The sequence below is a fragment of the Methylomonas sp. HW2-6 genome, from assembly GCF_052474525.1.
In genome coordinates, this window is the sequence record NZ_CP184124.1 from 2,639,037 (window position 1) to 2,754,379 (window position 115,343).

Annotated in this window: 100 protein-coding genes (2 of these 100 cut by a window edge); 61 read left to right on the top strand and 39 right to left on the bottom strand. The window is 56.6% G+C overall.

Annotated elements, in window-relative coordinates; genetic code table 11:
- The 4 genes in view from ACH518_RS13080 to ppc are tightly spaced (at most 27 nt apart) and all read right to left on the bottom strand, a layout consistent with a single transcriptional unit that may run on beyond the window.
- Window positions 1-291, bottom strand: partial view of a TolC family protein gene (locus tag ACH518_RS13080; protein WP_278212188.1) — the start only. 1,122 nt of this gene lie to the left of the window's left edge; the window shows 291 of its 1,413 coding nt (coding positions 1-291); its start codon is at window positions 289-291; its stop codon lies off the left edge, out of view.
- Complete coding sequence (locus ACH518_RS13085; protein ID WP_140913782.1) at window positions 288-1,643, bottom strand: HlyD family secretion protein; 1,356 nt, start codon at window positions 1,641-1,643, stop codon at window positions 288-290. Before ACH518_RS13085 ends, ACH518_RS13080 begins: the two co-directional genes overlap by 4 nt.
- 1 nt (window position 1,644) lies before the next feature.
- Window positions 1,645-3,303 carry an ATP-binding cassette domain-containing protein gene (locus tag ACH518_RS13090; RefSeq protein WP_445370401.1) on the bottom strand — a complete coding sequence of 553 codons (1,659 nt, stop codon included), beginning with the start codon at window positions 3,301-3,303 and terminating at the stop codon, window positions 1,645-1,647.
- A gap of 27 nt (window positions 3,304-3,330) precedes the next feature.
- Window positions 3,331-6,129 carry a phosphoenolpyruvate carboxylase gene (gene ppc / locus ACH518_RS13095; RefSeq protein WP_445370402.1) on the bottom strand — a complete coding sequence of 933 codons (2,799 nt, stop codon included), beginning with the start codon at window positions 6,127-6,129 and terminating at the stop codon, window positions 3,331-3,333.
- A 109-nt stretch (window positions 6,130-6,238) separates the two neighbouring features.
- Here ppc and ACH518_RS13100 point away from each other — a divergent pair, with 109 nt between their 5' ends.
- The 12 genes from ACH518_RS13100 to ACH518_RS13155 all read left to right on the top strand — a co-directional run bounded on the left by ACH518_RS13100 (window position 6,239) and on the right by ACH518_RS13155 (window position 15,605).
- Window positions 6,239-7,186: a LysR family transcriptional regulator gene (locus ACH518_RS13100; protein ID WP_445370403.1), complete on the top strand. Its 948-nt coding sequence runs from the start codon at window positions 6,239-6,241 to the stop codon at window positions 7,184-7,186.
- Between the two features lie 94 nt (window positions 7,187-7,280).
- Window positions 7,281-8,069, top strand: coding sequence for a prolipoprotein diacylglyceryl transferase (gene lgt / locus ACH518_RS13105; RefSeq protein WP_445370404.1), 789 nt, complete (start codon window positions 7,281-7,283; stop codon window positions 8,067-8,069).
- Between the two features lie 69 nt (window positions 8,070-8,138).
- A complete protein-coding gene (gene prfB / locus ACH518_RS13110; protein WP_256609260.1) occupies window positions 8,139-9,236 on the top strand; it encodes a peptide chain release factor 2 in 1,098 nt (365 codons plus the stop codon).
- Window positions 9,237-9,265: 29 nt separating this feature from the next.
- Entirely contained in the window at window positions 9,266-9,496 is a 231-nt protein-coding gene (locus ACH518_RS13115; protein WP_278212183.1) for a DUF433 domain-containing protein, read from the top strand.
- Window positions 9,493-9,861, top strand: a complete 369-nt coding sequence (locus ACH518_RS13120; protein ID WP_445370405.1) for a DUF5615 family PIN-like protein — start codon at window positions 9,493-9,495, stop codon at window positions 9,859-9,861. Before ACH518_RS13115 ends, ACH518_RS13120 begins: the two co-directional genes overlap by 4 nt.
- A gap of 33 nt (window positions 9,862-9,894) precedes the next feature.
- Window positions 9,895-11,391, top strand: a complete 1,497-nt coding sequence (gene lysS, locus ACH518_RS13125) for a lysine--tRNA ligase (RefSeq protein ID WP_445370406.1) — start codon at window positions 9,895-9,897, stop codon at window positions 11,389-11,391.
- 95 nt (window positions 11,392-11,486) lie between these two features.
- Complete coding sequence (locus ACH518_RS13130; protein WP_445370407.1) at window positions 11,487-11,975, top strand: flavin reductase family protein; 489 nt, start codon at window positions 11,487-11,489, stop codon at window positions 11,973-11,975.
- A 202-nt stretch (window positions 11,976-12,177) separates the two neighbouring features.
- Window positions 12,178-12,396 (top strand): Nif11-like leader peptide family natural product precursor, encoded by a 219-nt coding sequence (locus ACH518_RS13135; RefSeq protein WP_140913794.1) that lies wholly within the window; start codon window positions 12,178-12,180, stop codon window positions 12,394-12,396.
- Window positions 12,397-12,519: 123 nt separating this feature from the next.
- The gene (gene folP, locus ACH518_RS13140; RefSeq protein WP_445370408.1) at window positions 12,520-13,338 is read left to right on the top strand and encodes a dihydropteroate synthase; all 819 of its coding nucleotides are present in this window, start codon (window positions 12,520-12,522) and stop codon (window positions 13,336-13,338) included.
- Complete coding sequence (locus ACH518_RS13145; RefSeq protein WP_445370409.1) at window positions 13,335-14,258, top strand: 1-aminocyclopropane-1-carboxylate deaminase/D-cysteine desulfhydrase; 924 nt, start codon at window positions 13,335-13,337, stop codon at window positions 14,256-14,258. Before folP ends, ACH518_RS13145 begins: the two co-directional genes overlap by 4 nt.
- 132 nt (window positions 14,259-14,390) lie before the next feature.
- Entirely contained in the window at window positions 14,391-15,392 is a 1,002-nt protein-coding gene (locus ACH518_RS13150) for a hypothetical protein (protein ID WP_445372995.1), read from the top strand.
- A 57-nt stretch (window positions 15,393-15,449) separates the two neighbouring features.
- Window positions 15,450-15,605, top strand: a complete 156-nt coding sequence (locus tag ACH518_RS13155) for an MGMT family protein (protein WP_445370410.1) — start codon at window positions 15,450-15,452, stop codon at window positions 15,603-15,605.
- A 7-nt stretch (window positions 15,606-15,612) separates the two neighbouring features.
- On the opposite strand, the gene ACH518_RS13160 is transcribed toward ACH518_RS13155, so the two are convergent.
- The 6 genes from ACH518_RS13160 to ACH518_RS13185 form a co-directional block, all read right to left on the bottom strand.
- Window positions 15,613-16,050, bottom strand: coding sequence for a nucleoside deaminase (locus ACH518_RS13160; protein ID WP_445370411.1), 438 nt, complete (start codon window positions 16,048-16,050; stop codon window positions 15,613-15,615).
- Window positions 16,051-16,060: 10 nt separating this feature from the next.
- Window positions 16,061-16,267: a dodecin gene (locus tag ACH518_RS13165; protein ID WP_054763253.1), complete on the bottom strand. Its 207-nt coding sequence runs from the start codon at window positions 16,265-16,267 to the stop codon at window positions 16,061-16,063.
- Window positions 16,268-16,284: 17 nt separating this feature from the next.
- Window positions 16,285-16,896, bottom strand: coding sequence for a thiamine phosphate synthase (thiE, locus tag ACH518_RS13170; RefSeq protein ID WP_445370412.1), 612 nt, complete (start codon window positions 16,894-16,896; stop codon window positions 16,285-16,287).
- Complete coding sequence (gene thiD / locus ACH518_RS13175; RefSeq protein ID WP_445370413.1) at window positions 16,893-17,672, bottom strand: bifunctional hydroxymethylpyrimidine kinase/phosphomethylpyrimidine kinase; 780 nt, start codon at window positions 17,670-17,672, stop codon at window positions 16,893-16,895. Before thiD ends, thiE begins: the two co-directional genes overlap by 4 nt.
- The gene (locus tag ACH518_RS13180) at window positions 17,669-19,624 is read right to left on the bottom strand and encodes a BRCT domain-containing protein (protein ID WP_445370414.1); all 1,956 of its coding nucleotides are present in this window, start codon (window positions 19,622-19,624) and stop codon (window positions 17,669-17,671) included. The genes thiD and ACH518_RS13180 overlap by 4 nt, the downstream gene beginning before the upstream one ends.
- 210 nt (window positions 19,625-19,834) lie before the next feature.
- The gene (locus ACH518_RS13185; RefSeq protein WP_140913802.1) at window positions 19,835-20,317 is read right to left on the bottom strand and encodes a transcriptional repressor; all 483 of its coding nucleotides are present in this window, start codon (window positions 20,315-20,317) and stop codon (window positions 19,835-19,837) included.
- 199 nt (window positions 20,318-20,516) lie between these two features.
- Between ACH518_RS13185 and ACH518_RS13190 the strand changes: the two genes are divergently transcribed.
- Entirely contained in the window at window positions 20,517-21,755 is a 1,239-nt protein-coding gene (locus ACH518_RS13190) for a diguanylate cyclase domain-containing protein (RefSeq protein ID WP_140913803.1), read from the top strand.
- Window positions 21,756-21,801: 46 nt separating this feature from the next.
- Here the strand turns inward: ACH518_RS13190 and ppdK are convergent, their stop codons facing one another.
- Window positions 21,802-24,543 (bottom strand): pyruvate, phosphate dikinase, encoded by a 2,742-nt coding sequence (ppdK, locus tag ACH518_RS13195; protein WP_445370415.1) that lies wholly within the window; start codon window positions 24,541-24,543, stop codon window positions 21,802-21,804.
- A 144-nt stretch (window positions 24,544-24,687) separates the two neighbouring features.
- Here ppdK and ACH518_RS13200 point away from each other — a divergent pair, with 144 nt between their 5' ends.
- From ACH518_RS13200 to queA, 9 genes are all read left to right on the top strand, one after another.
- A complete protein-coding gene (locus ACH518_RS13200; RefSeq protein WP_445370416.1) occupies window positions 24,688-25,869 on the top strand; it encodes an NAD(P)/FAD-dependent oxidoreductase in 1,182 nt (393 codons plus the stop codon).
- 181 nt (window positions 25,870-26,050) lie between these two features.
- Window positions 26,051-27,379, top strand: a complete 1,329-nt coding sequence (locus tag ACH518_RS13205) for a citrate synthase (protein WP_278212170.1) — start codon at window positions 26,051-26,053, stop codon at window positions 27,377-27,379.
- On the top strand, window positions 27,376-27,564 hold the full coding sequence (locus tag ACH518_RS13210; protein WP_445370417.1) for a DUF1674 domain-containing protein: 189 nt from the start codon (window positions 27,376-27,378) through the stop codon (window positions 27,562-27,564). Before ACH518_RS13205 ends, ACH518_RS13210 begins: the two co-directional genes overlap by 4 nt.
- Window positions 27,565-27,600: 36 nt before the next feature.
- Window positions 27,601-27,972, top strand: coding sequence for a succinate dehydrogenase, cytochrome b556 subunit (gene sdhC / locus ACH518_RS13215; protein ID WP_140913808.1), 372 nt, complete (start codon window positions 27,601-27,603; stop codon window positions 27,970-27,972).
- A gap of 15 nt (window positions 27,973-27,987) precedes the next feature.
- On the top strand, window positions 27,988-28,368 hold the full coding sequence (sdhD, locus tag ACH518_RS13220; RefSeq protein WP_140913809.1) for a succinate dehydrogenase, hydrophobic membrane anchor protein: 381 nt from the start codon (window positions 27,988-27,990) through the stop codon (window positions 28,366-28,368).
- 3 nt (window positions 28,369-28,371) lie between these two features.
- A complete protein-coding gene (gene sdhA, locus ACH518_RS13225; protein WP_445370418.1) occupies window positions 28,372-30,156 on the top strand; it encodes a succinate dehydrogenase flavoprotein subunit in 1,785 nt (594 codons plus the stop codon).
- Window positions 30,156-30,938, top strand: a complete 783-nt coding sequence (locus ACH518_RS13230) for a succinate dehydrogenase iron-sulfur subunit (protein ID WP_445370419.1) — start codon at window positions 30,156-30,158, stop codon at window positions 30,936-30,938. Before sdhA ends, ACH518_RS13230 begins: the two co-directional genes overlap by 1 nt.
- The gene (locus ACH518_RS13235) at window positions 30,935-31,222 is read left to right on the top strand and encodes an FAD assembly factor SdhE (RefSeq protein ID WP_445370420.1); all 288 of its coding nucleotides are present in this window, start codon (window positions 30,935-30,937) and stop codon (window positions 31,220-31,222) included. The genes ACH518_RS13230 and ACH518_RS13235 overlap by 4 nt, the downstream gene beginning before the upstream one ends.
- A 72-nt stretch (window positions 31,223-31,294) precedes the next feature.
- On the top strand, window positions 31,295-32,314 hold the full coding sequence (gene queA, locus ACH518_RS13240; protein ID WP_445372996.1) for a tRNA preQ1(34) S-adenosylmethionine ribosyltransferase-isomerase QueA: 1,020 nt from the start codon (window positions 31,295-31,297) through the stop codon (window positions 32,312-32,314).
- Window positions 32,315-32,372: 58 nt separating this feature from the next.
- Here the strand turns inward: queA and ACH518_RS13245 are convergent, their stop codons facing one another.
- The 6 genes from ACH518_RS13245 to ACH518_RS13270 form a co-directional block, all read right to left on the bottom strand.
- Entirely contained in the window at window positions 32,373-32,837 is a 465-nt protein-coding gene (locus ACH518_RS13245; protein ID WP_445370421.1) for a type IV pilin protein, read from the bottom strand.
- A 66-nt stretch (window positions 32,838-32,903) separates the two neighbouring features.
- The gene (locus ACH518_RS13250) at window positions 32,904-36,863 is read right to left on the bottom strand and encodes a pilus assembly protein (RefSeq protein ID WP_445370422.1); all 3,960 of its coding nucleotides are present in this window, start codon (window positions 36,861-36,863) and stop codon (window positions 32,904-32,906) included.
- A 29-nt stretch (window positions 36,864-36,892) separates the two neighbouring features.
- Window positions 36,893-37,384, bottom strand: a complete 492-nt coding sequence (locus ACH518_RS13255; RefSeq protein ID WP_445370423.1) for a pilus assembly PilX family protein — start codon at window positions 37,382-37,384, stop codon at window positions 36,893-36,895.
- Between the two features lie 7 nt (window positions 37,385-37,391).
- A complete protein-coding gene (locus tag ACH518_RS13260) occupies window positions 37,392-38,480 on the bottom strand; it encodes a PilW family protein (protein WP_445370424.1) in 1,089 nt (362 codons plus the stop codon).
- The gene (gene pilV, locus ACH518_RS13265) at window positions 38,477-38,944 is read right to left on the bottom strand and encodes a type IV pilus modification protein PilV (RefSeq protein ID WP_445370425.1); all 468 of its coding nucleotides are present in this window, start codon (window positions 38,942-38,944) and stop codon (window positions 38,477-38,479) included. Before pilV ends, ACH518_RS13260 begins: the two co-directional genes overlap by 4 nt.
- On the bottom strand, window positions 38,944-39,561 hold the full coding sequence (locus ACH518_RS13270; protein WP_445370426.1) for a GspH/FimT family pseudopilin: 618 nt from the start codon (window positions 39,559-39,561) through the stop codon (window positions 38,944-38,946). The genes pilV and ACH518_RS13270 overlap by 1 nt, the downstream gene beginning before the upstream one ends.
- A 262-nt stretch (window positions 39,562-39,823) precedes the next feature.
- On the opposite strand from ACH518_RS13270, the gene ACH518_RS13275 reads away from it, so the two are divergent.
- The 13 genes from ACH518_RS13275 (at window position 39,824) to ACH518_RS13335 (ending at window position 53,146) form a co-directional block, all read left to right on the top strand.
- Window positions 39,824-40,186, top strand: a complete 363-nt coding sequence (locus ACH518_RS13275; protein WP_140911594.1) for a response regulator — start codon at window positions 39,824-39,826, stop codon at window positions 40,184-40,186.
- Between the two features lie 39 nt (window positions 40,187-40,225).
- Window positions 40,226-42,304, top strand: a complete 2,079-nt coding sequence (locus tag ACH518_RS13280; protein WP_445370427.1) for a chemotaxis protein CheA — start codon at window positions 40,226-40,228, stop codon at window positions 42,302-42,304.
- 16 nt (window positions 42,305-42,320) lie between these two features.
- Window positions 42,321-42,845, top strand: a complete 525-nt coding sequence (locus ACH518_RS13285) for a chemotaxis protein CheW (protein WP_445370428.1) — start codon at window positions 42,321-42,323, stop codon at window positions 42,843-42,845.
- A 33-nt stretch (window positions 42,846-42,878) separates the two neighbouring features.
- Entirely contained in the window at window positions 42,879-46,076 is a 3,198-nt protein-coding gene (locus ACH518_RS13290; protein WP_445370429.1) for a methyl-accepting chemotaxis protein, read from the top strand.
- A 44-nt stretch (window positions 46,077-46,120) separates the two neighbouring features.
- Window positions 46,121-46,597 carry a chemotaxis protein CheW gene (locus ACH518_RS13295; protein ID WP_140911591.1) on the top strand — a complete coding sequence of 159 codons (477 nt, stop codon included), beginning with the start codon at window positions 46,121-46,123 and terminating at the stop codon, window positions 46,595-46,597.
- On the top strand, window positions 46,594-47,358 hold the full coding sequence (locus tag ACH518_RS13300) for a ParA family protein (protein WP_445370430.1): 765 nt from the start codon (window positions 46,594-46,596) through the stop codon (window positions 47,356-47,358). Before ACH518_RS13295 ends, ACH518_RS13300 begins: the two co-directional genes overlap by 4 nt.
- Window positions 47,358-47,864 (top strand): STAS domain-containing protein, encoded by a 507-nt coding sequence (locus ACH518_RS13305; RefSeq protein ID WP_445370431.1) that lies wholly within the window; start codon window positions 47,358-47,360, stop codon window positions 47,862-47,864. The genes ACH518_RS13300 and ACH518_RS13305 overlap by 1 nt, the downstream gene beginning before the upstream one ends.
- Window positions 47,865-47,900: 36 nt before the next feature.
- Window positions 47,901-48,737, top strand: a complete 837-nt coding sequence (locus ACH518_RS13310; protein WP_445370432.1) for a CheR family methyltransferase — start codon at window positions 47,901-47,903, stop codon at window positions 48,735-48,737.
- The gene (gene cheD, locus ACH518_RS13315; protein WP_140911587.1) at window positions 48,734-49,369 is read left to right on the top strand and encodes a chemoreceptor glutamine deamidase CheD; all 636 of its coding nucleotides are present in this window, start codon (window positions 48,734-48,736) and stop codon (window positions 49,367-49,369) included. Before ACH518_RS13310 ends, cheD begins: the two co-directional genes overlap by 4 nt.
- 8 nt (window positions 49,370-49,377) lie before the next feature.
- Window positions 49,378-50,436 carry a protein-glutamate methylesterase/protein-glutamine glutaminase gene (locus tag ACH518_RS13320; protein ID WP_445370433.1) on the top strand — a complete coding sequence of 353 codons (1,059 nt, stop codon included), beginning with the start codon at window positions 49,378-49,380 and terminating at the stop codon, window positions 50,434-50,436.
- A gap of 5 nt (window positions 50,437-50,441) precedes the next feature.
- Window positions 50,442-51,644, top strand: coding sequence for a methyl-accepting chemotaxis protein (locus ACH518_RS13325; RefSeq protein ID WP_445370434.1), 1,203 nt, complete (start codon window positions 50,442-50,444; stop codon window positions 51,642-51,644).
- A gap of 37 nt (window positions 51,645-51,681) precedes the next feature.
- Window positions 51,682-51,981 (top strand): STAS domain-containing protein, encoded by a 300-nt coding sequence (locus tag ACH518_RS13330; RefSeq protein WP_140911584.1) that lies wholly within the window; start codon window positions 51,682-51,684, stop codon window positions 51,979-51,981.
- A gap of 64 nt (window positions 51,982-52,045) precedes the next feature.
- Window positions 52,046-53,146 (top strand): AI-2E family transporter, encoded by a 1,101-nt coding sequence (locus ACH518_RS13335; RefSeq protein ID WP_278212154.1) that lies wholly within the window; start codon window positions 52,046-52,048, stop codon window positions 53,144-53,146.
- Window position 53,147: 1 nt separating this feature from the next.
- Here ACH518_RS13335 and ACH518_RS13340 read toward each other — a convergent pair whose 3' ends face one another.
- Window positions 53,148-54,560, bottom strand: a complete 1,413-nt coding sequence (locus ACH518_RS13340) for a PhoH family protein (protein WP_140911582.1) — start codon at window positions 54,558-54,560, stop codon at window positions 53,148-53,150.
- Window positions 54,561-54,843: 283 nt separating this feature from the next.
- On the opposite strand from ACH518_RS13340, the gene ACH518_RS13345 reads away from it, so the two are divergent.
- From ACH518_RS13345 to rluB, 9 genes are all read left to right on the top strand, one after another.
- Entirely contained in the window at window positions 54,844-55,383 is a 540-nt protein-coding gene (locus ACH518_RS13345; protein ID WP_140911581.1) for a hypothetical protein, read from the top strand.
- 29 nt (window positions 55,384-55,412) lie between these two features.
- Window positions 55,413-56,135 carry a tetratricopeptide repeat protein gene (locus ACH518_RS13350; RefSeq protein ID WP_445370435.1) on the top strand — a complete coding sequence of 241 codons (723 nt, stop codon included), beginning with the start codon at window positions 55,413-55,415 and terminating at the stop codon, window positions 56,133-56,135.
- Window positions 56,136-56,255: 120 nt separating this feature from the next.
- Window positions 56,256-58,076, top strand: coding sequence for an ATP-dependent DNA helicase (locus ACH518_RS13355; protein ID WP_409563845.1), 1,821 nt, complete (start codon window positions 56,256-56,258; stop codon window positions 58,074-58,076).
- A gap of 13 nt (window positions 58,077-58,089) precedes the next feature.
- On the top strand, window positions 58,090-58,779 hold the full coding sequence (gene tsaB / locus ACH518_RS13360) for a tRNA (adenosine(37)-N6)-threonylcarbamoyltransferase complex dimerization subunit type 1 TsaB (protein ID WP_140911578.1): 690 nt from the start codon (window positions 58,090-58,092) through the stop codon (window positions 58,777-58,779).
- Between the two features lie 117 nt (window positions 58,780-58,896).
- Window positions 58,897-59,517 (top strand): L-threonylcarbamoyladenylate synthase, encoded by a 621-nt coding sequence (locus ACH518_RS13365; protein ID WP_140911577.1) that lies wholly within the window; start codon window positions 58,897-58,899, stop codon window positions 59,515-59,517.
- Between the two features lie 5 nt (window positions 59,518-59,522).
- Window positions 59,523-60,176 (top strand): site-2 protease family protein, encoded by a 654-nt coding sequence (locus ACH518_RS13370; protein WP_445370436.1) that lies wholly within the window; start codon window positions 59,523-59,525, stop codon window positions 60,174-60,176.
- A gap of 2 nt (window positions 60,177-60,178) precedes the next feature.
- Window positions 60,179-61,000 (top strand): segregation and condensation protein A, encoded by an 822-nt coding sequence (locus tag ACH518_RS13375; protein ID WP_445370437.1) that lies wholly within the window; start codon window positions 60,179-60,181, stop codon window positions 60,998-61,000.
- Between the two features lie 220 nt (window positions 61,001-61,220).
- Window positions 61,221-62,114, top strand: a complete 894-nt coding sequence (scpB, locus tag ACH518_RS13380; protein WP_445370438.1) for an SMC-Scp complex subunit ScpB — start codon at window positions 61,221-61,223, stop codon at window positions 62,112-62,114.
- The gene (gene rluB / locus ACH518_RS13385) at window positions 62,062-62,862 is read left to right on the top strand and encodes a 23S rRNA pseudouridine(2605) synthase RluB (protein WP_445370439.1); all 801 of its coding nucleotides are present in this window, start codon (window positions 62,062-62,064) and stop codon (window positions 62,860-62,862) included. The genes scpB and rluB overlap by 53 nt, the downstream gene beginning before the upstream one ends.
- A 148-nt stretch (window positions 62,863-63,010) precedes the next feature.
- Here the strand turns inward: rluB and ACH518_RS13390 are convergent, their stop codons facing one another.
- The 4 genes from ACH518_RS13390 to ACH518_RS13405 all read right to left on the bottom strand — a co-directional run bounded on the left by ACH518_RS13390 (window position 63,011) and on the right by ACH518_RS13405 (window position 65,735).
- Entirely contained in the window at window positions 63,011-63,853 is an 843-nt protein-coding gene (locus ACH518_RS13390; RefSeq protein WP_445370440.1) for a class I SAM-dependent methyltransferase, read from the bottom strand.
- Between the two features lie 161 nt (window positions 63,854-64,014).
- A complete protein-coding gene (locus ACH518_RS13395; protein WP_445370441.1) occupies window positions 64,015-64,554 on the bottom strand; it encodes a hypothetical protein in 540 nt (179 codons plus the stop codon).
- Window positions 64,555-64,660: 106 nt separating this feature from the next.
- Window positions 64,661-65,500, bottom strand: a complete 840-nt coding sequence (locus ACH518_RS13400) for an endonuclease/exonuclease/phosphatase family protein (RefSeq protein ID WP_445370442.1) — start codon at window positions 65,498-65,500, stop codon at window positions 64,661-64,663.
- 22 nt (window positions 65,501-65,522) lie between these two features.
- Window positions 65,523-65,735 carry a DUF6447 family protein gene (locus tag ACH518_RS13405; protein WP_140911573.1) on the bottom strand — a complete coding sequence of 71 codons (213 nt, stop codon included), beginning with the start codon at window positions 65,733-65,735 and terminating at the stop codon, window positions 65,523-65,525.
- Window positions 65,736-65,925: 190 nt separating this feature from the next.
- Between ACH518_RS13405 and ACH518_RS13410 the strand changes: the two genes are divergently transcribed.
- Together ACH518_RS13410 and eutC are read left to right on the top strand one after the other, a co-directional pair.
- The gene (locus ACH518_RS13410) at window positions 65,926-67,305 is read left to right on the top strand and encodes an ethanolamine ammonia-lyase subunit EutB (protein WP_445370443.1); all 1,380 of its coding nucleotides are present in this window, start codon (window positions 65,926-65,928) and stop codon (window positions 67,303-67,305) included.
- Window positions 67,305-68,090, top strand: a complete 786-nt coding sequence (eutC, locus tag ACH518_RS13415; RefSeq protein ID WP_445370444.1) for an ethanolamine ammonia-lyase subunit EutC — start codon at window positions 67,305-67,307, stop codon at window positions 68,088-68,090. The genes ACH518_RS13410 and eutC overlap by 1 nt, the downstream gene beginning before the upstream one ends.
- Window positions 68,091-68,281: 191 nt before the next feature.
- On the opposite strand, the gene ACH518_RS13420 is transcribed toward eutC, so the two are convergent.
- A complete protein-coding gene (locus ACH518_RS13420; protein ID WP_445370445.1) occupies window positions 68,282-68,485 on the bottom strand; it encodes a hypothetical protein in 204 nt (67 codons plus the stop codon).
- 21 nt (window positions 68,486-68,506) lie between these two features.
- On the opposite strand from ACH518_RS13420, the gene ACH518_RS13425 reads away from it, so the two are divergent.
- From ACH518_RS13425 to ACH518_RS13440, 4 genes are all read left to right on the top strand, one after another.
- Window positions 68,507-69,160 (top strand): TetR/AcrR family transcriptional regulator, encoded by a 654-nt coding sequence (locus tag ACH518_RS13425; protein WP_445370446.1) that lies wholly within the window; start codon window positions 68,507-68,509, stop codon window positions 69,158-69,160.
- Window positions 69,157-70,623 carry an efflux transporter outer membrane subunit gene (locus ACH518_RS13430; protein ID WP_445370447.1) on the top strand — a complete coding sequence of 489 codons (1,467 nt, stop codon included), beginning with the start codon at window positions 69,157-69,159 and terminating at the stop codon, window positions 70,621-70,623. Before ACH518_RS13425 ends, ACH518_RS13430 begins: the two co-directional genes overlap by 4 nt.
- Entirely contained in the window at window positions 70,620-71,741 is a 1,122-nt protein-coding gene (locus ACH518_RS13435) for an efflux RND transporter periplasmic adaptor subunit (RefSeq protein WP_445370448.1), read from the top strand. The genes ACH518_RS13430 and ACH518_RS13435 overlap by 4 nt, the downstream gene beginning before the upstream one ends.
- Before the next feature lie 140 nt (window positions 71,742-71,881).
- On the top strand, window positions 71,882-74,986 hold the full coding sequence (locus ACH518_RS13440) for an efflux RND transporter permease subunit (protein WP_445370449.1): 3,105 nt from the start codon (window positions 71,882-71,884) through the stop codon (window positions 74,984-74,986).
- A gap of 176 nt (window positions 74,987-75,162) precedes the next feature.
- Here ACH518_RS13440 and ACH518_RS13445 read toward each other — a convergent pair whose 3' ends face one another.
- From ACH518_RS13445 to ACH518_RS13455, 3 genes are all read right to left on the bottom strand, one after another.
- Entirely contained in the window at window positions 75,163-75,594 is a 432-nt protein-coding gene (locus ACH518_RS13445) for a desulfoferrodoxin family protein (RefSeq protein WP_140911566.1), read from the bottom strand.
- 131 nt (window positions 75,595-75,725) lie between these two features.
- Window positions 75,726-75,893 carry a hypothetical protein gene (locus tag ACH518_RS13450; protein WP_186289507.1) on the bottom strand — a complete coding sequence of 56 codons (168 nt, stop codon included), beginning with the start codon at window positions 75,891-75,893 and terminating at the stop codon, window positions 75,726-75,728.
- Complete coding sequence (locus tag ACH518_RS13455) at window positions 75,890-77,593, bottom strand: glycoside hydrolase family 17 protein (RefSeq protein ID WP_445370450.1); 1,704 nt, start codon at window positions 77,591-77,593, stop codon at window positions 75,890-75,892. The genes ACH518_RS13450 and ACH518_RS13455 overlap by 4 nt, the downstream gene beginning before the upstream one ends.
- A 211-nt stretch (window positions 77,594-77,804) precedes the next feature.
- Here ACH518_RS13455 and ACH518_RS13460 point away from each other — a divergent pair, with 211 nt between their 5' ends.
- A complete protein-coding gene (locus tag ACH518_RS13460) occupies window positions 77,805-82,262 on the top strand; it encodes a PAS domain S-box protein (protein WP_445370451.1) in 4,458 nt (1,485 codons plus the stop codon).
- 44 nt (window positions 82,263-82,306) lie between these two features.
- Here ACH518_RS13460 and ACH518_RS13465 read toward each other — a convergent pair whose 3' ends face one another.
- The 6 genes from ACH518_RS13465 to ACH518_RS13490 all read right to left on the bottom strand — a co-directional run bounded on the left by ACH518_RS13465 (window position 82,307) and on the right by ACH518_RS13490 (window position 94,575).
- Window positions 82,307-83,374, bottom strand: coding sequence for an SGNH/GDSL hydrolase family protein (locus tag ACH518_RS13465; protein WP_445370452.1), 1,068 nt, complete (start codon window positions 83,372-83,374; stop codon window positions 82,307-82,309).
- 123 nt (window positions 83,375-83,497) lie between these two features.
- A complete protein-coding gene (gene glcF, locus ACH518_RS13470) occupies window positions 83,498-84,715 on the bottom strand; it encodes a glycolate oxidase subunit GlcF (protein WP_445370453.1) in 1,218 nt (405 codons plus the stop codon).
- A 4-nt stretch (window positions 84,716-84,719) separates the two neighbouring features.
- Window positions 84,720-85,769, bottom strand: a complete 1,050-nt coding sequence (glcE, locus tag ACH518_RS13475) for a glycolate oxidase subunit GlcE (RefSeq protein ID WP_445370454.1) — start codon at window positions 85,767-85,769, stop codon at window positions 84,720-84,722.
- Window positions 85,769-87,226 carry an FAD-linked oxidase C-terminal domain-containing protein gene (locus ACH518_RS13480; RefSeq protein WP_445370455.1) on the bottom strand — a complete coding sequence of 486 codons (1,458 nt, stop codon included), beginning with the start codon at window positions 87,224-87,226 and terminating at the stop codon, window positions 85,769-85,771. The genes glcE and ACH518_RS13480 overlap by 1 nt, the downstream gene beginning before the upstream one ends.
- A 269-nt stretch (window positions 87,227-87,495) precedes the next feature.
- A complete protein-coding gene (locus tag ACH518_RS13485) occupies window positions 87,496-88,494 on the bottom strand; it encodes an HD domain-containing phosphohydrolase (RefSeq protein WP_445370456.1) in 999 nt (332 codons plus the stop codon).
- 3 nt (window positions 88,495-88,497) lie between these two features.
- Window positions 88,498-94,575, bottom strand: a complete 6,078-nt coding sequence (locus ACH518_RS13490; RefSeq protein WP_445370457.1) for a PAS domain S-box protein — start codon at window positions 94,573-94,575, stop codon at window positions 88,498-88,500.
- A gap of 690 nt (window positions 94,576-95,265) precedes the next feature.
- Here ACH518_RS13490 and ACH518_RS13495 point away from each other — a divergent pair.
- From ACH518_RS13495 to ACH518_RS13505, 3 genes are all read left to right on the top strand, one after another.
- Window positions 95,266-95,721 (top strand): hypothetical protein, encoded by a 456-nt coding sequence (locus tag ACH518_RS13495; protein WP_140911557.1) that lies wholly within the window; start codon window positions 95,266-95,268, stop codon window positions 95,719-95,721.
- Window positions 95,722-96,208: 487 nt separating this feature from the next.
- Window positions 96,209-96,670, top strand: coding sequence for an amine oxidase (locus ACH518_RS13500; protein WP_445370458.1), 462 nt, complete (start codon window positions 96,209-96,211; stop codon window positions 96,668-96,670).
- Window positions 96,667-97,287 (top strand): glutathione S-transferase family protein, encoded by a 621-nt coding sequence (locus tag ACH518_RS13505; protein ID WP_445372997.1) that lies wholly within the window; start codon window positions 96,667-96,669, stop codon window positions 97,285-97,287. Before ACH518_RS13500 ends, ACH518_RS13505 begins: the two co-directional genes overlap by 4 nt.
- 310 nt (window positions 97,288-97,597) lie before the next feature.
- Here the strand turns inward: ACH518_RS13505 and ACH518_RS13510 are convergent, their stop codons facing one another.
- From ACH518_RS13510 to ACH518_RS13520, 3 genes are read right to left on the bottom strand one after another with little or no spacing between them, the layout of a single operon-like run.
- The gene (locus tag ACH518_RS13510; RefSeq protein WP_445370459.1) at window positions 97,598-98,563 is read right to left on the bottom strand and encodes a GNAT family N-acetyltransferase; all 966 of its coding nucleotides are present in this window, start codon (window positions 98,561-98,563) and stop codon (window positions 97,598-97,600) included.
- 39 nt (window positions 98,564-98,602) lie between these two features.
- Entirely contained in the window at window positions 98,603-99,601 is a 999-nt protein-coding gene (locus ACH518_RS13515; RefSeq protein WP_445370460.1) for an HD domain-containing phosphohydrolase, read from the bottom strand.
- A gap of 23 nt (window positions 99,602-99,624) precedes the next feature.
- The gene (locus tag ACH518_RS13520) at window positions 99,625-101,397 is read right to left on the bottom strand and encodes an ATP-binding protein (protein ID WP_445370461.1); all 1,773 of its coding nucleotides are present in this window, start codon (window positions 101,395-101,397) and stop codon (window positions 99,625-99,627) included.
- Between the two features lie 381 nt (window positions 101,398-101,778).
- Between ACH518_RS13520 and ACH518_RS13525 the strand changes: the two genes are divergently transcribed.
- The 3 genes from ACH518_RS13525 (at window position 101,779) to ACH518_RS13535 (ending at window position 106,163) form a co-directional block, all read left to right on the top strand.
- Window positions 101,779-103,677 (top strand): GspE/PulE family protein, encoded by a 1,899-nt coding sequence (locus ACH518_RS13525; protein WP_445370462.1) that lies wholly within the window; start codon window positions 101,779-101,781, stop codon window positions 103,675-103,677.
- Between the two features lie 18 nt (window positions 103,678-103,695).
- Window positions 103,696-104,532 carry an HDOD domain-containing protein gene (locus ACH518_RS13530; protein WP_445370463.1) on the top strand — a complete coding sequence of 279 codons (837 nt, stop codon included), beginning with the start codon at window positions 103,696-103,698 and terminating at the stop codon, window positions 104,530-104,532.
- Between the two features lie 101 nt (window positions 104,533-104,633).
- The gene (locus tag ACH518_RS13535; RefSeq protein WP_445370464.1) at window positions 104,634-106,163 is read left to right on the top strand and encodes a hypothetical protein; all 1,530 of its coding nucleotides are present in this window, start codon (window positions 104,634-104,636) and stop codon (window positions 106,161-106,163) included.
- Window positions 106,164-106,279: 116 nt separating this feature from the next.
- On the opposite strand, the gene gpmI is transcribed toward ACH518_RS13535, so the two are convergent.
- On the bottom strand, window positions 106,280-107,923 hold the full coding sequence (gene gpmI, locus ACH518_RS13540) for a 2,3-bisphosphoglycerate-independent phosphoglycerate mutase (protein WP_445370465.1): 1,644 nt from the start codon (window positions 107,921-107,923) through the stop codon (window positions 106,280-106,282).
- A gap of 432 nt (window positions 107,924-108,355) precedes the next feature.
- Between gpmI and ACH518_RS13545 the strand changes: the two genes are divergently transcribed.
- Window positions 108,356-108,685 carry an REP-associated tyrosine transposase gene (locus tag ACH518_RS13545; RefSeq protein WP_445370466.1) on the top strand — a complete coding sequence of 110 codons (330 nt, stop codon included), beginning with the start codon at window positions 108,356-108,358 and terminating at the stop codon, window positions 108,683-108,685.
- An 80-nt stretch (window positions 108,686-108,765) separates the two neighbouring features.
- The gene (locus ACH518_RS13550) at window positions 108,766-109,152 is read left to right on the top strand and encodes a DUF7830 domain-containing protein (RefSeq protein WP_445370467.1); all 387 of its coding nucleotides are present in this window, start codon (window positions 108,766-108,768) and stop codon (window positions 109,150-109,152) included.
- Here the strand turns inward: ACH518_RS13550 and ACH518_RS13555 are convergent.
- Window positions 109,142-110,176: an IS30 family transposase gene (locus ACH518_RS13555; RefSeq protein WP_445370157.1), complete on the bottom strand. Its 1,035-nt coding sequence runs from the start codon at window positions 110,174-110,176 to the stop codon at window positions 109,142-109,144. The two genes, ACH518_RS13550 and ACH518_RS13555, sit on opposite strands and share 11 nt — an antisense overlap.
- Here ACH518_RS13555 and ACH518_RS13560 point away from each other — a divergent pair, their 5' ends adjacent.
- Window positions 110,177-111,229, top strand: coding sequence for a DUF6035 family protein (locus tag ACH518_RS13560; RefSeq protein WP_445370468.1), 1,053 nt, complete (start codon window positions 110,177-110,179; stop codon window positions 111,227-111,229).
- Window positions 111,230-111,388: 159 nt separating this feature from the next.
- On the opposite strand, the gene ACH518_RS13565 is transcribed toward ACH518_RS13560, so the two are convergent.
- Together ACH518_RS13565 and ACH518_RS13570 are read right to left on the bottom strand one after the other, a co-directional pair.
- Window positions 111,389-111,970: an ANTAR domain-containing response regulator gene (locus ACH518_RS13565; RefSeq protein WP_140911546.1), complete on the bottom strand. Its 582-nt coding sequence runs from the start codon at window positions 111,968-111,970 to the stop codon at window positions 111,389-111,391.
- Between the two features lie 2 nt (window positions 111,971-111,972).
- Window positions 111,973-113,451 carry an MFS transporter gene (locus tag ACH518_RS13570; RefSeq protein WP_445370469.1) on the bottom strand — a complete coding sequence of 493 codons (1,479 nt, stop codon included), beginning with the start codon at window positions 113,449-113,451 and terminating at the stop codon, window positions 111,973-111,975.
- Window positions 113,452-113,880: 429 nt separating this feature from the next.
- Here ACH518_RS13570 and nirB point away from each other — a divergent pair, with 429 nt between their 5' ends.
- Window positions 113,881-115,343, top strand: the 5' portion of a protein-coding gene (gene nirB / locus ACH518_RS13575) for a nitrite reductase large subunit NirB (RefSeq protein ID WP_445370470.1). Its footprint extends 1,078 nt past the window's final position; 1,463 of the gene's 2,541 nt are visible here — the first part of the coding sequence; its start codon is at window positions 113,881-113,883; its stop codon lies off the right edge, out of view.

A 115,343-nucleotide genomic window follows, 5' to 3' on the forward strand; every position in this document is an offset into this window, starting at 1 on the left:
CCAAAGGGTCGTCGGTTGTTCGATCACCACATCGTAATTGCGACTCTCGTACATGCCGGCCACCGACCAGCGGTTTTGCGATTTCAATAAGGTATCGAAGCCGCCTTCTGCGGTTTGCAGCTCGCCGTCGGCGACTTGCTTACGCTGCTCCGCCGCCAGTAAGCCCGGAAACGCCCGCAAAGCCGCGTCCAACACTTCCGCCAAAGCCAGCGGCCGGGGTGCGGGCGCTGGCTCCGCCGAGGCCAGCAGCGGCAACCAGACTAAGATCAGAATCGCTGCTCTGGTTTTCATTCTTTTTTCTCGCCACTATCGGCTTTCTTGTCATCGCCTTTACCGGCGTCCTTGACTTCGGGCTCCGGCAATACCAGCGGCGGGAAGCCGTTGAAGATCCGCCACAATTCGTAGCCCAGCGTGACTTGGCCGAGCAACACCCAACCGTTAACCCTTACGCCTTGGCGGAGAAAGCGCACTTCCGGCCAAGGAATGTCGTCCGGATCCGGTTGCACCAGGATCCGAAAATGCCCCTTGCCGTCGTCGGTGGCGTCGATCAGCACTACCTGGCCGCCAAACGAACCGATCGAAAATTCGGGCCAGCCGCCGAACTGGATGGCGGGATAACCTTCGAATTGCAGCCGTACCTTGCTGCCGGAGACGATCAGTGGCAGGTCGTTGCCGTCGACCCACAATTCCACCGCGCGCTGGTCGGTGTCCGGCACCAGGATCGCCAGCGGCTGGCCGGCCTTGACCATTTCCGCATTCGGGTTGGCCAGCAAGCGCAATACCGTACCGTCGCGCGGTGCGGTGATGGTTTGGGTTTGCTGCCGGGCCAGACGGGTTTCCACTTTCAGCAAGTCGGCGCGCAAATAATTCTGGTCTTCGATAGCCTTATTCAGCTCGGCGCGGGCTTTTTCGACGCTGGCCGTGGTGTCGGCGGTCAATTTGCGCAGATCGGCGCCCACCGCGTCGACTTCGCTCTTGGATGCCGCCAGTGCCGCGTGGGCGCGGTCGAGATCGGCGCTACGTTGTGCCATTTCCAGTTGCGCCAGCTCCAGTGTCCGCCGCGAGGCCAGACCTTTGTCTTGCAATGTCTGTTGGCGGGTCAAATTCAACGACGATGTCAAGCGGGCTGCACTGGCGGCTTCGGCGCCTTGCGCGGCTTGGCGTTGGCGTTGGCGAGCCATTTCCAGTCGCGATTCGGCTGCGGCCAGGGCTTGGGGTCGAGCCTGTTCGGCCATGCGCAATTGTTCCCGAAAGGTTTCCACCCGGTTGTCGATCGCGGTTTGCCGGCCGAGCAAGGCCTGGCGTTCGCTCTCCAGCCGTTGCAGCAACAGCGGGTCGTTGTCGCGTAACTCGGCTAGCACTTCGCCGGCCTTGACCCGGCTGCCTTCCTTAACCAGCCAGCGCGAGATACGGCCTTCCACCGGAGCGCCTACGGTTTGTTGGCGGTCGCCGGGAATATAGGCGACGACGCGGCCGATACCGCGTACGTTTTGCTGCCACGGCGTCAGTAGCAGCAGGATCAGCAGCACGAGCAGCAGCAACAACAAGGAACGGGCGATTTTGCCGGCGATCGGCGCGGTGATCGCGTCGCGCAAATCGCCCAATCCGGTGTTGGCTAGCCAGTCATCGGTGTTGCTGTGCATATCATTCTCCCTTGGTATCGTTTTCGACCAAACGGCCATCGGCCAGCATGACTTGGCGCCGAAAGTGCGCCAACACCAGCGGCTCGTGGCTGATGACCAGTAAAGTCCATGGCGCATTGGGCGCCGTTAATGCTTCGAGCAGAACCGGCAGATAACGAGTGTCGATGCGGTCCAGAGCCTTGTCGATCAACAACAAGTTAGGGTTGCCGGCGATGGCCCGTGCCAGGGTCAGTCGTAATGCTTGTTCGTCGTTCAGCGGGCCGCCTTGCGGACAAAGTTCGGTCTGCATGCCCTCGGGCAGCGCCGAAACCGTCTCCAGCAGGCCGACTTGTTCCAGGGCTTGGCGAAGCTTTACCAACGGTAAATCACGTCCCAGGCTCAGGTTCTCGGCAATTGTCGCTTCTACCAGCTCGGTATGGCGAACCAGAGAGACGTGGTCGCGTAATTGGCCCAGGTTCAAATCCCGTAAGTCATGGCCGTTCAACAAAATCTGGCCGGCGCTCGGAGTGCGCAGGCCGCAGATGGTATCCAGCAAGCTACCGCGTTCGGCGCCGGTGCTTATCGCCAGTTTGTCGCCGGCAGCTAAAAGCAAATCCAGACCGTTGGCGCCGTCGCAGTAAGGGCTGTCCGGCAAACAGAGTTGGCGGATTTCCAGTCGGTAGGCAGACTCGGTAATTTCCGGTTGTCCGTCTTGCGCCGTTTCTTGTGGTAGATCCAGCAAATAGCCGATCTTGTCGACGCTGGCGACCAGTTCATAGAAGTTATCCAGGTTTTTGCCGAGTCGGGTCAGGCCGTAGACCATGGCGTTGACCACCAACTCGGCGGCAATCAACTGGCCCAGGCTGAGCTGGCGTTCGATCACCATCCAGCCGCCCATGCCCAATAAGGCGGTGTTGGCCAGGGTATGCAACACCAGAGCGCCTATGTTCTGCCTGGACAGAATTCGGAAGTGAGCAACGCAGGCTTCGAGGTAGTGGTGGGCGAACTTTTCGGTTTGCTGGTCGACGAACTCGGCGCCAGCCCGGCTTTTGCCGAGCAAGGGATTGGCGGCGATATTTTCCAGCCAGGCGGCGGCCGCGTATTTGGCTTTGGATTGTTCGATCGCGGTCGGAATCCCGCGTTTGCCCATCACGAACAGAATCAAGTACAGGGCTGCGACCAGGAATAAATCGAAGGCCAGCAGCAAAGGGTGGTAAAACGCCAGCAATATCATGCCGATCAGCGTTTGCAGCAGATAACCTAGGGTTTCCAGCAGCAAGGATGCGGCGGTCTTTTGCAGCGAGACCACGTCGAAGAAGCGATTGGCCAGCTCCGGCAAGTACTGGTGGTCGCGCACCGACATCACAGCGTTGCGTAAGCGTTGGGCCGATGTACCGAATAAGCGTACGAACAGCCGCCGCTGTAGCATCTCCACGACGTAAAACTGTAGCGCCACCAGAGTATTGCTGAATGACAGCAATACCAGCAGGATTAGCGTCAATACCACCAGGGGTTGCAACAGCGCGCCGAAGGCGATGGTGTTTACCAGTGCCTGTACCGCGATCGGCGTGGCCAGCGACATCAAACCGATACCGACGCCGTAGGCCAGCAACGAGCCAATGTCCTCGCGTTCGGCCAGCATGAGCTGTTTCAGGCGGTGTAGCGGATTTGATGTAGCCATAGTGTTCTCCGTAACGGACTAGCAAGATTAGCCGGTATTGCGCATACCGGCCGCGATAGCGTTGATGGTACGTAGCAATGGCTTCATCGCGGCTATTTCTTCGCCATTGTCTTCCGTTTGTCTGACCGCCTTGAGCAGATCGGCCTGCAAAAAGTTCAAGGGACCCAGATAATCGTTGCGCCGATGTAAAGAAGCAGCCAGCTCCGGATTATCGGCCAGCAGTTTGTCGCTTTCGGCAATTTCCAGAATCCAGTCCACGCAACGGCGGTGCTCGGCGGCGATCAAGCCATGGATACGCTTGCCGACTTCCGGATCGGCGCACAAGGCGGCGTACTCGCGGGCGATGTCCATATCCGATTTGCTTAATGCCATCTGCGCGTTGCTCAGCAGATTCCGGAAGAACGGCCAGGTGCAGTATAACTCGCTCAGGGTTTTCAGCCGCTCCGGTTTGCCGGCGCACCAGTTTTCCAGGCTGGAGCCGATACCGTACCAGGCCGGGAAGGTCTGCCGGGATTGGGCCCAGGCGAAGACCCAGGCGATGGCCCGCACCGATTTTTTCGAGCGATCCTGCTTTTTACGGTGCGACGGCCGCGAGCCGATGTTGAGTTGGCCGATTTCGGTGACCGGCGTGGTTTCGTAAAAATAGTCCAGGAAACCGGGCGTATGTTCGGTCAATTGCCGATAGCCGCGCTCGCCCAGGGCCGCTAATTCGCTCATGATCGCCAGCGATTCGGCCCGGTCCGGGGCGACCGGCTGCACCAGGCTGACACTGGCTTTCATCAACCCGGTGATGCCCATGGTTAATTCGTAGACCGCGGTTTCCATATTGTTGTAGCGGTAGAATAACACCTCGCCTTGCTCGGTGAATTTAATCTGGCCGCGCACGGTAGCCGGCGGTTGCGCCAGAATCGCCTGGTGGGTGGGGCCGCCGCCGCGGCCGACGGTGCCGCCGCGGCCGTGGAATAAACGACAGGGGATGCCTTCGCTGTCGCTGATTTCCATGACCAGTTGCTGAGCCCGGTACAGGCCCCAGGCCGAGGCTAGAATGCCGCCGTCCTTGCAGGAATCGGAATAGCCCAACATCACTTCCTGACGCTGGCCGTAAGCCTGTTGCAACGCGCGGTAGACCGGCTGCGCCAGCAAGGTGCGCAAAACTGTGTCGATATGGCTTAAATCTTCGATAGTCTCGAATAAGGGCGACACGCCGACATGGCAATACCAACGGCCGCCGATGCGGCCGGCCAGGCCGGTTTGTGCGGCTAACAGCAAGACCTCCATGATGTGGCTGGCCGAGTGGGTCATCGAAATCACGTAGCGGCTGAAACAGTCGGCGCCGATTTCCCGGCGCATGTCGGCCATGACTTGAAACACTTCCAGCGTTTCTCGCGTGGCGTCGCTCACCAGCTGATTGTCGTAGCTCAAGCTGCCGGGCGCGGCGATCGCTTCGCCCAACAATTGCAAGCGTTCCGATTCTTGCAGGCTGTGGTAGTCGATTTGCAACGCCAGGGTAAATATTTCCGCCACCGCATCACTATGCCGAGTCGATTCCTGGCGCACGTCAAGCTGCATCAGATGGAAACCGAAGGTCTCGACCAGCCGGATCAAGTCCAGCAGCTCCAGGTCGGCTACCGCTTGATCGCCGTGGCTGATCAATGACTCGCGGATCAGCCGCAAATCGGCTAAAAACTGCGGGGCGCCCGCGTAGGCGTGAATATCGCTGGCGCCCGACGTTTGCTCGATGCGCTGTTCGACCCGGTTCAATGCCGCTTCCAGCCGGTATTTCATTAAGCTTAATTTGTGCCGGTAGGGTTCTTGGCGGCAGCTGAGTTCCAATGGAATTGCAACGTCGCCCAGCAGCTCGCGTTCGTGTTGCAGGCTTTGCAAAAACGCTGCAGTGGGTTGGCATAAGCCGTACGAATAAGACAGTTGTTCGCGTAGCGCGGCGACGCGGGCGATGTAGGCTTGCAAGACGGTGCGGGTCTGCATCCGCAAAGCCAGCGCGGTGGTTTCCGGTTTGACGTTAGGGTTGCCGTCGCGGTCGCCGCCGATCCAGGAACCAAAGCTGAGGAAATTGGGGATTTTGACCGCGGCCGCGTCGGCGCCGTAGACGTCATGCAGGGCGCGCTGGAAATTGCGGTACACCCGGGCGGTGGCTTCGAACAACGACAGCGGAAAGTAATACAAGCCGGCGTCGATCTCGTCGACTACGCCCATGCCGCGGGCGCGTACCTCGTCGGTCTTCCACAGCAATTGGATCTGGCTGTGCAGTCGCTCCAGCACTTCGGCCCGGAAATAACCTTTCAACCGCGGGTCGTCGAGTTTCTCGTGGCTCAGAAAGATGTTGCGCAATGCGCCGCGTACCGCCCGCCGCTTGGCTTCGGTCGGATGCGCCGTCATTACCGGCATATAGCTCAAATTATCGAGTAAACATTGCAATTGGCCGACATCGACGCCGGCCTGACGCAAATTCAGTAAGGTATCGTGGAACGAGCCGGGCCAAAAGTGCTTGTCGTTTTCGGCCAGGCGCCGGCGCTGGTGCAAGTTGGCTGATTCCTCAGCGATGTTGAGCAGACTGAAGAACATGCTGAAGGCGCGGATCACTTCGGTTTGCGCCTCGGGCGGCAGTTTGTTCAGCGTGTCCGATAGCTGTCGGCGGCGGCTGGCGCTGTTGTCGCGCTGTAACGCAGCGAATTGGCGTTGCAGTTGCTCGACCATGCCGGAGATGTTGGGGCCGGCTTCGGTCTTAAGTACTTGCGCCAGAATTTGTTTCAGTAAGCGGAAGTTGCTGCGCAGGGCTTTGTCGTCGTATGTCTGGGCGGTGGTCATGGGTAGTCTCGCAAAAAAATTGTCTTGACCAAAAGATATGCCTTGTTAAAAAAATAGTAAAATCGGATAAATAAATTTATTTCATAGAAAATAACGATGTATTAAGGCCGTGGATCGAATCAATTACCAGCATCTTTACTATTTTTGGGTCGTTGCCAAACATGGCAGCATCAGTGCCGCCTGCGAGGTATTGCATTTGGCCCAGCCTACCATCAGCGGCCAATTGGCGATATTCGAGCAGGCAGTAGGCTGCCAATTGTTCGTCAAACAGGGGCGGAAATTGGTGTTGAGCGATACCGGGCGTGCGGTATTTCACTATGCGGAGGAGATATTCAGTCTGGGGCGCGAGTTGACGCACATGCTTAAAGGCGGCGGCGGCCGCGGCATGCGCCTGAATCTGGGTATCAGCGATGCATTGCCGAAATTGTTGTCTTACTGTTTGGTCGAGCCTTTGTTGCGGATGGCCGAGCCGGTTCAGATCCATTGTCTGGAGGACAAGACCGAGCGTCTGCTGGCTGAGCTGGCCCTGCACGGCGTGGATCTGGTGTTGTGCGACGTACCGGCCACGCCGGCCAGCGGTGCCCGAGTATTCAACCATTTTCTGGGCGAATCGCAGGTCGCGATTTTTGCCGCTCCGGCGCTGGCCGAACGTTACCGCCGCGACTTTCCGCGTTGTCTGAACGGCGCGCCGTTTCTGTTGCCGACGGCTAATACCGCATTGCGCCGCTCGTTGGACCAATGGTTCGATGTCAATCAAATCAGTCCGACGGTGCAGGTCGAGGTCGAAGACAGCGGCTTGTTGAAGACCTTCGGCGCCGGCGGCAGCGGCTTGTTTTTCTCGCCGCTGGCGGTGGCGGAGGCGATCGAGAACCAATACGGAGTGCGCACGTTGGGCATCGCCGACGGCGTGGTCGAGCGGTTTTATGCAGTGACCGCACAGCGGCGGCTGAAGCATCCGTTGGTGAATACGATTTTGGATCAGGCGCAAAAAGGCTTGTTCAGCTTGTTGTCCGATACTGCGCCCGTTTCGGACTCGGCCACTGTTAGCCGCGCTTAGGCGGCTTCGCTGAGGCTCGGTTCGGGGCGGCCGATTTGCCTCGGTTTTTGTAACCTAGTAACCTTTAACGATCTCAACCAAGCGCGTCACTGTCATGGAACACTTGATCTGGAATATCGATCCGATTCTGGTCGATTTCGGTTTTTTAAAAATTCGCTGGTATGGTTTGTTGTTTGCCTGCGGTTTCGTCGGCAGCTTTTTGACCATGCAATGGATTTACCAGCGCGAAGGCAAGAACGTCGAGGAACTGGATACCTTGCTCTGGTATATGGTGATCGCGACCATCCTCGGCGCCAGGCTTGGGCACACGCTGATTTACGATCCGGGTTATTACCTGTCGCACCCGCTGAAAATCCTGGCGGTATGGGAGGGCGGCTTGGCCAGCCACGGTGCCACCCTGGGCATCATTCTGGCGTTGTATCTATATCGGCGCAAATACGGCGATAGCTATTTCTGGTTGCTGGACCGGGTCAGCATTCCGACTGCATTGGCCGGCGCCTTGATCAGAATCGGCAATTTTTTCAATTCCGAAATTCTGGGTATCCCGACTGCGCAGCCGTGGGGTGTGGTGTTTTCTCGTGTCGACCACTTGCCGCGCCATCCGGTGCAGCTTTACGAAGCGTTTTGCTATCTGCTGGTTTATGTCGTTTCATTGCGAATTTATACCAAGTGCGGCGGCCAGCCCGGCTTCGTATTCGGCAGCTTTATTGCGATGCTGTTCAGCGTCCGTTTCGTACTGGAGTACTTTAAAACCGAGCAAGCCATGTACGACAACGGTATGGCGATCACCACCGGCCAGTTGTTGAGCGTGCCGTTTGTATTGGCCGGAATCGGTTGTATCGTCTGGTCGTTCCGCACGCGGGAATCCAAACCGGTCGGCTAATCGTTTATAATCACCGGTTTTTTATCTGCGCCGGGTTCTTTGCCCGGCGTTTTGTTTGAGCATAGGTTCATGCAAGAAATTAATCCGATTAAATACAAGATTGCCGATCTGCGCGAGCGTAGCGCCGGGTTGAAGAACTATCTCGATTTCGACAGCAAAAGCGAACGGTTGGTGGAAGTTTTGCGCGAACTGGAAGATCCGGCGATCTGGAACAAACCGGAACAGGCGCAGGCGATGGGTAAGGAACGGGCGATGCTGGAAGGTATCGTCAATACCATCAAGGATCTGGAGCAAGGCCTGAACGATGCCGAGGAATTGTTGGCAATGGCGGTCGAGGAAAACGACGCCGATACGGTCGATACCGTCGCCAGCGATCTGGAAGGCTACGAGAAACAGGTCGCCAATCTGGAATTCCAGCGCATGTTCAGTGGGGAAATGGACGCCAACAACGCGTTTCTGGATATCCAGGCCGGTTCCGGCGGCACCGAGGCGCAGGATTGGGCATCGATGATAGAGCGCATGTATTTGCGCTGGGGCGAGGCCAAGGGCTTCAAAACCGAGTTGATCGAAGAATCGCCGGGCGATGTGGCCGGCATCAAGAGTGCGACGATTAAATTCGAAGGTCCGTATGCCTTTGGTTGGCTGCGTACCGAAACCGGCGTGCACCGCTTGGTACGCAAATCGCCGTTCGATTCCGGCAACCGCCGCCATACTTCGTTCGCGTCGGTTTTCGTCTCGCCGGAAATCGACGATGATATCGAAATCGACATCAACCCGGCCGATTTGCGGATCGACGTGTATCGCGCCAGCGGCGCCGGCGGCCAGCACGTCAATAGAACCGAATCGGCGGTGCGGATTACCCACGCGCCCAGCGGCATCGTCACCCAATGCCAAAGCGACCGCTCGCAGCACAAGAACAAAGACACGGCGATGAAGCAGCTCAAGGCCAAGCTGTACGAGATGGAAATGCTGAAACGCAGCGAAGGCTTGCAGGCGATTGAAGACTCCAAATCCGACATCGGCTGGGGCAGCCAGATTCGCTCCTACGTGCTGGACCAATCGCGGATCAAGGACCTGCGCACCAACGTCGAAACCGGCAATACCCAGGCGGTATTGGACGGGGCGTTGGATCAGTTTATTGAGGCGAGCTTGAAGAGCGGGTTGTAAAACGAACCTTACCTGAACCGGAGGGAGTAATGAAAAATTTTCAACGGATTACTTTCGACCAGAATCTAATGGGTGGGAAACCTTGCATACGCAGCCTTAGGGTCACCGTTGGTACTGTGGTCGGTTTGGTTGCCAGCGGTTATTCGGTGCAGCAGATTCTCGATTTATACCCTTATTTGGAGGCTGACGATATCACCGAGGCGTTGCGCTTTGCGGCTTGGCGAGCCGAGGAAATCGAATTGCCTTTGCACGCGGCGTGAAACTATTGCTGGATATGAACTTGTCGCCGGCCTGGGTGCCGGTGTTGGTTGGCGCGGGGTTCGAGGCGGTGCATTGGTCAGAAATAGGCGCAGCAAATGCCGCTGATCACGTGTTGTTTGGATGGGCGCGTGAGAATGGCGCCGTGGTTTTTACCCATGATCTGGACTTCGGGACTTTGTTGGCGCTGACGGGGGCTGAATCGCCCAGTGTGTTTCAAATTCGCACTCAAAACATCGCACCGCAAGCGTTGGGGCCGCGGGCAATCGAGTTGTTGCGCCGTTTTCATACCGAACTCGAGAACGGCGCTCTGGTCGTTGCCGACGAGTTACGCGAACGGGTGCGCTTGCTGCCGCTGGACCCATAGTTAATTTTTATTTTTGCTTTAGTTTTTAAAAACATGTCAGAACTCGAACACGACGAACAGGAACAGATTAAACAACGCCGGGAAAAACTGAATGCCATCCGCGAGGAAGGCATTGCGTTTCCGACCGATTTTCGCCGCAACGTGGTGGCCGGAGAATTGCTGGCCGAATACGGCGAAAAATCCGAAGAGGAATTGTTGGCCGAGCCGATCAGGGTCAAGATTGCCGGACGGATGATGACGCGCCGCATCATGGGCAAGGCCAGTTTTTGCCATTTGCAGGACATGTCCGGCCAGATTCAGGTTTACGTCGCGCGCGATAACCTGCCGGAGGGCGTCTATAACGACCAGTTCAAGAAGTGGGACATCGGTGACATCCTCGGCGCCGAAGGTACCTTGTTCAAAACCAAGGTCGGCGAGCTCAGCGTCAAGGTCGACGACATTCGCCTGCTGACCAAAGCCTTGCGGCCCCTGCCGGAAAAATTCCACGGCATCGCCGATCAGGAGATCAAATACCGCCAGCGTTACCTGGACTTGATCATGAGCGACGAGGCGCGCAAGACTTTTGTCATGCGTTCGAAAATCGTCAATTACATTCGCGACTTTCTGGTGGCTCGCGACTTCTTGGAAGTGGAAACGCCGATGATGCAGGTCATTCCGGGCGGCGCCACCGCGCGGCCGTTCACGACCTTTCACAATGCGTTGGATATGGAGCTTTACCTGCGCATCGCGCCTGAATTGTATTTGAAACGCCTGGTAGTCGGCGGCTTCGAACGCGTGTTCGAAATCAACCGCAATTTCCGTAATGAGGGCCTGTCGACCCGGCATAATCCGGAATTCACGATGCTGGAGTTCTATCAGGCCTACGCCGAATACGGCGACTTGATGGACTTGACCGAAGCCATGCTGCGCGGTATCGCTGAAGATATCGTCGGTAACACTCAAATCGAGTACCAAGGTGAAACTTACGATTTTGGTAAGCCGTTTGCGCGGATGACCGTGCTGGAATCCATCCTGCATTTCAATCCCGATTTGACGCTGGCCGATTTGACCAGCCGCGAAGCGGCGGTCCAGGTTGCCGAAAATCTGAAAATACCGGTCAAAGACAGTTACGGCCTGGGCAAGGTGCAGATCGAGATTTTCGAGAAAACCGTCGAGCACCGTTTGATGAACCCGACCTTCATCACCGCCTATCCGGTGGAAGTGTCGCCGCTGGCGCGGCGCAACGACAATGATCCGCACGTCACCGACCGTTTCGAGTTCTTCGTCGGCGGCCGCGAGATTGCCAACGGCTTCACCGAGTTGAACGACGCCGAAGACCAGGCCGAGCGTTTCCGCAAGCAGGTCGAGGAAAAAGAGGCCGGCGATAACGAAGCCATGCATTACGACGCCGATTACATCACCGCGCTGGAACACGGCATGCCGCCGACGGCCGGCGAGGGCATCGGTATCGACCGGTTGGTAATGTTGTTCACCAACTCGCCGAGTATCCGCGACGTGTTGCTGTTCCCTCACATGCGGCCTAAACATTGACGGAATAATTGGCGTAACACCGGCTACGGGCGAGACGTTGCCGGTGTTATGCGGCCGCCAATCGCGAAACTTAATCTTACGGGAAGTGAATTATCATGGGTGTCGAAGCCAAACAATTCAAAAATGCGCTGAAATTATGGGCCAGCGGCGTCACGGTGGTGACCACTCTGAGCCGGGAAAACCAGCCAAAGGGCATGACCGCGACCGCTTTCAGCAGCGTATCGCTGGAGCCACCGCAAATTTTGGTGTGCCTGAATCAGGCGACCGATACCGGCGCTGCGCTGTTGGAGAGTCGCCGCTTTGCGGTCAATATCCTCGGCGAAAGCCAGGAAGACGTCTCCAACCAGTTTGCCGGCAGTACCACGCAGGAGCAGCGGTTCGCTGCCGTACCCTGGCAAGCCGGAGAAAACGGTGCGCCGGTCTTGGACGAAGCACTGGCGGCTTTGGAATGTCGGGTGGTGCAGCAAATCCAGGCCGGAAGCCATTGGGTGGTGATCGGCGAAGTCGACCGCGTTGTCTGCCGCGATGGTGATCCGTTGCTTTACTACCATTCCGCGTATCGGCGGGTGGCTGCGACCGACTAATTGGCGGGCGGTTTGCTGATTTGTCGCATTGTTGGGTTTGCGACAAATTTACCAGGATTTGTAAGGGAAAATATTGAACCCGGGTAGCGGGTCCCGTTAAATCGCCGCGAAAGCAGCGGTATTTCCGATTTCACAACTGGCAGAAATTTTGCTTCCGTGTAAATGGATTCTATCCATTTTTAGTGTTATCACGGAGTTAACAATGTCAGTAAAGGTTATCAAAGAATTTTCCGAGAAAGCCAAAGCCGATGAGGCTTTGAAAGAAAAGCTCAAAGCTTGCTTGAAAATCAAAGAGTTGATTTTACTGGGCAAGGAATACGGTTTTGAGATCGATGAGGTCTCGTTATATCCGCCAAATGAACCGCAATTCGTTGAGGAACAGCTGTCGGAGAGACTGGTCAAGGCCTTGCTCAGGGCTTAAGCGAGCCCGACCGCCTCTCGCCGCTTGGCGCGGGGCGGTTTCCCAACCGGCTGTTGCGGCCGGTAACCCCAAAACGACTCCAAGGCGTTAAACTATCCGGCTGTCTTCGAGGAGTTTTTCCGCATGTTCAATCCCACCGCCAGGCCCCAGTTGATGGGGATACTCAATGTGACTCCGGATAGTTTTTCCGACGGCGGCAAGTTTACCGGTGTGGCGGCAGCCGTGAGCCAAGCCGAGAAAATGATCGCCGAGGGTGCCGACATCATTGACGTCGGCGGCGAGTCGACCCGGCCCGGCTCCGATCCGGTCACCGCGGAAGAGCAAATTCGCCGGGTAGTACCGGCTATTCGTGCAATTCGCCAACTCGATCCGACGCTCAGAATCAGCATCGATACCATGTCCAGCCAAGTGGCGGCCGCCGCTCGCGATGCCGGTGCCGATATCATCAACGACGTATCGGCCGGGCAGGGCGATAGTGATATGTTGGCTTTCGCCGCCCGCAGCGGCATGCCCATCATCTTGATGCACATGCAAGGCGAGCCGAAAACCATGCAGGATAACCCCTGCTACGAGAATGTCGTCGAGGAGGTGGCGGCAGTCTTGCAACAACGCATCGATGCGGCTTTGAATGCCGGGATTGCGGCGCAGAATATCGCCATCGATCCCGGTATCGGTTTCGGCAAGCGTAAGCAGGATAATTTGCAGCTATTGGCGCATCTGCCGCGGTTTGTTGCGATGGGGTATCCGGTGCTGTTGGGCGCCAGCCGCAAGCGCTTCATGGGCAATATCTGCAATGTCGAACAACCCGCCGAGCTAGTCACCGCTACGGCGGTAACCACCGCACTGGGCGTGATGGCCGGCGTGCGGATGTTTAGAGTGCACGACGTCAAAGCCAATCGCCAGGCCATTGATGTGGCCTGGGCGATCAAAACGGCGCAGTGAGCGGCTTACATCCGCGGCTGCAAGCCTTTCAAACTCAATTGCAGCCGTCGCCGTTGACCCTGATCGACGATGCGATCGTGTCCGGGCGCGGTATCCAGCTTTGGTTGAAGCGCGACGATTTGTTGCACCCCGTCGTGTCCGGCAATAAATGGCGCAAACTCAAATACAGCCTGAACGATGCCTTATATCGGGGCGCCGATACCGTACTCAGCATGGGCGGAGCCTATTCCAACCATTTGCATGCCTTGGCCTTCGCCGGCCGTGCTTTGGGCTTAAACACGGTGGGCTACATTCGCGGCGAGCGGCCGCCGAAACTGAATCCAACGTTGCAGGATTTGGTGGCCTGGGGCATGGAGCTGCGTTTTCTGCCGCGCCAGCACTATCGGCAATTGCGCGCCTTTAGGACCCCCAACAGCCTGCCCGGCCTTAAACCGGGCGAATATTGGCTGCCTGAAGGCGGGGCGCTGGATTTAGCGTTGCAGGGTGTCGCCGAATCGGTCGCCGAAATCGATATCGGCTTCGATACTCTGGCGGTTGCCTGCGGCACCGGCACCACGTTGGCGGGTTTGATCGGCGCTGCGCCGCCCGGCACCGAATTGATCGGCGTCGCCGCGCTGAAAGGCGGCGAATTCCTGATCGAAGATATCCAGTCGTTTTTGGGTGCTGCTGGGGCTGCCAACGATGTCGCATGGCGGATTGTGACCGAATACCACTGCGGCGGCTTCGCCAAGACCACCCCGCAATTGCTCGATTTCATCGTAGATTTTCAACGTCGGCACGCTATCGAGCTGGAACCGGTTTACACCGGTAAATTGCTATATGCGCTATACGACTTGATCGCGCGCGGCTATTTTCCGGCCGGGCATCGTATCGTTGCGATGCATACCGGCGGCTTGCAAGGCAAGCGCAGTAATGCTTAACCGCCAGAAAAACCAAGCGTATTGAGTCGCGGGGCAAAATAGCGATAATAACGGCTGCCCAAAATAATAACGATAGGTGGCACCGTGGCGACAGTAAGCCTGACCAACCCCCAACCCGACATAGCCCGGCCGATGGCGGTGTCGTTCCGTTTTCTGCTCGGTTTGTACGCCATCGTACCGCTGAGTTTGGTGCTGGTGTGGCTGGACAGCGCCGGATTCGACCACGCTTTGCGCGAAGCCTTGCCGACCAGTCCCAGCCATTTCCTGTTGTTCCAAGTCTTGTTCGGCACGCCGCATATCATCGCCAGTAATTTACTGCTGGCCAGCCACACCGAGTATCTGGCGACTTACAAAAACAAGCTGATCGGCATGACCGGCTTTATCGTGCTGTTTTTCGGGGTCGGCAGCCTGTTTATTCCGTACCGGGTGCTGTATCTGATCAGCGCCTGCTGGACGGTTTACCACGTGTTGAAACAGCAGCACGGCGTCGCCAAGGCCGTGTGCCGCTTGCCGAACCGGTTGTTTTATCTGCAATTGTGGCTTAGTGTGAGCGCCGGGATCTTTAGCTATATCGGCATCTTCATGCACAACAGCCTGGAGCCGGAACAAGCCGCCCGGGTGTTGCAGATTGCGGTATTGCTGACTGCGGCCTTGTGTATTTCTACGCTGGTGTGCCAACGCTATGTATCGAACCGTTTGGGCTGGTATTTTTTGTGGGCGAATACCTTGTTGGTGGTCGCCAGTTGTTACGTCTACAGCCAGCAGTATTATTTTTTGGCAATTTTGATGCCGCGTCTGGTGCATGACATTACCGCCTATAGTTTTTACGTGACCCACGACGTCAACCGCCACGGCATCCGCCCGGAAAACGCATTGTTCCGGTTTGCCGCAAGCTGCCGGATTCCGGCGGCGGTGGTATTGCCGCTGTTATCGTTTATGTTGACTTACCTGTTGCAGGCTTACGGCGACGGCATGGTGAATCTGTTGCTACAAACCCTGTTCGCGACACAAGTCTACAAGGCGGTTACTTTGGGGCTGATCGGTTATCTGGCCTTGATGCACTACTACACCGAAGCCTTCGTCTGGACTGCCGGTTCACCGTTGCGGCGCTACATTCGGTTTAGCGGTGTCTAGCCCGTCGCCGAGAATCGCCCGGAACGGCTACGGCATCGGCTATGCCGTCGGCAGTTGTTGTTTGGGTGCCGTGCTGGTCGCCGGCGGGGCAGGCGGTGTCTGTGCCATCGGGCGGTTCGCAGCCACGGCAAACTGGCTGGTTACCGCTGGGGAATCGAACGCAAAGCCGAGTTGTTGAAACGCGAGCGCGAGGCTTTGACCGCCCGCCGTTAGGCGAGGCTTAAACGCCGATGTCTTCGTTCCAGAGTTCGGGCCGGGCGGCAATGAAATCCCGCATTAATTCGATGCAGCGCTGGTCTTGGATTATTTCCAGCCTTACGCCGCGTTGGCGCAGTAATTCTTCTTCGCCGACGAAGGTTTGGTTCTCGCCGATTACGACGCGCGGGATGCCGTATAGCAAAATCGCGCCGCTGCACATCGCGCAAGGCGACAAGGTGGTGTAGAGCACGCTGTCGCGGTAGACCTGGGCCGGTAAGCGGCCGGCATGTTCCAGCGCATCCATTTCGCCGTGCAGAATGGCGCTGCCCTGTTGCACCCGGCGGTTATGGCCGCGGCCGATGATACGATTCTGATAAGCCAGCACCGAGCCGATCGGGATGCCGCCTTCCGCCAAACCGGCTTCGGCTTCGGCGATCGCGGCTTGCAGAAAGGCGTCCATAACCGGCGCTTTAGTCCAGCGTGTAACCGACTTTGATCGTGACTTGCCAGTGGGCGATTTTGCCGTCGGCGATATGGCCGCGGGTTTCGATTACTTCGAACCAGCGCATATTGGCCACCGATTCGCCGGCCTTGGCCACGGCGTTTTCCACCGCGTTTTCGATGCTGACAGTGGACGAGCCGGTTAATTCGATTTTTTGGTAGACATGGTCTGGCATGGCAGCCTCCGCAAAAATTAAAACAATGCCTGGAAACGGCGCGCGGCTGCGAACGGGTCGCCGTCGAATACGCCGCCGATGACGGCGAGTAAGTCTGCACCGGCTGCCAATAGCTGTCCAGCGTTTTCCGGCAATATGCCGCCGATCGCGACGATAGGGACTTGCAAGCTGCGCTTGGCTATTTCTAGCGTGCCGATTTCGGCCGGCGCGGCCAATGGCTTGGAGCCGGAGGGGAAAAAGCGGCCGAAGGCCACGTAATCGGCGCCGGCGGCGACGGCCGCAGTCGCTCTGCCGATGTCGTTGTAGCAGGAGACGCCGATGATCGCGTCGGGCCCCAATGCGGCCCTGGCGGCCGCCAGGTCGCCGTCGTCGCGGCCCAAATGCACGCCGTCGGCACCGACCGCCAGCGCCAATTCGACGCTGTCGTTGATCAATAGCGGCACCCGGTAAGCGTGGCAAACGGCCAACAGCTCGGCGGCCAGTTTGCCGGCATCCAGCGGATTTTTGTCGCGGTATTGAATGACGGCGGCACCGCCGCGTAACGCCGCTTCAACGTCTGCGACGACTTGAGCAATGGATTTGCCGTCCGGTTGGGTGATGGCGTATAGGCCTTTGCCGGGAAACTTCATGCCTCCACCCAAAATAGCCGGTCCGGATGATGTTGGCCTGTTCCGGGCAGGTAGGCCGCAGCCAGGGATTGCCAGGTAAATTCCTGGGCTTCGCTGACGGCGGTGAACATGTCCAGGCCTTGCGCCAGCAACGCGGCGATGGCGCTAGCCAACGTGCAGCCGGAGCCGTGGTAGTGGTGGGGTAGGCGTTCCCAATTGAAGGTTTGGTTGAGGCCGTCGGGCATGTATAAACGGTTGTGTACCAGCTCGGAGTTTTCGTGGGTACCGGTGATTAGCACGTACTCGGCTCCGCGCTGTTTCAGCCAGTGCGCGCAGTCGGCCAGATCGGTTTGACCGGAGAGGCGGCGGGCTTCATCGCTGTTGGGGGTGAGTAAGGTGGTGAGCGGGAGTAGTTCGGAGACGATGACGTCTATCAACTGCCGGCCGGCCAACTCGGTGCCGCCGCCGGCAGCCAGCACCGGGTCCAGTACCACCGGAACGGTCGGATATTGCCGCAATACCTGGGCAATCGCTCTGGCGACTTCGGCGTCGCCGATCAGGCCGATTTTGCAGGCGGCAACTGTGAAGTCGTTTAACAGCGTTTCGGCTTGGCTGAGAATATCCTCCGCGCGCTGCGGAATCAGTTTTTTGACGTTGCGGCTGTCTTGTTCGGTTAATGCGGTGACGATGCTGGCGGCGTGGCAGCGGTGGCTGGCGATGGCTTCGATATCGGCTTGAATCCCGGCGCCGCCGCTGGGGTCGTGGCCGGAAAAACACAATACGATCGGCCGGCTCATGCTGTGTCTCCGTTTAGCAAGGCCAGAAATTCCTGCTCGCTGATTACCTCGACGCCTTTTTCGCGGGCGGCGTTGGTTTTGTTGGCGCCGACATTGTCGCCGGCCACCAAATAGTCGGTCTTGGCCGATACCGAACTACCGACTTTGGCGCCCTTGGCTTTGGCTTGTTTGCTAAGCTCGTCGCGGCTGCCGCTGTGCAAAGTGCCGGTAAATACCAGGGTTTTGCCGGCCAACGGGTGTGCGTTTTCGTCGGGTTGCGCTTGACTGGCCTGTAAGTTAAATCCCAGCGCCATTAAATTATCGAACAAGGGTTTGATATTGGCGAAGCCTTCGGTAATCACGGCGGCAGTTTTTTCGGCAAAGCCTTCGATCGCGACGATATCGGCTTCGGTCAATTCGAAGATAGCTTGCAGGGGGTAGTGGGCCAGCAAACGTTCGCAATTGCCCAAGCCCATGCGGAACACGCCGAACGCGGCCAGGAAGCGCCAGTCTTCGACCGCTTCGCGCCGGCTGCGTAACAACTGGTCGACCAGATTTTGCGATTGTTTCGGGCCGAAGCCCATGCTTTCGAATTGCTCGGCGTTGAGGGCGTAGATTTGGTCGACGCGGCGGATACCGTGTTCGTACAGGCGTTTGATGCTGGCGGCGCCGAAACCGTCGTTGTTTTTCAATACCCTGAAGAAATGCTCCATGCTGTTGCTGATTTGTGCCGGACAAGCCAGATTGTTCGGGCAAAGCAGGTAGTCGTTATCCCAAATCAAAGCGTGGCCGCAACTGGGACAGGCCTCGGGGATGTCGGGTTCGGCCGGGCGGATGACCGCCTCGATTTTCGGAATCACCTCGCCGGAACGTGCCAGGCGGATCAGCGCGCCGGGTCCGATGCCCTTGTCCAGCACCATTTTGTAATGGTGGGCCGTGGCCCGCGACAGCAGGGCGCCGCTGAGTCGGGTCGGTTCCAGCTCGGCGACCGGCGTAATCCGGCCCGAGCGCGAGGTTTGCGGCACGACATGCAGAATTCTGACTTCAGCGGTTTCCAGATTTTCCTTATACGCCAACTGCCAGCGGTGGTGGTGGCGGGTGGCGCCTAAATACGTTTTCAGGCCCTCGTCGGCGATTTCCAGAATCACGCCGTCGACGTCGTAATCGACTTTATGCCAGATGGTTTTGACGTGGCCTTCGAAGTCTGCGATCAATTCGGCCCAGGCGCCCGTCCACGCCGGCAGTAATACAAACGGATAAAATACCGCGGCATGGTCGTTGACGGCTTGTTGGGCGTGTTCGTCCAGCTCTTTTTCCTTGATCACGCTGGCCTGGAAATTTCGCGGATTGTCGAAAAAGTCGGCCAAGTTCCGATCGAAATAACTGCGGCTGACCACGATTTCACCGGCCCCCAGCCCGCGCTGGCCTTGGTTGGCGACTTGCAGGCCGCGCTCGAACACGCGGCTGATGTCCTGGCCTTTGCGGCCGTCGCCGCGGGTATACAGTATGCGGCCGTCGTCGTAGGCGGCGTAACCGTCCAGTTTTGGCGTGATCTTGAATTGCAGCTCGGCAAAGTTCTGGCCCAGTTCTTCCGCCGCTTTTTCGATGCGGGCCGCCCAGCGTTCGACTTCGTCGCGGCTGTAGGCCTTGTCGGTGGATAGCATCATCACCGGCAGATCGACGGTTTTACCGGCGAAGGCCGGTTCCGGCTCCACTTCGTGCAGCAACGGATGTTCGGGCTGGCGCTTTTTCAGTTCGGCCAGAAACACGAAATCATAGTCGCTGTCGCTGATCGCCGGTTCGCCGCCGCGGTAGAGGGCGTTGGCGACTTTCAAAAAGGCGATCAACTCGTTGTCGGCTGCGGATTCGATTTGCTGCGGATGGCGACACAGCTCGCAAAAGCGGTGTTCGCCGATGTCCTGCAACTCGTCTCCGGTTTGTTGGAGCAGGCGTTTTTGGCTGTCGCTGAGCATGCGGGTGGTTTGGAGTGGGTAGGGCGGCGATTATAGGAGGATCGCACGGCAAAAAAAAGGCGGGAGAGTAAACTCGCCCGCCAGGCATCTATCTTTCAAGAGGATCATGTCGACGGTAGGAAAGCGTTCGACATGGCTGCAGTTTAGGGCTTTAGCCGATAAAAGCATTGACCCAGGTCAATGTTTGTCCGCTTTTTCTGACGCGGTGGTCTAAGCAGGTTTACAGGATTTACACAATCCGTGTATCTCGATGGTTTTCCGCTGCGGGATGAAGTTGGCAGTGGTCAATTCCACCGCCAGCGCGCTCAGTACGTTTGGGGCGGCGCGCTCCTCTACGGTATGGCAGGCGGTGCAGATCAGCAAGAGTTGGTCGTGCTGGGTGCCGGAGCAATGGCAGCCGACGAAAGCATTAAGACTTTCCACTCGGTGAATCAGGCCTTGTTCCAGTAAAAAATCCAGCGCCCGGTAGACGGTCGAGGGTTTGGCGGCATCGTTGACCGGGCGGATTTGGTCGAGCAGATCGTAAGCTTTAACCGCCTTGTGGCTGTTCCAAATCAACTCCAGAATTTTGTGCCGGATCGGGGTTAACTGCACGCCGCGTGACAAGCAAAGCTGTTCCGCTACACTTATCGCTTTTCGAATGCATTGGTTGTGGTCGTGTTCCGCGTGGCTGATACGTTCTGATTCTGTCATTTGCTGGAAGAGTGATAAGGTTCATTCATTTGGGCGTCCGGCTTGTTTATAGTGCCAGCATCAACAGGCCATTTCAATTCATATCGAAGTTGTCTGCTGATATGATGTGATAGCACTTCCACGGGCGCCATAGTGTGGTTGTTGGATACGCGGCCGGTGAGGAGCACGGCGTGGTGGCAAGTATTTTTTGAGGCAATTGATGAGACGGATTACGTTCCTGGTTTATGCGGTTCTGTGGCTAATGCTGCTTAGCCTGAACCTATACCAGCAAGTAATGGACACCAAACAGTACGCGCAAAATATCGCTACCCGTCAGGCCGAAATGTTTTTCGATCACATTGTGCTGGTCAGAAAGTGGAATGCCTCGCACGGCGGCGTGTACGTTCCGATCGATCCAGGCACGCAACCCAATCCTTATTTGAAAGTGCCCAACCGCGATGTCGAAACCAAGGAAGGCGTCAAGCTGACTTTGATCAATCCGGCATTCATGACCCGGCAGTTGGCGGAAATGAGCCAGAGTCAAAGCGGTATCAACTTCCATATCACCAGTACCGAACCGCTGCGGCCGGAGAACAAACCGGATAGTTGGGAGGCCGGAGCGATGGCTGCGTTCAAGCAAGGCCAAAAAAGCGTCAGCGGGTCCGGCATGATCGACGGTAAACCGTTTTACCGCTATATGGCGCCGTTGCTGGTCGAACCGGAATGCCTGAAATGCCACGATCAGGACGGATATAAGCTGGGCGACGTGCGGGGCGGCGTCAGCGTGAATATACCGGCCTCCAGCCTGGATAGTTTCGTCAACGAGCGGGTGGAGCATTTGGTGATCACGCATGCTATCGTCGCGCTGATCGGTTTGATTGTGTTGTTGTTGTCGTATTTGGCGCAAGCCCGGCTGAGCAAACGACTGGACAAAGCCCAGAGCCGGCTGCAATTGGCCTATTTGGATTCGCTGACATTACTGCCGAATCGGCGCTACTACGACGCTTTCGTCAAGCGCGAGTGGAAACGGGCGTTAAGGCATCAATATCCATTGTCGATGATTATGATCGACATCGATTTTTTCAAATCCTACAACGACAATTTGGGGCATTTGGAAGGCGACCAGTGTTTGCGGCAGGTGGCAAGAACCTTGAAACGGTTTTTTCGCCGGCCCGGCGATTTGATCGCCCGCTACGGCGGCGAAGAGTTTTGTGTGGTGGCGGCATGCGACGCCGACCAAATCCTGGTGTTGGCGGAAATCCTGCGGAAAGCGGTAGAAAACATGCGGATGCCGCATCCGGATTCGAAGATTTCCGAGTTTGTGACGATCAGTCTCGGCGTGGCGACCATCATTCCGGGCCACGATCAAGCCTTCGATAGCTTGCTGTATCGTGCCGACCAAGCCTTGTACGACGCCAAGGCTTCGGGTCGGAACCGGGTCGGACGTTACCGGGAATAAACAGCGAAGCGGCCGGCGCCTGGTTTTTGGCGCCGGCTGCGTCGGCTTATATTGGCTTATTTTCCAGCAGTTTGGCGTGGGCAGCCGCCAGCCGGGCCACCGGAATTCGCGGCGCGGAGCAAGAGACGTAGTTCAAGCCCAAGTTATGGACGAAACGGATCGAACGTGGATGACCGCCGTGTTCGCCGCAAATGCCGATTTTCAACTCCGGGCGTTGTTGTCGGCCCAAATCCACCGCCATTTTCATCAGTTTGCCGAGGCCCTCGATATCCAGCGTTTCAAACGGGTTATCTTCCAACAAGCCGGATTCTTCGTATAAGGGCAGGAATTTGTTTTCGGCGTCTTCCCGCGAGAAGGAGAAGGTGGCCTGGGTCAAATCGTTGGTGCCGAACGAGAAGAAGCTGGCCGTCGCCGCCAAGCGGTCGGCACGGGTGCAGGCCCTGACCGTTTCGATCATCGTGCCGAATTTGAAATTCAGTTTGATCTTGTACTGGCTTTCGACCTCGTTCTGGATTTCGTCGACGTAGCCTTTCACCTTTTTCAGTTCTTGCGCCGTGATGACTTGCGGCACCATGATTTCCGGCTCGACCGGAATCCGTTGTTTGATGCAACGCGCCGCCGCCTCCAGAATCGAGCGGATCTGCATCTTGTAGATTTCCGGATAGCTCATGCCCAGGCGAACGCCGCGGTGGCCCAGCATCGGATTGACTTCGTACAGCTCCAGCACCTTGTCCAGCATCATCTGCTTCTTGGCGATCGCTTCCAGAATCACGTCTTCGTTCAGCCGGTTGAACGGCGCCGGCAGGTCGCCGGCATTGGTCAAGGTGTCCAGCGTCACCCGTTGGCCTTTGACGATGGTCAGGTAATGTTTCAGCGCGTCCAGTTCGTCGGTCAATTGGTGTTCGTTGGGCAGGAACTCGTGCATCGGTGGGTCCAGCAAGCGGACGGTAACCGGGTGCGGCGACATCGCTTCGAACAATTGTTCGAAGTCGTCGCGCTGGATCGGGAATAGTTTGGCCAGCGCCGCTTCCCGCTCTTCGGTGTTGTGGGCCAGGATCATGTCGACTACCAGCGGCAACCGGTCGGCGGCGTTGAACATGCGTTCTGTGCGGCACAGGCCAATGCCTTTGGCGCCGTAACTGACCGCCAGACGCGCGGTTTCCGGCGTGTCGACGTTGGCGTGGACCCGCAGCCGGGCGACTTCGTCGGCCCAGCCGAGTAAGATTTTCAGTTCCTCGGAGAATCGTGGGGCGATGGTCGGAATCCGGCCCAGATATATATTGCCGTTACTGCCGTCGATCGTGATCAGATCGCCTTCTTTGATGTGGATATCGCCGACGATAGCCAGCCGCGCCCGCACATCGACCTTGATGTCTTCGGCGCCGGCGACACAGGCCTTGCCCATGCCGCGCGCCACCACCGCGGCGTGCGAAGTTTTACCGCCGCGGCTGGTCAACACGCCCTGGGCGGCGAAGAAACCGTGAATGTCCTCCGGTTTGGTTTCTTCCCGCAACAGGATTAAATCCTGACCGGTTTTAGCGAGGCGGACGGCGGTATCGGCGTCGAATACGCAATGGCCGCAGGCCGCGCCCGGTGAAGCCGGCAGGCCGGTGGCGATCGGTTTGTTGGTGTGATCCGGCGCCAGTTGCGGATGCAGCAACTGTTCCAATAACTCCGGATTGATCCGCAATAAGGCTTGCTCCTTGCTGATCAGGCCTTCGGCGACCATGTCGATCGAGGTTTTGACCATCGCCGCCGCATTCATTTTGCCGTTGCGGGTTTGCAGGCAGTACAACACGCCGCGTTCGATGGTGTATTCGTAGTCCTGGACTTCGTGGTAATGCGCTTCCAGCTTGTTGCGCAGTTCCACCAATTGCCGGTATTGCTCCGGTATTTCCTTGGCCATTTCGTGCACCGGTTTTGGGGTGCGGATGCCGGCCACGACATCTTCGCCCTGGGCATTGACCAAATATTCGCCGTACATCTCGTTTTCGCCGGTGCCGGGGTTGCGGGTGAAGCCGACGCCGGTAGCGCAATCGTCGCCCATGTTGCCGAACACCATGGTCACAATATTGACTGCGGTGCCGTTGGCGATATCCGGGGTGATGTGGAATTCTTTGCGGTAGTCGATCGCCCGCTTGCCCATCCAGGAATTGAATACGGCGCAGATCGCAATTTCCAATTGCTGGTAAACGTCTTCCGGAAACGGCCGGCCGGTTTCTTCATGCACGACCATCAAGAACAATTCGCTGATTTCTTGTAACTGGTCCGCGCTCAATGCGACGTCGGCCTTGATGCCGGCGGCGCGTTTGACGTTGTTGAAATGGGTGTCGAATTTCTCGTCTTCAATCCCGAGTGCGACCTTGCCGAACAGTTGAATGAAGCGCCGGTAAGCGTCGTAAGCGAAACGCGGGTCGGAAGTTTCCTCGATCAGGCCGGCCAGGGTCTGCTTGTTCAGACCCAGGTTCAAGATGGTGTCCATCATGCCCGGCATCGAAATCGCCGAGCCGGACCGCACCGAGACCAGCAGCGGGTCGTTGGCGCCGCCGAAATGTTTGCCGGTCACCCGCTCGATCTCCGAAATTTGTGCGCGCACTTCGTCCATCAAACCGTCCGGCAAGCGTTTCTGTTCCAGGTAGCTGAGACAGGTTTGGGTAGTGATGACAAAGCCCGGCGGCACGTTAAAACCCATTTGGGTCATTTCGCACAGATTGGCGCCTTTACCGCCTAATAAGGCCTTGTTTTTACCATCGCCGGTGTTGAATGAGTAGCTGTATTGTGCAGTCATTGTCGCTCTTGTCGAAGTGGTGAGAATTGAGGGCTTGCAAGCCGACGGAGCGTTGCCGTGAGCAGCGCCGCGGCCTGCGGAGAAATGCGGTTAGAATACCCTCACTTTTTACCGATTTTTTTAGGCTATTACAAGTTGCTCGGAATGGATAATTCGAACGTGATTATTATTGGCGCTGGTGCATCCGGATTAATGTGTGCCATCGAGGCCGGCAAACGCGGCCGTAAAGTCCGGGTGCTGGATCATGCTAACCGGGCGGGCAAGAAAATATTGATGTCGGGCGGAGGTCGCTGCAATTTCACCAATTACACGGTGGAGGCGGCAAATTACATTTCGCACAATCCGCATTTTTGCAAATCGGCGTTAAGCCGCTTCACGCAATGGGATTTCATCGATTTCGTTCACCGGCATGGAATACCCTACCACGAGCGTTTGCACGGCCAATTGTTCTGCGACGACAGCGCCAAGGATATTCTGAATGCGTTGCTGGCGGAATGTCGGCAATATGGCGTGGTCATCGAGTTGAATTGCCGGATCGACAAGTTGCAACAGACAGAAAACGGCGGCTTCGTCTTAGACACCAGCCTCGGCGAGCGCCGCTCGGACAGCCTGGTGATCGCTAGCGGCGGTTTGTCGATTCCGAAGATGGGTGCCACGCCTTTCGGCTATCGGGTCGCCGAGCAATTTGGCATCAAGGTTTGGCCGACTCGGGCCGGCTTGGTGCCGTTGACTTGGCAGGATGACGATGGTCGGCGCCTTGCGCCGCTATCCGGAATTGCCGTGGCTTGTCGGGCTAGTTGCGGCGAGCGGACTTTTCGAGAAAACCTGCTGTTTACCCATAGAGGTTTGAGCGGCCCGGCGATTTTACAAATCTCGTCTTATTGGCGCCCCGGCGAGACCTTGTCGATCGATTTGCTGCCCGAATTCGATCTGGTCGAACGCTTGAAAGCCGCGCGTAGTAATGGCAACAATACCAAATTGCAAAATTTACTCGCAGAGTATCTGCCCAAACGACTGTTGCAAGCCTTGCTCGACGACAATTACCTGCTGGCTGCGGCGGCAAATTGCTCCGACAAGCAAATAGATGCGGTGGCTACACGCCTCCACACCTGGACCGTCAAACCAAACGGCAGCGAAGGCTACCGAACCGCAGAGGTTACAGTAGGTGGAGTCGATTGCGACAGTCTTTCGTCAAAGACCATGCAGTGTTTGCAGGTACCGGGTTTATATTTCATTGGCGAGGTGGTGGACGTGACCGGATGGCTGGGCGGCTACAACTTTCAATGGGCTTGGGCGTCGGGCTGGTGCGCCGGACAGTACGTTTAACCGACGACCTCAAAGCGCCAATTCACCGGCTGGTAGCGAATACCGGACTTCGACGCGGCTAGCCAGCCATACCGGCCCATCCTTCCGAGCCGAGCTGCGGATTTAGGGTTGGTCGATCAATCATGCTGTGTGATAATCGGTCTGCCTGCTAAGCTTCTGCTAACAGAATACTGAGGAAACCATGTCAAACGAGACTTTAACGGTTAGGCATAATGCCACCGGGAAAGAAGTGGAATATCCGTTGTTGAAGGGGTCTTTAGGTGCAGATACTGCGGATATGCGCTCCTTGAACAAGGATTTGGGTTGTTTCACTTACGATCCGGGCTTTATCGCGACCGCCAGCTGTAAAAGCAAAATTACCTATATCGACGGCGACAAGGGTATCTTGTTGTACCGCGGTTATCCGATAGAGCAGTTGGCCGAGAACTGCGAATTCACCGAAGTGGCTTACTTGTTGATGAATGGCGAGTTGCCGGATCAGACCCAGTTGCGCGACTTCAACGAGGAAATCAGCGACCGCGCGACTATCCACGAATCGCTGCGCAAATTCTTCGACGGTTTTCATTACGACGCCCATCCGATGGCAATGCTGGTTGGAGTGGTCGGTTCCTTGTCGGCGTTCTACCATAGCGATTTGAATATCAAGGATCCCGACAGCCGGCGCATCTGCGCGGCAAGGCTGCTGGGCAAGATGCCGACTATCGCTGCAGCCTCTTACCGGCACTCGGTCGGTCGCCCCTTCGTCTATCCGCGCATGGATTTGAGCTACTGCGAAAACTTTCTGAACATGATGTTTTCGCGCTCTTCGCAGAACTACATCGACCAGAACCACTACATCGATCCCAATCTGGTCAAAGCATTGAACCTGCTGTTCATTCTGCATGCCGACCACGAGCAAAACGCCAGTACCTCGACGGTAAGGATGGCCGGCAGCACCGGCGCCAATCCTTATGCCTGCGTCGCGGCCGGGATTGCCGCTTTGTGGGGACCGGCGCACGGCGGCGCCAACGAGGCGGTGTTGAACATGCTGGCGCAGATCGGCAGTGTCGAAAACGTACCGAACTACATTGCCAAGGCCAAAGACCCGAACGATCCATTCCGCCTGATGGGGTTTGGTCATCGGGTTTACAAAAACTTCGATCCGCGGGCGACCATCATTCGCAAAACTTGCTACGAGGTCTTAGAGCGCACCCATACCAACGACCCACTATTCGAATTGGCGTTGGCTTTGGAAGAATTTGCCCTGAAAGACGATTACTTCATCGAGAAAAAACTCTATCCCAACGTCGATTTTTATTCCGGCATCATCTACAAGGCACTGCATATTCCGGTGGATATGTTTACCGTGATGTTCGCTATCGCCAGGACCGCGGGATGGGTCGCGCACTGGCTGGAAATGATGGAAGAAACCGCCACACCGATTAGCCGGCCACGGCAGCTTTACGTGGGGCCGCCGCGCCGGGATTTTGTGGCAATTGTCGATCGCCAGCCTATTGTCAAATCGATATGACACCATCGAACGTTAGCGACGAAAAAGTGACTGCTGAGGAGACGGTGGCATCGAAGCCGGCGGCATCGAAGCCGGCTTCAGCCGAACCAACCCCGGCCAAGCCGGAAGAGTTCAACGGTCCGAAAGGGCCGGAACCCACTCGCTTCGGCGATTGGGAACGCAAGGGACGATGCGTCGATTTTTGACGCCGCGATTAATTCAAATTCAACATAGGGTCATTTATGTCTGCCAATCGACCGCTTTCCCCCCATTTGCAGGTGTACCGCTTACCGCTGACCGGATTGGTATCCATCACCCACCGGATGACCGGCGTGTTTTTGTCGATGGGCCTGGTGTTGTTCGTGTACGTGCTGTTTGCCATTGCCGCCGGCGAAAGCGCCTATCTGGCGATGCAGGCGTTTATGGCGTATTGGTTATTCAAACTGGTGTATTGGGGCTTTATTTACGCGCTATTTTTTCATCTGGTCCATGGTATCCGGCATTTGATCTGGGATGTCGGTAAGACCTTCGAGCGGGCGACGCTGGATAAATTTGCAATTTACGAACTGGCGTGTTCGGCGTCGTTGACGCTATTAACGTTTATCGTTTCCTGATTAGGGAGGATGGTTATGGATTACAAAGCCTGCGTGGAAAAAGCCGCCGATTTTTTCTCGGTGCACAGCGGATCGGGCCACTTTTGGTACCAGCGGGTGACTGCAGTTGCTTTGGTGCCTCTATCGGTTTGGTTGTTGATACTGTTGCACAAGGCCTTGAATGCGCCATACGCCGATACCGTGACATGGTTGTCGTCGCCGCTTAATACGCTGGCTATCATCGCTTGGACAGTTGCGGTGGTTTACCACGCCGCTTTGGGGGTACAGGTGGTGATCGAGGACTACGTATCGACGATTCCGGTAAGGCATTTGGCGATTCGGGCTACCAATCTGACTTTTTTGGTTTTGGGCATCGCAGCGTTAGTGGCGATCGTCATCATTCTTCTGGCAAGGTAAATCATGGCCTCAGCATATAACATCATTGAACACCAGCACGATGTGGTGGTGGTTGGCGCCGGCGGTGCCGGTTTGCGAGCGACTTTCGGCATGGTGGAGAAAGGGCTGAAAACCGCTTGTATCAGCAAGGTGTTTCCGACCCGCAGTCATACGGTGGCGGCGCAGGGCGGTATCAGTGCGGCATTGGGCAACATGGGCGAAGACGACTGGCGGTTCCATATGTACGATACCGTCAAAGGTTCGGATTGGCTGGGCGATCAGGACGCCATCGAATACATGTGCCGCGAGGCAATTCCGGCCATCATCGAACTGGAGCACTATGGCGTACCGTTTTCGCGGACCGCGGAAGGCAAAATTTACCAGCGCGCGTTCGGCGGCATGTCCACCCATTACGGTAAGGCGCAGGCGCAACGCACTTGCGCGGCGGCCGACGTTACCGGCCATGCCATTCTGCACACGCTGTATCAACAAGCTTTAAAGCACAACGCCGAGTTTTTCGTCGAATACATCGCGCTGGATCTGATCATGGAAGACGGCGAATGCCGCGGCGTGCTGGCGTGGTGTCTGGATGACGGTTCGATTCATCTGTTTCGCGGTCATCAAACCGTGCTGGCGACCGGCGGTTACGGCCGGGCGTTTTTCTCTTGTACCTCGGCGCACACGGTGACCGGCGACGGTAACGGCATGGTCCTGCGGGCCGGTTTGCCGCTACAGGACATGGAGTTCGTCCAGTTCCATCCGACCGGTATTTACGGCTCCGGTTGTCTGATCACCGAAGGCGCGAGAGGCGAGGGCGGTTACCTGACCAATTCCGAAGGCGAACGGTTCATGCCCAATTACGCGCCCAACGCGAAAGACTTGGCGTCGCGCGATGTGGTCAGCCGGGCGATCACGATGGAAGTTAACGCCGGCCGCGGCGTCGGTCCGAAACAAGACCACGCATTGCTGCACCTGGAACACCTTGATCCGGCCATCATTCACGAACGCCTGCCCGGTATCGCCGAAACGGCGCGCATCTTTGCCGGCGTCGATGTCACCAAACAGCCGATTCCGGTGATTCCAACCGTGCATTACAACATGGGCGGTATTCCGACCAACTATAAAGCCGAAGTCGTGACCTTGAAGGACGGCGATCCCGACCGCGTGGTGCCGGGTCTGATGGCGATTGGGGAAACGGCTTGCGTCTCGGTTCACGGCGCCAACCGGTTGGGGTCCAATTCTTTGCTGGACTTGGTCGTATTCGGCCGCGCCGCCGCGATTCGTGCCACCGAATTGATCAAGCCGGGCATGCCGCATAAACCTTTGATAAAAGACGCCTGCGACAAAGCCTTGTCGCGGTTCGACGCTATCCGCCATGCCAACGGCAGCAGAAAGACCGCCGAGATTCGCTTGGACATGCAAACCACGATGCAGGCCAAGGCGGCGGTATTCCGTACCGCCGAGACTTTACGGGAAGGCGTGGAACGCATCGGAGAGATTGCCGCATCGTTCGGTGATGTCAAAGTCGGCGATAAATCGTTGATCTGGAATACCGATTTGGTGGAAACGCTGGAGCTGGATAATCTGTTGGGCCAAGCCCAAGTCACGATTGCCGCCGCCGCCAACCGGCAAGAAAGCCGCGGCGGCCACGCCCGCGAGGATTTTCCGCAGCGTGACGACAAAAACTGGCTGAAACACACATTGACTTGGCGCCAGGATAATCAAGTAACTATCGATTATCGTCCTGTCCATTTATATACGCTGACTGACGAAGTGGAAGTCGTGGCGCCGAAAGAGAGGGTCTACTAATGGTTGAATTTACTTTACCCAGAAACTCCGTCGTCAAAAAAGGCAAGTTGTACAAAGCTGACGGGGCAACTAACGTCCGCTTGTTTCAAGTCTACCGTTGGGACCCCGACTCGGGAGAAAATCCGCGGATCGATAGTTACGAGATCGATATGGATCACTGCGGCCCGATGGTGCTGGATGCGATTTTGAAGATCAAGAACGAAATCGATAGCAGCTTGACCTTTCGCCGCTCCTGTCGAGAAGGGGTCTGCGGTTCGTGCGCAATGAACATCAACGGCAAAAACACCTTGGCCTGCACCAAAGCCATCAGCGATTACCAAGGCACCATCAAGATATTCCCGCTGCCGCATATGTCGGTAATCAAGGATTTGGTGGCCGACATGAGCCATTTTTTCGAACAGTATGCATCGATCAAACCTTGGCTGACGGCTTCAGCTGAAGCGCCGGCCGATAGCGAACGGCTGCAAAGTCGGGAAGATCGGGCTAAATTGGACGGTCTCTACGAATGTGTGCTGTGCGCCTGCTGTTCGACCAGTTGCCCGAGTTATTGGTGGAACAGCGATAAGTACCTTGGGCCGGCGATTTTGTTGCAAGCCTACCGCTGGTTGGCGGATAGCCGCGACGACAACGATAAGGAACGCTTAGACGAATTGGACGAATCGTTCAAGCTCTACCGCTGCCATACCATCATGAATTGTACCGACACTTGTCCGAAAGGTCTGAATCCGGCCAAGGCCATTGCCGAAATCAAGAAGCGGTTGGTAGAACGCGACCACTTGTGAGCGAATTGAATAAACTGCGCTGGCGTTGCCGGCGCGGCACCTTGGAACTGGATTTATTATTGCTCCGCTATTTAGAACACGCGTATTTGTCCGCCCCCCCACAACGGCAACATGCCTTTCTACGCGTATTGGATATGGAAGACGTCGAACTGATGCCGTATTTGATGACCGAACGGTTACCGGCAGACCCTAGTTTGGCAGAGCTGGTTATTGCCATCCGCTCATTACCTGCCATACAGCAAACGGACGAATCGTCCACTACCCCCGACGACATATCGAATTAAGCCGGTTTTTTGTTTGCCCATCTATTCTCGGTTCGGTAGCCACCGGACGCCTTATCGTTACCCAATCTTATGATGAAAAAGAGCGACTTCAATTACCGCTTGCCGGAAGAGTTAATTGCCCAATACCCCTTACCGCAGCGTAGCGCCAGCCGCCTGTTACACCTGGATAAGTCAAGCAGTGTAGTGTTTGACCGCCAGTTTACCGATTTGGTCGACTTGTTGTCGCCTGATGACTTATTAGTATTCAATGATACTAAGGTGATTCCAGCACGTATTTTCGGTCGTAAAGCCAGCGGCGGTAAGGTCGAGATTTTGATCGAACGCATCGAAAGCCAGCAGCAGGCTTTGGCTCATATCAGAGCCAGCAAGTCGCCGAAGCCGGGCGCCAGGATTCAGTTGGAAAACGGCTCTTGTCTGGAAGTCGTCGAGCGGGAGGCGGATTTATTCCGTCTACGTTTTTCTGGGGCTGATGGTGTCCTGGCGTTGTTGGACGAAGTTGGACATATTCCGCTGCCGCCGTATATCAATCGCGATGATGAAAATAGCGATCTGGAACGCTATCAGACCGTGTTCGCGGAACAGGCCGGCGCCGTCGCGGCGCCGACCGCCGGTCTACATTTCGACCAGGCGGTGTTGGATAGGCTGGACCGCAAAGGTGTGAAACGGGCGTTTGTGACCTTACATGTCGGTAGCGGCACCTTCAGGCCGGTGCGAGTGGAAGACCTGAGCCAGCACACCATGCATAAAGAGTTTTACAGCGTTTCGCCAAGCGTTGTCGCTGCGGTCGAAGCTGCGCGGTTGCGGGGAGGGCGGGTGGTCGCGATAGGGACGACTGCGGTCAGGGCGTTGGAGTCGGCGTCAGCTGGCGGTCAGCTGGCGGCGGGAGTCGGCGATACCGATTTGTTTATTACGCCCGGTTACCGTTTTAAATCGATCGACGCGTTATTCACCAACTTTCATTTGCCGGAGTCGACATTACTCATGTTGGTTTCCGCGTTTGCCGGTTACGACGCGGTAATGGCCGCCTACCGCCATGCCATAGACCAACGTTACCGTTTTTTCAGTTACGGCGATGCGATGTTGATAATTTGATGCCGATTTCCTATGTCCGGCTAAATCCATGCTATTCGATTTCAGCGCATAAACCTGTTTATTTGGCCCAGCAGGTGGTGGCGTCCAAACTGCCACCCGACACGCTTTTCGTTCCCAAGTTATTAATGATCAGCGTGCCGCATTTGTCCGAGGTCTGCCTGCCGGTCGGTGAGGCTTGAATTGTGTAAGAATTCTGAGTTGCAGCAAAAATCGTTAAATTGTAAGTGGCGGTTCCACCATCAATGGGTACCTGTGTGGCATAAATTGACGGCGAGCCCGTGTCATTCGAATTAGTTCCGCAAGCATCTGCTCCGCCTGCTCCTCCAGCGTCGCAGTAAGAATTGGTGGCGGTGAATTGCCGCTCCAACGCGTTTGCCAGCCCCAGTAATGCGCCTTTGGCGTCGCTACGCCGTGCACGCATGACATAATCCTGATAACTGGGAATGGCTATTGCGGCCAAAATGCCGATGATGGCTACGGTAATCATCAGTTCGATCAAGGTGAATCCCATCTGTTTCTTCATGTGCTTACGTTCCGATTTACACCTGCGTTTTAGTTTTGGACTGTCCCGTACGGCCGTCGCCTGTCTTTATTGAATTTGAATCCAATATTCCCGTTTTACCGTACCTGAACTCCCTGTTCCTGAGCCGCTGCCGCAGTTGTTGGCGATCGTCATGATTTCTCCGTTACTGCCGGACATTTCTTTGAACGCAACACAGTTATTGCCGTTAGTAGATTCTAGCCAAATCGGAGCTTTTGCTATGCCGACCGTCGACTGCAACCCAGTGACCGAAAACAGGACACCGTTGATTTTAACTTTGTCACTATCATCGAATTTCTTATCGTTATTCAAATCGAAAGACGAAGCAGTGGGTGCTCCTCCAGTGATTAAATCGATTTCGTTCAACCACGTCGTGCCTCCGGACTCGCAGGGATCCGATTTAGGTATGGTGGTCGCGAATATCACTCTGCCATACCTGATTAGCGGTGCAGAGTTTACCCGCTCGCCGACACTGAGATCGAGATACCATCCTCTTTTCGAAGACCAGTCGACGGTATTGCTTGTGGTCAAGCGGATGTCAGAACCGAATGCAGTCGTCGTGGTCACGATGGTTTGCGATTGTAATGCCGAACGCGAAACAGTGCCGGAGGTGCTGGGTTTGTCCCAGATACCGTAAAACGTTTGCCCGTCAGTGTTGGAGGCATCGGTGGTTGTTATGTAACTTCCGGTGCCGAAATACACTAAAAACCCGCCGTCGGGGTGGCCGCCGGTTAGTGGTTGCGATGTAATGGGTTGTCTTTGATTTGCACTATTTACTGCCGTAAATAGCGCGGCACCGCCGTTGCCCAAACCCCAGGCCGTAGAATTTTCGCCACTTAAATCGAATTTCCATAAATTTCCCTGTAAGTCGCCAGCATAGACTGCATCGATAATTTTGTCACCATCGGCGTCCAGGAGATACGGTGTCGATAGACCGTTGCTAGTTTCGCTATTAGTCTCGATCTTTTTGATCAGATCGCCATTGGACAAATTGACGATGAATAAGAATGCTTTGCCGGATGAACTGTTATAACCGTTGCCAAAAATCGCCGCCCAGATAACGTTGGTACCGTCTCGAAGTAGGCCGATTTGCGGTTGGCTGTAGGTGTAACCTAAGTCAGTCGCAATGGTGGAATCCTTCTTTAAATTCGCATTGTTCGGAAACTCCCACATCACATTGGTTTGACTGAAATTTGTCGGATCGGTGACATCTAAAGCATAAATAGTCTTGCCGCCTTTGCCTAAACCGCCGACCAAAACTGTTTTCCATGAGCCAGACAAGTAGGCGTCGCTGGCTAGGGGGCCGGAGTCCACAAAGTAGCGGTGATTATAATCCGGGCTGGTTAGGGCACTTAACTGACCGTAAACCCCGGCCGGAATATAGGCAAATATTTCTTTGCCGGAATTGGTCTGGCCTGTGTCGGCTTGGAAACCATGCAACATGCCGTCGTTGGCCCCAACGTATACCATGGGAGTTCGATCAATATTGTCTGCGATATAAGCAGCGTAGGTGGATTGTCCAGCGGTACCTGAAGGCAATGCGGTAAAACCGAAATCAGTGTTTTTCACAAAGTAGGGGTCGGAGTTTACTATGTCGCCAAGAAGGGTGTTTTTACGTTCACGGAAGTCGCTGATTGTGTAGCCGCGAAGCCAATTCAGTCTGTTTGTGCAACTATTGTCCGTGCTATTCAAAGCCGACTGTTGTGAAGAGTTAAGCGTTGAACAACTGTCAAATAAAATTCCATTAGTGCCATTGTAAGTGAATATGTGTTGTTTCCTAACATCAGGATCGGGAATCAGTGTTGCTGCATCCCATACGCTGTCTAAGGGCAGACCTGTCGTTGGATTGATTGGTCTGGCGTAGAAATGCCCGGACCAATCCGAGGGGTCGAATTGCGCCTGATAGAGCAACGTTGTCGTTTGCAAACCGGTGGAGTTGGCTGCCAGCGCGGCAGCGGTCATACTTTCATCAGCCACCTCGTGCAGGATGCTGTTGAATGCGTCGACCAAGTCAGCCGCACTTTCGGTGCCGAAAAATTTGCCTCTGCCGCTGATTGCCGCATGCCATAAGTCGTAAATTTTGCTTGGCGTGGAAGCTACATAACCTGCACAGCTTTCCCCGTTTGCAGTATAAGGCCAGCAAGACTGGGATGGAGAACTGGAACTCGTTGTGCTGGTGGGGCAGGAGGTGCCCGCCACCAGCTTGTCATAATCGCCAGTGTAAGTATTACCGCCCCAGTTCGGATAAGGACTGACCAAGCTGCCGCTTAATCCCAGACCAACCGAGTACGTGTTCAAATGTTGCCAGGTTGCCGGATCATTTTTGGGATTAAACCACTCTTCCGACTTTTTCGCGGCCAAGTCGGTGTTGGTCGACGCTTCCCGAATCAACGGGCTCAGTTTGTTGGCGATGCCGGTTTGCAAATCCTGCGCCCAATAATAAAAGGCGATATCCGCAAGGTTGGTCGCTTGCTTGTCCCGGAATGGGAAACTGGGTGTCCAACTATAGTTGCTGCTGCCGTCCGGGCCCAGCGGAACGCTGGTCGCGGTACTATTGGTGTCGCCAATACCGGCGTAGTCGGAAGCGGCATCGCCGCACCAACTGCCGTCGGTCATCATCAAGTGGACGCTACGGCGGCAGGCATAATGGTTGCCGTCCAAAATTTGTGGGTCTTCCGCGTAAGGGTGATTGATATTCACGGTGCCCTGGAAATATTTGCCAGCATTGTTTGCCGCTTTCAGCAAGTAAGTACCGCCGGACGCTGGGAATCTTGACAGCCAGTTGAACAGATCTTCTTTGTGAGTCACGTCCCTGGTTTCATAAACGGTAGTGGTGACTGTTTCGTTCCAGGAAATTACTACGTTGGAGATATTTGAAGAATCGCTGGCGATGCTGTTGGGAACATTTATTCGGTATACGCCGCTGTTAATGGATGTTCCAGTGGTGTAATAGTTCTTACAATAAGTAACGTTGCTGCAACTGGCCGTTACAAGGCCTAGAGTCGCATTGGCAGGCGAACCTTGGCCGGATGTAGGCGGAAAACCTGTCCCAGCAATAGGCGACGTTTGGGTACAGCTACTCAGTTCGATACGGTCGTCTCGGCCTATGTCGTTTCTCTCATTAAAGAGCGCCGTACAGGTGTAACTGTAATTGGTCGTAGTGGTGTTGCTACTCAATATTGTGTTTGTAGTCTCGGTATGAGTAACCGCGTTCAATCGACGTATACGGTTGTCGATATTTTGCCCAGGACTGCCCCAGCCGTTGCAACTGGTGCCGAAACTGTTACAAGAATTGATGGCCTGCCAAGCGACCCGAATGCTACCACTCAGACCGGCAAAACCATTCATCGCTGCCGATACAGTCGCCAAGTTGCGTGTCCGGTAATAAGAATACCAGTTAGCGAAATTTTGTTGCGCAGTGGCCGACAGTGTTGTGACATCGTAGTAATCGTAGCAATCTTCATCGGATTTAGTTCCGTCGCAGCTAGCGTTTGTACTATCAAACAAATAATAAAAAGCGCGGCCGCCGGAAGATGGAGAAGACGCAAAAGTCTGCGAACTATTGTTTGGGTTATATTCGAGTGTCACACGGTAATTGCTCGATAAGTTCACTGTGCCGCGACTGGTATCGAAACCGTTAATCGGTGCGTCGGTGAAGCTAACGTTCGGGTAACAGGTCGAAGGATTGGTATTATCCAACTTACAGTTACCGCCGTTGTATTTGGGAGGAGGGGTATAAGTTACAGTTGGATTGTAATAGATCGCGTTGAAATTGGCGGCTTTGAAGCGTTTTGTGCCTTGATTGGTATCCAAACCATCCGGAACGTAGCCCCAAGCCATACTGCCAGAATCGTCCAGTGTCAGCAGAACGTTAGGAGGCATGCTCGCGGTCACGAACAACGGCAGATCGGCGATGTCGAGGTCTGTCGCATGCGCAACAGGCGCTTGTATTGTAGCGACCAGTGCTACCGCTAAATACGCAAATATGTTGATTGAACTCGGCTTCATGGGCGACTCCCTAACCGTAATTGGCTGGATCATGGACTTGGGGTATAGCTGAAAGCAGCTTGCAGAATCACTACGGCACTGGTGTCTCCGCCTACCGCACGCGTAGTCACGCGGTAATGTTCAACAGTACCGACATTGGGCAGTTTTTCTATGATGTAGCGCGGATTTTCCGCAACACCGGTGACGGTATAGGATTTATAACTCGCCCAGTTGGCAATATTGCCCCAATAGCTGCTGTCGTTGGCGTGAGATGGATTGTTGACTAGGCCGGCAGGGACGGCACCGCTCCAGGGACCGACTCGCCAAGTGGTCAGTGTATTGCCGGCGTTTTTTAAAGCGGCTTCTGCGGCTTGAAATGCCATGTCCCGGTTCCTGGTATTCCCAGCCATCCTTTCTTCTAAGCCGCTGTTTTGTACTGCGTTGTTGCCAATCAGCATTAACGCCACTAAAAAGATCAAAGCGGTAAAAAGCACCACGCCGCGTTGTTTTGAAGGGAAGTTGTTGTAGCGCGAGAGTTTCATTAAAGCCTCACAGGCGATTTCTGATCGCTATCGTGGTGGTGAAGACTTTACGCATCAGGTTGTCCGCAGCAGTCGTGCTGGTTCCGTTGTAAGTATAGGTTTGGGCCTGTGAGGTAATTCCTTGCTCGTCCTGGCGGGATACCATCAGTAAGCTGATACGCAAACCCAGCACTTTGGACCAATCCGTGACGTTGCTGGCCGTAACGTAACTGTCGACGGTTTGGTCAGCCGGAACCGTAGTGTCAATACCGTAAGTAACTTGCATGTCTTCTACGCCATCAATCAACTCCTCCGCAATGGTATTCGCTGTAGGCGTACCCCCTACCGTCGCGGACCGCAATCTTTCTCGGTACAAAGCAGGTTCCCCGGCGGCGTTTGTTCGGATGTAGTAGGTGTTGGCGCTTAATTCCAGTACTCCACTGTTTGCTGCAAAGGTCACGGTGGATCCTGGATTAGCGCAGTTAACGGGTGTGGGGATCGCGCCCAACTCTGAGGTACAGTTGCCGGGCGATATTCCGGTCTCGCCATGTGTGATCGTGGTGCTAGTTACGGCGCTAGCTTGAAATATCGCGGTGTTGGTTGTGCCGCTGATCACTAGAATGTCACCGGCACTGAAATTATGGGCGGCGCTTAGAGTTATTGTCGGGGGTACATGGCTACTGACGATCATTTCGGTGGCTTTGTCTGCCCGAATTGCACTGAATGAGTCTCCGCGAAGCCGATCACCAGCAGTCATGTCAGCCGGCAAGCTATCCTCATAGCCCCGGAGCGGTTGAGTCAGTAGTTTTTTGCTCCACCAAGTTGCTGATGTGTTTGTGACGTCATTGCACTCTGAAGATGTGCAGGCCACATAACCGGAGAATCCGACCATTCGGATGTCTCGGTCTATCGCTTCGAAAGCGAAACGAGCGTTTTCTTGCATGCGCGACATCACTTCCTGTACCCGAAAGCTTTGCCGGCTAGCCAAAAAAATACTGCCGATCGCACCAATGATGATCAAGCCAATCGTCAAGGCCACCATCAGTTCGATGAGTGTCACTCCTCGGTTAGCGGAGGCAGGGCTAGAGCGTCGATACGCGTTTGAATGACGGGTCATATCACACTGCGAGTTGAAAAACTGGTCACTACGCCATCTCCGTCTTCATCCCATTGCACGTTAATGACGGCGGTTCCACTGCTGTTGACCGAGAGGCTGGCGTCGCCAACAGGTAGGGCGGCACTTACAGTGTTTTTCCAATCGCCGAGGTCTGAGCGCAGCGCCGCGGCGCAATTGGTTAGTGCATTGGGTGGGTTTGGCGGTGCTGCACCGAATGCCACGTTACAATTGCCTGTAATTGCCGAAGTGCGATTGAGCCTGAGTCGCTCCAACACGTCGTTTGCCAAGAATGTGGCTTGGCTGCGCAAAAACGCTGAATTATTGTTTTTCACCGTGGTTGCCAACAAACCGGCGTAACCCAATAGACCGATTGCCACGATCAACATCGTGATTAAAACCTCTATCAAACCGCTGCCGGTCTGCTTGAAACTTGGATACGCAGACTGTTTGGCTGGGTAGTTCATTAAGGGCTGGTGCATGACGTCAGTTCGCTGGCTAAGTCGCTTTTTTCCGGAATGCCGTCACGGTCGCTATCGCGACCTTGACCAACACGCCCGGTGGGACCGACCACAACCAGGCGCGAAGTTCTGGATTCAGGGAGATTGTTGCCGTCGTGGTTGTCGCATATCGCGAACGTCCCCTGGGTGTTGCTGTCACCAGTCGGCTTGTAGTGGATAAAGGATGTAAAGGTATTAGAACGCAATGTGAAGTTTTCCGGCAGACCTTCGTAAATCCTTAGCACGCAATCTTCGCCCGATTCGCAAAGATTGTTGTCACCATCGTCGTTAAATACGTTAGTGACTGCGTTGGTTGAGCGATCGATGTCGATAAATACTTGCCATCCGTTTTCCCATTGGGCTCCTGTTCTGGCTGCAACGACAATTTGGCCGCGCTTTATCGCTTCGTTGCGGGTGTAGTTTAGAGCGGTAACGAGCTGGTTGGCGGCAGAGGTAAGGCGGCTGCTGCGCACTGCGGCTGTAAAGCTTGGAATCGCGACAGCGGCCAGAATACCGACGATGGCGACGACTACAATTAACTCCACCAAGGTAAAGCCGAGCAATTGCGCCGATTTAAGTTTCATTCTTCGGGAAAGCTCCAGGTTGATCGAAAGGTTGTTCTTCGAGAACTAATAACCGGACCTGAAGATAGCACAGGATCAAACAAAGTTATGAGAGCTGAAACAAAATTCGGCGCGACCTCGCAAGATCGGATTTCAGTAACTACACTCTTGTAGGAGCTTGACTACACTTCCTGCGTCTAGGAATTGGAGTAACGCTCGGCGGAGCCAAAACGGCAATTTCGACTACGTTTTTTACTGTGACTCAAAACTGGAGGAAATAATTGTGGCGACGATTCTTGCCGTAGACGATTCGGCATCGATGAGACAAATGGTGGCGTTTACTCTGAAGGGGGCCGGCTACAGCGTAGTGGAAGCGGTCGATGGTGTGGATGCTTTGAACAAAGCCAAAGGGCAGGCTTTCGATTGTGTGGTGACCGATGTCAACATGCCCAACAAGGATGGAATCCAATTGATCAGAGAACTGCGGGCGCTGCCCAACTACAAGTTCACGCCGATGTTGATGTTGACGACTGAAGCGGGGTCAGACAAAAAGCAACAGGGTAAGGATGCCGGAGCAACCGGCTGGATCGTGAAGCCGTTCAATCCTGATCAGTTACTGAAAACGATCAAGAAAGTGATGGGCTGAAGTCCAACGGCATCTTGACAGTCATTTTTGGGTGGTTGTATGGCAATCGATATGGCGCAATTTCATCAAGTGTTCTTCGAAGAAAGTTTCGAAGGATTGGATGCGATGGAATCCGGCTTGCTGAACATGGATACCGGCGATGTTGATGCCGAAGAGATCAATACTATCTTCCGTGCAGCCCACTCCATAAAAGGCGGTAGCGGCACATTCGGCTTTAACGCGGTGTCCGATTTCACCCACGTGATGGAGACCTTGCTTGACGAAATGCGCGACGGTCGGCGTAAAGTGACGCAACCGGCTGTAGACGTTTTACTGGGTTCGGTCGATTGCTTGCGCGATATGTTGCAATCGATCCAGATCGGCGCCGAAATCGATCAGGCGACGGTCTCGGCCCACAAGCAAGCCTTGGATAACGAGTTGCGTAATGCCGGGCAGCCGGCCGGCGACCCTAGGGGCGTAATCGCTCAGCCGATCCTACAGCAACCCGCTCCGCAGCAGACTGATACTGCGGAACTGAGCGGTTGGTCGATCGCGTTCAGCCCGCATCTGAACTTACTCAAAACCGGCAACGAACCGGTAAGGATGTTCAGAGAATTAGCCGCTCTGGGAGAATTAACGACAACGGTTGATTTACAAGGCGTACCCAGTCTTTACGATCTGGATCCTGAAGAATGCCATTTGTCCTGGAAATTGCACGTCGCGGGAAACATCCCGGCCGGCGAAATCGACGAAATTTTCGATTGGGTGGAAGACCACTGCGATTTGGCCAAGCAGCCCATCCATCAGTCAGGCGCGGTGCACGTTGAGCAACCGGTTGATATTCCGGCAGTGACTGCCAGCGTGGCGGCGGTCGAAGCCAGGCCTGAGGCGGAGCCGGGAAACGAAACCGGCGCTCAAGCGGCAGATGCGAAATCGGCCAAAAAAGACGAAGGGAAAGTTGCCGGCAAAGGCTCAAGCTCGATTCGGGTCGATACCGGTAAGATCGACACCTTGATTAATATGGTTGGCGAACTGGTCATCACTCAATCGATGTTGAGTTTGTTGGGCGAGCACTTTGAAATCAACAAGCTTGATCAGCTAAAAAACGGCTTATCGCAATTGGAGCGTCACACGCGCGAATTGCAGGAAAGCGTAATGAATATTCGGATGCTGCCAATCAGCTTCGTATTCAGCCGTTTTCCGCGTTTGGCGCATGACATCAGCAGTAAGCTGGGTAAAAAAATCGAGCTTCGATTGGTCGGCGAAAATACCGAAGTGGATAAAACCGTCGTCGAGTTGCTGAGCGATCCTCTGGTACATCTGGTCCGCAACAGTCTGGATCACGGTATCGAAATGCCCGAAGTGCGCGTTGCGGCCGGCAAACCCGAAACCGGCACGGTTACCCTGGAGGCGTACCACCGCGGCGGAAATATCGTGATTGAAGTTTCGGACGACGGCAAAGGTTTGGACAAAGAAAAGCTGCGCGCCAAAGCGGTCGAAAAAGGCTTGATTGATGCCGATGCCGTCCTGAGCGAAAAACAGACATACGAATTGATCTTCATGCCTGGTTTTTCGACGGCGGAAAAATTGACAGACATCTCCGGCCGCGGCGTCGGTATGGATGTGGTGAGGCGTAATATTCAAGCCTTGGGCGGCGATATCGAAATCTTGTCGGAGTTGGGTAAGGGCTCGACTATCTCAATCCATTTGCCGCTGACCTTGGCGATTTTGGACGGCCAATCGATCGCGGTGGGCGACGAGACCTACATTTTACCGTTGGGCTCGATTATTGAATCCCTGCACGTCAGAGAAGAGTTTATTAACCGGGTGGCCGGGAAGGGCGAGACCTTTTTGCTGCGGGGCCAATATCTGCCGGTGATCCGCATTCACGAGATCTTTAAAGTACCCAGCGCCAAAAATACCAAACTGACCGAAGGATTAATCGTTGTGGTTGAGGGGCAAGGTGCACGCTGCGGATTGTTTGTTGACGACTTGTTGGGCCAACAGCAGGTCGTGATTAAGTCGCTCGAAGCCAATTATCGGCGGATCGAAGGCGTCTCGGGGGCGACCATCCTCGGCGACGGCTCGGTTGCGTTAATTTTGGATATTCCAGGATTGGTCCGATTATCAAATCAATAATTGCCGCGAATTAAATATGACTCATAACGCCGAAACGATTACCTCCGAACAGGCGGAAGCCATCAATCAGGAACATCTGTTGCAGTTTTTGAGTTTTACCCTGGGTCGGGAAGAATACGGAGTCGATATTTTAAGGGTTCAGGAAATCAGGAGCTGGGAACCCGTGTCGCGTATTCCGAACGTCCCCGCTTACGAAAAAGGCGTCGTTAATCTGCGCGGTGCGATCGTACCCATCATCGACTTACGAGAGCGGTTTCAACTCGGACGCTGCGAATATACCGCGCTTACGGTGGTAGTGGTGCTACAGGCTAAAGTTGAAGACCGGACTAGAATTATGGGCGTGGTGGTCGATGCGGTTTCCGACGTAGTGGACGTCAATAAAAAACAGATTCAAACCGCACCCGATTTTGGGGCCAAGGTCAGTACCGAGTTCATAACCGGTCTGGCTTCAGTCGGCGGCCGGATGGTTATGCTGTTGGACGTCGATAAACTACTTAGTCTCGATGGTGTAAATGATGAAAATGACAATTCGAACAAATAAAGCAAGAAAATTAGCGGCTAAGGAGCGTTCAAAATGAAGATAAACCATCCGGTAACCGACCGTGAAGTGTTGATGAAAGAAGGCACCATCCTGGTTACTAAGACCGATTTAAAAGGTCGGATTGTCGACGTTAACGAAGCCTTTGTCGAAATCAGCGGATTTTCGAGAGAGGAATTGCTCGGCCAGAACCACAATATCGTTCGCCACCCGGATATGCCGCCGGAAGCGTTCGCCGACTTGTGGAGTACGATTTCCAAAGGTAAGCCTTGGCGGAATTTAGTGAAAAATCGCTGTAAATCAGGCGATTACTATTGGGTGGAAGCAAACGTTTCGCCTGTTTTCGAGCAAGGCAAGGTCACCGGTTACGTCTCCGCCCGCTATGCACCGAGTCGGGAGCAAATCCGCGCGGCAGAGCTTTTGTACGACAGAGTCCGTAATAAGAAGAGCCAGATCAGATCGGATCGGTTTGTCGATAAGATCAATTTCGTCAATCGGCTGAACATAACCGCCAAACTGGTGTTATTCGCGCTGCTGTTGCTGCTGCCCGGCGCGGTTTTGCTGGGGATGGTCAACCAAGACAAAAACGCCGACATCGAATTCGCCAGAAAAGAAATCCGCGGCGTAGATTATCTAAAATCGTTGAAACATTTGCTTGTCCAATTGACCGAACATCGAGGAGCAAGCTATCTGGCCTTGTCTGCGGCCGGTAATCGCGACTCCGCCGCATTGGGCCAATCTGCCAAACGGGTTGCCGATGCGATAAAAGCGGCTGATGCGGTGGATGCCGAGTTTGGCGCTGAATTCAACAGCACCGAAGCGTGGCAAAAAATCAAAAGTGATTGGTCGCTACTCGAGCCGCAAAACGCAGCGCAGCTGACTGCGCAAGCCAGTTTGGCTAAGCACAGCGAGTTGGTTGAGAACGTTACCAAGCTGATGATTCATGTTAGCGACCAGTCGAATCTGACGCTCGATCCCGAGGTAGGCACCTATTATGTGATGAACGTTGTCTCGATACGGCTACCGGAATTAATCGACCATGTCAGCGAGCAAATGGCGAATGCGGTTGTATTGGCAAAAGTCGGGACTAGTTTGGACCCGCAAGCCAAAATCGAAATGGCCGTGGTCGACCAGCATATCGGCGAAAGGCTTGGAGAAACCGAACATGATTTGGCGGTGGCGTATGCCGCCGATGCCGAAGCGAAAACGGCGCTGGCCGAGAAACAGGAGATAATGTTTGGCGACACCGCAAAGTTTTCCGATTTGATCAAACAAAATTTATATCTGGCGTCGGCGGTGAACGTTTCGCCGGACCGCATCGCGGCTTCCGGTGCGTCGGCCTTGCAAGCGGTGAATGCCTTATACGATGCCGCAAGTCCGTTATTGAGAAGCATGTTGCAGAAACGGGTCGATGGACTGGAGCAGGAAAAATATCGTCAGTTCGCAGCGGTAAGCGGATTGATAGTGATCGTTGCGCTGATCGGGTTCGCGATTGTCCGCCACATCACTTCGAATCTGCGTACTGTGAAAGGGGTATTTGCCAAAATCACAGAGGGCAATTTCCGTAGCACCATTCACTTGGACGGGCACGACGAACTGGGCGATTTACTACGCAGCTTGCAAATGATGCAAGTCAATCTGAATGTCGACATTTCCGACACACGGGAACGAGCCATAAAAGCCACCCGCGTCGAACGGGCTTTGGATAACGTCAGTTCGTGCGTGATGTTGGCGAATAGTAACTTGGAAATTATCTACATGAACAGAGCGGTAGCGGAGTTGTTCAAAAACGCCGAGCAGGATATTCGGCAGCAGTTACCTCGCTTCGATTCGGCTAAATTGATGGGGGCAAATATCGACCAATTTCATAAAAACCCGAGCCATCAGCGCGGTATGTTGGCCAAATTGGAATCGACTTACAAATCAGGCCTGGAAATCGGTAGCCGCCATATGAATATTATCGCCAATCCGGTCATAGACGCAGAAGGCAACCGGATCGGCACCGTAGTCGAGTGGCTCGATAGAACCCACGAAGTGAAGATCGAACGCGAAATAGCGGACATCGTCGAGGCGGTAAAAGTTGGAGAGCTCTCCAGTCGAATCGAGTTGGGCAACAAGCAAGGCTTTTTTGCCTCGCTCAGTGCAGGCATTAACGAATTGACCGACGTCATCGAAAACGTATTCAGCGATATCGGCAGCACAATGCAGAGTATGGCGGAAGGTGATTTGACCAATCGTATCGATCGCGATTACCGGGGCACCTACTTGAAATGCAAGAACGACATCAACAGCACGATAGACAAATTGAACGAGATATTCGGCCAAGTCAGCGAGTCGGCGCATTTTATCAATAACTCGTCGCAAGAAATTGCGAGCGGGAACAACAACTTGTCGCACCGCGCCGAGCAGCAGGCGGCCAATCTGGAGCAAACGGCTGCCAGCATGGAGCAACTGACCAGTACGGTGAAAAACAATGCCGATAACGCTCAGCAAGCCAACTTGGTAGCCAATAACGCCAAAGATCTGGCTGAGAAAGGCGGAAACGTGGTTAAGGCTGCGGTCGCGGCGATGCAAGAGATCAACGAAAGCAGCAATAAAATTGCCGACATCATCGGTGTCATAGACGAAATTGCATTCCAGACCAATTTGTTGGCATTGAACGCGTCGGTGGAAGCCGCCAGGGCCGGAGAACAAGGACGCGGTTTCTCGGTGGTGGCGACCGAGGTTAGAAATCTGGCGCAGCGCAGTGCGACGGCAGCCAGAGAAAGTAAAGAACTGATTCAAAACAGCGTGCAAAAAGTTCGGGCCGGAACCGAGTTCGTCAATGAAACCGGCAAGGCGCTCACCGAAATCGTTGCCGGCGTCAAAAAAGTGGGAGACATTGTGGCCCAGATAGCGGACGCCAGTGTCGAGCAGTCTGCCGGTATCGGCCAGGTCAACCAAGCCGTGGCGCAGATGGATGAGATAACCCAGCAAAATGCTGCATTAGCCGAAGAAGCTTCGGCGGCAAGCGTATCGATGAGCGATTTGTCCACCAATATGGTCGAGATGCTCGCTTTCTTTAAAACCGACAAAAACATTGGTCAACAACCTGTTGCGCAGCGTGGACATAGCCCCACGGTCGCCCGGGCGGAGGTAGTGCGTAGCGCTCCTGTTGCGGCTCCAGCCGCAAATACGCAGCCTGCCTTTGCCTCTAAATCGAACGATGCGGATGACGAGTGGCAGGATTTTTGAGGGTGTTGCAAACATTATCGAGCGATCGGCGAGGACGATGAGCCATGGCAACCAATAAGCAGGTTGAACAATTTCTGACGTTCGAACTGGCGGGAGACGCTTACGGTATCGATATCTTGAAAGTCCAGGAAATCCGGGGTTGGGAACCGATCCGTAAGATTCCGAATACACCGGCTTTTGTTAAAGGTGCGCTGAATCTGCGCGGGACCATTGTGCCGATTATCGATTTGCGCGAGCGGTTTCAGATGGAAAAAGTCGAATACACGCCGGTGACGGTGGTGATTGTCATGAGTATCCAAACCGCAGCCGGAACCACTGTGATGGGGGTCGTTGCCGATACCGTGTCCGACGTGTTGGATATTAATCCGGCGGATATTAAAAACGCGCCGAATTTGGGGACTAAAATCAATACCGAATATATGCGAGGCATGTATGTCGGCAAAAAACACATGGTGATGCTGTTGGATGTCGACAAATTGCTGAATCCGGAAGAGTTCATCAATATCGCCAATTTGCAATGAAGGCGAAAGTCATAGCCGTACTGAATCAGAAGGGCGGTGTTGGCAAAACCACGACTTCGGTCAATTTGACCCATGCTTTGGCCAGATCCGGAAAGGCGGTAACTGTGATCGATCTCGATCCGCAGTGTCACTTGGCGGTGTCGCTGGGAATCGTCGGGCCGCAGCCGCAAGGGGGGATCGATGAAGTCATGCTGAATTGCGGTTCGTTACAGAGTCGATGCATTCCGGCCAGAAAAAATTTGAATCTGGTGGTGTCCGGCCCACGCCTTCAAGAAATCGAGCAACTAAGCGACGGCGGTTCCTGCCGCGGCGATTTACTGCGCAAGGCTTTGGAACATTCGGATCCGGATCAGGACTTTATTTTCATCGATTGTCCGCCGTCTTCGGGCGTGCTGGTCGCGAATGCCTTGTTCGCCGCCGACGAAATTTTGATTCCGATGACCAGCGATTATCTCGTTCTCCAAGGCTTGTCGCATTTGATGGGGACCATCAAGAAATTCGAGGCGGCGTTGCAACGGCAGTACCGTTTTTCGCTGGTAATGTCGCGTTACATACCGACGCGGCGGTTATCCGCAGATGTATTGGATCTGGTTAAAAACTATTTCCCCGGCAAAATTCTGGCGACACCGATCAGGGAGACGGCGTTGCTGGCCGAGTGCCCGAGTTTTGGTAAGACTATTTTTGAGTATCGTCCAGGCTGCCGTTCGGCACGGGATTTTGCCGAATTGGCCAAAGACTTTTTGGAAAATAGGGTGATGTAATGGCTGAAAATGGCGAAAACAGTTTAATTGGCTACGATCCGTTAGCCTGGATGCGAACCCTGGATCCTGAGGAACAAGCCGCTGAGGCGATGCCGGCGGCTGTACCCGCCGATGGCGGGGACGCCGTGACATCGGTAACGGAAGCCGCCGATACCATCGTCTCCGATACGGCGTCAACCGAGGAACTATCGGAATCCGTGCCGCAAACGTCCGCTAAAGGTAGCTTGGCGTTGGAACAGTTGTTGAATATACAGGGCGTCGCCGATTTGCATCAAAATTTGATGCAAATGTTAAGCCGGTACGATGCGATCGACATAGACGCCTCGGCGGTGGCCAGCATCGACACGTCGACTCTTCAATTGCTGGTGATCCTGAAACGGACGGCCGCAGGGTTGCAGAAAGTCGTGGCGATCGATTTTCCTTCGGATAAGTTTATCGAGGCGGCGGAGCTGTTAGGCGTCTCCGAAATGCTGGAAGTCGATACCGCAGCCTCCGGTTTTTTTTAAACGTCTCCGGTTGGCTATCGAATGGCTACAGGCAATATGGCAAGCAGTATTCGCGAATTCGAATATACTCACGCGGATTTCGATGTTCTTCGAAAAATTTCCCGTCAATATTCCGGCATATTAGTGCCGGACGACAAGTTCGACATGTTTTATTCCCGGCTAGCGAAACGGATTCGTCTGTTGGGTCTGAGCAGCTTTAAAGAATATTGTCAGTATCTCACCGACCATCCCGACACCGAGTTTACCGAGTTCATTAATGCGGTTACGACCAACCTGACTGCGTTTTTTCGGGAAAACCACCATTTCGAATATTTGAGTAGTACCGTGGTGCCTGAGCTTTTGAAAAAAAAAGCCGGGGTCAAACAGGTCAAAATTTGGTCGGCCGGGTGTTCTACCGGTGAAGAGCCCTATTCGTTGGCGATAACCTTAAAAGAAAGGTTGCCGGCCGATTGGGATATAAAGATTCTGGCGACCGATCTCGATACCAATGTGTTGGCCACTGCCGCCAGCGGGGTTTATAGCGAAGAGCGCGTCACCGGTATTGCAGAGCAGCGATTAAAGCGCTGGTTTCAAAAAGGCAGCGGCCGGCAGGCGAACAAAGTGCGCGTCAGAGCCGAATTGCGTCAATTGATAACCTTCAGGCAATTGAACTTGATGCAGGAATGGCCGATGCGCGGCGGTTTCGACGCTATTTTTTGCCGGAACGTATTGATTTATTTCGACCGCGAAACCAAAGCCATGCTCGCAGAACGCTATGCCGGTTTGCTCGATACCGGCGCTTGTCTGTTTATAGGCCATTCGGAATCGTTGCATCAGCTCGATACCGCCTTCGATCCGATTGGAAACACTATTTACAGGAAAGCGCGCAAGTGACCCGTCATACAGTCGAAAAACCACCGATCGCCGGCTTCGAGGGCATAAACCGCTACTGGGATCAGGAAAACCAAATTATTGCCGCGAAATTGATGCCCGGCGACTACTATGTCACCGGTGCCGATGAAATGATCACCACTGTGCTGGGGTCTTGTGTGTCGGCATGTATTCGCGATTGCGAATCCGGAATCGGCGGTATGAACCACTTCATGTTGCCGGAGACCAGCCAAAATCGTTTGAACGCGCGTGACGAAGCCGTGGTGGGCAATGCCTTGCGTTACGGCAATTACGCCATGGAGCATCTGATCAACACCATATTGCAACATGGCGGGAAACGAAAGAATTTGGAAGTCAAGTTATTCGGCGGCGGCAAAATTATTGCTTCGCTGAGTGACGTCGGCGCTCGCAACGTGCAATTTGTGTTGGATTATGTCGATACGGAAGCGTTGAAGTTGGTTTCTCAAGACTTGGGCGATATCTATCCGCGTAAAGTCAATTTCTTTCCGCGTACCGGACGCGTCAGAATGAAAAAAATCAAAGACTTGCATAACCAGACCATTTTCCTGCGCGAGAAACAATACAGTTTCAGCATCAAAGACGCACCGGTCGAAGGCAGCGTCGAGTTGTTCTAGAGGCGAACATGGCAAAAATAAAGCTACTGATCGTCGACGACTCGGCCTTGATCCGGCAGATGCTGACGCAAATTTTTAACGAGGCCGGCGACATAGAGGTCGTCGGCACGGCCAGCGATCCGTTGATCGCTCGCGATAAAATCAAAGCGTTAAACCCCGATGTGCTGACGCTGGATGTGGAAATGCCGCGTATGGACGGTCTGACGTTTCTGAAAAATCTGATGCGTTTGCGGCCGATGCCGGTGGTGATGATTTCGACCTTGACCGAAAAAGGCGCCGAAGTCACCTTGGAGGCTTTGGCTTTGGGTGCCGTCGATTTTGTCGCCAAGCCCAAAGTTGACGTATCGCAAGGCTTACGGGCTTATGCCGACGAAATCGTTAGTAAAATCCGGGTGGCGGCACAGGCCAGGGTAAAGGCTTTGGAAACGCCTAATCCCCGCCTAATTCCCAGCCATACCGACGGCTTGGCAAACACCGTGATGAAAAAACATTTCAAGACTACGCACAAAATCGTCGCATTAGGCTCCTCCACCGGCGGAACCGAGGCGGTCAAACACTTGGTGAGGACTTTGCCGCGGACCGCCCCCGCGATCGTCATTGCCCAGCACCTCCCGCTAGCCTTTAGCGCTTCGTTCGCCAAGCACGTCAATGATGCTACCGACATGACAGTGGGCTTGGCCGAGGATGGGCAGCCGATAATGCCAGGGCATGTTTACATTGCGCCCGGCGATCGCCACTTGTTGGTTGCCCGCGACGGTGCCCGCTACATTTGCCGCTTGGACGACGGTCCGCCAGTGAATCGGCATAGACCGTCGGTTGAAGTTTTGTTTCGTTCGATAGCGCAAAACGTGGGCGGTAACGCCATCGGCGTGATGTTGACCGGTATGGGAGCGGACGGCGCCAAAGCCATGCTGGAAATGCGCGAGGCCGGGGCGATCAATATCGTGCAGGACGAGGCTTCCAGCGTAGTCTGGGGTATGCCTGGGGAGGCCTTCAAACTGGGTGCCGCGCATCATGTGCTATCCTTGAACCGAATAGCGGAAAAACTTTTAGCCCTGGCGGAATAGATCATATGGTGCAGTTTTTTAAAGATAACGGTGTTTTGACTGGCTTGACCGCTGTGGTGTTAGCGCTGCCGTTATTGATTGCCGATACCCGGGTGTATTGGGCTGCCACCGGATTAATCAGCCTGATGTGGATGTTCCGCACGTTTCGTATTCAGTCAGCCGGCGTGCTCCGGCAAGCCGCTCAAGGCGAGCAAAATGAAACGGACATATCCAGGGCGGTTGACAGTTATCTGATTCACCTGAGCGATTGTATCGAACAGGAAAGCAGCACTTTTCGCAGTGAGCTTAACCAATTGAAGGCGATGTTGGCGGATGCGGTCAGCACCATGTCCAATAGCTTCAACAATTTACATGCCTTGACCAGCGGCCAGTCAACGGTGGTTTGCTCGCTGGTATCGGATTTGGAAGATAGTGTTGAGCGGGACAGTGCGCATATCAATTTCACCAGTTTTACCCACGAAACCGATAAGGTTTTGCAATTTTTTATCGACCACATCGTGCAAATCAGTAAGCAAAGCGTGGAAATGGTCGCCGTGATCAACGACGTCGGCGACCACATGGCCCATGTCGAAAAATTACTGGGCGATGTGCAGAAAATCGCCGACCAAACCAATCTGTTGGCGTTGAACGCGGCCATCGAAGCGGCGCGGGCAGGCGAGGCGGGGAGAGGGTTCGCCGTCGTGGCCGGCGAGGTCCGCAATTTATCGAAAAACTCCGATAAATTCAGCGAAGAAATCAAGGCGGTTGTCAAAGCGTCCAAAGATAACATCCGCAATGCTCGCGATATGATCGAAGTGATGGCGTCGAAGGACATGAACCTTGCGTTAAGTTCCAAAGCCAATATCGACAAGATGATGTTCGATATCAGCACGATCAATGCAAACGTCGCCCGAAACGTGGACGAGATTTCCCAACTGACCGGGAAGATAGAAGTCAGTGTGGGCAACGCCGTCAGAGGGCTGCAGTTCGAAGACATGGCCCGCCAATTGATCGAACAGATGCAGGCTAACCTGGACCATTTCGCCGCATTGAAAGACGAAGTTGCCATCGGTATGGCGACGTTCAAAGCGGGAAACCGCAAGGAGTGGCAGTTGGAATTGGGGCAGGGATCGGATCGTATAAGGCAGATGAAACAACAATGGCAGGCCGGTAACTACCGCGTGGTATCGCAATCGTCTATGGACGAAGGCGATGTGGATTTGTTCTGAGTTTGCCGTTCGGGCAATTTTGCGATAAGGAGAAGCTATGGGTATTGAGGCAAGAGCCGATTCTGGCGTATTACACATTAAGGTCAGCGGGAAATTCGATTTCGGTTTGCATAACGAGTTTCGCGAAGCCACCAAGCTGGCTGAGAGCGGCGTGAAACAGATTGACGTCGATTTGTCCGGCACTGACTACATGGACAGCTCAGCGCTGGGGATGTTGTTGGTGTTGCGCGATAAGGTCGGCGGCGACAAGTCGGCGATCCGGATAAAGAACGCTCGCGCCGAAGTAAAAAAAATTCTGGAAATCGCCAATTTCGATAAACTATTCTCTTTAGTTTAACGCCTTTCCTTTTTCCCGTCCGGTAGTTGGGTGCCGGCTCTTGCCGGACCTTCGTCAGCGCTCCATGAACCAGTACAGCAATAATTCCAGTCACGGCATCGTGCGCCTTTTTTTACGGCGTTTCTTACCCAATTCGCAGGTGGCCGGGTTGGCGATAATACTGTTGGGCGGTTTCCTGCTGATATACAGTCTGTTGGGGCTGTTGATGCCGGTATTCGTTGCCGTGGTACTCGCGTATCTGCTGGAGGGCCTGGTCGTCAAATTGGAGTTGCGCGGCGTGGCGCGGCTACTCGCGGTGCATCTGGTGTTTTTTGCCTTTACGGCGGTGCTCGGTTTCGTGCTGTTCGTGTTGGTACCGATGGTATCGGAACAGACTGTACAATTGGTTCAGCACATCCCTGAAATCGTGTCCAGAACCCAAGCCGAGATCATGCGCTTTCCGGAACGCCATCCGGAGTTGATTTCGGAAACCCGGATTCGGGAAATCATGTTCTCGATTCAACAGGATTTGCTCAAATACGGCCAGGACCTGATATCGGGCTCCGCCCAATCCTTCGTCGGCTTGGTGGCCGTAATCATTTACCTGTTTCTGGTGCCGTTAATGGTGTTTTTCTTTTTGAAAGACAAACAGGTGCTGCTGGGGTGGATGTTACAGTTCCTGCCCGCCGACACCAGCTTGAGCCTGCGAGTCTGGCAGGAAGTCGACAAACAAATCTCCAACTACGTGCGCGGCAAGTTTGTCGAAGTCTTCATCTTGTGGGCGATAAGTTATCTGGTGTTTTGGTGGCTGGGTTTGAATTACGCAATGTTGCTGGCAGTATTGATGGGATTGTCCGTGGTGATTCCCTACGTCGGCGCAACCTTGGTCACCTTTCCGGTGCTGGGAGTGGCTTATGTACAATGGGGGGTCGGCGGCGGCGACCAGTTCATGTACGTGTTCGTCGCCTATTCGGTGATCCAAGCCTTGGACGGCGTAATTTTGGTGCCGCTGCTGTTCTCGGAGGCGGTCAATTTGCATCCGGTGGCGATTATCGTTGCCATATTGTTCTTCGGCGGCTTGTGGGGATTCTGGGGCGTATTTTTCGCAATCCCATTGGCCACGCTGGTTAAGGCTGTGTTAACGGCGTGGCCGCGCTGGGAAGCCAACGGCACGTTGGCGGGCTAGCTTACAAATTGTCCGAGGCGAAATCGGCCAAACGCGAGCGTTCGCCGCGGCGCAAGGTGATGTGAGCGCTATTGGGCCAGTTTTTGAAGCGGTCCACCACGTAGGTCAGGCCGGAACTGGTCGCGGTCAGGTAGGGCGTATCGATCTGCGCCAGATTGCCGATGCAGATGATTTTGGTACCCGGTCCGGCCCGGGTGATCAGGGTTTTCAGTTGCTTCGGCGTCAGGTTTTGGGCTTCGTCGATAATCAGATAGCGGTTGAGGAAGGTGCGGCCGCGCATGAAATTCAGCGAGCGGATTTTTACCCGGTTCATCACGACGTTTTGCGACGCGCCTTGTTCCCATTCGGTATTGCCGGCCCGGCTGCCGAGCAGTTCCAGATTGTCCATCAGCGCGCCCATCCACGGCGCCATCTTTTCTTCCTCGCTACCCGGCAAAAAGCCGATGTCCTGACCGACCGGCATGGTTTCGCGGGTCATGATGATTTCCTGATACAGCTTCCGCTCCAGCGTCAGCGACAGGCCGGCCGCCAATGCCAGCAGGGTTTTGCCGGTACCGGCCGAGCCGATCAGGGTTACGAAATCCACTTCCGGATCCATCAAGGCATTCAACGCAAAATTTTGCTCCCGGTTTTTGGCGAAAATGCCCCAGATATTATTGTGTTTAGTCCGGAAGTCCCGCGCCAATTGCAGCACCGCGGTCTCGCCGTCGCAGCTTTTTACGATCGCCTCGAAGCTGTCCTCACCCTCCATGTACAGGTACTGGTTCGGATACCACTCCCTGACCGCCGGCCCGTTGATCCGGTAGTAGGTGTTGTTGTTTTCCTGCCAGGATTCCATCTTGCCGCCGTTTTCGTCCCAGAAGTCGGCATCCAGCGCCAGGCTGCCGCTGTAAAGCAGGTCGATGTCTTCGATGGTCTGGTCGTTGTGGTAATCCTCGGCGTTGATTTGCAGCGCGGCGGCTTTGATGCGCATATTGATGTCTTTCGACACCAAAATCACGTTGACATCCGGATATTCCTTGCTCAAAGCCAGCACGATACTGAGAATGGAGTTGTCGGCGATTTGGCCCGGCAGATCGGCCGGTAACAAATGCGACAATTGCCGGGTTTGAAAAAACAGGCGACCGTCGAATTCGCGCTCGCCGGCCAGCCCGTGCTCGATCCGGGACAGCGGCAGGCCGTCTTTGATCGATTGCTGGTCGGCGTCGCGGATCAACTCGTCCAGAAACCGGCTGACTTGGCGGACGTTACGCGATACGTCGGATAGGCCTTTCTTGGCGTGGTCCAGCTCTTCCAATACCACCATCGGGATGAATACGTTGTGCTCCTGAAACCGGAAGATTGACGTCGGATCGTGCATCAAGACGTTAGTGTCCAGGACGAACAATTTTTTACCGGCGGATTGTATATTCATGGGTTCCTTTTCAAGATCGGTTGCGGCGTTGGCAAGCATGGAGGCGTGCCACTGTTTGTCTTTCTACTCCATCCCGCGCGCCATCGTCAACCGGGCGGGATTTCGGCTTAAATTCCGCTAAAGCGGCGGCTGCCGGACGGAATCAAAAAAGCGGCTGGCAAGCGCGCTGAAATCGGCGAATTTTCTATACTTAAGCCGACGCCATGCCGAAGCGCATAGTCGGTTACAATACCCGCGCTGGCCGTCGATCTCGAATCGATACATTTACTTCCAGGATTGCTTTATGAATTATTCAGTATCAAACCAGCCCGACTTGGATTGGAGCCAAATCAGGGAGACGATCAAGCTGTTGACGGTCTCGGTGGCCCAAGTTGAGAGCAGCATTAAAGACGGCGACGAATCGGTTAACGCATTGGCCAGTACGTTTACCCATATGGTCGACGATATGCAGAAAATTCACGAGTTTCTAGCCTTGGTCGCCCCGAACGACTCGTCCGCTGCGGCTTTGGGCTATTGCGAGTCGATGCAGGACAAGATCAATCAGGCGATCGTGGCGTTTCAATTCTACGATCGCATGCAGCAATGCCTGCAGCACGTCTCGAACAACCTGAAGGGCTTGTCCGAGATCATCGAGACGCCGCACCGGCTATACAATCCGCTGGAGTGGCACAAATTTCAGGAAAGTATTCGCAGCCGCTACACGATGGAGTCGGAAAAAGTCATGTTCGACGCCATCCATCAAGGTAAGAGCATCGAAGAGGCGCTATTGTTGTTTGCTCAGGCAAGTGCACAGAGCCGTCCGGACGAGATCGAACTGTTTTAACTTTTTATCTGTTTGAATTGGCATCACTAATGAAAAATAAATGTTTGTTGGCCCTGGTCCCGTTTTTGCTTCTCGGAGCAGGTTGTAGCAGCGTAGCCGAACCACCGGTGTCAGGCAGCTCGCCGACGAAAAAGATTGCGAAAAAGCCGGCGGCAAAAGCGCCGGCAACAGCCGTCGCCCCAAAAAAACCGGCCGCAGGTCCCAACCCGACCGCAACTTATGCCATTGACAGCGGCCCCGGCAGCGTGAAAGTCGAGCCCAATTTGCCGGCCTTCCGCGCCGAACCGTTGATGCCGCCGGCCGACGTACCGCCGGCACAGCCCGGCGCGGCGGCTCCGGTAGTTCCGGTCAATCCGACTACGCCGCTGGCTACCGTGCCGGCGCCGAGATATGCGGTGGAAGACGCCGCGATTCCGAGCGGGACGCCACCTGCCGTGCTGGCGCTGCTCAGCGAAGCCGACCGTAGCCGCAACAGCGGCGATCTGGATGCCGCTGTCGTCGTGATGGAACGCGCGCTGCGCATCGACGCTCGTAACCCGACCTTGACCTACAAACTGGCCCAATTGCGCCTGAAACAGAACAAGCCGCAACTGGCCGAGGAACTGGCCGGCAAGGCGGCTCTGCTCGCAGGAAGCAACCTGGATTTGAAACGTAAAAGCTGGATGTTGATTGCCGAAGCGCGCAACATGCAGCAAAACCCGCAAGGCGCCAAACAAGCCAAAGCTAAAGCCGAAAGCTTTTTCGGTCATTAAACCGGCTGAAGTTGCAGCGGAGTCAGTGTTAGCGTGAGTAAACTGGATGAAGTGTTCGCTAGCGATGGCGCTTTGGCCGGCATCATCGCCGGTTACTCGCCGCGCGCGGCCCAGATCGAGATGGCGGAAAAAATCGCCTACGCCATCGAATCGCAACAAAACTTGATCGCCGAGGCCGGCACCGGCACCGGCAAGACCTTCGCCTACTTGATTCCGGCCATCCTGTCCGGCAAACGCGTGATCGTGTCGACCGGCACCAAAAACCTGCAAGACCAGTTGTTCAATAAAGATCTGCCGCTGATACGCAAAGCGTTGGCGAAACGGCCTTTTAAAGCCGGTTTGTTGAAAGGGCGGGCCAATTATTTGTGCACCTACCGCTTGGAACAGGCGCTGAATTCCGCCTTCGGCTATAGCCGGGAAGAGGCGTCGGCGCTGGCGCAAATCAAGGCCTGGTCCAAGCGCACCAAAACCGGAGACGTCTCGGAAGCGGCCGATGTCCACGACGGCGACCCGGTCTGGTTTCACGCCACGTCGACCACCGACAACTGTCTGGGTCAGAATTGCCCGGACTACGCCGATTGCTTCCTGACCAAAGCCCGCAAACAGGCGCAAGAGTCGGATATCGTCGTGGTCAACCATCATTTGCTGTGCGCGGACTGGTCGATTCGCGAGACCGGATTCGGCGAGTTGCTACCCGATGCCGATGTCGTCGTCATCGACGAAGCGCATCAATTGGCCGACACCGCCTCCAATTTTCTGGGCGTGACCATCAGCGGCAAACAGTTGACCGATCTGGCCGACGATGCCTTGGCCGAATATTTTACCGACGCCAAGGACATGCCGGACCTGCGCACGGCTTGCGAGGATTTGCAGCACGAAGTCAAGGACATGCGTTTGGCCTTTGGCTTGGAGCTGAGGCGTGGCGACTGGCAGGAGATCGAAAGTAATCCGAAAATCGCCGGCGCCTTGGAATCCCTGCAAAAGCAGTTGGCCCGCTTGACCGACCAATTGGAGCGGGCTTCGGTGCGCAGCAAAGGCCTGGAGTCCTGCTTCGATCGGGCCGAGGCGCTGGATGCGCAACTGGATACCTTGATTAGCGACAAGGACGGCCAATGGATCAAATGGTACGAAACCTACAGCAAGTCGTTCACGCTGAGCCGGACTCCGCTGGATATCGCCAAGGAATTCCGCGGTTTCATGGCTCGCCATAAGGCCACCTGGATATTTACCTCGGCAACGCTCAGCGTCGCCAACAATTTCGTGCATTTCTCCAAGAGCTTGGGTTTGAGCGGCGCGTTGAGCCAAAGCTGGGACAGCCCATTCGATTATCCGAATCAAGCTTTGTTTTACCACCCCAAGGGCCTGCCGCAACCGAACGATCCGGACTTTACCGACAAAATCGTCGATTTTGCGTTGCCGGTGTTGGAAGCCAGCCGGGGCAGGGCATTTTTTCTGTTCACCAGCCACCGGGCCTTGCAGCGCGCCGCGCAATTGCTGGAAGGCAAACTCGACCACCCCTTGCTGGTGCAAGGTACCAAGTCCAAAGGTGTGTTGCTGGATCAGTTCAAGGAACTCGGCAATGCGGTGCTGTTGGCCACCGCCAGCTTTTGGGAGGGCGTCGACGTGCGCGGCGATGCCTTGTCCTGCGTGATTATCGACAAGCTGCCGTTTGCATCGCCGGGCGATCCGGTATTGAAGGCGCGGATGAACGCAATGGAGAAGCAGGGGCGCAACCCGTTTTTCGAACACCAATTGCCCTCTGCCATCATCATGCTGCGCCAGGGCGTGGGCCGCTTGATCCGCGACGTCAACGACCGCGGCGTGTTGATGGTTTGCGATCCGCGCTTGTTGAAACGCTCCTACGGCCAGATGTTTCTGGATAGCGTGCCGGCCATGAAACGCAGCCGGGATATCGCCGACGTCCGCCAATTTTTTGCATAACGAAGGAAAGGCTTTGAAGTTACTAGCGGTAGAAACCTCGACCGACGCCTGTTCGGCGGCATTGTTCATCAACGGCGAAATCCGGGAAGAGTTTGCCATCGCGCCGCGCGAGCACACCAAGTTGATTCTGCCGATGATCGACCGTCTGATGGCCGAAGCGCAACTGCGGCCGCAACAGTTGGATGCCATCGCCGTCAGCCGTGGTCCCGGCTCGTTTACCGGCGTTCGCATCGCCGGCGGCGTGGTACAGGGTATCGCCTACGGTGCCGATTTGCCGGTGGCGCCGGTATCGACCCTGGCCGCGATTGCTCAAGATTTCTTCAATAAGCGCAGCGATCCCGAAATTGCATTTACCGCGATGGATGCGCGGATGGGCGAGATCTTTTGGGGCGTTTATCGGCGCAGCGACTTGGGCTTGGCCGAATTGCTCGGCGCCGAAGCGGTTACGCCCGCCGCGGATATTCAGGTCGGCGATGAAACCGGCTATGGCGTTGGCTCCGGCTGGACCGAGTACGCCGAGCTGCTGGCGCAGCGATTAGGTCAGCGGCTGTTGTCCGTCGAAGCCGAAGCAATATGGCCGCGCGCCGCCTGTATCGCCCAACTCGGCGCATTTCTGTGCGCCAACGGCGGTGCGGTGCCGGTGGAGCAGGCCATGCCGGTCTATTTGCGTGACAAGGTCGCGAAAAAGCAGTCGGAGAGGTAATAAATTAACGGATTCAGCAAGTTAAGTTGTGGCCGTTAGCCGGCAAGGCAAATGTCCGGCAAGGTTTTCCGCCGCTTGTGCGGTACAATGACCTTCTTTAAGCCGACTTTCTAGCCCATGGCGCAATATTTCGAAATCCACCCGAAGAATCCGCAGCCGCGGCTGATTCAACAAGCCCTGAATATTCTGCGCGACGGCGGCGTGATTGCCTATCCGACCGATACCTCATACGCGTTGGGCTGCCAGATCGGCGACAAGGCGGCGATGGATACCATCCGCGCGATTCGCCGGCTGGACGATAATCACAATTTCACATTGATTTGTACCGATTTATCGCAGGTATCGACCTTTACCAAAATGGGTAACGATGCCCATCGGCTGATCAAAAAACTGACGCCGGGGCCGTTCACGTTTTTGCTGGATGCGACGCGGGAAGTGCCGCGCCGGCTGCAACACCCGAAAAAGAAAACTATCGGCGTGCGGATACCGGATCACGTCATTGCCAGAACCTTGGTCGAGCAGTTGGGCGAGCCGTTGCTGACCACTACCCTGATCATGCCAGGCGAAACCGATGCGCTGGCCGATCCTTACGAAATCAGGCAGCGCCTGGAAAAAGAGCTGGCTCTGGTCATTGACGGCGGCGTGATCGAGCACCAATCGACCACGGTAATCGCCTGCGGCGATAAAACCATCGAAATAGTCAGGCAAGGTATCGGTATCGCGCCGATGTTGGAGTAAAAACGATGATGGACGAATTAACTCTGGTGCAGCGCATCGTGGTCTGGATCTTACCGGTGATTTTTGCGATTACCGTGCATGAAGTGGCTCACGGCTGGGTTGCCAAACTATTGGGCGACAATACCGCGGCGTCGCAAGGCCGGTTGACGGTGAATCCGCTCAAGCATATCGATATCTTGGGAACCCTGATTATTCCCGGCTTGTTGCTGCTGACTTTCACCGGCTTCGTATTCGGTTGGGCCAAGCCGGTGCCGGTCGATCCGCGTAACTTCAAGAAACCGTTGCAGGGTATGGCCTGGGTGGCCTTGGCCGGACCGGTGTCCAACCTGTTGATGGCCGCGGCCTGGGCGTTGATCGCCAGGCTGGGGGTGATGCTGGAAATCGAATTTATTTCAATGCCTTTTATCTACAGCGGCGTGGCCGGCATCAGCATCAACCTGGTATTGGCCTTGATCAATATGTTGCCGATCCCACCACTGGACGGCAGCCGGATATTGTCCGGTATGCTGCCGCATTACTGGGCTTGGCAATATAACCGCCTGGAACGTTTCGGCTTTGTGATTTTGCTGATTCTGTTGGCGACCGATGTCTTGAAATACGTCCTGGCCTACCCGTTGTATTACGCCCAGCAATTGTTTTTCAGTCTGGCGGGAATTTAGGTTTGAACGAAACCGCATTAGCCGTCGAGCCGGTTGCGGCGCCGTTGGCCCTGGTCCAAGGCCAGCCGTTCCAGGAACTGCCGGAAGACCTCTACATTCCGCCCGATGCGCTGGAAGTGTTTCTCGACGCCTTCGAGGGGCCGCTGGACTTGCTGCTGTATTTGATCCGCCGCCAGAATCTGGATATTCTCGACATTCCGATCGCACAGATCACCCGGCAGTACATCGCCTATATCGAAATGATGGAAAACCTGCGCCTGGAACTGGCCGCCGAATATTTGGTCATGGCGGCCTTGCTGGCCGAAATCAAATCGCGGATGTTGTTGCCGCGCCAGCCGGAGAGCGAGGAAGAGGAAGAAGACCCCAGGGCGTTTTTGATCCGTAAATTGCAGGAATACGAGGCGATCAAGAAAGTCGCCGAAGAGATCGATCTGTTGCCCAGAAACGAGCGCGACACCTTCGAATTCGGCGTCGACACCTCGACTGTCAACGTTCGGCAGATTGTGCCGGACGTGGAACTCAAGGAATTATTGCTGGCCTTTCAGGACGTGTTGAAGCGCGCCGAACGGCTCAGCCACCACCACATAACCAAAGAGCCCCTATCAGTCCGTGAACGAATGGCAGCCATTTTGGAAAAACTTAACCGAGCAGATATCCTCCCTTTCCCAGCGTGTTTTACCCGAGGTGAAGGAAAAAACGGGGTGGTTGTCGCGTTTCTTGCCATCCTTGAACTCTCCAAGGAACGAGTCATCGACATCTTTCAGCCCGAGCCCTACGCCGGCATCCACGTCCGTTTCCGCGCCAACACCGGCACAGGCGATTGAGCCGCCGCCAACCGCCAGCCTTGTCGACCATGTTAGCCCGCCAACCAAGCCTCGCGCCCCGCGCAAGCCGCGGATCAAACCCGAGCCGGTCAAAATTTTGGTTCCGGTCAAGCGTCGGGCAGTACGGTTTCCACCCGGCTGGAGCGGCGAATCTCGCGTCCAACCGGAGCCGCGCGAAGCGCCGGTCCTTGCCAAGCCTGCGGGCCGGCGTGCAGTACGTTTGCGGCCTAATTGGCAAAGCGATTGGCGTAAACCTGAAATCGAGCAAAAATCCGAGACTATTGCTATCCGCCGCCGCTCGACCCGCCTGCCGCCGCAATGGGCTGCCGTCATCCGCGCCAGCGAACACCAGGCTATCATCGTCGAACGCCATTTGCCGGCGCCGGAACGGGTTAAAGACTGCGACATGAACACCAAGCGCATCGTCGAAGCCATCTTGTTTGCCGCCAATCGGCCGATGACCATCCGTCAGATTCAGGAGACCTTTCCGGAACTGGAACAGCCGGACACACTGACGATTCAGATGGCCCTGGAAGACATCGCCCGCGATTACGCCGATCGGCCGATCGGCCTCCGGCAACTGGCCAGCGGTTACCGGTTTCAGGTGCGCGAAGGCCTGTCGCCTTATGTGACCCGGCTATTCGAGGAAAAACCGGCCCGCTATTCGCGCGCGCTATTGGAAACCCTGGCCATCATCGCCTACCGTCAGCCGGTGACCCGTGGCGAAATCGAGGACATTCGCGGCGTCAGCGTCAGCAGTTCCATCATCCAGACTTTGCTGGAACGGGAGTGGATTCGGGTGATCGCCCATAAAGAGGTGCCGGGCCGGCCGGCCTTGTTCGGCACCACCAAACTATTTCTGGATTATTTCAATTTAACTTCGTTGAACGACTTACCGACCTTGCAAGAAATCGCCGATTTCGATTTCGGTAATCCGCCGCAACCGCAGACCGAGCAGGACCACAGTGAAAGATCGCAAACCGTCGAAACCGCACCAACCGTCAACCCGTCCGGAGCACCGGAAGCCGATCGAACCGAACCGCAAACCGAAGTCGGCGCCAATGCGCAAGCCGAAACCGGCGCCGACGGCGAAAAAGGCCTCACCCTCCACTGACAACGTAAGCGCGGGCGGCGAACGGATTCAAAAATTGCTGGCCCGCGCCGGTTTGGGTTCCCGGCGCGAAATCGAGCGCTGGATCAGCGAAGGCAAGCTGTTGGTGAACGGCAACCCGGTGCAGTTGGGCTACCACCTGAAACCGGACGACCATTTGCAGATCAATGGCCGCATCGTCAAATGGGAGAAATACGCCGAACAGCCGACCCGGGTGTTGGTGTACCACAAACCGGTCGGAGAATTGGTCACCCGCCGCGATCCGGAAGGCCGGCCGGTGATATTTACCCAACTGCCGCGGCTGCAGGTCGGACGCTGGATCGCGGTCGGCCGATTGGATATCAACACCTCCGGCTTGATTCTGGTCACCAACAACGGCGAATTGGCCAACCGCTTGATGCATCCGTCGCGGGAAGTGGAGCGCGAGTACGCGGTGCGGATCCTGGGCGAAGTCGACGATGCCATGCTGGAGCGCTTGAAAACCGGGGTTGAGCTGGAAGACGGCCCGGCCCATTTCGAAGACGTCAGTTTCTACGCCGGCGAGGGCGCCAACAAATGGTACTACGCCACGGTGAAACAGGGCCGCAACCGCTTGGTAAGGCGGCTATGGGAATCGCAAGGCGTCAAAGTCAGCCGCCTGATCCGGGTCCGCTATGGCGACGTCACGCTGCCGGAGCGGGTCAGGGCGCATTCGTTTTATGAATTGGAACCCAAGGAATTGCAGGGGTTGATGGAGTTTGTGGGGTTGTAGTTTGAGGAATTCCGCATTTCCTGAGCTCGCGCGGGATAGTCTGTAACAGCTTCAGTTCCCGGATCGTTGAAAAAGCGGTTCCATCCTTCGACTGCCCAAGTGCAAGAGTTTTACAGGGCCAACTGTTTTTAAGATCAACAGTAGCTGGCTACCGCTCAGCTTGATCGATTACCGGTTTGCGAAAGCGTAAAGTCATGCGGTCGCTTTCGCCGATGGCGGCGTATTTCGCCCGGTTTTTCGCGCCGAGGCTGAAGCTGGGCGATAAATTCCAGACTCCGCTCTCATGGTCTTTGCTATCTGCCGGATTGGCGTTGATTTCGCTGGCGGCTTCCAGCTCAAATCCGGCCTGTTCGGCCCAGGCAATCACTTGGTTTTGCGTGGTGTAACCGGCGTTGCCGCCGTTGGCTGCATCCGGATTGGCCCGATGTTCGACGACGCCTAAAATGCCGCCGGGCTTCAACACGTCGAAACAGCCGCGAAACATCGATTCTGCAGTACCGTTTTCCCGCCAATTATGCACGTTGCGAAAGGTCAGTACCCTGTCGGCCGAGCCGGGAGAGCCGAATCGGGGGTGGCCTTCGTCGAAGCGGCGGATTTCCGGTCTGCCGTAAATACGGGGTAAACGCGCCAGTTTGATTTTCAGGGTTTTGAGTTGCCGATCGTAATAGTACTGCGAACTTGGATTAACGGCACTGTCCGGGTCGATCACTGCCGCGACGTAATGGCCGTTGTCCCTTAGCAAAGGAGCCAGGATTTCGGTGTACCAACCGCCGCCGGGGATGATTTCGATCACGGTCTGATCGGGATAGATTTCAAAAAAGCTTAAAGTTTGTGCCGGATGCCGCCAGATGTCGCGGGCGACGTTGGCCGGCTCGCGCCAGTGTCCGGCGATCGCGGCTTCCAGGGTAGAGCTTGCCGGCGCAGAAGTTTCGTTGGGCGGAGTACAGGCCGCCAAAGCGGTAAGGATGCATAAATGAATGCTTCTTGGCATCGGTGCCGGCCTTGTTTCCGGGAGGGGAGTCGGCTCGAGGCCTGGGCGTTCAATATAACGTGTTCGCGGCCATCGTCAACCCAGCCAAACCGGAGGGTAGGTGCCGATCTTTGTCATCTAGACCTTCCAGCCTAATCCGGGCGAATCGAGATACCTTGTGCTCAATTGATTTCGTTTAGCATGTCTTCCTCGGCGTAGAATCGGTTTTCGGTGATGACGTCGGCGGCGATGCGATTGTTGAGCAGGTTGTCGACGTCGTCCAGCACGCGGTCGACGATGTTCGGGATTTCGGCGCGTTCGGCCGATTTTTGCAACGCGTTGCCCCATATCCCGACGTGCCGGGTCGTGATGCGGCGCACGCTATTGTCTTTGGCCCATTCTGCGGCGATGGCGATGCCCAATCGGCGCAGTTTGGCTGCTATTTCGCGTTTGACGCCGGGGTCTGTAATTTTGCCGGCCAAATCCCGGCTGATTTGGTTCCAGCCGGTCGGATACAGGTCCCAGCCCTGGTAAAAACGTTCGACCCAGGCCAGGTATTGGTCCAGGCTTTGCAGCTCGGCATTGCGGTGGTCTTGCAGGTAAAACTCGGCAAACCCGGCTTGCGCCGGCAAGCTGGCCGGCCATGCCGCGTGCCGGTCGGCGCTGGTCGCACAGCCACCCAGCCAGCCCATCGCCAACAAAATCAGAATACGGATTGTCATGGCACGTGTCCGGAGCCGGGAATAAAGCCTGGATTTTAGGGCGCGGCCGTGACAGGACGGTTAAGGTACGGTTACGGTTATTTGACGCAAGCCAAACGCCTCCGGCTCAAAACAATTCGAAGCGGGCCAGATAACCGAAGTGGTCGGATACGGCCGGATAAAACGTGTCGTTGAAAATCGGCGTCATTTCGCGGACCCGCAACGGCTGGCCCTTACGTTTGAAGATGTAATCGATGCGCCGCGGCGGACTGTGGCGCCAGCCGTCGATCTGGCCGCGGAAAGTCGGTTCGTAAAACCGCTGCGGATGTAGCTCGTGATATTGGTCGACGTATTCGCCGTTGCCGACGATTTTATGGTAGGCCTGCTCGCCGGCTGGCGCATTGAAATCGCCGACCATCAAATCGCCCCGGACGCCGAAATGGTAACGCGACCCGATCAGCCATTTCAGCCGTTCGTATTCCTGATGGAAGCCGTGGTGGGCCCAGCTCAAATGCACGTTGGCCAAGTGCAGCAGGCCGAAGTGGGGGATGTCGATGCAGCTCAGCGTGACATTGCGCGACATGTAATTGTCTTTGCCGGAATCGTGCGAGACGTAGGCGGAATAGTTGTGCCGCAGCGGATGGCGGCTGAGGATCGCGGTGCCTTCCCGCCAACGCTGAAAACCGATATGGCTCCAATCCTGGTGGATGTGGAACCAATGCCCCCATTCCCGCAAGCGCCGGCAAATCCGGAATGCCATGTTCGACGGCGCCTCACCATAAGGCTGAGTAATAGGATCGTACCGGTATTCGCCGACTTCCTGAAAGCAGATCGCGTCTATGCCTTGTTGGGCAACGGCTTCGGCGATGATGTGCACCTCGCGTTCGTGCAGGTGCATGGTTTCGAAGCAGTTGTGGCGGGAGTGTTGCTGGTAGGTATGCAGATTCAGCGTCAGTAGCGAAAACACCGGCGCTCCAGCCGAAAACGGTTTAACCCAATTTGGCGAATTCGGTTTGCAGCGTGGTCAGAAAGGTTTCCCGCGCGACCTGGGCTATGCCCAATTGTTGTTGCAGCCGCTGAATCTCGGCGTCGACGATTTGCAGATTGGCCAGTTGCGCTTTGGCAAGCTCGCTAAGGCTGTCGATCGGGTGGGTTTTGTCGCCTATGGTCAGGGTTGGAGAAGTGGTGTTGGTGTCAGTCATCGAATAAATCCGGAAGTGGTCAAGTAAGCCGGCCCGACTGCCGGGCCGAATCTTATTTCAGTTTAATCGGGAAATATTACAAATTTGTTAGCGTTGGCAGCATGCCGGAAATGGCCGCTGTCATAAATCGGTCATCTGGCCGACGTATCCTCGATCGGTATCTTCAACTTCCGGCCGCGGCCGCTCGACCATGCAATACTCGGCAACCGTACACGGCAGAAGCGTCCGTTTCGCCGATCTGCGTACCTTGATGGCCAAGGCCTCGCCCAGACGGGCGGCCGACGAATTGGCCGGATTGGCGGCAGAATCGGAATTCGAGCGTGCCGTCGCCCAGCAAATTCTGGCCGATGTGCCGTTGCGCGAATTTCTGGAGCAACCCTTGATTCCGCCGGAACGCGACGAGGTCAGCCGATTGATTCTGGAACGTCACGATCCGGCGGCCTTTGCACCGGTGGCGGCGTTGTCGGTCGGCGAATTCCGCGACTGGCTGTTGGCCGATACCGGCGACCTGACGGCTTTGGCCGCCGGCTTGACGCCGGAAATGGTGGCGGCGGTCAGCAAGATCATGCGCAATCAGGATTTGATCGCGGTAGCGCGCCGCCTTCGCGTGGTCAGCCGGTTTCGCAACACGCTGGGTTTGGCCGGGCGCCTATCGACCCGCTTGCAACCCAACCACCAGACCGACGACCCGCGCGGCATCGCCGCCAGCATCATCGACGGTTTGCTGTACGGCAGCGGCGACGCGGTGATCGGCATCAATCCGGCCACCGACAATCTGCACAACGTGCGCACCTTACTGGAATTGCTCGACGACGCAATCGGCCGTTACCAAATTCCGACCCAGTCCTGCGTACTGTGCCACGTGACGACGGCAATGGAGTTGATGCAACGCGGTGCAGCCGTCGACCTGGTGTTCCAATCCATCGCCGGCACCGAAGCGGCCAACCGTAGTTTCGGTATCGATCTGGCGCTGTTGGGTGAGGCCAAAGCGATGGCCGAAGCGCTGAACCGGGGCGATGTCGGCAATCAGGTGATGTATTTCGAAACCGGCCAAGGCAGCGCGTTGTCCGCTAACGCCCATCACGGTGTCGACGCCCAAACCTGCGAGGCGCGGGCTTATGCCGTGGCGCGCGAGTTCGCGCCGTTGCTGGTCAATACCGTGGTCGGCTTCATCGGCCCGGAATATCTGTACGACGGCAAACAAATTATCCGCGCCGGCTTGGAAGACCACTTCTGCGGCAAATTGCTCGGCCTGCCGATGGGCTGCGACGTGTGCTACACCAACCACGCCGAAGCCGACCAGAACGATATGGACAACTTATTGACCCTGCTCGGCGTCGCTGGCTGCAATTTCATCATGGGCATACCCGGCGCCGACGACGTGATGCTGGCTTACCAGAGCACCTCGTTTCACGATGCCTTATATCTGCGCCAAGTGCTGGGCTTGCGGCCGGCGCCGGAATTCGAAGCCTGGCTGGAGCGGATGGGCATTTTCGACGGCGAGAACCGTCTGTCGGACTTGCGTGCCAAAGCCCCGTTGTTGAGCCGGTTCGCGGCCTTGCTCGAATAATGTCCGCGCCCGACCCCTGGTTCGAACTCCGGCGTTACACTCAGGCCCGCATCGGCCAGGGCCGGGCCGGCTGCGCCACGCCGACTGCGGCGCAGCTTGAATTCCAACTGGCCCACGCGCTGGCGCGGGACGCAGTGCATCAGCCCTGGCAAGTCGGCGATTTTGCCGAGGCGCTGGCGGCAAACGGTTGGCAAACCTTGCGCTTGGCAACGCCGATCCACAGTCGGCAGCATTATCTGCAGCGGCCCGATCTCGGCCGCGTCCTGGATCAAACTAGCCGCGACCGTTTGCAAAAACTGGACTTGCCGGCCGCCGATGTGGCGCTGGTCGTAACCAACGGCTTGTCCTCAGCCGCCGTCGAACAGCACGGCCTAGCGCTATTGGCGGCGATAGTCGCAGCTTACGCCAAGTGTTCGCTGAGCCTGGGTCCGATTTGCCTGGTGCCGGACGCGCGGGTCGCGGTCGCCGACGAAATCGGCGCTTTGCTGGGGGCGAAACTGGCGGTGATTCTCGTCGGCGAACGGCCCGGCCTGAGTGCGGCGGACAGTCTGGGCATTTACTTGACCTACGCCCCGCAACCGGGTCGCACCGACGCCGAACGCAATTGTCTTTCCAATATTCGCCCACCCGCAGGCATGAGCTACACCGCGGCGGCGGCCAAATTGGCGTATCTGAGCTGCCAAGCCTTACAGCGGCAACTGTCCGGCGTGGCGTTGAAAGACGATACTGACGATATCGCTATTGCGGCCGCTCCGGGTCGCGCCAACCTCAAGCCCTTGAGTTAATTTTCAGTCCGGTTGTAGATATCCGGCCTTACTGTTTTACCGATCAAGGTCCATCGCACCGGGCCTGCGCTGACCACCAGATGGCAAATCAGAGTCGGCAAATCGTTTGGCGTAGGGGCGTTTTGCTCCGGATTTGTGCCACCTGAGCCGTTCGAGTTTTTCAGGTAAAAAATCGCCCGTGTTTTTGCTGCTCAGAAATCAGCGCTTGCTTCTCCAATAGGCCTTCCTGCGCATGAGCTTCGCACCTTCCTCCCTCCGCAATGCTTTCCGGATTCATCGCTAAAGCCGATTAGCCACCGTTCCATTGCATAAGGTTCGGAAACAGCGATAAATATTTCGATGCGGTGCTTGCCAAATAGAGTTTGTTCGGAAATAATAAAAACGAAACGTTTCATTTTTATTTACCGGAGCAGACGATGGCAGCGGAAACGACGAACAAACCTAAAGTGGGTAGGCCGAAAGCCGGTACCGAAGCCGAGCGCAACGATCATTTGCTGGATCAGGCACTGGTGTTGTTCATGCGCGAGGGCTATGCCGCCGCCAGCATCGCCAAAATCGCGGTGGCGGCCGGGGTTTCGACACGGACCATTTACGAACGCTATAAAAACAAGGCGGAATTAATGCTGGCGTCAGTCGATAGGCTGGTCGAAACCGACATTTCCGAAATGCAAGGTATCGAAAATTTGGAGCATCTGTCGTGCCGCGACGGCCTGATCGCGCTCGGCGAAAAGCTGCTGGGCAAAGTCATGCAGCCCGATATGATCTCGTTTTACCGGATGGGCGTCGCCGAAGCCTGCCGGTTTCCGGAACTGAGCGATTTGATCAAGAACACCGGTCCCAAGCGCATTCAAGAGATGATCGCCGCTTACCTGCACCGGCACGCCGCGGAAACCGCACTGTCGGTAGCGGAGTTCGAGCCGGCGGCGGCCCTGTTTTTGGAAATGTTGATTGCCGAGCCGCGAAACAAAGCCTTGTTCGGCATTCTGGAAACAGATTGGGATGCTCGCGCCCACGTCGAATTCGTAGTGCAGGTGTTTTTATACGGCATTGCCGGCCGGAGGCCGTCATGAAGGCCGCGATCATGACCATACTGGCCGGCGGCGCGCTGGCCGGCTGCAGCGTGTTTCCCGATTACGTTCGACCGGCCGTCGACACGCCGGCGCAATGGCAAGTTCGACGCACCGAGGCCGACGGCGCGGCGGAACGGCTGGACTGGTGGCGCCAGTTCAACGATCCGGTGTTGACCCGCTTGCTACAGGCCGCCGAACAGGATAATCCGACGCTGGATCAAGCCGTAGCGAGCATCGCTTCGGCGCGAGCCAGTCTGGCCGGGGCGGAGGCGGGCGGCATGCCCGGCCTGACGGCAAATGGCGCGTTCAGTCGTTCCAAGGGCGGCACCTCCAACGGTATCAACGGCCAAGCCAGCGGTGCTATCGGCACTGGGTTCAACAGCGGGATTACCCAACTTCTGTCCGGCAGTCTGGATGCCAGTTGGGAACTGGATTTGTTCGGCAAATTCGCCTTCGGTCGCCAAGCCGAGCAGGCCCGGCTGGATGCGGCTGAATTGGCATTGCACAACGCTAAAGTGAGTTTGGCGGCGGAAGTGGCGAGCGATTACGTCAGTTACCGGGCCTGCCAACTGACCGCGGCGGCCTATCAAAACGCAATTGACTCAAAGCAGGATACTGCCCGCCTGACCGGCACTCTGGCTCATGCAGGCTTTTCGTCACCGGCCGACGCGGTCTTGGCCGAGGCCAGCCTGCACGCCAGCGAATCCAGTCTGATCGCCCAACGCGTCGAGTGCGACAACACGGTTAAAGCCTTGGTGGCGTTGACCGGCCTGGCCGAGACCGAGTTGCGCGCTTGGTTGGGCAGTGGCAGCGGCCTACCGGTCCCGACTCAATTCCGGGTGGATAGCGTGCCGGCCGATCTGTTGACGCAACGTCCTGATCTGGCAGCCGACGAGCGCAAGCTGGCGGCGGCCAGCGCCGACATCGGCAACGCGGTCGCCAAGCGCTATCCCAGCGTCAGCCTGACCGGTTCGATCGGCAAGCGCAAAACCGAAACCACCGGCTTGACCCTGAGCAGCAACACCTGGTCGATCGGCCCGACCGTGACCTTGCCGATCTTCGACGGCGGCGAATTACGCTCCAAGGTCGATAGCGCCGAAGCCGCCTATGCCGGCGCGCTGGCCACGTACCGGAGCGACATTCGCGCCGCGGTCAAGGAGGTCGAGCAAGCCTTGGTCAATCTGAGCGGCGCCGAGCAACGCGAAAGCGTCGAAGCCCGTAGCGCCGAACAATATCGTCGGTATTTTCAAGCGTCCGAGCAGAACTGGCGGGCCGGCGGCTTGAGTCTGCTGTCGTTGGAAGATGCGCGCGGGCAGATGATCGCGCAGGAAATCAGCCTTATCACTCAACAACAAAATCGCGTGCAGTACTGGATCGCACTTTACAAGGCTCTGGGTGGCGGATGGCGCGCCCAGGATACGCAAATGAGCGTCGGCGACGCCCGGCACGAGGAACAATTATGAAGATACGGCAAACGCTACACCTTAAAACCTGGTTTGTCGGCCTGACGCTGGCCGGCCTGAGCATCGCCGTGCTGGCATTCGCCGTCAAACCGGCGCCGGCTGAGGTTGCCGCCAAAACCAAGGCGGTGCTGGCAGTGGAAACGCTGACGCCGAGCCGGCAAGACTGGCCGACCACGATCAAGGTCAACGGCGCGGTAGCGGCTTGGCAGGAAGCCAAAATCGGCGCCGAAATCGGCAGTTTGCGCATCAAACAAGTCTTGGTCGATGTTGGCGACCGGGTCAAGCGCGGCCAGGATTTGGCGGTGTTGGCCGACGACACCGTCGTTGCCGAACTGCACAAGCAACAAGCCAGTGTCGATAAAAGCCGGGCGAATTTGGCCAAGGCCCGCGCCGACGCCGCCCGCGCCCGCGAAATTCAAGACAGCGGCGCGCTATCGTCGCAGAAAATCGACGAATACGTGATCGCCGAACAAACCGCCCGCGCCGATCTGGCCTTGGCGGAAGCCGAGTTGGAAAACCAGCGCATTCGCTTGCGCCAGACCCACATCGTTGCCTCGGATGATGGCGTGATTTCGGCGCGTAGCGCCGGCCTGGGCGATGTGGTGACGGCGGGCACCGAGTTGTTCCGGCTGGTGCGGCAGGGACGGGTTGAGTGGCGGGCCGAGGTCAACGCCCAGCAGCTCGCCCAAATTCGGCCCGGCCAAACCGTTGAATTGAGCTTGGCGGACGGCGGCCGGGTGAGCGGCACTGTGCGGATGACCGCGCCAACCGTGGACGACGCTACCCGCAACGCGCTGGTTTACGTCGATATTCCCAATGCCGCCGCCAAACCGGGCATGTATTTGCAAGGCAGCATCGCCGTCGGCGAACAGGCTGCCTTGGTCGTGCCGCAGACCGCGCTGGTGTTGCGGGATGGCCGCGATTATTTGTTCGAAGTCGCCGAATCCTCGGTCGCCACCGGGACTCAAACGGTGATACAGCGCAACGTGGTGACCGGCCGCCGGGTCGGCGACTGGGTGGAAATCCGCGAGGGCATTGCCGGCGATGCCCATTTGGTTGCCGGCGGCGGCGCATTTTTAAAGGACGGCGACATCGTCAACGTTACGCCCAAGATCTAAACCGGGTCTAAGCCATCCGTCGGTTAAAGCGCCGGCGGGCACCTGCCAACGGCAGCTTTTTCAACCACGATGCCGAACGCATCACCATTTATCAGCGCCCAAGCGCCGCGTCGAGCGGTTTCGGGCGCGGGAGTAAAATCATGAATTTTTCCGCATGGGCCATCCGCAAGCCGGTACCCAGTTTATTGTTGTTCGCGGTGCTGTCCATCCTGGGCGGCATGGGTCTCAAGCAATTGGGCAAACAAAACTTTCCGGACATCGAAGTGCCGACCATCACCGTCGCCGCTACCTTGGAAGGCGCGGCACCGGCGCAATTGGAAACCGAAGTGGCGCGCAAGATCGAAGACAAGATCGCCGCGATCGGCGGCGTCGAGCACGTGCGCACCACGATCACCGACGGTTCGGTTTCGATCAAGGTCGAGTTCAACATCGATAAAAATTCCGAGGAGGCGCTGAATCAAGTGCGCAACGCGGTGGACGGTGCCCGCTCGGAATTGCCGTCGGCGATGGCGGCGCCGATTGTGTCCAAGACCACGACCGCCGGCGGCGCGATTTTGACCTATGTGGTCAGCGCCGACAACATGGACGAAGCGGCCTTGTCGTGGTTCGTCGATAACGAGGTCAGCAAGCGCTTGTTGGCGGTGACCGGCGTCGGCAAGGTCACCCGCACCGGCGGCGTCGATCGCGAGGTGCACGTCGATCTCGATCCGGTGCGGATGGCGGGCTTGGGCGCGCTGGTCAGCGAGGTGGCGACGCAACTGAAAAAAGTACAGCAGGACGCATCCGGCGGCCGCGGCGACATCGGCGGCGGCGTGCAAGCGGTGCGCACCCTGGGCAGGGTGGCGACGGCCGGCGAGCTGCGCAACCTGGACATTCCGCTGGCCAACGGCAGCCACATCAAACTGGACCAAATCGCCGACATCAGCGATACCATCGCCGAGCGCTCCACCTACGCGACTTTGGACGGCAAGCCGGTGGTTGGCTTCGACATCGTCCGCAACAAAGGCACCAGCGAAGTCACCGTGGCCGAAGCGGTGCGCGCGGCGCTGGCCGAGTTTGCCGCCGCGCATCCGCAAGTGCAAATCCGCGAGGCCTTCGACACCGTGCAGCCGGTCGAGGACAACTTCACCGGCTCCATGCATTTGCTCTACGAAGGCGCCTTCCTGGCCGTCATTGTGGTCTGGTGGTTTTTACGGGATTGGCGGGCGACGCTGGTCGCGGCGATCGCCTTGCCCTTGTCGATTTTGCCGACCTTCGCGGCGATGTGGTATTTCGGCTTCAGCCTGAACATTCTGTCGCTGCTGGCCCTGGCCTTGGTGGTCGGGATTTTGGTGGACGACGCCATCGTCGAAATCGAAAACATCGTCCGCCATTTGCGGATGGGCAAGACGCCGTTGCAAGCGGCGATGGACGCCGCCGACGAAATCGGCTTCGCGGTGATCGCCACCACGTTTACCCTAGTGGCGGTGTTCTTGCCGACCGCGTTCATGGGCGGCGTAGCGGGCAAATTCTTTCGCCAATTCGGCGTGACCGCCGCCGCCGCGGTACTGGCGTCGTTGTTGGTGGCGCGCTTGCTGACGCCGATGATGGCGGCCTATTTACTGAAGCCGCATCCGGAACGCGATAGCGGCGACAGCGCGGTGATGCGCATTTATCTGCGGGCGGTCGAGTGGTGTCTGAGCCATCGAATCACGGTCGGCGTCGGCGTGGTGGTGTTCGTGGTGGGTTCCTTGAGCTTGATGCCCTTGTTGCCCAAGGGCTTCGTGCCGGCGGCGGATAACAGTCAGACCAAGGTTGCGTTGGAATTGCCGCCGGGCAGTTCGCTGGCGCAAACCCGCCGTGTCGCCGTCGAGGCCGAACGCCGCTTGCGCGAGCTGCCCGACGTCACCCAGGTGTTCACCGCGGCCGGCGTCTCCAGTAGCGGTGGCGGCGGCGCGGATGCCGCGACCACCAACTACGAAGTGCGCAAGGCCACCTTGACCTTGAGTCTGCGCGACCGCGCCGAGCGCCCGTATAAACAAGCGGCGGTCGAGGCGGCGATTCGCGAGCAACTGGCCGATCTGCCCGGCGTGCGGGTGGCCGTCGGTGCCGGCGGCAGCGGTGAGAAATTGCAACTGACGCTGGCCAGCGACGATCCGCAAGCCTTGCGCCGGGCCGCCGATGCGGTCGAGCTTGAGTTGCGCCAACTGCGCGGTCTCGGGAACATTACCTCCAGCGCCAGCCTGCAACGCCCGGAGATTCAAATCACTCCGGATTTCGGCAAGGCCGCCGAATTGGGCGTCACGGTCGAGGCCTTGGCCGACGTGGTGAGGGTCGCCAGTTACGGCGATTACTCCAACGTGATGGCCAAGCTGAATCTGCCGCAACGGCAAATTCCGATTCGGGTGCGGCTGGCCGAATCCGTCCGCCGGAGTCTGGACGAAATCGGCCAACTGCGGGTGGCCGGACGCGGGGGCAGCGTCAGTTTGGCCACCCTGGCCGACATTCGCCTGGCCGGCGGCTTGCAGCAAATCGACCGGCTGGACCGGATGCGCAATACCACCTTCGACATCGAGTTGGGCGAGCGGGCGGTCGGCGACGTGCTGGCCGAGGCCATGCAATTGCCGACGCTGCAAAATCTGCCGGCCGGCGTGCGCACGATAGAATCGGGTGATGCGCAACGGATGAACGAGTTGTTCGGCAGCTTCGGCGGGGCGATGGCTATTGGCGTGTTGTGCATTTACGTGGTGCTGGTATTGTTGTTCGGCGACTTCAGTCAGCCGGTGACCATCCTCGGCGCGCTGCCTTTGTCGCTGGGCGGGGCTTTTCTGGCCTTGCTGATGACCGGCGGCAGCTTCGCGATGCCGAGTGTGATCGGGCTGTTGATGCTGATGGGCGTCGTCACCAAAAACTCGATCCTGCTGGTCGAATACGCGATGATTGCCCGCCGGGAGCACGGCCTGAGCCGGCTGGACGCGGTGATCGACAGTTGCCGCAAGCGGGTGCAACCGATCCTGATGACGACGATCGCGATGGGCGCCGGCATGCTGCCGATCGCGCTCGGCCTGGGCGCGGACCCGAGTTTCCGGGCACCGATGGCGATTACCGTGATCGGCGGCTTGCTGACATCGACCGCGTTGAGTCTGGTGGTGATTCCGGTAGCCTACACCGCGATCGACGACCTGTTGAGTTTCGCCCGCCGTCTTTTTGCTTCGGTTCGACCCGGAAACGATGGTCGCGATGCAAGATACGGATTGGCCGAATAACCGGTTTAACGAGTTGGAGACCAAACTTGAGTAGGCGCTGAGGGGAGAGCAATCATGCCGCTCTCCCAAATCTCCGGGGGTGACTTGAAGGGGTGGGGCTAGGCGACTGCGCCGGCAGGCTGTTTAACTGCGGCAATAGGCCCCCGGATACTTTCCCCGATCCGGGGGCGCAGGAATCAGGCAATCTCGGCGCTGCTGATCCACAAATCGTGCTTGTTGCACAAACTCAGGGCGTAAAGCGTGCCGACATAGCCGTCCAAACTAAAGGTCGAAACCGGCACCGGGTCTTTACTTGGGTCCAACATGTGTTCGGCCAGGAATTTGTAGTCCTTGTCCAGCAGCACGTGTTTGACGATGTAATGCTCGTATCCTTTCATTTCGTGCGGGGTGGTGACTTTTATGCTGATTTTGCCGCCGTCTTTGGTCGCCTCGATCACCGGCAAGTGGGTGGCAGCCTTTCCGGCCCAGCGGCCCTGAGCGTCCTTGGTGTAGAACAGGTCCCCCGGCGGTGTCGGTACCGCGCCGGCTGCCGCCGAAGCAGCGTGGGGAAGGGCCAGGCCGGCTACCGCGCCGGCCGCGCTGAATTTAATAAAATCGCGACGTTCCATAATAATTTTCCTGGGTTGTGATGGCTGGATGTGGGCGATTAGGCCCGGTAGCTAACGATAATGGATAAATCCGGCCGGGTAAACCGCTTAGACTTGCCGGAGCTGGGATAACACGGAATCCGGGCGGCCAATTAATCGTCGGCGTAGACGCGGTTAACCAGTTCTTTAAACCAGCGCGGCCGGAAAATAACCACGTATAAGCCCAGTGTGCTGGTGATCGGAATCGGTCCGACGCTAAAAATCATGAACACTAAAAACACGGCAGCGCATTTGAATCGGGTCGCGGAGGAGGCTTTCATTGTGGTTCTCCGCTAATGCGGGCATCGCCGGCTGGTTGCGGCTTGCCGCTCGGTTTCGGCCAGTACGGTAGCGCCAGAATCAGGATGCAGACCAGCCAAGCCAGCAATTGCCGGTTCTGCAAGGTATAGCCTAGCGCGACCGGCAGGCCCTCGCCGATGCTGGGGTGGGCCTGGATAAAGTCGTAGGCCGACATGAAAGAATAGGTTTCGCCGGCGACGACGCCGAATATGCCCAAGCCCAACAAAAATGCCAGGCGGCCGCTGTATTTGCCGGCCTCGGCCCGGCTATTCGTCGTCAAGTCGCCTAGCCGGCGGCATACGGCTAGCGCAGCGATCCCCACGGCCGGAATCGTGAATTGCTCGACCGGAAAACTCAAATAGCGGCCGTCGAACGCCAGTAGATAGGTTTTTGCGACGGCCAACGCCATGAACAGCAAGTACCCGGTTTGCAGCGCTGCGCGGCAGGGTGCCGGAACGGCTCGCTCGGTTACTGCGGCGTAAACCTGGATCAGCAGCAGGCCGGCGAGTGCCGCATTGCCGCATATCATGATCAGCGTGTAGGCCTGTTGCCAGACGCTGTAACTGGTCTCCCAGGATAAGTCGGCCAGATGCACCAGGCATCCGCAGAATACCTGGATCAGCAGCAGATACGCCGTTAGCTTCGGCCAGGCCAAATGTTGTAAAGCCCGCCGACCAATGCCGGCCACGGCCAGAGTCAGCGCCGCGGCCCAGCCGAACTGCTGCAGCCAGTCCGGATTTTCCTGTACCGGTCCGGTCAGCGGAAACACCGGTTCGCGGTCTATGTCCAGTAAGCCCCAATTGGCGCCGACCACGCCTTCATTGTGGCTTTTCCATGGCTGGTTGAAAGCTTCGACGATGTTGTAATCGAAACCGTGGCGGTTGGCGACCTGAATCAAATCGCGAATGTAACGCGCCGAGTTGACCACGCCGGGTACTGCGGCGCCGCGCTGCCTGCCGACCGAGGGCCAGCCGGATTCGCCGATCAGAATCGGTTTGTCGACGCCCATGCTGCGGGCCTTTTCTTCGATCTGGCGCACGATTTTTTCGACGTGGTCCGCGGCGTGTTCGATTGCGACCGGTTCGTCTTCCCAGTAAGGCAGGATATGCACGGTGATGAAATCCACTTCCTGGAACAGCTGCGGATATTGCATGTAACTGGACCAGACGTCGGCATAGGTCACCGGTTGTTTGACCGCTTGCTTCACCTGGCGGATGTAAGCGATCAGCGTGTCGATATCCATGTCCTTGCGCAATAACACTTCATTACCGACGATGACCCGGGTTACGACGTCCGGGTGCTGGTTGGCGGCTTGAATCAGGCTCTGGATTTCGACTTTGTTTTCCGGGTGGCCGTCGCCGAGCCAGGCGCCCATCATCATATTCAAACCGTATTGGCGGGCGTATTCCGGTGTCGGTTGCATGCCGCCGCGCACGGAATAGGTGCGAATGGTGTACGTTTTGTCGGCGATCAGCCGGGCGTCGGTGTCGATATGCTCCGGCAACGGAAATTTTTGGGCGATCGGGCTGAAACCGGCGTGGTAAGGCGCAAACGACAGGCTGCGCAATTTGCCTGACGGCACGTCCGGGCCGGCCGCTTGCGGTTGGTTGCGATACCAAGCGATGGAGCCGTGGGCGACAAAAACGAGTAGCAGGCAGAGCAGGACTTTGAGCGAAGACATGCGGATGAGGGAAGCCGATAATGAATTCGGCGATTATACACCGGCCGCTGCGGTGCCGATGTCCGCGGCTGCAATAGTGATGACGGCAACGACCGCTCGAATCTATTGCCGATGAAGGAATTTTAAACTGTGCCAAAATTATCGAAATAGACGGGCGCGCATCAGCTCCTGGCAAGCGATCCCATTATCCGGACCATTCGAACATTTTGGCATGGCGAGAAACCGATTTATTTTGTTTGCAACGACGGCCTACCTGATACTCGGTTTGGCCTGGATATTTTTATCCGACACCTTGTTGGCTCACATTACCGACACCGAATCTGTGGTCTGGTTTTCGACCGCAAAAGGGGTGTTGTTCGTCGTTGCCACTACCGGTTTTCTGTTTTTTGCATTGAATTCGGTCGCGACCGCTTCGGCAGCCGATCAGGCCCAATCCCATCTGACTTCGGCGGTAACCGGTTTTCTCGATAAGCCGCGGCGTTGGCCCATGTACCTGTTTGCCGTCTGCATTACGCTGGCGACGATGTGGGTCAGGCAAGAGTTCGCCATGCCGTTCGGTCAGCGGCCGATGCTGGTGCTATTCATGATCCCGGTCGTGTTCAGCGCCTTGCTTGGCGGCAACGGGCCAGGGTTTACCGCGACGCTGCTGTCGACGGGTTTCGTCTGCTATCGGCTCCTGCTGCCGCTGGACAGTTTCGTGGTGATATCGGCGGTGGAAAGTTTGCAATTGGCGATTTTTCTGCTGTCGGGGATTACCTTGTCCTCTCTGAGCGGGCGCTTGCAGCGTTCGTTGGTGGAAGCGCAAGCCACCCGCTACCTGCTGCAAGCCATCGTCGACGGTACCCCGGATGCGGTATTCGCCAAGGATGCGCTAGGCCGATACGTGCTGGCCAACGCCGCCACCTGTGAATTCGTCGGCAAACCGCTCGCGGAAATCATCGGCAAAGACGACTTGGCGCTGTTTCCGGTGGAAGTCGGTATGGCCTTCATGACCAACGATAGGGCGGCAATGCTGAGCGGCAAACCTATCATGCTGGACGAACATCTGGAAAACCGGGACGGTCTGATTCTGGAGTTTTCGACCATCAAAGGGCCGGTCGTCGGCCGCAACGGATTGCCGATCGGCATGTTCGCCGTTGCCCGCAACGTGACCGAGCGCAAACGCTTGATGGATACTATCGAGGAACAGCGAATAGCGTTGGCGGCCAGCGAAGCCCGCTTTCGCCAGATGTACGAGCAGTCGCCCGTGGCCTTTTCCACCAGCAACCGCGATGGCGCCTTCGTCTCGATGAACCGCGAATTCGTCAATCTGTTCGGCTATGGCCCGGACGAATTGCCCAGCATAGAAGATTGGCGGGACAAGGTGATCGCCGATCCCGAATCGAGTCTGCAGCAATCCGAGCTTTGCCGGCAGCGGTGGGCCGAACTGGCGGAAGCCGAGTTAACCCAATCCGAGTTATCGGTGCAGTGCAAGGACGGCAGCAGCAAAACCGTGCTGCTCGGCCGGGTCCGGTTGGGCGACGAAATGTTGTTGTCGGTGTTGGATATTACTCAGCGCAAGCGGGCCGAAGACGCCTTGGCCGACAGCGAAGAGCGGTTGCGGATATTGATCGAACATGCGCCGGCGGCATTGGCGATGTTCGACCGGGACATGCGTTACCTGGCGGCCAGCAAACGCTGGCGCGAGGATTACCGCTTGGGCGACACCGCATTGTACGGCGTATCGCATTATGCCGTGTTTCCGGAGATCGGCGACGACTGGAAAGCTGTTCATCGCCGCGGCCTGGCCGGGGAGGTGATCCGCAAAGACGAGGATTGTTTCCGGCGTAGCGACGGCAGCGTGCAATGGTTGAAATGGGAGGTACGGCCATGGCCGGCGCGAGATGGTTCGGTCGGCGGCGTTGTTTTCTTCTCCGAAGACATTACCGAACGCAAGGCCGCGGAGAGCGAACGCTACCGCCTGTCGGAGGCCTTGCGTCAATCCGCGGCTCCCAATGTAATCGCCGCTGCCGACGGCACCATTGAATTTGTCAATCCGGCGTTTTTGCAATTATTCGGCTATGCCGAGCATGAGGTCTGCGGCCGCCACCCGAGTTTTCTGGTGCCGGACGACCCGGACAGCAGAGTCGAACAACTGGACATATTGCGGCAGGCTTTCGAGCAGGGCGGTTGCGCGCGGGAAGTTGTGCGGCAAGCCAAAGACGGTAGTGCCGTGCCGGTGTTTCTGACCGTATCCAGTATCCGCGATGCCCATGGCAATTTTTTAGGCCTGATGACAACGATTTTCGATCTGCGGGCGCTCAAGGCCAAAGAAGCGGAACTGGCGGTACGGGAAGTTTTTTACCGTACCATCCTCGACAATGTCCCGGCCATGATCGGGTACTGGGATAAAGATTTGGTCAATCGCTTCGGCAACGCCGCTTACGCGGATTGGTTCGGCATCGATCCCGCAGTGATGCGGGGTAGACACATGGGCCAAGTGTTGCCGGAGGGGGTTTATCCGAGCAATCTGCCTCGGGTTGCGGCGGTGTTGCGCGGCGAAAAACAGGTATTCGATACCGAATACCCGGCGCGTAACGACCGCCCGGGGCGTCATGCCATGGTGCAATACATTCCCGATATCAGGGACCACGAGGTCAGGGGATTTTATGCAATCGTTTCCGATGTGACTCATCTCAAGCAGGCCGAAGCCGAACTGGAAAAACACCGGTTTCATCTGGAGCGCCTGGTCGAAGCCCGAACCGGGGAAGCCAGGCAAGCGGAACAACGCTACCGGCAAGTGGTCGAGTCGGCCGCGGAAGGCATATTCGAACTCGATGCCCAAGGTTTGGTGCGGATGGCGAATCCGGCGGCGGCGCAATTGTTGGGTTATGCGGTCGAGGATATATTGGGCCGTAACGTGCACGATGTGATCCATTACCGGCGAGCCGATGGCCGGCGTTGTGCTGCCGAAGCCTGCCCTTTGTTCCATGCGGTTGTTGCCGGTAAGGAGTTGCGGCTGGACAGCGAGGTGTTTTGGCGTGCCGGCGGCCATGCGCTGCAAGTTTCCGTTGCCACGCAGCCGGTTTGGAACGGCGACTGCTTGTCCGGCGCGGTAATGAGCTTCTACGACAATACCGAACGTTACTTGGCGGATCAGGCCAGGGAAGACGCGCGCCGGGCCGCTGAGCAATTGGCGCGGATGAAAAGCGAGTTTTTGGCCAATATGTCGCATGAGATCCGTACGCCGCTTAACGGCGTGCTCGGTCTGGCCCAGATCGGTTACCGCGACAGTGTGGGCCGGGGCGAAACCCAGGAGATATTTTCCCGTATTCTCGATTCCGGCAAATTGTTGCTGACCATCATCAACGATATTCTGGATTTTTCCAAAATCGAAGCCGGCAAGCTGGAAATCGAAAGCGTGCCGCTTGATCCCGGCTATTTGGCCGACGCTGCCTTGCAAACCTTTGCCGAGGCCGGCGCCGCTAAGAACCTGAAATTGCTAGTCCAAAACGACGCATTGCCCAAGGCCTGCCTGGGCGATCCGGTCAGAATTTCCCAGATCCTGATCAACCTGATTGCCAACGCCATCAAATTTACTCAGACCGGCGAAATCTGCCTAAGCGGCAACTGCGAGGGCGGCGAGTTGGTGTTTCGCGTCCGCGATACCGGCATCGGTATTGCCGAATCCAATTTGGCTCGATTGTTCGAGGCGTTCGAACAGGCCGACAGCGCCACCACCCGCAAATTCGGCGGCACCGGCCTGGGCCTGGCGATTAGCCGGCGTCTGGCGCTAATGATGGGCGGTACGCTCGAGGTCGACAGCAGACTGGGTCTGGGTAGCACCTTTACTCTGCGCCTACCGCTGCGGCTGATCGATCACTGCGACAATCCGGTTGCAATCACCCGCACTACCGGCGAAAGGCGTCTGGCCGGCCTGCGGATACTGGCCGCCGAGGATAATGCGATCAATCAGCTGGTGCTGGAGGATTTTCTGCGCCAGGAAGGCGCCGAAGTGCAGATGGTCGCTAACGGGCGTTTGGCCGTCGAAGCGGTGCAACACGCGCCGCAGAACTTCGATCTGGTGTTGATGGATGTACAGATGCCGGAGATGGACGGGCTCGAAGCAACCCGGCTCATCAGGCAAATTGCGCCGGCGCTGCCGGTGATAGGCCAGACCGCTCACGCCCTGAAAGAAGAACATATGCGCTGTTTGGCGGCGGGAATGGCGGCGACTTTGACCAAGCCGCTCGATATCGAAACCCTGGTGTCGGCCTTGCGCGATCAGATTGGCATTGCCGGTGCCAAGCCGGCCTTAGCGCCTTTGAGTTTAGGCATCGCGGAGCCGGCGCCACTGCCGGCAGTCGATTGGTCGGCGCTTGCCAAAAAGTTTCCGAATCAAACCGATTTCGTCGACCGTTTGATTCGAATGGCGGCCGAGCATCACGCAGGCGATGCCGAACTATTGCGCCAAGCGCTAGCAAGCCGGGATTTAGAGGTATTCAAGGAGATGGCTCACAATTTAAAAGGCATGGCCGGCAATGTCTGCGCGCCGGAGTTGGAAGCGGTTGCGATTCGGGTGTTGCGTTCGGCCTGGCTTAGCGACGAGCATGCGTTGCGCCAAGCCGACGAGTTGATCGAGGCCTTGCAGCGGGCCATTGCCGAGTTGAATCGAGGCCGTCCCGGTTGACGTCCTGCGGCCGGCTGCTTGAACCGGCCGCAACCAAGCAGAGCTTATGCGCTGGCCGGCGCGGTAAACCGGGGGCGGCGGCACAGTGCGAACAAGCCGGCGGCGAACAACCAGCCGGCAGCCGGCAACGGTACCTGGCTGACCATGGCGTTGGCGACCAGCGCATGCATCGCCGCCGTCGGATGGAAATCGTCCCAAAACACATGATTATTCGGATCGGCGCAGGCGTCGGGTAAGCTGACGCAGGCGCTGACCGCGTCGCCGAAGCCGAATCCGGCCGGATTGGCGACGATGGCATTGAATAAACCGAACGAGTCGAATTCGACGATGTCGGTGGCGGCGAACTGGTTGTCGACCAGACCCAATAAACTGGCCAGGGTTTGGTTGAAGGTCAACGAATATTCGCGCGCCGGGTCGATCACGCCCTGGCCTTGGCTGGTGACGAAAGGCGTCAAGCCCAAATCGGGCAAGTTGGGCACCAAGATCGTTTCTGCGCCGAAAGCCGCCAACGCACCGACGTAACCGGCGATGTTGGTTGCGGCGGTTTGTGCCGCGTTTTTGGCGACTGCTCTGGGGTCGAGGCCGGATTGAGTTGCCAGCGGGATATAGACGTCGGTCAGATAGTCGTTGGCACCGCCCCAGACGAAGTGCAGGGCATTGGCGGTCGGGGCGGCGGTGTTCAGATAAAAACCGATTTGTTGGGCGATGCCCGGTAGAGCGAAACCGCCGGGGACCGACTGCGAGCCGCCGTCGCCGAAGTTACCGATGCCGCTGGTGGCGCCGGAAACCGAGTAATTGAAAAAATTGCCGGCGTTGGCGCCACCGGGCAAAACCGCATTCGCCACCCGCTCCACGGCGGCAGGGCCGTTGGAATAGCGGCCTTCAAAATAGGGCGGGCAGGGATGGTTGGAATCGCAATTGCCGTTGGGATTGATCGGTCCCGGATAACCATTTAAAAAATTGTAAATGCTCCAGACCGAAGAGGCGCTTTTGCCGCTGTCGGACAGCGAGTCGCCGAAGGCATAAACGCTGGAAAAATTTGCCGCCTCGCTTCGGCCGGCGGCGGTTGCCGCGATCAGAATCAGGGCGGCGACAGATAGTTTGTGGTTCATGGGATGCTCCCTTTTGGTAGTTTAAGTTAGGCCTTCCCGGCGGATTTTGCTCCTGAATTCTTAGTGCAGTTGGCCGAAAGCTATGCGCTGCTTGCGGCGCCGAACCTTGCCATCGTCCGGCCCTTAAAGGTTTAAACCGTCCGCACTGTCCAGTAATTCGATCCAGTGCACGACCGGCACTCCCGCCGTTTCCCGCAGGTGCAGCAGGCAGCCGATGTTGGCGCTGGCGATCAATTCCGGTTGCCCCGCTTGCAGTGCGGTAAGTTTGGCCAGGCGCAGGCGGCCGGACAATTCCGGTTGCAACAACGAATAGCTGCCGGCCGAGCCGCAGCACAAGCCGGCATCGGCCACCGCCGCCAACTCGAAACCCAGGCCGGTCAGCAGACTTTCGACGACGTCGGCCAACGCTTGGCCGTGTTGCAGACTGCAAGGCGCCTGAAACGCAATTTTGCGTGGGCAGGCCGCCAATTTGGCGGTGTCCTCGGCTCGAATGATTTCGGCAATATCCTTGGCTTTGGCCGCCACTTGCGCCGCCTTTGCGGCATAGTCCGGGTCGTCGCGCAGCAGATAGCCGTAATCTTTGACCATGGTGCCGCAGCCGCTGGCGGTGATGACGATGGCTTCCGCCTCGGCCTGCAATGCCGGCCACCAGGCGTCGATCCGGCGCCGGATCGCCTCCAGTGCCGCTTCGCGCTCGTCCAGATGGTGAGCCAGCGCGCCGCAACACGCGCTTTGGCCTCGAATCACGCTGATGCCAAGACGGTCCAGCACCCGCGCCGCGGCGGCATTGATGCGCGGCGCCAGCGCCGGCTGCACGCAACCTTCCAGGATCAGCATCCGCCGCCGGTGGCTTAGCGGCGGCCAGGTTTCCAGCGCCGGTTTGGCCGGTACCTTGGCCCGTAACGCGGCCGGTAGCAACGGTTTCGCCAGCCGCGCCAGTGCGGCCAGCGGCGACAGCCGGCGCGGGTAGGGCAGTATCGCCAGCAAGGCCCGGCGCAGCCAGCGCTGCCGCCACGGCCGTGCGATCCGGCCGGCGGCGATTTCCCGGCCCACATCGAGCAAGCGGCCGTACTCGACGCCGGACGGGCAGGCCGATTCGCAGGCGCGGCAGCCCAGACAGCGGTCCAGATGGTGTTGGCTGGAGGCGGTGGCGTTCTGGCCCTCCAGCAGTTGTTTGATCAGATAAATCCGGCCGCGCGGCCCGTCCAGTTCGTCGCCTTGCAAACGGTAGGTGGGGCAGGCGGCATTGCAAAAGCCGCAATGGACGCAGCGCTGCAACGCCGCTTGAGCGGCGTCGATACCGGGGTGGCCGGCCAGGCTTGGATCGATGCGGGTTTGCATGGGCTTAATCCGGGAGGGGGACGAACAGGCCGAGCGGATCGAAGGCCTGGCGCACGCGGCGCTGCAGCGCGGCCAATTCCGGCGCGATGCGCTGCCGGTCCGAACCGGCCTCGCCGCGAAACAGCCGTGCCTGGGCGCCGGCAGCGGCGCAGGCCCGATGCACCGCTGCGGCCGATTCGCCGGTTTTCAGCCAGCGCTGGGCGCCGCCCCAATCCAGCAGCCAATCGCCGGCCAGTTGGGGTTGCGGCGCGGCCGGCGCCATCGCAATCCGCCACAAATTGCCCGGCTGCTGGAAAAACGGCAAACGTTGTTCGCGCAAGTCCTGCCAGAACGCGTCGCCGTCGGCGTCGATATCGCCGCCGATCTTGGTTGCGGCGGCGCTTACCGCGGCTGAGGCGCCGGACAGCCTGGCCCGGACCCGGCCGCCGGCGTAAGCCAGCGCCGACAACGGCCAGGGCTGGCCGGTCAGACGGTTCATGAACTCGATCGCGGCGGCCGCTTCGGCCGGCGCGAATGCCACGGTCGTCTCGGTTTCCGGCCTGGGCAGTACCCGCAACGAGCTCTGCAACAACAGACCCAGGCTGCCCAGCGCGCCGACCATCAGCCGCGACACGTCGAAACCGGCCACGTTTTTGATGACCTGGCCGCCGAAATTCAGCTCCTCGCCGAGGCCGTTGACGATCTGGCAACCCAACACGAAATCGCGGGCGCTGCCGGCGAATGGCCGGCGCGGGCCGGAAAAACCGCAGGCCAGCGTGCCGCCGATGGTGGCGTCGGCGCCGAAATAAGGCGGCTCGAAGCCCAACATCTGGCCATGTCCGGCCAGCACGGCTTCCAGCTCGGCCAGACGGGTGCCGGCGCGGACCGTCACCACCAGTTCGCTGGGTTCGTAACCGACAATGCCGGTGTGTCCGGCTACTTCCAATAGTTCGGCGCCTGCTACCGGTCCGGTATAAAAGGCTTTGCTGTTGCCGCCGGCGATGCGCAGCGGCGTGTTGGTCGCCGCGGCCCGTTCGATGTGCTCGCGCAATTCGGCGCTCCTATCGGCGGCCATCAGAATCGCTCCAGATCCGGATGCGGCAGTTCGCCGCGATGGACGTGCATCCGCCCGAGTTCGGCGCAGCGGTGCAAGGTCGGCACCGCCTTGCCCGGATTCAACAGAGCGTAAGGGTCGAAGGCGCGTTTCAAGCGCTGGAACTGCTCCAATTCGCCGCTGCCGAACTGCACGCACATATAGGGAATTTTTTCGCTGCCGACGCCGTGTTCGCCGGTGATGGTACCGCCGACCGCGACGCACAGTTCCAGTATTTTGCCGCCGAAGGCCTCGGCTTTGGCAAATTCGCCGTCGACACCGTTGTCGTACAAAATCAAAGGATGCAAATTGCCGTCACCGGCGTGGAATACGTTGACGACCGCCAGGCCGAATTCGGCCGACATTTCGGAAATTCGGCGCAACACCTCGGCCAGGTGTTTACGCGGAATCGTGCCGTCCATGCAGTAGTAATCGCTGGCAATGCGACCGACCGCCGGAAATGCGGCCTTGCGGCCGGCCCAGAAGCGTTTGCGTTGCGCTTCGTCGTCGGCGCTTCGGATTTCGCTGGCCCCGGCCGCCGTCAGCACCGCGATGGCGCGTTCGCTGTCGGCCGCCACCTGTTCCGGCAAACCGTCCAGTTCGCACAGTAACAATGCCGCGGCATCGAGCGGATAGCCGGCGTGGACGAAGGCTTCGGTGGCGCGGATGGCCGGGTTGTCCATCAGCTCCAGGCCGGCCGGCAGCAAGCCGGAGCTGATCACGGCTGCCACCGCCGCGCCGGCTTGCTCGACGCTGGGAAAAGCCGACAACAGCACCCGCGTCGCCGGCGGCAACGGCAGCAGCCGGACGGTGGCTTCGACCACGATACCCAGCAAACCCTCCGAGCCTATCGCCAACGCCAGCAGGTCGTAGCCCGGCGCATCGAGGCCGGGGCCGCCCAGCGTCAGCAACTCGCCGTCTATCGTCGCCAATTTGATCTGCAACACGTTGTGCACGGTCAAGCCGTATTTCAGGCAGTGCACGCCGCCGGCATTTTCGGCGATGTTGCCGCCGATGCTGCAGGCGATTTGCGACGAAGGGTCCGGTGCGTAAAACAGGCCGTGCGCTTTGGCGGCTTCGGAAATGGCCAGGTTTCTGACGCCGGGCTGGACCGTGGCGGTGCGGTTCAGCGGATCGAGCGCCAGGATGCGGTTCATCTTGCTCAAACCGACCACGATGCCGCCGGCCACCGGCATCGCGCCGGCAGCGAGACCGGTACCGGCGCCACGCGGTACGATCGGCACCCGCTGCTCGCGGCATAAGCGCATCAACGCCAGGACTTGCTCGGCGGTTTCCGGCAGCGCCACCAGCTCCGGCAGGGTGCGGTAGGCCGACAGGCCGTCGCATTCGTAAACCCGCAAGCGCTCGGGTTCGGTGACGACGTTGGCGGCGCCGAGCAAGTCGAGGCATTGGCGGGTAAAGGCGGCAGATAAAGGCATGGCCGATTATAACCACAACTCGGCGACCGGCGGCCAGGGTATGAATACCGAGCTGAGGTATGCGGCTTCGGCTCCGGCAAAAATCGGTCTGGAACGGATTTGGATTACCCGCAGGGGGTCAGGCAGGACGCCCTGACATGAGTCCATGCCGGAATGACGGCCTTCGGTAATTTGAAACCTGAAATCTGACAAAGAATTAGTCGGAATTGGTTATTTGCGGTTAGCGGAGGGCGCACAGCGGCAGCGCCAATTCGGCTTTGGCGGTGGGATCAGGCGCCTTGCTGTGCTTCGCGGCTGTCCCAACCGGCCTTGATTTCCAAAATGCGCGGCAGGCAGGATTCGAATGCCTCGACCAGGGTAGGGTCGAAATGGCGGCCCGCGCCTTCGCGCAAGGTTTCCATAGCCCGTTCCACCGACCAAGCGTCTTTATACGGGCGTTTCATGGTCAAGGCGTCGAACACGTCGACCAGCGCGACGATGCGCGCCGATTCGGGAATCGCTTCGCCGCGCAAGCCGTCGGGATAACCGCTGCCGTCCCATTTCTCATGATGGCGAAGTGCGACCTCGGCGGCCAACACGAATACCGGCGCGTCGCTGCTGGACAGGATTTCGTAGCCTATTCGGCAATGGCTGCGCATGATGGCCCATTCGTCGGCATCCAGTTGGCCGGGTTTGCGTAACACCGAGTCGGGAATGCCGATTTTGCCGGTGTCGTGCATCGGCGCGGCTTGCTCCAGCAACACGCAATTCTCTTTGGGCCAGCCGACGGCCTCGGCCAGTTGCCGGGCGTAAGCCGCGATGCGCCAGATATGCAGCCCGGTATCGCTGTCGTTGTAATGGCCGGCTTTACCGAGCATGGCGATGGCCTCGCCGTAGGTTCTCTCCAAGCGTTTGGCCTGCACCAGCGATAGGTGGGTCCGCACCCGCGCCCGCACGATCCGGGGGTAAACCGGTTTGATCAAATAGTCGACGCAGCCTGCGTCGAAGCCGGCTTCCTCTTTTTCCAATTCGGACAGCGTGGTGACGAAAATCACCGGGATGGCCTCGGTCGCCGGATTGGCTTTCAGGGCGCGGCAGACCGCATAGCCGTCCATTTCCGGCATTTGGATATCGAGCAGGATCAGACAGGGATGATGCTTACCCGCCAGCTCGAGCGCTTCTGCACCGTTTCGAGCCAGCATTAACCGGTGCTCGTCTTTCAGCGTACGGCGTAGGATGGCCAAATTGGTGGGCTCATCGTCGACGATGAGGATAGGGCCGTAAGGCATGGCTTACTCCGGTATCGATAAATTCAGGTGCTGCACCAGACTGCGCACGGCGGCCTCCGCTCCGCGGAAATCGAAGTCGGCCAGCAGCGCGTCCAACTCGGTCAGTTGGATGGGGTCCGGGTGCTGCCGCAGCCGGTCCAGCCAGATTTCAGAATCATCGGGATCGTTACGGTCGAGCGCTTTCAGCATGCCCGCGAACAAATCATGCAACTCGTCCCCAAGCGGGCCGGCAGCCGGCTCCGGCTCGACCGCGGGGTTTTCGGTTTCAGGCCAAGCGTGGACTGCCGCGCATACCTGATCTATCGCGACTTGCAATTCTGCCGCCAGTTTAAATGCCGCTTCGCCCCCATTCAAGCGTGTTTCCAGTTTGCGGGACAGCTCGGCGACTCGGGATAGCCGCAAGGTTCCGGCCACGCCGCACAGTTTATGTGCCAGATCCCCGGCAGTTTTTAGGTCGCCTTCGTGGCAGGCGGCGGCGATAGAGGTTCCGCACACTGCGTACGCGGCGACGAATTTGTCCAGATAAGTGCGATAGACGTCGAGCTGGCCCCATTGGCCGCGCGCGGCCGCCAGATCGATAGCCGGCAATTCGGTTTCTCCAGTGCCGGCCGCCGGCGGCGGCGATACGCTTGCCGAGCCGACGGCTACGCTTGCGCCGCTAACGCCAGAGATGGCCTTTCCTGCCGAGCATCCGGTCCAGCGTTGAATGGTTTCCATCATTTGCGCCACGTTGAACGGTTTGGCTACAAAATCGCTCATGCCGGATGCCTGCGCCGCATCGCGCAATTCCTGGAAGGCGCCGGCGGTCAGTGCGACGATGGGTAACTCCCGCCAGCGTTCATCCTCGCGGATAATGCGGGTGGCGACATAGCCGTCCAGGCGCGGCATTTGCAAGTCCATCAATATGATATCCACCGTATCGGGGTGGACTCGCAGCCATTCCAGCGCGTCCTGGCCGTCGCAGGCCGTATCGACGATTGCGCCATCTGCTTCCAGGATGCCTTTTGCCACTTCGCGGTTGATATCGCTATCGTCGACCACCAGCACGCGCACGCCGGGAATGCGGCGATTGCCGGCGGCGGCGATCGGCGGCGGATCGGGCCGAAATAGCCCCAGACCGCGTTGGTTTAACGAGTCGGCGACGGCAGAGTAGAGCGTCGAGGCGGTGACCGGCTTGCTGAGTACCTTGGCCACTGTCTCGATACCCGGTTGGGCCAATAATTCTTCGCGCAAATGAGCGGCGACCATCAGTAGTATCGGCGGGTCCAAGTCCTGGCGTTTTTCCTGAAGCGCGCGCCGTATAGCGTTAGCGGTATTCAGCCCGTCCAGACCCTGCATTTTCCAATCCAATACGATAGCATCGTAAAAACGTTGGCTATCCATCCTGGTCAGTGCTTGCATCAGGGCGGATTCGCCGGAAGCGGCGGTATCGGCCAGCCACCCCAGAGAGTCCGTAACAACGGACAGGGCGTCGCGCACGGTGGCGCAGTCATCTGCGATCAGCAATTCGAGCCGAGCCAGTTGGCTAGGCCGGCGTTCCACGCGCTGGTCGCGCTGCAACGGCAACACGAACCAGAATTCGCTGCCCTGGCCGACTTCGCTGGTCACTTGCAGGCTGCCGCCCATCAGTTCCACCAGTTGCATGCTGATGCTCAAGCCCAAGCCGGTGCCGCCGAATCGGCGGCTGATGCTGCTATCGGCTTGGCCGAAAGCCGAGAAAATCAGTGACTGCTGTGCGCTGGAAATACCGATGCCGGTATCGCGCACCCCAAAACGCAGCTGACATTGTTGTTTGTCCGCAGATTCCACGCTAACGCGCAACTCGACCTCGCCGCGTTCGGTAAATTTGATCGCGTTGCTGAGCAAGTTGATTAATATTTGCTGGAGACGCAAGGCATCGCCAACCAAGGCGTCGATTTCGGCAGGTGGGGTGATGATTAATTCCAGGTCTTTATCGTGGGCGGCCGTCGCCATGATAGCGGCAAGGTTGTCCAGTATTTCGGTCAGTTTGAACGGCGCACGCTCAATATCCAGCCGCCCGGCCTCGATCTTGGAAAAGTCGAGGATATCGTTGATCAGGGACAATAGCGTATGCCCGGCATTGTGGACTTTGCGCACCAAGGCCAGCGATTCGCCGTCCAGATGACGCTGTTCCAATAGATAGCAAAAACCGAGCACGGCATTCATCGGCGTGCGGATTTCATGGCTCATATTGGCCAGGAAGGCGCTCTTGGCATGGTTGGCGGTGTCCGCCAAGGCCTTGGCTTTTTCCAGTTCTTCGGTGCGGCGGGCAACCAATATTTCCAACTGGTCGCGGTGTTGCTTGAGTTCTTCCTGAAAGAGTTTACTGTCGGTAATGTCTTGAATGACGCCCACGGCAACCTGGCTTTTGCCGTCCGTTCGGTGGATGCGATAGCGGCCGGCGACCATGATCCAGCGGATTTCGCCATCGGTACGCCGAATCCGGCATTCGAATTTGCCTTCGCCGCCGCTGGCAAACGCCTCTTGCAGCACTGCCGCGACCCTGGCCCGGTCTGCCGCCAGCACATGCTCCAGGAATTTGTCGACCGACCATGCCGACGCTGTGTCGGAATAGCCGAAAATACGGGCGTGTTCGATGGAGCGATACGCGGCGTGCGTTTCCAAATCCACTTCCCAGGCGCCGGTATTCGACATCTCCAAAGCAAAATGCAACCTGGTTTCATTTTCACGGATAACGGTTTCCGCTTCTTTTAATTCTTGAATGTCGGTACAGGTGCCGTACCATTTTTCGATTTGCCCTTGTGCGTTTAACAGTGGCATGCCCCGGGCCAACCACCACCGGTATACGCCGTCTGCCCGTAGCAAGCGAAATTCCACGGAGTAGCTGTCATGATGCTGGGTCGCGCGTTGCCAGGCTTCCCAGGCACGTTGCCTATCATCAGGGTGAACTTGTTCTATCCAGCTATGACCATAACTTTCTTCAAGTGTCAGACCGGTATATTCGACCCAGCGCTGGTTATGATAGACATTCCAGCCGTCAGGGCGTGTCGCCCAGACAATTTGCGGCATGGCCTCGGTTAGAACTCGAAATTCGCGCTCGCTCTCGCGCAAGGCATTTTCAGTCTGCTTCAGCTGGGTAATGTCATAGATGATGACAATGATGCCATCAATTTCTTCGCCATCACGTATCGGCTCGTAGATGACGGTGTATTGTCTTGGCGCGGCCTCAGAGGCAAGTGGCCGAATCAATTCGTATACCACCTTTTCACCGGCGAAGGCTCGGTCGAGGCGTGGCGAAATCTGCGTCGCATAACTGGATGCCAGTACCTCGGACGGCGATCTGCCAATCAGCTCGTCGGCTGACTGAGCAAGGCCAAGAATACGGACATAGGCAGGGTTAACAAACCTGTATTGCCTATTGCGATCAAGCGTGACAATGCCGATGGATATGTTATCCGTAACAGACCGCAGCCGCGACTCGCTCTCGCGCAGCGCCGCCTCTGCTTGTCTGCGTTCGGTTATATTGCGGCTGACAGTTGCCCAGCCGATGGGCATGCCGGCGGCGTCGTAGACACTGAACAGGTAGTAGTTCATCCAAATCGGTTCGCCGGTCTGAAAGTGCCGTAAGCGGGTCTCCACGTCGCCGTGACCCTCCTGTTGCACGCGCGGGAAGAACTCCTCAGCGATGAAACGCCGATCTTCCGGAAAGAAATAGTCCTGTACCTTGATCCGGCAGGCGGCGGCCATATCCGGTAGACCGACCATGCGCCGACCCTCGGGATTAACATAGAGGGGATTCATATCGAGGTCGCACATGCCAATGAATTCGCTGCTGCTTTCAGCCAGCAGGAAGAATTTCTGCCGCTCAATCTCAAGTTGTTTACGCCCGGTGATGTCTTCTACTACAGAGATGAAGTACCTCGGCTGTCCGGTATCGCCACGAACCAGGGCGACGGTCAGATTGATCCAGACGACGGCGCCATCCTTACGCAAATAACGCTTCTCCAAGGAGTAGGTATCGATCTCTCCGATCAGCATCCTCTGCATATAGCCGAGATCGGTATGGAGATCATCCGGGTGAGTGATGTCTTGAAATGTCTTCGTTACTAGTTCTTCCCGAGAATAGCCGACGATGTCGCACAGTTTTTGGTTGACTCTCATCCACCGTCCTTCGGGACTAACTTGCGCGATGCCCACGGCGGCCAGATCGAAAAAGGCGCGAAATTCGCGTTCGTTTTCCTGGATACGTAACTGGATTTCAGCCTCTTTGCGTAGCCGTGCTGTTTCAATGTACGCCCCAACACGAGCCAGTAGTTCCCGGGCGCTGAAGGGCTTGGTCAGGTAGTCGTCGGCTCGGTGTTTCAGGCCTTCGATGCGTTCTTCTTCTCCGGCCCGAGCCGAGAGCAAAATGACCGGAATCGTGCTGGTTTCTTGATCTTCCCGCAGGGCGCTCAGCAAACCGATGCCGTCCAGACCCGGCATCATAATGTCGGTCAGCACCAGATCCGGTCGGCGCTGGCGTACTGCTGCCAGCGCCGCTAAGCCGTCGCGCACCGCCGTGACAGCGTAACCTTGTTTTCGTAACAGCCGGGCAACATAACCGCGCATGTCGGCGTTATCGTCGGCAACCACGATGTGGGCGGTCAACTCGGCACTTAACGGTGTCGATCCAGCCGTTCCGATTTGTTGGTCTGTGCCATATTCCGGTTCCGTCTCCAATTCCCAACGCAGTGCTTCCTCGGCGAAAAAATCGGCGCCCAGCGGATGAGCTTGCGCCGTCCGGGACGGATGGAGCTGCTCTGCCGGCAGATGCGCGGTGCCGGCGAGGATGGTCACGGTAAATGTGCTGCCGACATCCGGCGTACTGGTTACTACGACCGCGCCGCCGTGCAAGCGGGCCAGCTCTTGCACTAAAGCCAGGCCGATGCCGCTGCCCTCGTGGCTGCGCGAGCGGACATTGGGCACCCGGTGGAAGCGGTCAAATACATGTTCCAGTTGATCCGGCGCAATTCCCACACCGGTGTCGCGCACCGTCAGTTCGACCGAGGTCTCGCGCCAGCGTAGCGCCACCCCGATTTCGCCGGAAAAGGTATGTTTGTAGGCGTTGCTGAGCAGATTGAGGACGATCTTTTCCCACATTTGCCGATCCACGTACACCGGTTCCGGCAAAGCCGGGCAAGAGACGGCAAGCTTTAAACCCGCCTTGTCGGCAGCCGAGCGGAACAGGCTGGCCAGTTCGGCGGTATAGGTAGCCAGATCGGTCGGCTCAAAGGCCGCTGCCATCCGCCCGGCCTCGATCCTGGAAAAATCGAGCAGCGAATTGACCAATTTCAGCAGACGCAAGCTGTTGCGATGCATCAGGCTAAGCTGCTCGTATTCGTTTGCGGCGGGCTGCGGGCCTTGCGGAGCGAAGCGGGCCAATAACGTTTCCAGCGGTCCCAGCATCAAAGTCAACGGCGTGCGAAACTCGTGGCTGACGTTGGCAAAAAACTGGGTCTTCAGTTCATCCAATTCCAAGGTTTTGGCATACAGGCGCGACAATTCCTGGTTGGCTGCCTTCAATTCCGCGCTGGCGGCCGCGACTTCTTTGCTGCGGGCGAACAGCTCGACTTCCATTTTGACGGCCTGGGCGCGTAGCGTGTCGTTGAGCTGGCTTTGCTCTACGCCGAGTTGTTTGACGCGGATAAACTCGGTCAAATCTTCGGCCCGATGCAGCACATAGGCAATGCTGCCATCCTTGCCCAGAATGGGGGTATTGATCGGGCTCCAGTAACGTTCCTCAAAACCCTGGCCGTCGCGCCGGGGAATGTCGTATTTCTGTACCGGCATCGCGTCAGGTTTGGCGGACAACAACACCCGCTGCAAGGATGCGCGCAAGTTGCGTTGGCCTTCCGCCGTGGGATCGACGGGATTGTCGGGAAAAATTTGAAACATCGTTTTCCCCAAGATGTCTTCCCGGCGAGTCAAGGTGGCGCGGGTATAGGCATCGCTGGCGGCGACGATCTCCAATTGTGGATTTAACACCAGGTAAAGGTCGGGCGACGATTCGAACAGTAAGCGGAAATCCAAATCATCAAGGGTTGGGATGGAATTATTCATTATTCGAAGCACCCGTCAGATTATTCCTACGGTTTCGGAAACCCTGAATTTTAGCCGGTTATTCAAATTGTTCTATCGAACCGTGGCCTATGCCACATCTAACACCAACCGCGGCTATCACCGCTGTCTGTCTTTGTTTCATCTGGAACGAGTCGTTGACGTGTGTTGTGTGCCGTTCGTGCCCTCTAGGGCATATATGCGGTGCAAGGTCGAAGTATGAGTGGCTCACAACACGCTGGTCCGTTGGGTGAATCAAAAATCCCGCCCATCCTTCGAATCTCAGGACGAACGGGCTCTATTTCGGCTCAACTGCTTTTTCTAGGTTTAACGTTTCGTGACCTATCCGCTACGTTCGATTTGCCGACGGGCACAGCCAAGCCGAGTAATTCCGGCTACAGAGCGTTGGGGTTTAACCGGGTACGCCTTACCGGCGCACAATGCAAAGCCGACAAATTGTCGTGTCCGGACCTGCAAAACCCGATGGGTGCGGGCCATTATCGGGCTGCCAATGCCGGATTTGCGCTAAGGATGATGGCTAAATCCTTGTTTTTAAAAATATCCTGAAAGCGGCAATCCCGCTGCCCGGCTTACCGAGAATTGGCCGCGAATTTGCTTGCAGTGTCGATGTCCGGGAATGCCGTTGCCCGCCTTCCCGTAGGTTTCGTTCAACTGTAATTGGAGAAAGGCAAAATGTTCGAGCACAAAGCATTAGATGGCCAGTGGAACCGGGTGGTGCCGGCGACCGAGAGTTTCGTTAACGGCGAGATTCTGGAATGCCGCGACAACGTCGGCGACGAACCGGGAAAAATCAGCCGGCGCCAGTATGCGGTGATCGGGGACCGTCTGGTGGAGCGCTGCCTGCCGCCGGAAGCGATCGGCGATTTTTGGAGTCACGATGTTGCCCAATTGTCGTGGTGGGGATCGGTCATGAATCCGCCGCATTGCGGACTGCTGGCCGATTTCAACACCCAGTATGGCGGCTTGCACCGCAGGGATCTCGATGTCGGTCACAACGTGGTCGGTTACGCCGCCGCCGGCGAGGAAATCACCTTGGGCAAAGCCGGTTATGCGGTAAAGCGCGCCAGCGATAGCGCCGAGTTGGTTGCGGCGTCTATGCTGGAATTACGCAAGCTGTATTACGCCTGAGGCAGCGGCCGCCAGGGCCGGCGTTGCCGATCCGGTTACCGGTCAGCGGACAAAATTCGGCATTCGCGCAGACAATCCAGGATTCAGCATAGTGGTTGCAAAACGGGGCTAAAGAATCGCAAAGGCCAAGCAGCCTTCGCGCCTAGCTCCAAGTACATGCAATGTTTGGAGGAGCGGCGGTGTTTGGCGTCGCCGCGAAGTCTTACGAATAGCGGGATTATCTGGACTTAGGCTGATTTTGGTTTGCAGCCGACGTTTTGCTATGTCGCAAACCCCGCAACTCTTAGGGATATGTAGGATCTGCAATGCGGCTTGTGTCGGATCGGCAGTAGCGGGAAGCGATCTGCGTATACTGTAAACGGACGTAGGCGATTGATTTTATTTCAGATATTTTTCAGTCGGCGGTTGCGGTCAGGGCCGGTCGCGGCCCTTGCAAACTGGTCCGTATCTTGTTTGTCAGTTCGGTAAACTCGGAACGGATCCCACCATGGAAACCCAATTGAACGCCAAGCCTTTGCAAGACTTCGCTTGTTTTATCGCCGAAGCCAAACCGCTCTTGCAGCGCCAATATCAACAGCGCTTGGCTGCCGATTTGGCGAGCCAACAGTGGCAGGGTTGCTTCCAGCGGAATCTGGTGGCGGTGCTGGCGGCATTTTATCCACAGGCCTTGCAACAGCTGAAAGCGCTGCCGTTCGACGCCAGCCAGGTCGGGGTCGAAAACGGTATGAGCGAACTCACCGGCCAAGTCTTGACCGCATTTGCCGGATTTAGCGACGAGTTGATTTTGTTCGCGGTCGATAAACACCGCACTTCCTGCGCGCTGTCGAATTTTGCGGAAGAACATAAACCGGACCGGGATTACCTGAATGCGACGCGTCGGGAGATTGCCGGTTTATGGAAAACTTTCGCGCTCGATTTGAACCGGCATTTTCTGGAGGGCCAATGCTGAAACTGTACATGACGCCCGGTTCCTGTTCGACCGGTATCCATATTTTGTTGGAAGAACTGGACTTGGTGTTCGAAGCGCAAATCGTCAATCTGCTGGCCGGAGACCAGCACAAGCCCGAGTTTTTGGCGATTAACCCGAAAGCGACGATCCCGGTTTTGGTTAAAGACGACGGTTCGGCCATCACCGAATTCCAGGCCATCGCCTATTGGCTGGCGCGAACTTACCCCAAAGCAGGGCTATTGGCGACCGGTCCGGATCAGGCTGCGCAAGCGATCGAATTGATGGATTATGTGGTTGCTACGATTCACGTCCAGGGTTTCCAGCGCTTATTCGTGCCGGAGAAATTTGGGACCGATTCTGCCCAGTACGACCAAGTCAAACGGCAGGGGACGGCTATCGTCAATCAGGCTCTGGCTTTGGTGGCGCGGGCTTTGCCGGAGCAGGGCTATGCCGTGGGCGGTTTCGGCATTGCCGACGCCGCGCTGTTTTATGTGGAATTCTGGGCCGACCGATCGGATATCGAGTTGCCGGTGCGTTGTCGGCAGCATTATCAGCTGATGTTGACTCGCCCGGCCGTCAGGCGGGTTTTGATGGAAGAAGGGTACCGTCCCGGCTGAAGCGCCGCAGGTTGCTGCCGAGATTCGGCCGGGCGCAAAAAAAGCCTCTATCAGGCAGCGATAGAGGCCGTAGAGTGCGCGGTGCAGGAGTTCACCGCTGTGAGCGAGGGAACGTTAGCGGGATTGGCCGGGTGCGGCTGGTGCCGTTTCGAACCGAATTGCGCTAACGACGGTTTCACTATAGCCCGGCTGGATCAATTTACAATATGTGCTTGAATGCATTGTTTATTTCGCGAGAGAAAACAATTATGGGCTGGAATTCGCCGGGCTTTGTTGTTTTAATTGCGAGATTAAGTGACTTGTCGGCTTCCTAAAGTGCCAAGGCGCGGAACTCGCTGCAAATCCGCGCCCTTTGCCATACCCGTTCGAATTCCTCGCTCAATTGCCGGTTTTGCGCCGGTAAATTCGGGCTCCAGTGTCCGTCGTAGCGGTCGCTCTGCAATTGAAACAAATAACCGCCGTTGTCGTTGGCGATGAATGCCGGCCTAAAATTCAAATCCTCGGCTTCGACCGCTGCCCTGATCGCAATATAAGACGGCAAACGTTGCGCCAAATCGATTAAAGGAAGTTGTTGGCCGCGAATCGCTTCCGGTTCCTGAACGATGATGCGGACTTCGGCGCCGCGCTGGTTACGCAACGCGAATTGTTTCAAGGCTTCTACCAGCGGTTTTTGGCTGTAGAGCCGCGAATCCAGGTTGCGGCTGTAGATGCAGAGCAGGCGGCGGGCTTGCTGGACCAAAGCCAAGGCTGCTTCCGCCGCCGCTTCCGGCGTTTGCAGGCGTATGGCGGGTACGCTTGGTTCAGGCGCGTCCTCACTCTGGCGGGACATCGGCGCCGGCGCGGCAATGGTCAGACGGATTGCGGTATGCGGAATCCCGGCTTCGAGGAACTCGGCGCCGACGGTTTGGAAACCGTAGCGCCGGTAAAACCCCAGCGCTGCGGTTTGGGCGTGGGCGGTGACTTCGCTTAGCCCCAAATTGCCGGCCAGTTCGATCAAGCCGCGCAATAGCGATTCGCCAACCTTTTGCCGGCGCCATGCCGGCAGTACCGCCATTCGGCCGATTCTGCCGGTCGGCGACAGACGGCCGCAACCGATGGGCCGCCGCTCGGCGTCGCGGGCAATCAGATGCCGGCAATCCCGGTCCAAATCGTCGAATTCGATTTCCGGCGCAATACCTTGCTCGACGACGAACACTTCGGTTCTGAGGTAATGCAGGTCGGGAAAGTCAGCGGCATAATTGGCGGGTTCCAGATAGAAACTCGGGATGTTCATCATGTGAATCGATATTTGCGGTTGGACTGGTGGCTGCGCCGTTCAAGCCGGCAGTTGGTAATGCTTTTCTTGGAACAGAGTCAGACAGGCATCGACCGCAGCGGCGTCGTATAGCGTGTTGCGGTGCTCGGCAATCTCCCGTAAAGCGGCGGCTATGCCCAGGCCGGGCCGGTAAGGGCGGTGGGAAATCATCGCTTCGACCACATCGGCGATAGCCAGAATCTTGGCTTCCGGCAGAATGTCCGCCCCGGCCTTGCCCTGCGGATAGCCCGATCCGTCCAACCGTTCGTGGTGTTGCAATACGGTCTGGGCGATCGGCCAGGGAAAATCGATCGATTTCAGGATTTCGTAACCGGTTTGCGGGTGGAGTTTGATCAGACCGTACTCCAGTTCGTCCAGCTTTCCCGGTTTGCATAAAATTTCGGCCGGCACTTTGATTTTGCCGATGTCGTGAACCACCCCGGCCAGGCTCAGGCCTTCGATTAAATCCGGGCCGAGTCCCATTTGTTGGGCGATTGCCGACGCCAGATGAGCCGTGCGGCGTTGATGGCCGGCCGTGTATGGATCGCGCATTTCCACCGTCGATGCGATCGCGGTGACGAACGACAGCATATTGGCTTTCAATTCCGCGGTGCGTTCGTTGACCAGAGATTCCAGGCCGTTTCGCAAGCGCGCCATTTCCAGATGGGTGCGGACCCGGACCAACAACTCCTCCCGCTGGTAGGGTTTGGTAATAAAATCGACGGCGCCCAATTTAAAGCCGTCGACTTTTTCGTTGATCTCCGATAACGCCGTAACGAAGATGACCGGCACGCTGCGGGTTTGCGGGTAGGCTTTCAAGCGGCGGCATACCTCGAAGCCGTCCATGTCCGGCATGCGCACGTCGAGCAGGATCAATTCCGGCGGATTGAGCAACGCCGACTGCAAAGCCAGTTCGCCATTGATGGCCGAGCGGATCTCGTAGCCCTCCGACTGCAACAGTTGGGTCAACAATTTTAGGGAGTCCGGGGTGTCGTCGACGGCGAGGATTTTTCCGTTCACTGGCGTAGTTGTCCAGAGCAGCTTTACAGATATTTAAGAATAGCTGGATAGTCGAAGTTGTCGACCAATAGCGCCAGGGTTTTTTGTAGCGGCCGATCTACGCCGCCGATGCGTTCCAAGACTTCGGCTATGCGCGCTTGTTCCAGGCTTTCCAGTGCCGTTTTCAAGTCTTTCCGCAATGGTTCCGGCAGGGCGGCAATCATCGCCGGGTCCAAGCTTGCGTCCTGGGCAGCGGCGGTTTCCGTCCGGTAAACGAATTCGACGCCGAGGTGTTTGGCCAGACAGGCGTAAATTTCTTCGGCCCGGTAGGGTTTGCGGATGAAGTCGTCCATACCGGCTTGCAGCATTTCCTCGCGCTGCTCCATAAACGCGGAGGCGGTGACCGCGACAATCTTGACCCGATCGCCGCCTGGCAACTGCCGGATGGCTTGGGTGGCTTGCATGCCGTCCATGTGCGGCATACGCCGATCCATCCAGATCAAGTGCGGTTGCCAGGATTCGAACACTGCCACGCCTTGCGCGCCGTCTTTGGCTACCTGGATTTGCATGCCGATATCGGTCATCAGCCGGCCGAGTAGCAGCTGATTTTCCAGTTGATCCTCGACGATCAAAATCCGATATTGCGGTTGGCCGGGGGCCAGGCCGGTCACTTCGCCGAGGCTATCCGCTGCGCTGGCACGGACCTCCGGCTCCGCCAACTCCGGCAGCGGTAAATCGATACGGAACAACGAACCCTTGCCGACACTACTTTCCAGCGTCAGCTGTCCGCCCATCAGTTGCACGAACTGGCGGGTAATGGTCAAGCCCAAGCCGGTACCTTTACTGTCGCCCTGGTCGCCGAGTTGCACGAAGGGCTCGAAGATGTGCTCCCGCTCACTGTCGGCGATACCGGGACCGGTATCTTCCACTTCGATCCTTAGATGGCTGTGGTTGTTTTGTTGTGTGCCCAGACGCAGTGTGACGCCGCCTTGCTGGGTAAATTTCAAGGCGTTACCGAGCAGATTGATCAACACTTGGCGCAGACGCGCCTCGTCGCCGCAAACGAAGCGCGGAAATTCCGAAGTTTGGTCGATTAACAATTGCAAACCCTTGTCCCGCGCCCGCATCGACATCATGTCGCTGACGTCGCGGATCATGGCGCCGAGATCGAAGCGGCTACGTTCCAATTGCAGCCGGCCGGACTCGATTTTTGCCATTTCCAGTACGTCGTTGATCAAGCTCAACAAATGTTCGCCGCTGCGGTTGATGATGGCCAGATTGTGGTGTTGGCTGGCCGGGAGCTGCGGATCTTTTTGCATCAGGCTGGAAAAACCGAGAATGGCATTCAGCGGTGTGCGCAGTTCGTGGCTCATGTTAGCCAAAAACACGCTTTTGGCTTTGTTGGCGGCTTCGGCCTGATCGCGGGCGCGCTGCAATTCCGCCGGGCTTGGCAATTTCAGCGCGCGCGGTATGACCCACCAGATCGCGAAAGAGGTGGCGATGCCCACCAGGGCGGATACGGCTTTGACATAGGCATCCAGCCAGTAAAGCGGAATCCAGACCGTCACCACCGATAACAGATGGGTGGCGGCGCAGGTCAGAATGAAGGTGATAAAAAAGCCGAGGTACAGCCAACGGTAGGACAAGTCTTTCCGTTTCCAAACGAAGTAGGCGATGCCGATCGGATAGGTAAAATAGGCCAAAGCCATAATCGCATCGGAAGTCACCATCAGCCAGAGCAGGCCCGGACTCCAGGCCAGGCAGTACCCGTGCGGCATAAAATCCTTGGTCCCGAAAAATTCGGCAATGCTTTGCATGATGACGACCTCCTCTGGCGAAAGCGGGTTTGTGCTGGAGTCCGTGGTTGGCGGACTGGAGTGGCAGAATATTGCCTAATCAATTATAAAGACAGCGAGTTACTGGTGTCGCGGTGTTCCTGGCGGCCGGGCTTATAAGCTAGAGCCAAAAATACCCTCTAGGGCGCGTAAAGTGTTGTTTTCGAATGGGACGGTGCCGGGCTCATCGGCAAGCGCTTGGCGGTCGTAAAATTTACGCGGGTTTGTAACAATATAACGCTGTATTGGACCGTCGAAATCTAGTAACTTAGTATTAAAGCCTGCGGCTCGCCGCATGGAAAGCGGAATCCGTCCCGTGTCTATTGCGCACGGACTCCGATCGGTCTTCAGTTCAAGGTGAGAATGAAATCCCGCGACGTTAGCTCTGCCGATTCCGGCACTCAATTCATCGATTCCTTCCTCCAACTTTTAGTCGAGCAGGACGTGCTTGACGGCGCCAAATTGAAATATGCGCAACGCGTGCAGGGCAAGCTGGAATCCCCCAAGCCGATTCTGGTGGTGTTGTGCGATTTGGGTTACGTCACCCATGCGCAGTTGGTCGAGGTGTTCCGCAGTCATCCGTTAAAAGTCAAATTGGGCTTGTTTCTGGTCGAATTCGGTTTTATCAGCGATAGCGATTTGCAACTGGCTTTGGCCCAACAACAGCAGGCAGGCGGAGGCAAACGCCTGGGCGAAATCCTGGTGGAGCGCAATCTGATTTCCGAATCGAGAATGCTGGAGGTTCTGGCCGATCTGATGGGTATATCCGTGATCGACCTCAGCCTCGCCAACGTCGATCAGAGTCTGATGACCAAACAGATGCTGAAGTCGGCGAACAAGCACTGCTTTCTGCCGATCGAAAAACAAGTCGACGGCGTGTTGGTCGCGTTCGGCGACCCCATGGATCAAACCGCGATCGCAACGGCACGACACGTGCTTGGTGCCGAGGTGATTCCGGCAGTGGGCCGTTATTCCCAGATCATGCGTTTTTTGCTGAACTACGAACGTAATGCCCGGGAGGAGAAAGCCGCCTTCGGAGAGCAGTCTGCCGTTGCCTCGGTCAATGAAATTTTCGAGGATGCAATCCGCCAAGCGGCCAGCGATATCCACATCGAGCCGTTGGAGCATAAGTTGCGCGTCCGTTTTCGGATCGACGGCCTGATGGTGCACTATCGGGATTTTCCGGTTGCAATGGCCCAGGCCATGATCAGCCGGATCAAGGTCATGGCCGGCGCCGATATCGCCGAAAAGCGCCGGCATCAGGACGGCCGGGTATTGTTCGAGCAGGTCGCCACCCATCATGTGATCGACATGCGGGCGTCGTTTTTCAGTACCATCAACGGCGAGAAGATCGTACTGCGCTTGTTGAACCGCAAAACCGAATTGCTGGATATTCATGAAGTGGGGATGGCGCCGCTGATGTTGGAGCGGTTCCTGCTGGATTCGCTGGATGTCCCGACCGGCGTGATTATCATTACCGGGCCGACCGGTTCGGGCAAAACCACGACCCTATACAGTGCGGTCGACTATTTGAACGGTCCGGAAGTCAGTATCGTTTCGGCCGAAGACCCGGTGGAATACGTGATCGATGGCGTTGCCCAGTGCTCGATCAACCCGAAAATCAATTTGACCTACGAAGAAACCCTGCGCCATATCGTGCGCCAGGATCCGGATATCATCGTACTCGGCGAGATCCGCGACCGATTCTCGGCCGATACGGCAATTCAGGCCGCGCTGACCGGCCACAAAGTATTGACCACATTCCATACCGAGGACAGTATCGGCGGCCTGTTGCGTCTGTTGAACATGGAGATCGAGGCGTTTCTGATCTCGTCGACCGTGGTCTCGGTGGTTGCCCAGCGTTTGTTGCGCCGAGTCTGTAAGCATTGCGCAGAACCGTTCCAGCCCGATCCGGCCCTGCTCCGACGGCTGAATTTGACGGCGGACGACGTGATCGGTGCCCATTTTCTGTTGGGCAAGGGCTGCGATAAATGCCGTTTTACCGGTTACTCCGGGCGGGTTTGCGTGTTCGAGTTGTTGTCGATGAATGAGTCGGTCAAGGATGCGATCTTACAACGCAAGACGTCCTACGAAATCCGCCGCGTCAGTCTGGAGACCGCCGGTTTGGTGACTTTAGTCGAAGACGGGCTGGTCAAGGCCGCGGCCGGAATTACTTCACTGCAAGAAGTGATCCGCAACCTGCCGCGCTTCGGCAAGCCCCGTCCCCTTTACGAGCTGCGCCGTTTGCTGGGCAGTCGCTGATTTAATCAACTAACTAACATGAGCGAAAAATCATTAACGGATATGATCGATGAATCCATCGCCAGCGGCGCCGGTGCGCTGCCGGTGTTCCCGCGCGCGGTAACGGAATTGCGGCAGGCCTTGCAAGACGAAAACCGTTCGCTGGATAACATCGCCAAACAATTGGCAATGGACGCCAGCTTGGCCAGCCAGATCCTGCGGGTAGCGAATTCGTCGTTTTATGCCGGCCTGAGTTCGGTCAACACCGTCAAAGACGCAGTCGTGCGTCTGGGCTTGCCGCGTATCGTCCAGATTGCCACCCTGGTAATGCAAAAGGGCATGTTCAGCGCGCGGGACTCTGCGACTGAAAAATACATGGCCAAGCTGTGGCAGCATAGCGTGGCGGTGGCGTTGGGCGCGGAATGGCTGGCGAAACGGCTGTCCTTCCATGCGATCGCCGAAGAGGCCTTCATGGCCGGCCTGTTTCACGACATCGGCGAATTGCTGCTATTGCGCTGCCTGGATGATTTGCGGGCTCAGGATCCCAAACTGAATTTGCCGGAGGATTTGCAGCTCGAATTGCTGATTCGCCAGCACGAAGCCAGAGGCGCCTGGCTGCTGCGGTCCTGGAATCTGCCCGAAACCTATTGTAACGTCGCCGAGTCCCATCATCGGCCGGTTACCGAGGATACCGGTACCGTCGAATTGGTGGTGCGGATAGCCGACATGGTGGCGTACAAGCTGGGTATTGCCTCCCAACCCCAACCGGACTTGGTGGTCTCCAGTAGCGAAGAAGCGGCCCGGCTCGGTTTGTCGGAAATCGCACTGGCCGAGCTGGAAATTGCTTTGGAAGATTCGTTGGCCTTGTCGGCCTGAGCTGTCGATACGGTCGCTAATTGCGGCGGCTTTGCATTAGAATGCGCGACAGGCCGCGTGCTTGGGCGCGGACTTCCTTTCTCTACCAACCCGTAGGAACAATGACCATCGAATTTCTGATTAATTTTGCGATTCAGTTGCTGGGCGCCGCGGCAGCCGCGGTGCTGGCCTACCGTTCGTTTCAAAAGCGCCGGATCCAGCTTGGCGCGGAACCGACTCTGCCGCAATACTTCATTCGTCGCAGCACCTACTGGACCGGAATCGGTTTGTACTGTGCCTTGATGGCGGCGTTGTTTTGTTTGTTGACCTGGCAATGGCTGCCGCTGGAGCCGTTGGTGACCTTGGTCGTCAGCCATTTGCGGGCCGGCAGCCTGGTCGAGCTGTTGTACGGTTTGGACGGCAACAAGTTGCTGCCGCTGATCGCCGCCGGTGTCGTGCTGTTTTTGGTCGGTTGGGAAAGCGCGTTCAATCCGCTGCTGATTTTGCGCGATAGCATACACGATGCGTTTGCGATCCCGACCAAAGCGGTCGAGGTCTACAACGCCTTGATCAAATCCCGCCTGTCGGCGGTGGACGACAAAATCAAAGGCCAGATTGCCGACCGCCTGTTGGTGCAAAGCATCGACGCCGGCGATTTCGACAAAGCCGGCGCCACGGTCGAGTACAAATGGGCCCATAACAGCCTGTTGTTCGACCGAATTCAGCATTATGCCGACCAATCGTCTTACCGGCGGCTGTTCAGCGAACCGTCGCTGAAATGGGGCGAAATCTGCATTTCCTATAACGCGATGTCGGAAAAGGTCGCGGTATGGAAGGAGGCCGAGCCGCACTACACCAAGACCGTCAATCTATTGAAGGAACTGGACCGGCTCAGTGGGCTGCTGTGCCGGTTGCTGGCGGCGCTGGTGGTGTTCGGTAGCGCCAATGAGAACGAAATCTGGGCCACCGTGAAGGAACTGGGCGGTAACGTCCATGAGGCGCGGCTGAAGCATACTTATAAATACCTGCTGATTTTTGCAGCCGCAACCACTTTCGGCGTGATTTTGGGGCGCGAGGTCTCGGTAGCGTTGCACAACGTGTTTTTGTTTCCGGACAAGCCGCTGTCGCACTTCAGTTACACCACGTTGCGCTGGATTGCCTATTCGATCGCGATTTACGTGTTGCCGATCGCCCTGGTGTTCGTATTGCGCAGCGTCGCTTTCCGCCACCAGCAGGAGCCGGCCGACCGCTACTACGGCTTTTATATGGCGATGATGTTCGTCGGCTTCGTGGTCAGCACCTCGATATCCACTTTCATCCTGGAGCTGACGTTCTACCATCGCGGCGACTTCAATTTCCTGGACAGTTTCCTCGACCATGCCCGGTGGGGGATCATGCCGGCGTTGATCAGCGGCTTCGTCGCCTACCGGATGGATGCGCCGGCCAGCGACGCCGAAACCCTGAGCCAAATCGCCATAGCCGCCGGATTGCGCTTTCTGGCCTGGGGCGGTATCGCCGTGATCTTCATGCTCTATGCGACCGACGATCTGGCGTTGGAAAAACTGAATCTGCGCTTTACCTTGGTCGGCACAGCCTTCTTCGTCACCGGCTTGCTGGGCGCCGCGACCCGATTCAAGACGGCAAGCGACTAATCAGCAAAAAGGGCCGGAATTCCGGCCCTTTTCATTTGCGCATTGCTAAGCTCGTCAGCCCGGAACGCTAAAGTTGCCGCTGCGGGAAACGACACCTCCCGCAGCGGTTACAGGGCTTATGCCGGCACGATCAAACTCGGATCGTAATCTTCCGGGGCTTCGTAGCCCAGCAGATTCAATACCGTCGCGGCGATGTTGGACAGGCCCGGCGCCGCCAAGTCGTCGCGTAGTTTGTAGGCCGGATCGGCTTCGCCGGAGACCAGTACCAACGGCACCGGGTTCAGCGTGTGCGAAGTTTTGGCCTTGGTGCGGCCTTCGGCGTCGCGGGTGACGTTGCCTTTCTTGTCCAGTTCGTACATTTCGTCGGCGTTGCCATGGTCGGCAGTAATCAATGCTACGCCGCCGGCCTGCAGAATCACCGGAATCAAGCGCGCCAGTTGCAGATCCAGGCCTTGCATCGCGGTCACCGCTGCTTCGAAGTTGCCGGTGTGGCCGACCATGTCGCCGTTGGCATAATTGACGCGCAGGTATTTGTATTGGCCGCCTTGAATGGCTTCGATCAGCGCATCGGTAATCTCCGCGCATTTCATCCAGGGACGTTGCTCGAACGGTACTACGTCGCTGAGGATCTCGACGTAAGTTTCCAGCGCATCGTCGAACTTGCCGGAGCGGTTGCCGTTCCAGAAATAGGTGACGTGGCCGTATTTTTGGGTTTCGCTGATCGCGTATTGAGACACGCCGTTTTTGGCCAGGTATTCGCCCATGGTTCTATCGATGGCCGGTGGTTCGACCAAAAAGCGCGGCGGCAATTTGGTGTCGCCGTCGTATTGCATCATGCCGCCATAGGTCACTTTCGGCAGCGGACCGCGCTGAAACGGCGCGAAGTTTTCTTCGGTGAAGGCGCGGGAAATCTCGATGGCGCGGTCGCCGCGGAAGTTATAAAACACCACCGCATCGCCGTCGACGATTTTGCCCAGCGGCTGGCCGTCTTTGGCAATCACGAAACCCGGCAAGTCCTGGTCGATGACTTTCAGTTCGCTGCGATAGGTTTCGATCGCTTCATGGGCGCTGGCAAACTGGCGGCCTTCGCCTTTGACGTGGATGTCCCAGCCGCGTTGCACCATGCTCCAATCGGCTTCGTAGCGGTCCATCGTGATTTTCATGCGGCCGCCGCCGGAGGCGATGGCAACGTCGAAATTAGCGTCGCTTAAGTCCTCCAGATACGCTTCGAACGGATCGACGTAATCCAGCGCAGAGGTTTCACCGACGTCGCGGCCGTCGAGCAGAATGTGCAGCCGCACTTTAGACACGCCTTCCTGTTTGGCGCGATCGATCATCGCTTTTAAATGGTCGATATGCGAGTGTACGTTGCCGTCGGAAAACAAGCCCAAAAAGTGCAGGGTGCCGCCTTGCTTGGCGGCGGCAACCACTTCGTGCCAGGCGTGGCCTTGCCACAGGTGGCCGCTGGCGATCGACTCGGCCACCAGTTTGGCGCCTTGGGCGAACACCCGGCCGGCGCCGATGGCATTATGGCCGACCTCGCTATTGCCCATGTCCTCGTCGCTGGGCATGCCGACAGCCTTGCCGTGCGCCAGCAATTTGGTCATCGGAAAGTTGGCCATCAGCTGGTCCAGCATCGGCGTGCGCGCGGCTTTGACGGCATCGCCGTCGTCGCGCGGCGAAATGCCGACGCCGTCCAGAACGATCGTAACGACCGGGCCTTGGCAAGGGGAGAAGCGGGAAGATTTTGCTAGTTTCATACTGTTGTCGGATCGATGGAAAAAAGAAACCGTTGGAATAGGGCACCCGACTGTCTGTCGGATCAACCCGTCGCTGAACGATACGGCTCGCCAGCAAATAAGCCGGATATGTTAACTCCGATGGCAGCATCAAGGAAATCGGGATGGCGGCAAAGACCAAAGGCTGACCAGTTGGCGTGGATGCGGGTTAGGGGCGTTGGTGAGAATGTAACCCCGTGTTGTGCTGATGGCGGCTGAGGTGATTGACGTTTTCGACCACTAAGCGAAAGTTGGTTGAGATTTCCAATGCCGCTATAGATCATCAGCCGAATCTGAGTTTGTGGACGTAGGCTGGGTTGAATGATAATGAAACCCAGCTTGTAACGGAAACACTGATGCGTAGGTACATTCGTAGTCATTTAAAAGGCGGTGCATATTTCTTTACCGTCAATCTTGCGCAAAGACACCAATGGGAATGATCGCTGGGTTTCACGTTGTTCAACCCAGCCTACGGCCCTGATAAAGAACGAATTCGTTTTCGACAGTCGATTGCGGAAAAACGAACGTGGGGTATGGCAACGGCGATATTGGGAGCACCAAATCCGGGATGAATCGGATTATCAGCGGCATTTGGATTATATTCATTACAATCCGGTGAAACATGGTTATGTCGATAAAGCAGTGGATTGGCGTTATTCTTCCATCCACCGCTGGATTAAATTAGGGGTTTACACCGAAAATTGGGCTGCTGTGCCGGACTTAATCGAACAAAACAGGGAATGATCGCGGGGTTTCACGTTGTTCAACCCAGCCTACGGACCTACCCAGTCTTCGGCCCTATAAATATTTAGCGAACCAATTCTATGCAGCATGTAGAGTTAAAACGGACAATCATTGATCTTCTGAATCTTGATACGGAAAAACCAGAGTCAGCACTTGTTTTGATTTCCTTATACGATGATGAATCTAATTTTAAACTTCGACGGTTAATCGAAGAACGTATACAAGCTAATAATCCATTGTATGCGTGCAACTCATGTGGTCAACCAGTGGTCTTTCGTTGCCATCGGCTACAACATAATGGTAAACACACCTTTTACTTCAAGCACCTTTCTTCTTTTGGTGATTGTCCTATAAAGACCGATTCAACACATACGAAGGAAGAAATTCGCTGTATGCAGTACAACGGGGCAAAGGAAAGTCTTGGCGGATTCAAAAGTGAAGTGCAACACCTCGATATTAATGAATGAGAGTTGACTGTTGCGAGCTGTTCAGCAGCAATTCCCTGTAAACAGCGAGCGGACAGCGTACCCCAAGACCTTTCCGGGGTCGAGAGTTGATTTGATCGGCAATGGCATCGAGTTGTTGTTGCGTGTAACCGGACAGATCAGTGCCCTTGGGCAAATACTGACGAACCAGGCCGTTCATATTTTCGTTGGAGCCGCGCTGCCAGGGGCTATGAGGATCGCAGAAGTACACGGCAATGCCGGTATTGGCCGAAAGCTGCTTGTGTAAAGCCATCTCGCGGCCTTGGTCATAAGTCATGCTCACCCGCATCGGTTGGGCAATGCTGTTGAGTTTGTCGGTAAAGGCTTGCAGTACGTTAGCGGCACTGGCGGGCTGCGGATGGGGTAGTTTGATCAACATCAGCAAGCGACTGGTACGTTCCACCAAGGTACCCACCGCGCTGGCATTACCCGCGCCTTTGATGAGATCGCCTTCCCAATGCCCTGGAAACTGGCGGTCTTCGATTTCAGGAGGCCGCAGGTGGATGCTGAGCATGTCCGGTATCTGACCTCGACGGTCTTGGCCCTTGCTGCGCGGCACCCGTTTGTTTTTGGCCTGGCGCAGACAGGCAATCAGGTCGCGCTTTAATTCGCCGACCGGTTGGGCATAGATGCAGTTGTAGATGGTTTCGTGTGACACGCGATACTCATGACCTTTGGGATAGAGAGCCGCCTGCGCCAGAGCAATCTGCTCCGGTGACCAGCCTTGCTGAAGGAAATATTTGACGACACCAAACAACACGCCATCGACATGCAGTTTCTGCCGAGGTCTGGATTGTCGCCGCCGACGTTGACAGGCCTGATGCGCTTGGACGCTGCCGTAATGACCGGATGCGCTATTACGACCCAGTTCTCGGCTGATGCAGCTGGCGGGACGTTTCAGCACCCGTGCTATGGCACGAACACCGTAGTTTTGTTGCTTCAGACTGCTGATCGTGACTCGCTCTTCAGGCTGAAGCTGTTGATAGCGCTTTGAGGTAATTTCCATGTGCATACCTTACTGGTGTTTTGGGTGTTGCACTTCACTTTTGAATCCGCCCTTGCTCATATTGAGTTAAAGCACTATCTAGCGGAACAATTGAGAAAGGATAGTCGCTTTACTGAAGTTAAGGTTGAAGAGGTTATTAAAGGAACAGGTTGTTGGTCGCGAAAATGGAAAAAACCGGATATCTCAGCACTATTTAATGGAAAGCCAGTAGTGTTTGAAATCCAACTTTCCACCACTTTTCTGGATGTTATTGTAAGTCGAGAAGTATTTTATCTAAATGAAGGGATGCCAATATTCTGGATATTCAAAAACTTGAACCCAGAGTCTTCCCGTGCAACTGAAAAAGACGTATTTTTTAACAACAAGTCAAACGCACTATCAATCAATGAACGATCCAAAGAACTATCGTTAAAAGAAGGACGGCTTGTTTTTACAGGGCATTTTAAAAAGCCGTACTTTGACTCGAAAACAAATGCCATTGAAGAAATTTGGGATGAAATTCCTGTCAAATTTGATGACATAAAGTTCGATCCGTTAACACATAAACCTTATTTTATTTCATTTGATGCTCAATACCATCAAGCTATTGAAAAACAACGAGAAGAAAAAATCCGAGAGCCTATAACTTTATTCGAAAATATAGTTTTACAGCATGCCCCTGATTATGAGTCCAGAAAGGAGTGCGCTTCTAAATTAGTAGCTATTGGTTTATATGATCAAGATGACTTTGATTGGAGTTTTTTGAAGTTTGTAAAGGCTTTATTATCGGTACGCGATGGTAAGGTTTATTTTCTGAATCAAGACGGGAAATGGGCATGGCTTACAAATTATGTATGGCAACATCACATAAATTATTGGGTGGTTTTCCTGTTCACTGTCAGTGAGTATAGAAGAAACGATACGGTTTTCAATTCCAGTAATTACAAATTGAACGACAAGCGTCGAGAATTCAAAGAGAATTGGAAGCATGATTCTAAATTTCAACAAGACAAAACATATTACCCGCTTCTTGCAGCTTTGCTTCCAGAATTAAGAGCCAAACTACTAAAATAAGGTTGTAAGCCAAGTAGGGTACCCTACATTTGGATTATTAGACCAATCAGGTAATTGACTGGACACAGATGGTTTGCCGCTATTGGTTGGCGTGCATTCTATGGCTGTAAATGGCCGAAAACGGCCTACTTCGTGACCTCAAACAATCACGAGTAGCCGCTATTTACCAAACAACTCCGCCATCGAAATTACATTCTTGGCCATTTCGCCGATCGGCATGTTGCGGTCCATCGCCAGCTTGCGCAGGGCGTGGTAGGCCTGGTCTTCGGTATAGCCTTGCGATTTGATCAAAATGGCTTTGGCCCGGTCCAGCAATTTGCGGTCTTCGAGCTGGGTTTTGGTTTTTTTCAGTTCTTCTTTCAAGGCATGCTGCTCCTTGAAGCGGGCGATGGCGATATCGACGATGGCCTTGATCCGTTTCGGCTCCAGGCCATCGACGATGTAGGCGCTGACGCCGGCTTTGATGACTTTGTTGATGGTGTCGGTTTGCTGGTCTTCGGCGAACATCACCACCGGTAACGAAAAACTCTGGTTGATTTCGACGATGGTCTGCAGGACCTCATCGGTTGGGGTATACAGGTTTAATACCACCACGTCGGGATGCAGGGTTTGCACGATCTGCAGCATGTTCAGCTCTTTCAGCCTGAGCGTGACCACCTCGCAACCGTGTTGCCGTAACGCCGCTTCCAGCAGGCGCTCGCTATCGAATTCGTCGACGACTAAAACGTTCAATCCGGCCATGGTTAATCCAATGCGATTTTCAGCAACGAGCCGTCAGGCATGATTTCGGTAATGTAGTTTTTCGGTTCTTCCAGGTAGTAGATCAGACCGAGTAGTAACAGGCAGCAGGCGCTAAGAATCAGGAAGAAGGCGGTCGCCGAGACGAAGGTCAGCAAAATCAAGAACACGATGGCGCCGGCATTGCCGTAAGCGCCGACGATGCCCGCCACCTCACCGGTGATCGCGCGTTTGACCAAGGGCACAAAGGCAAAAATTGCGCCTTCGGCCGCTTGCATGAAGATCGAACACACCAAGGTGACGACCACGGTAACGGCAATCGACCATTGCGGCGAAATGAAGGCCATCAGGAGGTAGCCGCCGGCCAAGCCGGCTGAAAATAGCGTTAGCGATAATTTACGACCGATCTTGTCGCTAAGCCAGCCGCCTGCGGGGCGGGCAATGACGTTGGTCACGACGAAACTGGAAGCCAGCAGGCCGGCATCCAGCATGCCCAGGCCTTGGGTTTGGTTGAAGGTTTTGTAAAAAAATATCGGCAGCATCGACAGTACCGCCAGTTTGGAACCGAAGGTCACCAAATAGGCAATGGCTAGAATGAAGACCTGTTTGTAGCGGTAATGGTGGATGCTGGCGATCGGCTGGCTGAGACGGTCGGCGTTGTTGTTGACCAATTGGTAGCAGTGAATCAGGAACAGCAGCCAAACCACGCTATGTAACATCAAGGTGTAGCCGGGCCTGATGACGGCGATTTCCGGCGTCGATAGCTTCCAGGCCAGCAGCGACATTGTGGTGTACAGCGGCGCCAGACTTAACATGTACAAAAACAAATCGCGAATGCTGGTGACTTCCATTGTTGCCGAGCGCCGGGTTTTCAAGGCGGCGATTTCGGGCGGGAAGTTTTCGACGCTAAAGTAGTAAATAACCGAATAGACCAGGGCGATGCCGCCGGTTAAAGCAATCGCCGTGCGCCAGCCGTGGTCGGCGCCGAAGTAAAATGCCAGTCCGGGCAGGAAGATCGCGGCGAACGCCGAGCCAAAATTGCCCCAGCCGGCGTAAATTCCTTCTGCGGTACCGACCTGGCTGGCCGGGAACCAATCGCCGATGATCCGCACCCCAACCACAAAACCGGCACCGATGAAACCAAGCAGGAAACGCGACCAAGCCAATTCGGCGAAATTGTCGGCGCTAGCAAACATGAAACAAGGGATGCTACATACCGCCAATAACACGCTATAGCTGATTTTGGCGCCGAACCGGTCTACCAGCATGCCGGTGATGACCCGCGCCGGAATAGTCAACGCCACGTTCAGCAAAAGCAGGATTTCGGCTTCAGTCTCGCTGATCCCGACATCTTGCTGAATCAAGACCAGCAGCGAGGCGTGGTTGAACCAGATGACGAAGCTGATGAAAAAAGCGATCCAACTCATATGCAGGACTTTAGCTTTGCCCTGCATACTCAGCAGTTTAAACGGGGTAAATGACATGCGAATTCCGGGGTTGTCGATTCGGTAACTGTTAGCAGCTAGTATGCCAGCCCTGGCGGATAGCTGGAGCGGCCGTTTTGATCGGCTGATTGCTTCAATTTGGTGCAAAACCGCGCCAAGCTCGCCTTATTTGGGTGCAATGTTTAGGGGTTTGCGCTAGATAAGATCAAGTAGTGCCATTTTATCAATGCTTTATGAGTTGGCATGTATTTTGTTTTCCAATTCGCAAGTCTTGTCTACAGGCTTACCCCCCCGTGTTAAATACTGGACAAAGGCGTCCTGCTCGAACGAGTGTACTCGTTTCGTCAGGACGCCTTTTTTTTGGCCGGAAGTTTGGGTGCCGGGACAAGTTGCGAACCCTTTCGCCGAGTAGCCACAGAATGGTTAACTCGGCGCCTACGGATTAATCTGAATCGACAGAGGCCTGAGATGAGTAACAAACAAACCCTGGTTGTGATTGGCAACGGCATGGTTGGCCAGCATTTTTTGAGTAGTTTGGCGGGCAGTGCGGCGCTTGCAAACTACCGGGTAGTCACGTTCTGTGAAGAACCGCGCCCTGCATACGACCGCGTGCACTTGTCGGAATATTTTGCCGGCAAAACCGCGGCAGACCTGTCTCTGGTCGAGTCCGGTTTTTTTGCCGAGCACGGCATCGAAATTCATTTGGGGGACAAAGCCGTCGAGATCGATCGCGCCGCCAAGCAAGTCACGTCGGCGAAAGGCTTGACGATAGCGTACGACAAGTTGGTATTGGCGACCGGCTCCTACCCGTTTGTGCCGCCGGTGCCTGGCCACGAGCGGCCACAGTGTCTGGTATACCGCACCATAGAAGACCTTGAGGCGATTCAAGCCGCCGCAGCGCAATCTAAAGTGGGTGCCGTCGTTGGTGGCGGGTTGTTGGGTTTGGAAGCGGCAAAAGCGCTGAAGGACTTAGGTCTGGAAACCCACGTCGTCGAATTTGCCCCGCGCTTGATGGCGGTGCAATTGGACGAAGGCGGCGGCGCGATGCTGAAACATAAGATCGAAGCGCTGGGCGTCAACGTTCATTTGAACAAGAACACCACCTTGATAGACGACGGCATGCAGTGCCGGCACAAAATGAATTTTGCCGATGGCCAAGTGCTGGAAACCGACATCGTATTGTTCTCGGCCGGGATTCGGCCGCGCGACGAGATCGCCCGCCAATGCGGGCTGGAAGTCGGCCCCCGCGGCGGCATCGTCATCGACAATCAATGCCGAACCTCCGATCCGGACATTTACGCGATCGGCGAATGCGCACTGTGGAACGGCCAGATTTTCGGTCTGGTCGCGCCGGGTTATACCATGGCCAGAACTGTCGTCGCCGCATTAAACGACGACGCGGCCAGCTTTACCGGTGCCGACATGAGCACCAAACTGAAGCTGATGGGGGTCGATGTTGCCAGCATCGGCGACGCTCACGCCAGAACGCCGGGAGCATTGGTTTACACCTACCAGAACGGTTCGGCCGAAATCTACAAACGCTTGGTGGTCAGCCAGGATCAAAAGCACCTGCTCGGCGCAGTGTTGGTCGGCGATGCCGCCGGCTACGGCACCTTGTTGCAATACTGCCTGAACGGTATCGAGTTGCCGGAAAATCCGGATTCGTTGATTTTGCCGCAGCGCTCCGACCAATCGGTGGGACTGGGGCCCGACGCGCTGCCGGCGTCGGCACAAATCTGCTCCTGCCACGACGTCAGTAAAGGCCAGGTCTGCGGCGCGATCGAAGCCGGTTGTCTGACGTTGGGCGATTTAAAAGCGCAGACCAAAGCCGCCACCGGTTGCGGCGGTTGTTCGGCGCTGTTGAAGTCGGTATTGGACTGCGAATTAGGCAAGATGGGCGTCGCGGTCAGCACCGACCTGTGCGAACACTT

Excerpts from the sequence above, each read along its gene's own strand:
- ACH518_RS13085 (WP_140913782.1), bottom strand. The coding sequence starts at position 1,643 with ATGCACAGCAACACCGATGACTGGCTAGCCAACACCGGATTGGGCGAT.
- ACH518_RS13090 (WP_445370401.1), bottom strand. The coding sequence starts at position 3,303 with ATGGCTACATCAAATCCGCTACACCGCCTGAAACAGCTCATGCTGGCC.
- ppc (WP_445370402.1), bottom strand. The coding sequence starts at position 6,129 with ATGACCACCGCCCAGACATACGACGACAAAGCCCTGCGCAGCAACTTC.
- lgt (WP_445370404.1), top strand. The coding sequence starts at position 7,281 with ATGGAACACTTGATCTGGAATATCGATCCGATTCTGGTCGATTTCGGT.
- prfB (WP_256609260.1), top strand. The coding sequence starts at position 8,139 with ATGCAAGAAATTAATCCGATTAAATACAAGATTGCCGATCTGCGCGAG.
- ACH518_RS13115 (WP_278212183.1), top strand. The coding sequence starts at position 9,266 with ATGAAAAATTTTCAACGGATTACTTTCGACCAGAATCTAATGGGTGGG.
- lysS (WP_445370406.1), top strand. The coding sequence starts at position 9,895 with ATGTCAGAACTCGAACACGACGAACAGGAACAGATTAAACAACGCCGG.
- ACH518_RS13130 (WP_445370407.1), top strand. The coding sequence starts at position 11,487 with ATGGGTGTCGAAGCCAAACAATTCAAAAATGCGCTGAAATTATGGGCC.
- ACH518_RS13135 (WP_140913794.1), top strand. The coding sequence starts at position 12,178 with ATGTCAGTAAAGGTTATCAAAGAATTTTCCGAGAAAGCCAAAGCCGAT.
- folP (WP_445370408.1), top strand. The coding sequence starts at position 12,520 with ATGTTCAATCCCACCGCCAGGCCCCAGTTGATGGGGATACTCAATGTG.
- ACH518_RS13150 (WP_445372995.1), top strand. The coding sequence starts at position 14,391 with ATGGCGGTGTCGTTCCGTTTTCTGCTCGGTTTGTACGCCATCGTACCG.
- ACH518_RS13160 (WP_445370411.1), bottom strand. The coding sequence starts at position 16,050 with ATGGACGCCTTTCTGCAAGCCGCGATCGCCGAAGCCGAAGCCGGTTTG.
- ACH518_RS13165 (WP_054763253.1), bottom strand. The coding sequence starts at position 16,267 with ATGCCAGACCATGTCTACCAAAAAATCGAATTAACCGGCTCGTCCACT.
- thiE (WP_445370412.1), bottom strand. The coding sequence starts at position 16,896 with ATGAAGTTTCCCGGCAAAGGCCTATACGCCATCACCCAACCGGACGGC.
- thiD (WP_445370413.1), bottom strand. The coding sequence starts at position 17,672 with ATGAGCCGGCCGATCGTATTGTGTTTTTCCGGCCACGACCCCAGCGGC.
- ACH518_RS13180 (WP_445370414.1), bottom strand. The coding sequence starts at position 19,624 with ATGCTCAGCGACAGCCAAAAACGCCTGCTCCAACAAACCGGAGACGAG.
- ACH518_RS13185 (WP_140913802.1), bottom strand. The coding sequence starts at position 20,317 with ATGACAGAATCAGAACGTATCAGCCACGCGGAACACGACCACAACCAA.
- ACH518_RS13190 (WP_140913803.1), top strand. The coding sequence starts at position 20,517 with ATGAGACGGATTACGTTCCTGGTTTATGCGGTTCTGTGGCTAATGCTG.
- ppdK (WP_445370415.1), bottom strand. The coding sequence starts at position 24,543 with ATGACTGCACAATACAGCTACTCATTCAACACCGGCGATGGTAAAAAC.
- ACH518_RS13200 (WP_445370416.1), top strand. The coding sequence starts at position 24,688 with ATGGATAATTCGAACGTGATTATTATTGGCGCTGGTGCATCCGGATTA.
- ACH518_RS13205 (WP_278212170.1), top strand. The coding sequence starts at position 26,051 with ATGTCAAACGAGACTTTAACGGTTAGGCATAATGCCACCGGGAAAGAA.
- ACH518_RS13210 (WP_445370417.1), top strand. The coding sequence starts at position 27,376 with ATGACACCATCGAACGTTAGCGACGAAAAAGTGACTGCTGAGGAGACG.
- sdhC (WP_140913808.1), top strand. The coding sequence starts at position 27,601 with ATGTCTGCCAATCGACCGCTTTCCCCCCATTTGCAGGTGTACCGCTTA.
- sdhD (WP_140913809.1), top strand. The coding sequence starts at position 27,988 with ATGGATTACAAAGCCTGCGTGGAAAAAGCCGCCGATTTTTTCTCGGTG.
- sdhA (WP_445370418.1), top strand. The coding sequence starts at position 28,372 with ATGGCCTCAGCATATAACATCATTGAACACCAGCACGATGTGGTGGTG.
- ACH518_RS13230 (WP_445370419.1), top strand. The coding sequence starts at position 30,156 with ATGGTTGAATTTACTTTACCCAGAAACTCCGTCGTCAAAAAAGGCAAG.
- queA (WP_445372996.1), top strand. The coding sequence starts at position 31,295 with ATGAAAAAGAGCGACTTCAATTACCGCTTGCCGGAAGAGTTAATTGCC.
- ACH518_RS13245 (WP_445370421.1), bottom strand. The coding sequence starts at position 32,837 with ATGAAGAAACAGATGGGATTCACCTTGATCGAACTGATGATTACCGTA.
- ACH518_RS13250 (WP_445370422.1), bottom strand. The coding sequence starts at position 36,863 with ATGAAGCCGAGTTCAATCAACATATTTGCGTATTTAGCGGTAGCACTG.
- ACH518_RS13255 (WP_445370423.1), bottom strand. The coding sequence starts at position 37,384 with ATGAAACTCTCGCGCTACAACAACTTCCCTTCAAAACAACGCGGCGTG.
- ACH518_RS13260 (WP_445370424.1), bottom strand. The coding sequence starts at position 38,480 with ATGACCCGTCATTCAAACGCGTATCGACGCTCTAGCCCTGCCTCCGCT.
- pilV (WP_445370425.1), bottom strand. The coding sequence starts at position 38,944 with ATGAACTACCCAGCCAAACAGTCTGCGTATCCAAGTTTCAAGCAGACC.
- ACH518_RS13270 (WP_445370426.1), bottom strand. The coding sequence starts at position 39,561 with ATGAAACTTAAATCGGCGCAATTGCTCGGCTTTACCTTGGTGGAGTTA.
- ACH518_RS13280 (WP_445370427.1), top strand. The coding sequence starts at position 40,226 with ATGGCAATCGATATGGCGCAATTTCATCAAGTGTTCTTCGAAGAAAGT.
- ACH518_RS13285 (WP_445370428.1), top strand. The coding sequence starts at position 42,321 with ATGACTCATAACGCCGAAACGATTACCTCCGAACAGGCGGAAGCCATC.
- ACH518_RS13290 (WP_445370429.1), top strand. The coding sequence starts at position 42,879 with ATGAAGATAAACCATCCGGTAACCGACCGTGAAGTGTTGATGAAAGAA.
- ACH518_RS13295 (WP_140911591.1), top strand. The coding sequence starts at position 46,121 with ATGGCAACCAATAAGCAGGTTGAACAATTTCTGACGTTCGAACTGGCG.
- ACH518_RS13300 (WP_445370430.1), top strand. The coding sequence starts at position 46,594 with ATGAAGGCGAAAGTCATAGCCGTACTGAATCAGAAGGGCGGTGTTGGC.
- ACH518_RS13305 (WP_445370431.1), top strand. The coding sequence starts at position 47,358 with ATGGCTGAAAATGGCGAAAACAGTTTAATTGGCTACGATCCGTTAGCC.
- ACH518_RS13310 (WP_445370432.1), top strand. The coding sequence starts at position 47,901 with ATGGCAAGCAGTATTCGCGAATTCGAATATACTCACGCGGATTTCGAT.
- ACH518_RS13320 (WP_445370433.1), top strand. The coding sequence starts at position 49,378 with ATGGCAAAAATAAAGCTACTGATCGTCGACGACTCGGCCTTGATCCGG.
- ACH518_RS13325 (WP_445370434.1), top strand. The coding sequence starts at position 50,442 with ATGGTGCAGTTTTTTAAAGATAACGGTGTTTTGACTGGCTTGACCGCT.
- ACH518_RS13330 (WP_140911584.1), top strand. The coding sequence starts at position 51,682 with ATGGGTATTGAGGCAAGAGCCGATTCTGGCGTATTACACATTAAGGTC.
- ACH518_RS13335 (WP_278212154.1), top strand. The coding sequence starts at position 52,046 with ATGAACCAGTACAGCAATAATTCCAGTCACGGCATCGTGCGCCTTTTT.
- ACH518_RS13340 (WP_140911582.1), bottom strand. The coding sequence starts at position 54,560 with ATGAATATACAATCCGCCGGTAAAAAATTGTTCGTCCTGGACACTAAC.
- ACH518_RS13345 (WP_140911581.1), top strand. The coding sequence starts at position 54,844 with ATGAATTATTCAGTATCAAACCAGCCCGACTTGGATTGGAGCCAAATC.
- ACH518_RS13350 (WP_445370435.1), top strand. The coding sequence starts at position 55,413 with ATGAAAAATAAATGTTTGTTGGCCCTGGTCCCGTTTTTGCTTCTCGGA.
- ACH518_RS13355 (WP_409563845.1), top strand. The coding sequence starts at position 56,256 with ATGGCGGAAAAAATCGCCTACGCCATCGAATCGCAACAAAACTTGATC.
- ACH518_RS13365 (WP_140911577.1), top strand. The coding sequence starts at position 58,897 with ATGGCGCAATATTTCGAAATCCACCCGAAGAATCCGCAGCCGCGGCTG.
- ACH518_RS13370 (WP_445370436.1), top strand. The coding sequence starts at position 59,523 with ATGATGGACGAATTAACTCTGGTGCAGCGCATCGTGGTCTGGATCTTA.
- rluB (WP_445370439.1), top strand. The coding sequence starts at position 62,062 with ATGCGCAAGCCGAAACCGGCGCCGACGGCGAAAAAGGCCTCACCCTCC.
- ACH518_RS13390 (WP_445370440.1), bottom strand. The coding sequence starts at position 63,853 with ATGCCAAGAAGCATTCATTTATGCATCCTTACCGCTTTGGCGGCCTGT.
- ACH518_RS13395 (WP_445370441.1), bottom strand. The coding sequence starts at position 64,554 with ATGACAATCCGTATTCTGATTTTGTTGGCGATGGGCTGGCTGGGTGGC.
- ACH518_RS13405 (WP_140911573.1), bottom strand. The coding sequence starts at position 65,735 with ATGACTGACACCAACACCACTTCTCCAACCCTGACCATAGGCGACAAA.
- ACH518_RS13410 (WP_445370443.1), top strand. The coding sequence starts at position 65,926 with ATGCAATACTCGGCAACCGTACACGGCAGAAGCGTCCGTTTCGCCGAT.
- eutC (WP_445370444.1), top strand. The coding sequence starts at position 67,305 with ATGTCCGCGCCCGACCCCTGGTTCGAACTCCGGCGTTACACTCAGGCC.
- ACH518_RS13420 (WP_445370445.1), bottom strand. The coding sequence starts at position 68,485 with ATGAAACGTTTCGTTTTTATTATTTCCGAACAAACTCTATTTGGCAAG.
- ACH518_RS13425 (WP_445370446.1), top strand. The coding sequence starts at position 68,507 with ATGGCAGCGGAAACGACGAACAAACCTAAAGTGGGTAGGCCGAAAGCC.
- ACH518_RS13430 (WP_445370447.1), top strand. The coding sequence starts at position 69,157 with ATGAAGGCCGCGATCATGACCATACTGGCCGGCGGCGCGCTGGCCGGC.
- ACH518_RS13435 (WP_445370448.1), top strand. The coding sequence starts at position 70,620 with ATGAAGATACGGCAAACGCTACACCTTAAAACCTGGTTTGTCGGCCTG.
- ACH518_RS13440 (WP_445370449.1), top strand. The coding sequence starts at position 71,882 with ATGAATTTTTCCGCATGGGCCATCCGCAAGCCGGTACCCAGTTTATTG.
- ACH518_RS13445 (WP_140911566.1), bottom strand. The coding sequence starts at position 75,594 with ATGGAACGTCGCGATTTTATTAAATTCAGCGCGGCCGGCGCGGTAGCC.
- ACH518_RS13450 (WP_186289507.1), bottom strand. The coding sequence starts at position 75,893 with ATGAAAGCCTCCTCCGCGACCCGATTCAAATGCGCTGCCGTGTTTTTA.
- ACH518_RS13455 (WP_445370450.1), bottom strand. The coding sequence starts at position 77,593 with ATGTCTTCGCTCAAAGTCCTGCTCTGCCTGCTACTCGTTTTTGTCGCC.
- ACH518_RS13460 (WP_445370451.1), top strand. The coding sequence starts at position 77,805 with ATGGCGAGAAACCGATTTATTTTGTTTGCAACGACGGCCTACCTGATA.
- ACH518_RS13465 (WP_445370452.1), bottom strand. The coding sequence starts at position 83,374 with ATGAACCACAAACTATCTGTCGCCGCCCTGATTCTGATCGCGGCAACC.
- glcF (WP_445370453.1), bottom strand. The coding sequence starts at position 84,715 with ATGCAAACCCGCATCGATCCAAGCCTGGCCGGCCACCCCGGTATCGAC.
- glcE (WP_445370454.1), bottom strand. The coding sequence starts at position 85,769 with ATGGCCGCCGATAGGAGCGCCGAATTGCGCGAGCACATCGAACGGGCC.
- ACH518_RS13480 (WP_445370455.1), bottom strand. The coding sequence starts at position 87,226 with ATGCCTTTATCTGCCGCCTTTACCCGCCAATGCCTCGACTTGCTCGGC.
- ACH518_RS13485 (WP_445370456.1), bottom strand. The coding sequence starts at position 88,494 with ATGCCTTACGGCCCTATCCTCATCGTCGACGATGAGCCCACCAATTTG.
- ACH518_RS13490 (WP_445370457.1), bottom strand. The coding sequence starts at position 94,575 with ATGAATAATTCCATCCCAACCCTTGATGATTTGGATTTCCGCTTACTG.
- ACH518_RS13495 (WP_140911557.1), top strand. The coding sequence starts at position 95,266 with ATGTTCGAGCACAAAGCATTAGATGGCCAGTGGAACCGGGTGGTGCCG.
- ACH518_RS13500 (WP_445370458.1), top strand. The coding sequence starts at position 96,209 with ATGGAAACCCAATTGAACGCCAAGCCTTTGCAAGACTTCGCTTGTTTT.
- ACH518_RS13510 (WP_445370459.1), bottom strand. The coding sequence starts at position 98,563 with ATGATGAACATCCCGAGTTTCTATCTGGAACCCGCCAATTATGCCGCT.
- ACH518_RS13520 (WP_445370461.1), bottom strand. The coding sequence starts at position 101,397 with ATGCAAAGCATTGCCGAATTTTTCGGGACCAAGGATTTTATGCCGCAC.
- ACH518_RS13525 (WP_445370462.1), top strand. The coding sequence starts at position 101,779 with ATGAAATCCCGCGACGTTAGCTCTGCCGATTCCGGCACTCAATTCATC.
- ACH518_RS13530 (WP_445370463.1), top strand. The coding sequence starts at position 103,696 with ATGAGCGAAAAATCATTAACGGATATGATCGATGAATCCATCGCCAGC.
- ACH518_RS13535 (WP_445370464.1), top strand. The coding sequence starts at position 104,634 with ATGACCATCGAATTTCTGATTAATTTTGCGATTCAGTTGCTGGGCGCC.
- gpmI (WP_445370465.1), bottom strand. The coding sequence starts at position 107,923 with ATGAAACTAGCAAAATCTTCCCGCTTCTCCCCTTGCCAAGGCCCGGTC.
- ACH518_RS13550 (WP_445370467.1), top strand. The coding sequence starts at position 108,766 with ATGCAGCATGTAGAGTTAAAACGGACAATCATTGATCTTCTGAATCTT.
- ACH518_RS13555 (WP_445370157.1), bottom strand. The coding sequence starts at position 110,176 with ATGGAAATTACCTCAAAGCGCTATCAACAGCTTCAGCCTGAAGAGCGA.
- ACH518_RS13565 (WP_140911546.1), bottom strand. The coding sequence starts at position 111,970 with ATGGCCGGATTGAACGTTTTAGTCGTCGACGAATTCGATAGCGAGCGC.
- ACH518_RS13570 (WP_445370469.1), bottom strand. The coding sequence starts at position 113,451 with ATGTCATTTACCCCGTTTAAACTGCTGAGTATGCAGGGCAAAGCTAAA.